Source organism: Halobacillus halophilus (assembly GCF_020171985.1).
In the GTDB taxonomy this organism is placed as follows: domain Bacteria; phylum Bacillota; class Bacilli; order Bacillales; family Halobacillaceae; genus Halobacillus; species Halobacillus halophilus_A.
In genome coordinates this window covers 55904-171246 of sequence record NZ_JAIVAL010000006.1, presented here as the reverse complement: position 1 = coordinate 171246, position 115343 = coordinate 55904, and the positions used below count along the sequence as shown (strand labels likewise).

Sequence of the window (115343 nt, the reverse complement as noted above, 5' to 3'; positions counted from 1 at the left end):
TGGAAAGTAAGTTGCTTTCATTACTCAATCTACAAGTCTAAAAGAAATGGATAAAAAATAAACACGTCAATTGACGTGTTTATTTCAAATTTTTTGTTTATCACTTAAAACACAATATTCAATTATATAAATGTTTAAGAAGTGGGGATATGAATGGGATTTGGAGAACTAGTTAGTGCTGGAGCGATAGGTGCAGTTGTTATAGGTATATTGAATTGGATAAGCAAACCTTTAAATAATTTTCTTAAGATTAGATGGAAGCATACTGCTGAAAAGGGAATAGCAAAAGATAAATCTTATGATGATAAAGCTATCGAAATAATTAAATCCTCATTAGGCAACCTAAACACCGGAGTAAGTATATCTCATGAGAAAAGATTAGATTCAGTAGATAAACTTTGGAGTAGTGTACTTGAAATAAGAGATTACTCTAGTCCGCTAATTCTATTTTATACTATTTTTTTGCCAGATGAATACAATGAAGTAGCCAAAAAACACGATAAAAGCCTGGGACTGGATACTCTAACAGATGAATCTACTAACACTGTATTAAATACAATTGAAATTGAAGCCTGCAGACCATATTTAGGTGAGTATATATGGGGACTATATAAGTCTTATATTACTTTTACAGGAAGATTAATATTCTTGTACTTAAAGCAAGAAAGAGAGTCCTCAATCAAATCTTGGAACAATGATAACCAAATCAAAAAAATCGTAATGAAAATTATGGATATAGATGAAAAAAATATTGAAATAGTTTATATACAGGATTTCATAACAATTTTCGAACAAAAGATCCTGCTTGAATTAGAAAGAGTAATTTCAGGTCAGCACACGATTGGTAACAATATTGAAGAGGGAAAGAAGCTAATTGAAATAGCTGAGAAAATGAGAAGTGATTTTGAGAAAAAATAATTTGCACAACGATAGATATTTGCTAGTCACTAAGAAAAAATAACGGAAGCTAATCTCCAATAAAAAATTTTAATCTAGAAGAAAGAATTCTCAAACACTGATCTGATGTTAGTTCCTTTGGGCTCTGAGCGTGACTGTGTTGATTTCAACAGAAATCACGCAGCAGCACAAGCGCTTTTCGAAGTAGCTGGTGGGCATAAGTCCGATCCATGACTTGAACAGGGATACGGATGAAATTTATTGTGATATTTCACAATAAAATGAAAAATACAAAGAATCTTTAATTCATATATAAACATTAAGCTCACGGAGTAACATAAAGGCACGTCCTATGGGCGTGCTTTTTTAAACAAAAATGGGGGGGGATATAAATGAAAGCCAATGAAATTGTAGATGCCCTTGAAACATTAAAAAAATCTGATTATAAAAAACTATTAATAGACGGTCCTTGGGGAATTGGTAAAACCAAAAATGTAAAAGATTATATCACCAATACTTCAAATACTTGCTATGTCTCTTTATTTGGAAAGAAAGAAATTGAAAGTATTCTCAAAGAGATTTATTATCGGATAATAGAAAATTCACCACAGGGTAATGTAAAAAAACACTTTAGAAAGTTAAAAGGTAGCTTAGGAAATATAGATATTTCTGTAGTTGGTGTTGGCGTGTCAATACCCGTTATTGAAGATTTACACAAGGTAGTTAACAAAGAACTAGATAGTAAAGATTCATACATTATTTTTTTTGATGACTTGGAAAGGAAGCATGATTCACTTGATATTAAGGAAGTATTCGGGCTTCTTGATAGTCTCTCAATGGTAAATAATATTAAGGTAGTACTTATTGCATGTACCGAAAAACTAACAACCCTATCTGCATATCAAGAATATAAAGAAAAAGCCATTGATAGAACCGTATATATAGATGAATTTTCTGATCTAGCTCCAATGGAAATAATGGGTAAAGAAGAATGGCAAGCAATTAGTAAAGTTTCAGAACAGCTTGAATTCCAGAATTTAAGGACCTTTAAAAAAACTCGTATGTTTCTAGAGGAAGTAGAGATCGTCCTTACTGCAGATGTTTACTCTGAAAAGTTTCAAAGAGAAGACTTAATAAAGATATGTTTTGGAATCGTTTATTTCAATGTTGAAGATAATAGGGAATTCAAATTGATAGAAAAGGAAGAGGATAAAAAATATTATATCTCCAGTGGGAAAAGCGGAGGCTTAGGATACATAACTACTCATATACTTAAAAACTCCCTTAGAAACAGTATGAGTAGAAACATACTCGTTGACTTGATGAGATGGTATGAAGTTGGTGTTTATTCAACGGAGGATATATTAGAGAAAGTTTTTATAATTAATAATTTTAAAGAAAAAAGTCATAACTTTTTTTCCTCAGAAGAAGAAATTTCAGAAATGCTCTCTTCCACTGCTAATTCCTTTAAAACATTAAGTGGAAATGAAAATCTTATAGCTGTTTTCACCGAATTAAACACAGCGCTGACTTGGTCTGAAGCATTATCCATAGATTTAGGTATTGATAACGCGGAGATCATTCAATTCCTAGAAAAAGTTATATCAAACGGAATAGATATTAAAAAAAGCATTTATCACCACAAAATTCATGAAATAGATGTTCTCCCGGAAAGTAATAGAGCAAAAGAATTAATAAAAGAAATTAACAAAATAATAACCAAAGAATATCTTACTATATTATTTAATATGATCTTATCAAGTTATTCAAACAACCAATTCCATGAACATGAGTTATTAAAGGATTTTGAGGAGTCGATAAAAACTGAGAATGAAATTTTCGAGTATAAAGAACTAATAGAAGAACACCATTTCCTCTTACCAAAACTAAATGGTAAGATAACAGATGATGTTTGGTATTGGTGTATTAGACTTCTTAGCTTAGTCAGAGATATCAGTAGAAATCTTGGCGAGAAAGACCATTTTTTTGATCGATTTAATAATTATTTAGATAAAGAACTTACAAGCAGTAATGATAAAATGCAGCGCCATAGAATTAAACTACTTAAGGAAAAAATGTAAGTTTTAACGAAATTACTTTTCAGCTAACTTTAATGCCTAATCATCTACTTTTTAGGAAACAAGTCTTATTTTTAAACTTTTTACTTTCATAGTAACGTACTCTTTTGTGTTTAAATAGCAATTATACCATTATTGTCCATTTATGGATAATATTTATATTAAAAAGCCTAGAAATTATATTACAAGATTTGTTTAATTTAAATTCTGCCCAAATGGGGTGAAAGTGACAAAACAGCTAAAAGAGAACCCAAAAAAACGCTGAATCCCTTATCTAGCAAGGAATTCAGCGTTTTTTAGTTAGTGTCCTAGGAGAGATTCGAACTCCCGACCTACGGCTTAGAAGGCTGTTGCTCTATCCTGCTGAGCTACTGGGACTAATGCTTTCCCTAATCAGCCAAACAACTGGCATATCAAGGGATTAACACAGATTAATTTTTATCCTTTTATCTACACTATATAATAGTAGGGATTACTCAAGATGAGGCAAACAAAGTAACCTCTACAATGTCAATAGGGATATAACTGATAAGGCTCTCTATTTAGGGAGCTTTTTTTATTGGCATAAATGCTTGATGGGGGATACATCGGGGGGCTAGGGGGTAAAATATTTTGCATGTTATGCTTAAAATATATACATTCCATTTTTATGAGGGTCAGAGGAATGGTGCAATAACCTCCTACAATAAAATATCTTTAAAGTGTTTTTCACAGCTTTTTTATCACAAATATAAAGGAGTAAAGGTATTACTCTACTCCCCTTTATAAAAGGCTGATCTTAATTTTCAAAGTATTCAAATCTTCTATTAGATTTGTAGTTTTCTATAACTACTGTTGAGAGGTCTAATTCATTTGGATCAACATTCACTATTTCAGCCTGTGGTCCTGTTTGCATAGTTACTTCTGCGTTTGATTCCATGGCATTTTCAACATCATCTTTAAATTTATTAATGATTTCTGAGTAATTTGTAGTATCTTCTATTCTCCCATCAGGGTATTCCCAAGTTGGAGCCTTATCATAGCTATAATACTTTTGACCATTTTTATTTTTACAAGTTATGTAGTACTTAAAGCCATCTGGATTAAACTTTCTATTTTCTGGCATAGCTTAACCTCCCTTATTTTCATATAATTCATTCTATACCAATTATTACTAGCTGAAAAGTGCAACAGATAAAAATAATGAAAGCACCTCTATTTGAAGAATTCAATTTTTATAATAGCGGTACAGCTCATCTAGACTAATGTTAATTCCACTAGCCCTAAGCCTGTCATTTCTGCTAAGGAAAAGCCTTTCTAGTACTTCTTTCTTTTCCTCAAACAGCCCATAATGTAGTTTCTTATGACAGATTAAACACAATGAAACTATATTAGCATGAATGTCTAAGCTACAATCAAAATGATCTTGAAATGCTATTGGTATTAAATGATGAGCCTCTACATAATTCCTTTGATTAAACTTTGAGACAAAGTGTTGATGTCCAGAATTAACCTCACATAAATAATTAGCATCTGCCACAGCCTCACTTGCATATCTAGGGTTTCTATACCACACTTTCCTATTGCTAACTGCTTTATGTGTTGGCTTATCATTAGGCTTGTCTACAATGTTTCTTATATTGTCTTTATCAGGTTTCTTATGTAAATATTGCTCAAAGTCTAATTCTTCTTTTAGTAATTCTGCTTGTAAGTCTTTACTGTTGTATTGCTCTATGTATCTTTTAAAATGCTTTAAAGCTGTACTATACATTCTATTCCCTTTATTATTTTTCTTAATAAATTCTGGATTAGAAAGAATTATATCTATAAATGCAGAATCATAAAGATTATATAAATTCTTACCTTGCAATCCATAATCTTCTAACTCTGATGATATAGTGTCTATTGCTCCTGCATATCTACCAATGGAATAAGGCTTTAATTTAGCCTGAGCCTCCAAGTACATAGCAAAATCATTCTTGTTCAACATTATTAGATCCTCCCCTTTCTTGTCATATCTTATTCTTACAATAAAAGGGTAAAGCCATAAAGCTCCACCCTCAAATCATAAAAAACCTAAAAAGGTAACCCATCATCCTCATTTTCTCTAATTTCACTTTCAAGTTTTTCAACAAATTCTAAAAGTATTATACCCTTAGGTATAGTTTCCTCTGGCATTTCATCATAAAGTTTCTCTCTATAATCATTTGCTTTATTATAGTCCCAAGTACCAATTGTAGATATTAAATCAATTGCTTTATTCATTAACCTTGGAGAAGTAATTTCTAAAGCCCATGCTACTGCATCATTGTATAGTTGACTAGATAATTCCCTATTATCCACCATAAAAGAATGATTTACACCATTTATAAATGTCTCTTTTTCTTCCTCCAATAAATAGTCCATTAATTTCTTTATATTTATATTTTCTTCTTTTAATTTACTCTTATTCACATAATCTAATATACTATTAATTTTTCTAAAAGGTTTATCTAGATTTTCATTTGCTTGACTCCAAGATTTTATCAATTTATTGTTTTCAAGAACCTCATCTGACTTCCTTATAGACTCTAGTTCTTTAGTAAAGTCCTTGACATCTTGTTCTGTCACACTATCCCCAAGATGCTCACTAGCATACTTAATAAAACCATCTATCCTATACATATAAAACTTTTGACCAGTCTTTTCTTTAAACTCATTAATTAAATTAGGTTGTGGTGTCCTGATTCCTTTATCCTTCCTCCACCAATCTTCTTTCTTTTCTTCTGTAAGAAATATAATTTGGGTTGGACTCTCCCCTTCCTTTGCTTTATCAATCACCTGATTCCAAAGAATTAAATCTCCATATTTTTGGTTATACATTATACTACCAAAAGTCCTGACATTATCTTTACTGTTGTCTTTGCCATCTTTCCAGCCTGGAGGCACTATATTCTTGTACCTTCTATCCCCCTCTTTTTGTATGTTATCAATTGTCTTTTGTGTATATGGATCTCCTACAATTCCCTCCATTAAATTAAGAACATCCTGCTTTATTTTCTCAGCATTAGGAAGCTCCTCAATTTCTTTATTTATCATTTTCTCAATTTCCTCATTTGAATTTGCAATTGTATCAACTATAAATTCAAATTTTTCGGTCTTTATGAAAGGATAAGTACTATTTACAGAAGAAAATACCTTATTTGCCTCCACCTTAAGATTTAATAACTCATCCCTTAAAGTGTTATAACCTTCTTTTTGTTTATACATATTATTTTCATAATTATGAAAGTATTCTAATGCTACTTGATGTGGTATCCAAAGTCTATCTTCCTCTTTTAGCTTTTTTAAAATATTAAATAAACTTGTAGATTGCTTAGATGAAAACTTATAAAAATAGATTAATATATTGGTATCTACCACAACTAAAGCATTATCCCATAAGTCCTTAAACTCTGACTCATCATAACCAATAAAGCCTTTAAAATTGTCTAACACTTAATATCCCCCTACAGTTGTGTTTGTCTATTGTATTTCATACACCACATTTGAATCCTCACTTTTTGCTCTTCTTGGATTGTAATTTTCTTCATTTTTAAATGTCCATTTTACAATTTTATTTTCATGACTATAAAGCCAGAAATCATCCAAATACTCATCAGCATTAAGAGATATCTTGGTTCCTTTCTCATCAAATAAATCAATATCTATATATTTAAATTCAAGATCTCTATCTGTTGAGTTTATAAATCTTAGCTGTATCTCTAACTTATCTTGACTAAGTTTTTTCACTTTCTCCACCAGAACTTTTGCAACCATTTCTTTGCCCTCTACAGTTGCTTTATCATGAATCTGCTTAACAAACTTATCCCTATCTTCTTGCCATATTTTGTAGCCAACATCTTCTAATTCAAAAGTTTCAACTATACTGTCTTTAAATTTATCTAACCCTTTAACATCATCCATTTTTAAGCTGATTTTTGTAGAATCAATTGCTCCATCTACCTTGCTAAAGTCAAAGTTTGGAGTAAGAATAAAACCAGATTCCTTAGATGTTATCCAAGCTGCTCCCATTTCATTTAAACATGGAGCACTTGAATAATAGTTATCTGATAAAACAAAAAGAACCATTACATTTTCCCTGTTCAATTCATCTTTCAAAAATTCATAAATATTTTGGTTGTATGGTATGTCATAACCTGCCAAAGAGCTACAGAAGATGTGCTTATCACTCTTTTTAATACCAATGTCATTTAATAAATCCACTAGAGGTCTAACATAATCAAGGTCTTTTGATGAATGGCTTATAAATATTTTACTTATGCTTGTCTCTTTACTTTCAGCTTTTGAAAAATCATAACTTAATAAAGATTGTAAAATACCTATCATGTTATCAAAATGGTCTACTCCATTTCCATTTGCATGTTCTGCAACCTTTAGAAAATCATTATAGACTTCCCTATCCTCAACATTATTTTTTAGAAACATCTTTGCACTTTGTATCCATGCAACATACTCACTACCATAAATATGGTCATAAAGCCCACTTTCTGTGTCAGGGTTAAAACATTTTTCTTTAACTTCAAACCCTTCTTCTATCAATAACTGTAATTTATGCTTGGTATCCAAACCCTCATTCTCCTTATCTAGCATCATTTCACTTTCAACTTTTACTAGGTAATCTACTAAGTAATCTTTTACTCTATTAAGTATTAATTTGTAATTTATGATGTGATTGTATAACGCATTATCCATCTTTTTTCTGTTTTGATTCTCAACATAAGCATCCAATGGAGCCAATCCATCAGGTATACTATTTCCTTCTAGTAAAGATTCATGATGTTTCAAGTCAACTATTAATTCACTAAGAGGCAAAATAACTAGCCTTCCTTTAAGTAACTTACCTTCCTGTTCATCATACCAATCACAACTTCTTAATTCTCTCAATTTATCTATTGCTTTTGAATACAGCTCCTTAAACTCATCTTCTGAAAATCCTTTTCTAACTGCCAACTTTTTTACTTGCTCAAATACAAGCTTATTTTTTTCTTTGCCTACCTTTTCTTTTACAAGTCTCAACATAAGAAGTTCCTCAATATCCAACCTTGATTGAGCAATTCTTAGAGCTTTAGTAATTGAATGGCTAATATTATCATATGTATCTCTTTCTAATTCTTTTAATGTGGCTCTAATGTCCTCTAATTCCAAAATTTCTATCTCCTTCCTAACTAAGGAATATTAACTACAAGTATACAATATTATACAAACAATTTAAAAAGGAGACATTTTTGCCTTCTTTTTTTACTACTCCTCTGCCTGTCTTTTATAGTGGATTTTCATCTCAATCTCTGCCTTGTAATCTCCAACTCTTTTATACTCAATCTTGTCAATTACAGATGTCAGCAATTGATTCATTTCTTTTGTTTCTAAGTCAGATTCACCTTTTAACAAGCTCTTTAACCTGTTTAAGACAGTCTTTAGCTCTTTTACCTTCTCAATCATTAGTCCTACTATCAATCTTTCTAACTGTGCCTCAGTATGCCCTCTCTGTGCTTTAAACTACTTTAAACTGCTTTATCTGTTTCTGGGCATCTTCCTCAGTAAAAATTTAAGCTATTTAACCTTGCTGAACCTTTTTGCTCTTATTCTCTTTAGATTGTAAGTTAATACATTTTTCTCATCTACAAGATTACTTTCATCTTCTTTAATGTTTTCTTGAACATCCTCCAGGTAGAGTAACTAAAAAACCCCCTACCATCAGCTAGTAGGAGGTGAAATCTTATAAAAATTCTCTCAAATTATCAGCAACTTCCTCAACCTCTATATCCAAGTATTGAGTAGTAACTGCTAAGTTTGAATGTCCAAGAGCTTTTGATATTAAAGCAAGGTTTGCTCCTTTGTCCATTAAGCTTTTTGCATAACCCCTTCTAAGAGCGTGAGGGTTAATATTCTGTAGATTATATCTCTTTGCATATTTACTTAATTGCTTTGAGATGGCATTGTTTGTTGACTTTGTTTTTAAGGATGTCCCTTTACAGCTAATGAATAAATTAGAATTTTTCTCACCATAGTGAGACCTGATTTTGTTATTTTGTTTAACCAGAATACCTAATAGGTCTAACAATTCATCATCTAGAGGTAATTTAAGAATCTTATGGTTTTTTAATATCTCCCCATCCATGCTAAGTAACTTATTCTCAAAGTCAATGTGACTTTCTTCTAGTTGTCCTAATGTATTAATTCTTACACCTGTTTTATAGATTGTCAGTACTGCCACAGCATCTCTTAACCCAATAAAGGTATTTAGGTCTAGCAGTGACAATAAAACCTTAACATCATCTTTCTTAGCACCCTTTTTAACCTTCTTATCTACTTTGACATTAATACCATGCCAAAAGTTAGAGGTAAACCATCCATTATTAAAGCACTTACCTAGAATTGCCTTTAAACACTTCAACCTTGTCAGCTTTGTCTGATTAGAGACATCCATAGAATCAAGCCAAAAGTAGATGGTATCTGTATTAATATCTTCTAGGTATTGAACCTTTGTAATCTTCTTAAACAAAGTCATATACCTTATATAATCAGCTATTGTCCTTTCTCTGTATCCACTTACCCTCATTTGCTGAATTATTACATCCATTACACCATCTAAGTCTCTGCCACTATTATTGCTTGTTACAGAATCTTTCTTAGTTGCTGATCCACCTAATAGTTGATCCTGAGTACCAGTACCTTTATCTTGATTGAAAAGGGTAATATCTTCATTTACCTCAAAGATGCCTTTTTTCTTAGTCATGCTATCTCCTCCAGTTAAATTAAATGGAGGTAATAGAACTATACAGGAATATTGTAGGGATAAAAAAAGGGATGCCACACAGAGTTCTAATCTGCGTTAGCATCCCTAATCTGTCCAAACCCCTTGCATATCAAGGGTTAGACTGTTAGTTGTTAGCGTCCCAGGAGAGATTCGAACACCCGATCCACAGCTTAGAAGAAGACTGTTGCTCTAAATATGTTTTAACCAGATAATATGTGTGACTTTTTAGTATGCTCTTCTCTTATATTTTAACCAGCCTCATATATCGAAGAGCGTTGATAATAATACTTAGTGAATAATATTCATTTGCATTCCTACCATCTTACTTCTCTCCACACTACCGCAAAACAAAATCAGCAATCGTACACATCACTTCCTTCAAACTCTCAAGTTCAATATACTCATTCGGTGCATGCATATCCCCGCCACTTGACCCATTACATGTAGCCGAGTTTTGGGGTCTGACCACCATTACATTAATGTATTAAAGTAATGGATAGGACAAAACCCGTTCTTAGGTAATCGACCTGGTAACCATAGAATCAGGGACTGACCAATCTACAACTCAGCACTCTAGAAATATTAGAGTAAAGATTAGAAATAGCTGCTTTTCCTTAACATAAATATAACTCCCTCATTATTATCTGAAGCAAATGAGGGAGCTATATATCTTATTGTATTCTTCTGAATTTAGTTTACATTTCTAATTTAGGATCGAGGTTGCATAAAAGCAACCTTTCTATTTCTATAAAGCCTTTTCCTCAGAAGTACTCATTTTCTTCTGATACGTTCCACGCAACATCTGAATGAAGAAATAAGCACCAAGTAAAGTCCACCCTGCTACCATAATCCACTCATACGGCCAGATCAGGCTTGCTGGCATACCAGGGAAATACAAAACAATGAACCCTAAACTTAATACTAGAGCTAAGTAACCAAAGATAGGTGATTTGGCTGCGCGGAAAGGCCGTTCCATCTCGGGTTTCTTTTTCCTTAATACAATAAAAGACAAGGCCACAAAGAAATAGGCCACGACTATTCCTAAGCCGCCAGCATCTACAATCCATACGAGTGCGGACCGTCCTAATAGCGGTGCTAGCATAGATAGGATACCGATAAATAATATCGAATTCGAAGGTGTCTGGTATTTAGGATGCAGGCGACCGAACCATGCAGGCAGCATTCCGGATTTCGCCATCGCATAGAGGACGCGGCTCCCTCCAATAATGAAAGAGTTCCAGCTTGTAATAATCCCAGCTACACCGCCAAGGATCAGAATTTGCGCAAAGGTATTTGAATTAAATAGCGCACCCATCGCATCCGCAGAAGCAAGCTGTGCATTTCCAAGCTGAGCAGGGTTTAATCCTAATCCCACCCCTAAAGCAATGGCAAGATAGAATACAACAGCACTGGTTACAGATACAATCAATAATGTACCGATTTTCCTGCGAGGCAGATTGGCTTCTTCCGCTACCTGCGGAATGACATCAAATCCGACAAATAAGAAGGGGACCATGACTAAGACGGTCATGATGCCGCTTGCACCTCCAACAAAGAATGGAGACAGATTCCCTGGGTCTCCAAGGAAGGCAGAGCCAAAAATTAATATGAGTCCTACGGCAATAATCATTAAAGTAAATACCGTTTGCAGAACGGCTGCCTGCTTTAAGCCGATATAATTAATGAACGTAATAATTAAGGCACCAACTGAACCAATCAACACCCAATTTAAGTGAACATCCCAGCCGGCAATGGTCCACAGATAACCAGCTTGATAATCAGGCAGTAAGTAGTCAATGACAGTCGGGAGAGCGACCGCTTCAAAAGTAGCTACGGATACATACCCCAAAGTGATTGCCCAGGAGGCTACAAACGAGCACTTGGCTCCTAAAGCTTTATGAACATATTCATGCTCCCCTCCAACTTTGGGCATCGCTGAAGCGAGTTCTGCATAGTTTAACCCCACGCAGATGACAAGAAATCCACCAATAACAAAAGCGATAACCGCTCCCATTGAGCCTGCTTCCGTAATCCATGTACCTGAGAGCACCACCCATCCCCATCCAAGCATTGCTCCGAGGGCCAGGAATAATAAATCAAAGTTTGACAGGACTTTCTTTAACTTTTGTTCTTTCATGGAAAAGGTCCTCCTTGGTTTGGGCTTTCATAAAAAACATAATTTTTTCTGATCGTTACATTCAAATCTCTTATTGTATAACTCATAAATTAAGACGATTAGTGAAAGCTATGTATTGTATTGTTTTGTTTGTTTCAAAATTCAGTAAATTATAGCTAAAAATATAGAGGTTTTATTGCAAATAGATTTATAACATTCTAGTACCTCTAGGGAGTGGACAAGCACTAGTAGAAACGCACTTGCCACATCACCCAATGAGTATTTAAGCGTTCAATTACTTCGATATATTTTCACGACTTAATAAGTTATTCAATGCCGCCAATGGACAGATACTTCGTTTCAATGTAAGGTTCGATCCCCTCAGGACCACCTTCACGTCCAATACCGCTCTCTTTCATACCACCGAACGGTGCATGAGCAGCAGACGGCGCTCCATCGTTCCAGCCGAGGATCCCGAACTTCAGATGCTCCTGGTAGTAGATACCGGTTCGGTAATCATTCGTGAAAAAGTAAGCAGCGAGCCCGAAAGGTGTATTGTTGGCAATCTCCACCGCTTCTTCATTCTCACGGAAAGTTGTCAGTGGAATGACTGGGCCAAACGTTTCCTCCTGCATAATGTCCATGCCTTCCCCGACGTTTTCGAGTACAGTAGGATGAACAAAATAATAGCCTTTTTCATCATCTTTATCATATTGATGACCGTAGAGTACTTTCGCACCCTTATCCACGGCATCTTCAATCTGCTCATGGATCTTTTCATAACCACCCGCGTTAATAACCGGCCCAACATCCGTTTCTTCATGAAGACCATTTCCAACCTTCAGCTCTTTGACGCGTGCCGTAAGTTTCTCTGAAAATTCATCAGAGATGGACTCATGGACGAGCACGCGATTGGCGCAGATACACGTTTGTCCGGCGTTCCGGAACTTCGAAGCAAGCGTCTGTTCGACAGCGAAATCGATATCGGCATCTTTTGCCACGATAAGCGGAGCATGTCCTCCGAGTTCCATGGATACGTGCTTCATCGTTGCAGCACTGTTTTTCATTAACAATTTGCCTACTGGCGTAGAACCGGTAAAGGTGATTTTACGGACGAGTGGACTATCTGTGAAAATCGGACCGACATCTGCCCCGTGTCCATTCACGTATTGGACCACATTTTTGGGAATCCCGACTTCATGGGCTAATTGGACAAGTCTAATCGTTGTAAGCGGCGTTTCTTCAGCAGGTTTCACCACGAATGTGCAGCCTGCAGCTAACGCAGGAGCAGCCTTTCTTGTCATCATCGCAGCCGGGAAGTTCCACGGCGTGATGGCTGCCACAAGCCCGACCGGCTCTTTGGTTACAACAATGCGTTTAGAATCTGAGTGAGAAGGAATCGTTCGGCCGTAGATTCGCTTCGCTTCTTCCGCATACCAATCGATGTAGCTTGCCGCATAGGCGACTTCTCCCCGTGATTCTTTGAGCGGCTTTCCACTTTCAAGCGTCATGACTTCCGCCAGCTGTTCCGTTTCTTCTTTAATTTTGGCCGACCATTTTTTAAGTAAATTAGACCGTTCATGGGCATTCACCTTTGACCACGATTTGAATGCCTCATCTCCCTCTTTTAAGGCTGCTTCAATATCTGCAGCTGAGGTCACATCTACTTCTTTCAAAATATCCCCAGTAGCCGGGTTTTTCACTTGGATTGTATTCCCCATAAAACCTCTTCCTCTCTTCGATTAGTCTGCTGCTTCGTCAAAAGCCTGTTCTAAAATCCTCATTCCTTCATTCAATTCCTCATCCGTGATCACAAGTGGTGTCAGAAAACGAACGACATTTCCTTTTACCCCAGCGGAAAGCAGAAGCAGTCCATTATTGTTCGCATAGGACGTGATTGCTCCTGTCTTGGCTTTGTCCGGGTTCCCTTCTGAATCAATAATTTCCACCGCGACCATCGCGCCAAGTCTGCGGATATCGCCAAGATAATCGTAACGTGCTTTCAACTCTACTAATTTATCTTCCAGTGTAGCACCAATTTGTTCAGCTTTATCGCTTAAATTTTCTTCTTCCATAACCTCAATGACAGCTAGAGCCGCTTCACAGGCGACCGGGTTCCCGGCATACGTTCCGCCTAGCTCCCCTGGAGAAGATGCATCCATAATTTCAGCTTTCCCTACCACCGCACTTAGCGGCATGCCCGCTGCAAGGGATTTCGACAGCGTCATCACATCCGGCTCAATATCGAAATGTTCACTTGCGAATAAACGTCCTGTCCGGCCGAAACCTGTCTGGATTTCATCAGCCACAAAAACAATGCCGTGCTCGCTGCAGAAGTCTCTTACTTCCTGCACAAAGCGCTTCGGAGGAATAATGAAACCGCCTTCACCCTGGACCGGCTCCATCACGACACAAGCTACCGTTTCCGGTGCGACCGCAGTGACGAAATACTCCTTAAAGCGCATGATACTGTAATCAATATACTCTTCATCCGTCATCTGTTCAGGTTTATTGGCCATATATGGATATGGAGCCTGGTAAATCTCCGGCGTATAAGGACCGAAATTGTATTTATACGGCTTCACCTTGCTGGTCATGCCCATCGTTAGATTCGTACGTCCGTGGAATGCGCGTTCAAAGGAAACAACAGCCTGGCGATTGGTATATTTTCTGGCTACTTTAACCGCATTTTCTACAGCTTCAGCTCCGGAATTAAACAGCATCGCCATTTTATCGAACGATCCAGGCGTAATCGTGCATAACTTTTCCGCCAGATTGATATAGCTGTCATACATAATGACGTTAAAGCCCGGATGAAGATAGCGGTCCGCCTGCTTTTTGACGGCTTCCGTTACTTTTGGATGGGTGTGCCCTACATTAAGCGTACCGATCGCTCCGGCAAAATCAATCCATTCACGCCCTTCATTATCGAATACTCTTGCGCCTCTTGCATAGTCGGCTATATTGGTGTTCCCATTCCCTATTCCTTTTGGTATGTATTTCTTTCTTTTTCGCTGCAACTCGTCTTTGTTCACTGTTTTACTGGTCACTGGTGATCCCTCCCTGAATTTTATAGATTATTATGACAATTTTCTGGTACAATTAAAAGTACCAGATTTTAAATAATAATGGGACCAGATACATCGTAGGAGGAGCTAGCTGTGTTTTTCCATATTGAAAAAGGAGCCGAACAACCGACCATTTACAAACAGATTTATACGCACTTAAGAGATTTGATCCTCGACGACCAGCTCAGTAAAAAGAAGCTTCCATCGAAACGGAAACTGGCGCAGGATCTGGAGGTCAGCCTCAATTCCGTAGCCCACGCCTATGAACAATTACTGGCGGAAGGCTATATATACAGTGCAGAGCGAAAAGGGTATTTTGTAGAAGATATTACAAGTTATATTAAGAGAAACGAAGAAGACGTTCCGTTCCCAGAGGAATTGAAAGAGAACGATATTAAAGATGAATTTCAGCCCGAGGTGACGTTTTCTCATATCGCGACGGATGCGGAGCACTTTCCATTTAAGAAATGGAGAAAGTACCAACAGAAAGTCATGGAACACCATCGCACTCAGCTTGCTCTCTTACCACACCCCCAGGGACCTTATGAACTCCGCGAATCGATCGCAACGATGATTGCTCTCACCAGAGGCGTGCGCTGCCGGCCCGAACAAATTGTCATCGGGTCCGGAACCCAGCCGCTCATTCATAAACTCATGTCCTTACAAACAAAAGATACTCAAGTGGCTGTCGAAAACCCGGGATATCAGCGCTTTTATCATCTCCTGAAAAACATGGGGTTCCCGGTAAGCCCAGTGCCGTTGGACCAACAGGGTATTTCGATTCAGGCTCTTCGGGAAAGCGATCCTCAATGGGTGTTTGTAACCCCTTCCCATCAGTTTCCCACCGGCACAATTATGCCGATTAATAGAAGAATAGAGCTCCTCAACTGGGCAGCCGAATCTCCTGTTCGTTACATTGTGGAAGACGACTATGACAGTGAATATAAGTATGGAACCGATCATATCCCTTCCCTGCAAAGCCTCGACCAGAACCAGCAGGTCATTTACACCGGAACCTTTTCGAAAACCCTGCTGCCGAGCCTGCGGATCAGCTATATGGTACTTCCTCCCAATTTGCTGAAACGCTACCGAAATGCTTTTGGTGATTGGATCGACGGCCCTTCAGGACTCAACCTTTGGACCCTGAAGTATTTCATTGATGAAGGGGAATACGGAAGGCACGTGAAGCGGATGAATGCCTACTACAAAGCGAAAAGGGCTGCACTTATACGTGAGCTGCGCCAAACGTTTAAAGACAGGATAACGATTCACAACATTCCTGCCGGCCTTCATTTTTTAGTGGATATTGAAACGTCTCTTTCCTATGGGGAAATTGAAGAGCGTGCCAAAGATAATAAAATTATCTTATATACGATTCGCCGTTTTTTCTTACAGGATTATGAGATGACGGAGAAAGGAAAGAAGAAACTGGTTATTGGGTTTGCGAATATGGAAGATGATAAGGTGCGGGAGTCAGTGAGGCGTCTGGCTTTGATTTTCTCGTAAACCTGACTTAGAATTTTTGGGAAATGATAGAGGACTCCTCTCCTAAAAACCCCTTCATTTGACTAATGAGGGGGTTTTTTAATTTTTTTGTATCCGTTTTTTTATGAAGTTAATAGTTTCAATTTAATCTTAGTTACAAGAACCTCCCAATTATTCATTGAGAGGTTTGTAAATTTCATTTAAATAAATTTCCTTCGCCGAAAATACATTCAATATTAAACCGGCCCCCAATTAATTAAAACACCAACCGAAAGCATAACCACCGCAATCACTACCCAAATCAGTAACAAAGGAAGCATCCACTTCGCCCACTTAATCCACGGAACGCCAGCTACTGCTAAACTCGCCATCAACGGACCCGAAGTTGGAAAAATACTATTTGTAAATCCATCTCCAAACTGATAGGCCTGTACAGCCACTTGCCGTGTGATGCCAACCATATCGGCTAATGGTGATAAGATCGGCATCGAGATCATCGCTTGACCGCTTCCCGAAGGTACGAGGAAATTCAAGACACCATTTGCTACGAACATTCCGAGTGCAGCAAAGACAGGTGAGAGTTCCTCTAGCGGAACAGATAAGGCATTCACCGCTGTATCCAGAATACTCGCATTCTCCATAACTATTAAAATCGCACGAGCGACACCAATGATGAGCGCACCGTAGACAAGTTTCTGACATCCATCAAGAAATGTGAGAGCAACCTTGTTGTAGTTCATCCCGGCAATTACTCCAGATACTATTCCAATAATGATAAAGAAAGCAGCCATATGATTAATTGTCCATTTGAACTGAATCGTCGCAAAGATAAAGAACAGAAGTGAGGCTCCTACAAAACCCAGAATCCATTTGTGACGAGTGGTAAACGGCGCATTTAAATCTTCTTGGGAAGCATCCGCTTCATCCAGAACACCGACTAAGCTTTTTGATGGATCATTCAATAATTTTTTCGCGTAGCGCCATGTGTATAGAATCGTTACCCCTACAATGATTACAAAAGCTATAATTCTCAAAATCATACCAGAAAACAATGGGATATCAGCAATAGACTGAGCAATTCCTACGGTATAAGGATTGAGAAAACCCACATTAAACCCTGCAAACGTTGCTCCAAATGTAATGGAAACCGCAACAATGGCATCAAGCTTCAGGGCTCTTGCGATGATTACACCAATCGCAACGAAAGGAATAACTGAATTGGCAACCGCCCCCACAGCTCCCCCAAGTGCAAATAATGTAGACACAATAGCAATCAGCCAGAACTCTTTTCCTCTCGTTTTGTTAACTGCTTTTAAAATACCGCCTTTAATAGCTCCGGATCTCTCTACAATTTCAAACGCTCCACCTGCAAAAAGCACCAGGAATATCAACCCTGCAGACTGGATCATACCTTCTTGTAAAGCTAGAAAAATATCCATGAACCCGGCCGGGCTCCCATCTACTCCACTATATGTACCAGGAATAACCCGCTCCACGCCATCAACCGTTTCCCTTTCAAACGACCCAGATGGAACTAAATAGGTGGCGATTACTGCTACTAACAATACCGCAAAAAGAATAACGTATGTATCCGGCATTTCCCACCTTCGTTTCTTCTCTACCTCTGTCTCTGTGTTTAAAGCTTCATCTGGTAAACTCATGTAATCCATATACCTCCAATTGAATTTTTATTCATATTTTACAACCTATAACCAGGTGTTTACGCTTGGTTTGGAAAAAGATATTGTATAGTATATAAATAAATTGCAATATTTGCAAAATTTTATCAAAAAATGAAAGTAATGGAGGGATTCCGTGATTAACAACCTTTATGAGAAATTGGATGATATACAGCCAGAATTAGTGAAAATCAGAAGAGACTTACATATGCACCCCGAACTTTCCAACGAGGAAAAACGAACACCAAAATTGATTGCTGATTATCTAACCGGGCTAGGGTTAGAAGTTAAGACTGAAGTTGGTGGAAACGGCGTGGTCGGCTATTTAAAGGGAGGAAAACCGGGAGAAACAGTCGCTTTACGTGCGGATTTTGATGCACTACCTATGCAAGATGAAAAAGAGGTGCCCTACAAATCTCAAAATGAAGGCATTACCCATGCCTGCGGACACGATATTCATACAGCAGCCCTTCTTGGCGTGGCAAAAGTACTAAGCAGTGTAAAACACGATCTTGCTGGCACGGTCGTTTTCATTCACCAATTTGCTGAAGAAGTCGCCCCCGGTGGAGCAAAACGAATGATCGCAGACGGATGTCTTGACGGAGTTGATGCTGTCTATGGAGCCCATGTGTGGTCAGAGAATAATGTAGGAGAAATTTTGTTCAATGAAGGATACACGATGGCAGCAGCAGATACATTTGAAATTGGAATTCACGGAAAAGGAGGTCATGGTGCTCTTCCCCACCTCGCCATTGACCCTGTCGTTGCCGCTAGCCAGCTTGTCGTCAACCTCCAGCAAATCGCGAGCCGAGCCGTCGACCCATTAAAGGCGGCGGTGGTGACCGTCGGATCATTCCATAGTGGCGAAGCACTAAACGTTATCCCTGATACAGCAGTAATAAAAGGAACAGTGAGAACCTATGATGAAGAGATTAGACTGCTTGTTGAAAAGAAAATAAAAGCTGCAGCTCGCGGTGTTGAGGAGCAGACAGGGATCAAAGCAGAAGTAAATTATAAATATGGTCACACCTCTCTTTACAACCACCAGCAGCAGACTACAGAGTTGAAGCAGTTAACAGAACGACATCTAGATCAATATAAACTTTTACGAATGGAACCATTTATGGGCGCAGAAGATTTTGCTTACTACCTCAAGGAAGTGCCTGGCACGTTTTTCTTTGTGGGCGGCAGAAACCCTGAGTTAAATGCGGTTTACCCCCATCACCACCCTAAGTTTGATGTGGATGAAGATACTATTAATACAATAGGTAAAGTGCTGCTCCTCTCACTTCTCAATCACAATGTGATCAATAAAAAACACAAAGCATCCGTTACTCAATAGACACTATAAATTATCTACCTAGCATTTTCTAGTGAGTATCTTTCCAAGTTAAGTTCAGGATTCTAATCCCAGTATCTTTAATGTTTAAAATTCATGTCTTTACTCTTACTTATTCTTTGTTACTCCAGAAGCATAAAAGACTATTACCTTATTTAGAAGGTTAATAGTCTTTTTTAAAAAATAGATTGACTTCAATAGAGTTATCTTCACTAGTATAACGTGAACCAGAAAATATTCCTTAAAAAGTCGTTGCTACACTATGTCAATATACACTAGAGGTACTACTACCGATCTTACTAATCGTATTCCTTTCATTAGCTTCTAAAGCAGTAAGGATAACTTCTAAAGATTTCAGGCCTTCCAACCCTGTTATTAAAGGATTCTGATCGGAAATGATAGACTCGATAAAATGGTCGATTACATGAGTGTTAGTCTGACCTTGAGCTTCATTTGTTTGAATTTTATCTAACTTATGGTGCACACTCTCTCCGTTTTTGTAGTCTACTTTGAGAGAGTAGTCAGGGTCATTTTCTAACTGTAGGACACCCTTTTCGCAATAGATAACAGTAGAATTATCACTTCCAGAAACATAAGACCAGCTAGCAGTTAAAGTACCTATGATCCCTGATGTCATTTTCAATATGCAGACAGCATTATCATCAACACTTGTACCCTCTTTTGCCGATGTCTCTACGAAAGCTCCCACCTCTGCAACTTCCCCTAATAGATAACGGATTAAGTCTGCTTTATGTACCCCGAGATCTCCCATGGCTCCTACAAAAGCTTCTTTTTTATTAAAGAACCAGCTTGTACTCCCGTCTATACTCCAGTTTTCTGGGCCACCATGTCCAAATGTCGTTCGAAAACTATATACCTTTCCTAGACTTCCACAGTCAATCAATTGCTTTGCTTTCTGATGAGAGGATACAAACCTTTGATTATGCGCGATCATTAGTTTTTTCTGATTAGTTTCAGCTGCTTCATTCATTGCTTCCGCTTCTTCTATTGAAGTAGCCATTGGCTTTTCACATAATACATGTTTTTGAGCGTTTAAAGCAGTAATAGTAACAGAAGCATGCAGATAGTTAGGTAAACATACACTAACGGCATCTACTTCCTTTAGTTCTAGCATTTCTTTATAATCAGTGAATGCGATTGCTCCATAATCCTCTGCCATTTGAACAGCTCTGCTTTCTACAATGTCACATACTGCAACAATTTCCACTTGCGCGTTTAAATTGTATTCTGGTAAATGCCGTTTCCTGGCGATGCTCCCACAACCTATAACTGCAACTTTAATTTTCGTCATCATCTGGTCATCCTTTCATTCATTTGGATTTTAACAAAGAATTTTCAGCGAATAATGGTGTTGGATGATACGTACTTTCCAATTTCTTTCTTTCGCCTGAATCCGAGGATTCAAAGAAAGCTTGCATTGTTTCAAGAACGTGATAAGCTAACTCACTATTAGCTCTAAATGGAGTTTGGTGCTGGAGTGAGGACACCATATCCAATACACCTATCCCGCGGCTATTGACCGTGTAAGGAAAGCGTAATTTAATCTCTCTCCACTCATCTTCTCCTTTCTTTTTTATTAACACAGGCCCTCCAAATTGATTAGGATCAGGAACTCGTATGGTCCCTTCACTTCCATAGATTTCTAGTGACGGGGCATTGGGAACTGCTATATCAAAGCTCATGATCATTGTAGCTACAAGACCGCATTTAAACTCGATGTTCCCTGAAAAATGGGAGGGTGTATTAACTTTGAATGTTTTCCCCTTCTTTTCCCCCGTGTGAATTACACGTTCAGTGAAATGGGTAGATGTTGAACCAACTACAGAGTTAATCGGACCAAGCAGTTGAATCAAAGCTGTTAAATAGTATGGTCCCATATCAAATAACGGTCCAGCACCTTTCTCATAAAAGAACTCAGGGTTAGGATGCCATCGCTCAGGTCCTGAATTCATTAAAAAGGCTGTAGCAGCTATTGGCCGCCCTATTTCTCCAGTTTGAATTAGCTCCATGCATGTCTGAATCCCACCACCAAGAAATGTATCAGGAGCGCACCCAACAAGCAGGCCTTTTTCTTTAGCACGATGTATAATTCGGTTTCCCTCTTCTTTTGTAACAGCTAACGGTTTTTCACTATATACATGTTTTCCATTCTCTAAAGCTTCTAACGAAACCTCTGCGTGTACTTTGGGGGGAGTTAAATTTATAACAAGTTGAATCTCCCTGTGTGAAAACAACTCGTTCAAATGTAAAGCCTCAGGAATGTGATGCTCAATTGCTTTTTTCTCTGCCAATTTTTTGTTCAGGTCAGCACACGCAATAATTTCAACTGTATCGAAAGAAGATAAGTTTTTGAAATAAATGTCACTGATGTTTCCACAACCTATGACTCCTGCTTTTACTTTTCTCACAAATAGCTCTCCTTTATATTACGATTATTTATTATTTAACTGCTCCGCCCCCTAAGCCTTTTACTACTTTCTCCTGCGAAAATAGATAGATTACAAGAATAGGTAGACTAGCTAAGGTCAAGGCTGCCATTAATCCAGGGACGTTCACGGAAAATTCACCTTTGAAGTCTTGTAAACCAAGAGGTAACGTCATACTGGAAGGGCTCGAGATCAATACAAGTGCAAAAATAAACTCATTAAATAAATGGATAAAGTTATAAATTAACACTGTCATTAAAGCAGGAGTTAGCATTGGAAGGATCACCCTCCAAAAAATGCCGAAATGGGTGCATCCATCCATTTTAGCAGCTTCTTCCAATGCTTTCGGAATTTCCCTCATAAACTGAGTTAAGATGAAAATTGAAATAGGTAAACTAAAAGCGATATAAGGACCTAACAAAGCCCAAAGTGTGTCGTAAAGCCCTATATTCTCGGTGAGTTTAAATATCGGAATAAGGGTAGCGTGGATTGGAAGCATCATCCCTGAAATGAACAGTAAAAAAACGACTCTGTTTAATTTAAAATTCATTCTGCTTAAAGGATAGCTAGCCAGCGCACCAATAAACATAACCACTCCTACCGCAACCACCGTTATCAATATGCTGTTAAAGAAGTAACGAGTTAAACCCATTTCAAAAACTGAGACAAAGTTTTCTAAATTAAACGATGAAAATAAGGCAAAGGGCTTCTCGAAGAAGCTACTCTGATCTTTAAGAGCTGTTGAAATCATATAAAGAAAAGGATATCCGGTGAAGATAAGCAATAAAATAGCAATGATGTACAAAGAAATTTTCTTCATAATGTTAATCATGAAATAGCCCCTTTCTTCTTCCGGTAATAATCCATCAACTGAATAATGATTGTTACAATTAAAGCAATAAAGAACATTAGGAAGGCAATAGCACTGGCATAACCCATATTAAAGTTCACAAATGCTTGCTTGAACATGTAGGTCCCCATGATTTCCGTACTATGATTAGGGCCTCCTCCAGTCATAATGTAAAAAATGTCAAAAGCCTTTAAAGATCCTACAATAGCAAGGATGGAAGAACTTACGATGGTAGGCATCAACATAGGAAAAGTAATGTGAATGAATTTGGTAAAAGCATTGGCTCCATCGATTTCTGCAGCTTCATATAATTCTTCTGGGACCCCGACAATTGCGGCTTTAAAAAGAATCATATAAAAAGGAGAAAATTGCCATACTACTACCAGTAACACTGCGATCATTGCTGTGTTAGATCCACTCAACCAAGCTATATTCCCAAACCCTAACAGATTGATAAGCTGGTTAATAACTCCGTTTATTGGATCATACATAAGAACCCATAGCAGTCCAATAGCCACAGTAGACATAAGAAAAGGAAAGAAATACACACTATTCATAAGTCTTATCCCTCTTATAGGTGCAAATAACATAAGCGCCATTATTAAACCTAAAGGTATTTGGACAAATATTGAAGTTAAAACGACCCATACATTATTAGTTAAAGATGTCCAAAAGATAGCGTCATTTAATAAATTCACATAGTTTTGAAGCCCAATAAATGTTTTTTCGCTCATACCATCCCACTCGTACAAGCTATAATTGAAAGTTGAGTAGATAGGATATAGAACATACACCGCATAAATAATAAATGCTGGAGCAATGAAGAGAAAAATCGTTAGATTATTTTTGAATGTACTACTTCTTTTGGAAATGGCTTGGCTTTTAGTTCGCGAACGCGCAACCTTTATATGTGTTTCCAAATGAATCCTCCTTATTTGCTGAAGAGAGGGAGTCCTCTCTTCAAGCAAATTATTCTAAAGTTTCCTCTGCCTTTTGTTCCATCTTTTCAGCTGCTTCCTTAGGTGTCATTTCTAAACTAAAAATAGCTTGAGTAGTATCTTTGTGAAGCTCTGCTAACTCTGGTGGAAGAGTCTGGTCGTACGGCATTTGCATATGAGTAGCATTCTGAGTGATTTCATAAAAACGTTTAGTAAATTCATCAGAAGGCTCTACTCCCTTAATTCCGTTAAGTGATCCTGTACGGTCCGAGTAATCTTGGGCTGTTTTTTCACTAGTTAAAGCTTTGACAAGCTCGACAGCTAGCTCAGCATTTTCAGTATTCTTTGATACTGACCAAACTGGTCCTGTAGCTGCGCCTACTTCACTTTGCTTTCCTTCTCCCCCTTCTATAGTGGGAAATAGGAAGAAATCTAATTTTTCTTCAAAGTCCGGTGCTTCTGATCGTACGTTGTTTAAGAATGAAATGGTCATATCCATCATGGCTGCTTCTCCTGAGTATAGTAATTGTCGACCTCTACCTTCATCGTATGGAATACCATTAAATCCTTCATTGAAAGCATCATTTTTAACCATTTCTTGTATGTACTGTCCAGCTTGTACATATGCTTCATCGTCAAAACCTTTGCCTTCACGATTGAAAGCGCTATCAAAAAGTTCCGGACCTGCAATACGACTAGCAAAATTCATTAAGTAGTAGGCTCCAGGCCATTTAGTCTTATTTGCTAAGGCAATAGGTGTAACACCATTTTTATTGAGAGTGTCTATAATGTCTAACCACTCTTCATACGTCTTTGGTTCTTGCAGATTATATTTCTCAAATATCTCTTTGTTATAAAACACAACGTCAATGGAAAGACCGAGAGGTACACCATATACTTTTTCATTAAAAGTCCCATTCTCTAGGGCAAGTTTATTGAAATGAGATTCATCAATATCTTCTGTAATGTCCATGACCTTATCCTGTTCTACAAATTGGTTTAACCAGCCTCCGCCCCAGCTATGGAATACATCTGGCGGATTTCCTCCTGACATAGCCACAGAAAGCTTTTGTTTATAGGAATCATTAGGAATACGACGCATTTTTACTTTCACGTCAGGATGCTCTTCTTCAAACCGTGCCACCGCATCTTTGTACACGGCTTCTTTTTCCCCAGGATCAATATGCCAAAATTCTATCTCTTTTTTATCTCCTCCTCCTGAACTAGTTGATGCACCGCCGCAGGCTGCCAAAAAAATGATAGAGCAGAAGATAATAACACTAAATAATTTCTTCAAATTGATCTTCTCCTTTCTTATTTTGAAGTGGCCACTATATTATGCTTTTTTAAATAATTAAAACTATCTTCAATACTCGCAAACGGGGATTTTTTCGACTGATCTTGCTCTACAATCCACCATTCAACTTTATTACTTTCACCTTTATCTAAAACATCTTTTACACTAACTCCTCCGGTGCCTAATTCCGCAAAAAACTGTTCTTCATCAGTAGTCATATCCTTTAAATGTATAAGAGGAGTTCGGTCTGCATATTGATTTAACCAGACACTTGGAGTCTCTCCAGCTTTAGTTAACCAATATATATCAAATTCAGCCTTTACCCATTCAGGATTCGTTTCTGATAGCAATAATTCAAGCGGCTTTCTCCCATCTTCCATTTCGATTAATTCAAAATCATGATTATGGTAGGATAAAGATATTCCTTCCTCATAACATTTACGCCCAGCGGTATTTAATATATCGACTAGCTTTAGATAATCCTCTCTCTTTCTTCTTTCAGGGGGTAAAAACGGGCAAACTATGTGCTTACTCCCCAATTGGTGCTGGTTTTGAATAATTTCCTCTAATTCATTTTCAATAGAAGAGATAGGAACGTGACTTGATGCTGCTTTTAAATCTAAATAATCAATCGTTTTTCTTAATTCATTTGGTTCCATTCCACCATAACCAGCAAACTCCACACCTTTAAACCCAATCTCTGCTACCCTTTCTAGTGTTCCTTTAAAATCTTTCTTGCTTTCCTCCCGCAAAGTAAACATCTGAACTGCAACTGGTATATAAGACAATGTATTGACTCCTTTCTAGTATAAATGTAATCGATTACAAAAAATGTTCAAGTCTTTCTCTTAAGCCGGATCTCACCTCCTTCATTAGCAAATGTAATCGATTACATTTTTGAAATTGCAAAACTAAATTTAGTTATGCAATAAATCTTGTCTAAGTTCCGCACCACAAGACTGTCTAATAATTAACTCGTCAGGTAGAGTATGCTCCATTTGATCCAATGACTCCCCATTAAATCTTTTTATGAGCATTTCCATTGCTCTTTTCCCCATACCATACTTTGGTTGAGCAATCGTAGTAAGTGGCGGATCAAATATTGCAGAAAATTTAATATTATCAAAACCAACTACGGCTAATTCCTCCGGGACCTTAATTCCACGATGTTTTGCCGCATTTATAACACCCATAGCCATTTCATCACTTGCTGCAAATACAGCTGTAGGAGGGAATTTTTGATCGAGAAGCTTCAACGTTTGTTCATATCCAGATTCAAACGTAAATTCTCCTTCTCGAATAAGGTTGGTATCAAATTCTATACCTTTTTCCTTCATAGCCTCCCGGTACCCTTTAAATCTATATTTTGAAATTAAAGAATATAGCGGACCAGAAATATGAGCAATTCTTTTATGACCTAGATCAAGTAAATGTTTTGTAGCCTTTTTACTACTGCTAACATTATCAATGGATACTACAGGTATTTTTGTTCCATCCAAGTGGGCTGTCGCTAGCACAATAGGATATTTTTCGCTTATATCTAATAATGTATCTTCATCTAATTTAGGTGAAAGCATAATCATGCCATCTACTTGTCTTTGCTTCATATGTTCAACTGAACCATATTCACTATCAATTTCATTATTTGAATTTCGAAGCAACACCCTGTAACCATTTTTAGCAGCTTCTTCTTCAATTCCTCCCACAATTTCAGCAAATACCGTATTTATTATGTTAGGTACCACTACTAAAATAGTATTAGTTTCACTCCTCCGGAAATGGCGCGCAAGCATATTAGGCTGGTATTTTAACTCCTCAATTGCTTCAAGCACTTTTTCCTTAGTATTTTTTGTAACAGTCTCAGGGTTTCTTAACACTCTAGAAACTGTTGCAGTTGATACCCCAGCTAGCTTAGCTACATCACTCATCTTTGTCATTATTATAATCATCCTGTTCTGTCTTTCCATCAATGTAATCGATTACAAATTAGTTTAAACGATTTATTTCTTAATTTCAACACTATTTTGAATATTGTATAAATTTAATTGATTTTAGATTAAATTTGAATTAGCTTTGTATAATGTTCGTTTTTACTTTAGCTCTTCCCACAGATACTACTCAAGAAAAATTGTGGCCCATACTATGGATGTAGTTAGTAACCTTACCAGAATATTTAACAAGAGCTACCAACTAAGTAATATGCTCCTTTTATATCACTTCTTTATTAGCCAATAAGCCTTCACAGTTGTGAGTACACGTTATATACTATCATCCTTGTAGATAACCCTGTTTACCACTCATAACATCCCTGCCGCCCTTCATTTTTTAGTCGATATTGAAACTACTCTTTCCTATAGTGAGATTGAGGAGCGTGCCAAAGAAAATAAGATCGTCTTATATACGATTCGCCGCTTCTTTTTACAGGATTATAAGATGACGGAGAAAGGGAAAAAGAAGCTGGTTATTGGGTTTGCGAATATGGAAGATGATAAGGTGCGGGAGTCTGTCCAGCGTCTTGCTTTGCTTTTCTCGTAAAACCAGATTGGACATGATGATTTGTAAAGTGTCTCTGAGATACTAGTCTTTCCTAATCATTTCATGAACTCTCTCATTTGTTTAAACTTAGGAGGGAGTTTTTTGTGTGGTTGAATATGGTGATCGAACTCAATAAAGTCTTTTATTTAGACTGTAAAATTTTAGGTCTGCATATTTCCTGATATTTTTCAAAGCTTTTATTAAAATCATTTATTGCTAAAATAGATTTCACATTCATTTAATCTGGAGGTCTTCCTGTGAAAAAGCTTCTTAGAGTATCCTTGCAAATCAAAATACTAGGATTGGTAACCGTCCTGCTCCTCCTCGTTTTAAGCTTAGCCACCTTCATGTTCACATCGATGGAATCCAATGAAGATGTGGAGAATGCCGAAGACCTCGCTCTTCAGACTTCCAAGACCTTATCGTACATGCCTGTTATTCAGGAAGCATTCCGAGTTGGTCAATCTACAGAAAACATGAATCACATTGTAGCACAGGTCAAGGATGAGGTCGGAGCTAGTGCCGTTAAAATCGTCAATAGACAAAGAGAATTGTACAGCTATGCAGGAGTGGAATGGAACGGGGAAATTGTAAAGGAGGATTATTATCGTTCTCTCGTGTTTGGCAGTCGATATATCTTACATAAAGACCAGGATGAACCACAGACTTTAAAAGCAATAGCACCAATTCTCGTAGATTATGGGGATTATAAGAAGGTTGAAGGTGCCGTGGCTGTAGAGTTCCAGATGAAGTCAATCTATGATGAGATTAAGAAGGATATTAGAAAGATCGTTTACGCTTCCGCTTCTGTATTCCTCCTCGGTATAGGAGGAAGTTATTTACTCGCGAGAAGCATAAGGAAAGATACACTGGGATTAGAGCCATTTGAAATATCCGCTTTGTTCAGGGAGCGAAATGCTATCGTCCAATCAGTAAAGGAAGGTTTAATAGCTTTCGACCATCTCGGAAAAATTACGATGATTAATCTCTCCGCAAGAAGCTTGTTGAATTTACAAGGGGACTTGAGAGGTCAAACCATCCATCATGTCATCCACTCCCCGGAACTTCTTAATATGCTGGATTCAGATAAAGGGCTGATCAATAAAGAACTGCAGTACAAAGATAAGATTGTCATCGTCAATAGCAACCCTATCATTGAAGAAGGCAGCAGGACCGGAACTGTCGTCAGCTTACGTGATAAGACTGAAGTGAAGGAAATGGTCGATGCCCTTTCTGATGTCAGACAATATTCTGAAGACTTAAGAGCTCAGGCACACGAATTTACGAGTAAATTATATGTCATCATGGGGCTTATCCAGCTCGAAAAATATGAAGACGCTATTCACTTGATTAAAGATGAAGCTCATTCGCAAAATCAAGTGTCAGAAGTATTTTTCAAGGACATTTTGGATGAAAAAGTGCAAGCGATTCTGCTTGGGAAGTTTGCTAAGGCTTCCGAGAAGAAAATAGATTTCCAGATTGAAGAAGGAAGTTCTCTAGGTCAACTTCCCTCCCATATCCCTTTGTCTCCATTGATTATAATTCTTGGAAATCTCATCAATAATGCATTTGAAGCTGTAGCTGAAGAAAATAAGAAGCGGGTCACGTTCTTTGTCACAGACTTAGGCAAAGATATCGTTTTTGAAATTGAAGATACTGGAAAAGGTATGGAACAGGAAGAGATGAAGCGAATATTTGATAAGGGTTACTCCTCAAAAGGAGATAATCGCGGGTATGGCTTGGCCAATGTAAAAGAAGAAATTGAAAAACTGGATGGTTCCATTGAAATCAGCAGTGATGGTGATAAGGGTACCGTGATTACGGTAATCCTTCCTAAAAAATTCGAAAGGGGAATGTAAATGATACACGTGTTAATTGCAGAAGACGATTTCCGAGTAGCACAGATACATGAGGATTTCATTGATAAAATCGAAGAAATGGAGCTTGCCGGAAAAGCGGTGAATGCGGAAGAAACCCTGAGCATTCTAAAACAAAAAGAGGTGGACTTGATTCTTTTAGACGTCTATATGCCTGATGAATTAGGTACCAATCTCCTCCATAGTATCCGTGAAATCCATCCTTCGGTCGATATTATTATGATTACAGCTGCTACACAGAAAGATTTTCTAGAAAAAGCGATTCACTATGGAGTCCACGATTATCTTATCAAACCTGTAACACTTGAACAGTTTATTGAATCCATGAACAGGTATAAGAAGAAAAAACAAATGCTGCAATCTACGAATGAAGTGGACGAGAACCTTCTTCAGCAAGTTTTTCGATCCGACTATAAAAAACAGGAAACAGCCGCCTCTCTTCCCACCGGCATTGATGGAGGCACGCTAAGTAAAATCAAGTCGATTTTAGAGGAAGAAAAAGACGGCATCACCTCCGAAAAAGCCGGAGAGAGAATTGGAGCCTCCAGGACAACCGCGAGAAGATACTTGGAGTACCTCGTAGGAACGAATGACGCACTTGTTGAGCAGGTTTATGGAATCGTTGGACGACCGGAGCGCCGTTATTACTCTAATATTTCTTCATGAACATAATGAACAAAATGATTTTTAAATATTCAAAAAACATTATTTTGAAAACGTTTACATTGATAACGCTGCACGGGTAGGATGTTAATTAACACTTAGTTAACTTAGTGATTAAACGAATTTAAGGAGTGTAAGTTTTCATGCGAAAGATTGGATTTGTTTCTATCCTCATACTTATTATGCTTCTGGCAGCATGCTCTAGTAACGCCTCAGGTAGTAAAGGGTATCCTGACAAAAACTTAGAAATTGTTGCCCCTGCCTCTCCAGGAGGCGGCTGGGACTTGACCGCTCGTTCCCTGGAAAAGGTACTTACAGATGAAAATCTTGTTGAACAAAATATTAACGTTGTGAACAAACCTGGTGGCGGCGGTGAAGTAGGCTGGAAATACTTGAAGTCCAAAGATGCTCATACATTAGCCGTTAACTCAAGCCTGGTGTTGACTAATAATCTCTTAGGCCAAAGTGATCTTACTTATAATGAATTCACTCCGATTGCTACTCTAGCTACAGAATGGCAGGCACTCGCAGTACCAGCTGATTCAAAATACAGTACAGCTACTGAATTCTTAGAAGCCACGAAAGAAAATCCAGATTCAATGAAAATCGGTGTCGGACCTGGTCTCGGAAATGACGACCACCTTTCTTTAGTACAAGCGGCCAGCGAATTCGGTATTAACCCTTCTGAGTTAAATTTCCTCGTTTATGAAGGGGGCGGAGATGTAGTCACGGCCTTACTCGGAGGCCATGTTGACGCTGTTACAACTTCCTTATCAGAAGTAAAAGACCAGCACCTTGCCGGGAAGCTGAAGATCTTAGCTGTATCATCTGACAAGCCTGTGGAAGGAATTGAAGATGTTCCTACTTGGCAGGATGAAGGCGTAGACATGGTCTTCCCTCACTGGAGAGGACTTATGGGACCACCTGATATGACCGAAGAGGAAATAGCTTATTGGGATGAGAAAATAAGCAAAATGGTTGAAACAGAACAATGGAAAAAAGTTCTTGATAACAATGATTGGGAAAGCTTCTATAAAAACAGTGAAGAAACAGAAGCTTTCTTGAAAGAACAAAATGACCTTTACCAGAAACTTGTTAAAGACTCTGGAATGATGAAATAAACTTCATGCCTGTTGCCCCCTGAGGCAGCAGGCATTCCTAAAAATGAGGTGAAGTACGAATGAAAACAATGAAGCTGATTGTACCTTTTTTTCTTATCCTCTTTAGTATTGTCATGCTAATTTCATCATTCAATTTACAAAAAGCTAACCTGGGTAATCCCTACGGTCCTATTTATTTTCCAGCAGGAATTAGCATATTCATGTTGATTTTCAGCATCATTTACTTAATGCAGGAACTGAAAAACATCCATAAAGAAAACCCGTCTATTAAACTAATGCTTTCAGGAAGAACACCCAGATTAATTTGCGTCACCATTTTGTTTGGGATTATTTATTCTTTCCTATTTGAACGCGTCGGCTTTTTAATTTCCACCTTTCTATTCTTAGGTGCTTTACTATTCTTTATCAACGGAAAGAGAAAATGGATCGTGAATACAGTGGTCGCCCTCAGCTTTTCTTTCATAAGCTGGTATGCATTCAGTGAGTTACTTGGAGTCAGTCTACCTTAGGAGGTGATCAAATGGATGGAGGAAGTTTTATTAATGGCTTAATGATCGCGATTGAGCCTATTAATATTTTATGGATCATAGTCGGAGGATTTCTAGGGACAATTGTCGGCATGTTACCTGGTTTAGGGCCGGCAACAGCAGTGGCAGTACTTATTCCGATCACATTCAGCATGAATCCGGTTAGTGCCATCATCCTCATGGCCGCCATTTATTACGGTGCGATGTATGGGGGTTCAAGAAGTTCGATTCTTCTTAATACACCAGGAGATGGATCAGCAATTGCAGCGACTTTTGATGGATATCCTATGGCGAAAAAAGGTCAGGCAGGAGAAGCATTAGCCATATCTGCGGTCGCCTCCTTTATCGGCGGATTAATCGCAGTCGTCGGCTTCATTTTTCTCGCAGAACCTTTAGCGAATTTCGCCTTGGAATTTGGTCCAGCTGAGTACTTTTTATTAATGCTTCTGACATTATCCGCTATCGTAGCCTTATCCATAGGTAAAATGGTCAAAGGATTCTTAGCGATGATGATCGGGCTTACGCTCAGCACGGTTGGAATTGATACGCAAACGGGCGTGTACCGTTTCACGATGGGACTTCCTCACTTGAGTGAAGGTATTGATTTTCTCATCGTCATCATCGGAGTGTATGCGATTGGAGAAGTTCTCTATAACTTCTTAAATATCGATCAGCAAAAGAAAGATAAGAAAAAGGTTGGAAAAGTATGGTTTACCAAAGACCAATGGAAGCGATCCAAATGGCCGATATTACGAAGTGGACCACTAGGATTTCTCATTGGTGTGTTACCAGGCGCTGGAGGTTCCATCGCTTCGATGATCAGTTATACATCAGAAAAGCAAATCTCCAAACGATCAGAAGAGTTTGGTGATGGAGCTGCAGAAGGATTGGCTGCTCCCGAATCCGCGAACAATGCTGCATCAGTTGGAGCCATGATTCCTTTGCTCACGATGGGGATTCCTGGGTCAGGAACCACAGCGGTCATGCTTGGTGCTCTGATCATGCTCGGCCTAAGACCCGGCCCGCTTCTATTCGAACAACAGCCCGAAACGGCCTGGGCTCTTGTGAACAGCATGTTTCTCGGTAATATCGCCCTAGTCATCATTAACATTCTATTAGTGGGATTGCTGGTAAAAATTCTGGACACCCCAGCGAAAGTACTTTATCCAATTATCGTATTACTAGCTTTCATAGGAACCTACACACTGAGCTATTCTACTATGGATTTCTTTTTGCTGCTCATTTTTGGCTTATTCGGATTGATGATGAAGATTATGGATATACCAATTGCCCCGTTAGTCCTTGCGCTGATTGTCGGGACGGATATGGAACAGAACTTCCGTATGGCTGTCCTTTCATCTAACGGAAGCCTGGGAATCTTTTTCTCTTCCGGTGTAAGTATTGCCCTTGTCATTCTGACGCTGCTATCTCTTTTCTATCCATTGATCATTAAGCTGGTCAAAAAGAAAAGCCAAAAGAATACCGATCAACCTGAACAAGTCTATAAATCGTCTTAAGGAGGAGTAAGCCTATGTTCTATGACCTGATTGTTGTTGGAGCAGGAAATGCTGCTCTATGTGCAGCCATCTCCGCACGAGAAGAAGGTGCTGATGTCCTTGTGTTAGAAAAAGCTCCCCATCACAAACGTGGCGGCAATTCTTACTTTACGGATGGTGCCATACGCTTTGCTTACAATGACCTGAACGATATACGAAGGCTGATGCCCCAGCTAGAAGATGAGGAAGCAGCCAGAATTATCATGCCAGGGTATAGTACAGCTGACTATTATGATGATCTACAACGGGTGACAGGTGGAAAAAGCGATAAGTCCTTAGCCAGCCACCTTGTCAATCAATCGTATGAAACGATTTCGTGGATGAGAGATCAAGGCTTGGAATTCGAATTGAACTACAGCAACCAATCTTTTGAAAAGAACGGTAATTATCAATTCTGGGGTGGATTACCAGTTAAAACCAAAAACATCGGTATGGGCCTCATGAAAACATTATTCGACCGTGCTGAATCACTCGGAATCGACATTTGGTATAACGCAAGTGCAAAAGAGTTACAAACAGAAAATAATCAAATCAGTGCAGTTGTTGTTGAACGTGACCATGAAACAATCTCCGTGCAGACAACTAGTGTCGTTCTTGCATGCGGTAGTTTTGAAGCATCTAAACAAATGAGGACCGAACACCTGGGTGAACAATGGGAAGCCGCCATTGTTCGAGGCACAGAATATAACACGGGAGACGGTTTAGATATGGCTCTTGCTATCGGTGCGCAGAAGTACGGACAATGGTCCGGCTGCCACTCAATCGGTACCGATGCTGAAGCACCGAAGGTCGGGGACTTTACAAAACCTGGCGATATTTTCAAAAAACACTCCTACCCTCTTAGTGTCATGCTGAATAAAGATGGCGAGCGATTCGTTGATGAGGGAGCCGACTTTAGGAACTACACATACGCCAAGTATGGAAAAGAAATATTGAAGCAGCCTGGACATATCGCTTATCAAATCTATGATTCACAAGTTCGTGATATGCTCAGGAAAGAATACAATCTTGAGGAAGCGACCTACCATTCTGCAGACACATTAGAAGAGTTAGTCGGAAAGCTCCCTGTAGACGAAAGTGCCTTTCTGACAACAATTAAGGAATACAACAAAGCCGTTAACAAAGGTCATTATGACCCTACGATTAAAGACCAAAAAGGAACGAAAGGATTGACACCGCCAAAATCAAATTGGGCGTTAAAAATTGAAAAAGGTCCATTCTATGCCTTCCCCGTTACCTGTGGCATTACATTCTCGTTCGGTGGCTTACACGTAAATGCGAATGCAGAAGTACTCAATGAGGAGGGCAAGCCAATTTCAGGATTATATTCAGCTGGTGAGATGGTGGGAGGGATCTTTTACGATAACTATCCAGGAGGATCCGGATTAATGTCTGGGGCTGTTTTTGGAAAAACTGCCGGCACATCTGCTGCTAGATTCAGCTATACCCAAACCACGAATTAACAGAAAAGCCACCTATAGAGAAGGTGGCTTTTCTAATCTATGTGAGGAGCATAACCATGAAGAAACAAATGATTTTATTTATATCCCCCCTCATTATCTACATTCTTTTTTTCCAGCCTTTATTCGATTGGGATATTAAAATCCAAGCTCTCGCATCTTTAGTAATTATCCAAATATTGTGGATTGGACGAGTATTCTCTTTGGCCTTCAGTTCATTACTTTTTATTCTGCTTTTATCTTTTCATTTTTTCAACTATGAAGAAACACTTGCCTATATCAGTTCAGAAATCGTGTGGCTTCTTTTTGCTACCTTTATTATCTCACACGCCTTCATCGAGACCGGTCTCGCAAGCCGGCTTTCCTTGAAGTTGCTGACAGTGTCAAGAGGTTCTGGTAGTGGACTCATTTTGATTTCCTATATCCTTATGCTTATTCTTTCAATCCTGATTCCTTCCAATATAGGAAAAGCGAATCTGGTTACCTCTGTCCTTGACCGCTTGCTGAAGAATCTGAATGAAATTAACAGCATTGAGAATCTAGGAAAATCATTATTCATCGGTATCAGCTACTTAACTGCTATCGCAGGGGCTTTCGTCGCTACAGGAGCAAGCTCTACCATCTATACCTTTGGGCTATTCACAGATATTTCGAACTCGATCAACTACATAAGCTGGCTTTCTTATTTTGCCTTGCCTATCATATTATTCACGTTAATTTTGTGGGGCATTATGATCCATATTTTCCCACCAAGAAACATCAATAGAAAACACTTATTACGACTGATTGATAAAAGATTAGAAGAGCTTGGACCAGTAAAGAGATCGGAAAAGAAAGTAATTATGATCATGAGTATTACTCTATTACTATGGACAACCTCGAGTTTACACGGTTTTTCTATTCCTCTAATAGGTCTTCTAGGAGCAGTACTCACCCTTCTTCCTTACACAGGGGTTTGGGATTGGGAGAAGGCAAAGAAATCAATCAATTGGGACATGATGCTTTTTTTCGCCAGTACCCTAATGGTCTCCGGTATGCTTATCAAAACAGGGACAATTGAATGGATGGCTGACTATATTGTCAGCTCCGTATCTGCACAATCGGGGCTTCTAGTCGTTTTAATACTGATCATAGGTGCGATGCTAATTCGTATAGTTTTTGTAAACGTACTAGGTTTTCTAACTATTATCATTCCCTTATCTATTCAAATTGGTCAAAATTTAAAGGGATTTTCACCTTTGGTTGTCGCTATGGCTGTATTTTTAGCTGGAGTTCCAGGGTTCTTTTTGATTACTCAATCTCCTGTTCATTTAATAAGCTATTCCTATGGATATTTCACAGATCGTGATTTAATAAAAGCAGGTATCCCTGCTTCTTTATGCTGGGTGACTGTGATCATTCTATCTTTGTTACTTTTTTGGAATTATATTTAATAATAACAGAAGGAGCTTCTATATATGAGAAGCTCCTTAGATGTACCTTTTCTAAGCTTTTTATATAAAGTCCCCCTCTTCCTGTACCTATGAAAAATTATATAGGTCTGGCTCGCCCAAGCATTTAATTTAATTCTTTTACACTCACTTTTTAATGCAAGGATCCTGCGGCATCTCTAGCCTTTTATTCTTATAATGATTAATAAGACGGAGACCTGTACATCGATCCCGTAGATGAAAAGCTTCATTAAGACTCTCAGTCACAAGTTCCTCCGCAAGCCCTAAATCTTCAATCGTAGCCGGCCCCCCAACCTTTAATAATTGGATTTGCAGAAGTTCTACATCTGGCAAAGCAAGGACCTTGTTTTTGATAATATGCCAGGATTGCTTCAATTTCTTTTCATATTTATCATTTTCCGTAAGCTCTTCAGGAGAGAAAGATCGCACCCACTCTTTATATAAGCAAGATATAATTGTGCAGGCGACCCCTACTTTTGCTCCGTGGAGAAGCTGAGGTTCGTTTAATTCAAGAAACCTCATTTCCCAGAAATGAGACAGGTGATGTTCTCCACCAGATGCCGGTCTGGATGAATTAATCAGATTCATAGCGAGGCCAGAATAAATTAAAGCTTCCATTAATGCTTTAATACCCTTGTATTCACTTCTACCTATCTCATCTGTATGTTTAACCGTTAAATCAAGGCAGGTTTTCGTTAACTCATAGGCTTCCTGATAAAATGGTTCTCCTCCGATCATCTCGGAGATATCCCAGTCCATTAAAGAAGTATGTTTCCCTAACATGTCCCCGAATCCCGCTGCCGTTAAAGTTTGAGGAGCTCTCATCAATACATTCGTGTCCGCGAACACAGCGATCGGGGATTGACTTTGGACAGTTTGTTTTTTTCCACGATTAATGATGGGAGCTCCTTTGGAAGTAAATCCATCCACGGATGCAGCTGTAGGTACAGCTAAAAAAGGTACTTTAGCTTTCTCACTGCAAAACCTGCATATGTCATGAATGGTTCCGCTTCCGACAGCTACCAATACATCATTTTCTTCCTCTACGTTAAGAAAAAGCTGCATAATACTTTGGCCATCCGCAATCACTTGTCCATTCTGATTTTCATCTAATATGACTACCTTCGGATATAAATCTTCCTGGTTAAGTAGATACTCTAAGGTTAACCCAGCAGCTTTCTTTGTATTTGAATCGGTTACAAGGATGGGTTTTGATAAACCTTTCTCTTTTAAATAAGAAGGAATTGATGCGAGACACCCTTCCTCAATATATATGTCCGGTAACTGCTCGGGGTCTATCTCCATCTTCTGACACAAAGCAGATAATTTATTTTCTAAACTCAATGGTCTTCCTCCATTCTTTATCACTCAAAAATGCCTTGAACTGCACAACTCCGCTTACCTTTTGATGCAATTTTCAACTCACCTGTTCCTCTTTAGAGAATTCCAGATTGTCAAAGGTTCTTAAGGACAGCCACATCCACCCCAGGGATGAAACGCTGATGTAGAAAAATACAAGTAAAACCGGAACCCCCATGAAATGATAAGTAACGGCAAAAAGGTACACAAAAATGGACAGTGTAGCCGGCCACTTGGTCATTCCTAGTATTAAAGAATTTTTTAAGTAGTTTTTTAAGTTCGACTCATAATGAGTAAGCAAGGGGAAACTCCAGATGACAATCACTACGTAAAGGATTACCAGAAGATAGAAAAAGAATGGAGCTAGAAAAAACACTTCCCCTCCTCCTTCTTTTAATAAATGGTAATTGATCAGCATAACTACTCCAGCTAGCGATAGAATCCAGCCTAGGAGATTCGCGGACACGAAACTCTTTTTATATTTTTCTTTAAAAACATGATGAAGCTTAATGTCTCTTTGACCTCTAATCCATTTCCTAGTTACATCAAGGGAGGCTATGGTAGCAGGAAAAATACCTGCTACTACCAGCCCGGCAAAGGTGTACAAAAGCCAAAGGAAATTAACGGCCGCCAGTCTGGAAATCCAAGTAAGTATTAGATTGAATCGATTGATCATACTATTTAATTTCAAGCTTACTCACCACCAGCTCATTTATTTCCATTCATCAAAACATCAAAAGGAACCAATTCTAGAATTTAATATGATTCTTAGCCCTTCACACTCCCCATCGTTACTCCAGAAACAAAGTATCTTTGGAAGAATAAGAATAGAATCACGATAGGAATGATGGTCATTACCGAACCTGCTATCAGGATGTCATAGTTGTTACCATAAGGAGTAAGAAGTGCCGCGAGCCCAATTGGTAACGTAAACATATCGTTCGAGCGAAGGACTAAGAGCGGCCAAAGAAAGTTATTCCAACTCATTAATCCCAGTAAGATTGCCATTGCCGCAAGAGATGGCCCCATCAATGGCAGCATAATCCGAAAGAAAATTCCATATTCTGTGGCACCGTCAATTCTCGCAGCATCCATTAACTCTTTTGGAAGACCAAGAGCATACTGTCGAAAGAAGAAAACGGCGATCGGGGCTACAATTAAAGGCAGGATCACAGCCAGATATGTATTCACAAGCTGTGTGTTGATCATTAATTGAAAGAGCGGAAGCATTAAAATTTCAAAAGGAATCATTAGGATCAGTAAGACCAATAAGAAGAAAAAATTCCTTCCTTTAAAATCGTATAAAGCTAAGGCGTAGCCAACCATGGAGGAGAAGAAAAGAGAAAGTACGATCGTAAGAGCAGAAATCAGCATGCTATTTCCATACCATGTCCAATATTCCGCCGCCTGGGTAAAGATAAATTCATAGTTTCCAAGACTAATTTGATCCATACTTACGCTAAATGTAATGCCATTCCTCATCAGAAGTGATGAAGGGATAAAGGACGAGAATATCAAACTGATGATCGGGAAGAGTGCAATTAAAGCCACGAGTATAATACTTATATTCGCTAGAATGATTAACCCTTTTTTACGTGTATTCTTAGCCATTAAGCATCCTCCTTTTTAAAGGATCCAGTTAAAATAAGATAGATGATACTGATAATGAAAATAATCATCATAAGGATGACCCCAAGCGCAGCACCAAATCCTAAGTCATTCTGCTGAATTCCTTCTTGATAAATATACCGCACCATGGTTAATCCGATATGGTTCGGGGAACCATCTTCCCAGAAAACGAAACTTTCCTCAAACATCCGAAAACCATTGATAATTGTAATCGTACTAACAAAAATGATGATCGGTTTTAGCTGGGGCACTGTAATGTGGATAAACTTCTGGTATTTGGAAGCTCCATCAATATCTGCAGCTTCATAGAGCTCTTCTGGCACGGTCTGGAGTGCTGCAAGGAAATATAAAATGTTGACCCCGATCCACCTCCAAGCAGCAAGTATGGTCATTAAGAACATGGCAGACCAGGCGTTAAATCTCCAGTTAACTGGGTCTAATCCTAATATCCCGATGAACTGATTGGCCATAGAGGTTTCTTGACCACTAAACATAAGCCGGAAGATCATTCCGCCCACTATGGTTGAGGTCAACGCAGGAATAAATAAAGAAGCGCGAAAGAATGCTTTAAAATATATAATTTTGGAATTTAACGCTACCGCTAGCAACATAGGGATGATGGTTAGAACAATCACAGTTATCACGACGTAAATCGTTGTATTCCAGAACGCATCATAGAAGGCAGGATTAAACACTCTGCTATAGTTTTCAAGACCTATAAAGTTCACCTGACCGGGTAAGATGCTTTGGAAACTCATAATGATACCCTGGATTGCTGGATAAAGAGTCAATACAAGAAATGAAATTAAAAATGGAGCTACGAAAATATAAGGGACTACTTTTCTTGAATTCAAAATCCCCATGATTTTACTTTTCCCCGTTACTTCTTTTGGCTTTGCCTCCGTATTAGGATACGTATTCATATGGATCCTCCTTAAAGCAGTTTAAAATAACTCGTTTATGATTTCTTTAACCGAATAACATTCCATGAAGTTTTAGGTAAATCTATACGTAAGCTCCCATCTCTTAGTTCGACCTTATTTAGTTTACGTGGTTTCACTGCTTCATGCCCCGCAGTGTTAGTAGCTTTTAAATCATCGTGGTCCAGAACAATATGTTCTATAAAACTGTATCCTTCAAAACTCCTGAGATCAGCTTCTAGTAAAATGCTTTCTGTTAAATGCTTATTGACCGCAAAAATCGTCAGGGTATTCTCCTCGTCGTTCTTTACGATGGCTGAATCTACATAAGGAACGTCACTATAATCTTTGCTGTCGTATTTAGGTGCATGGAGTACAGGTTTGAGCGATGTACCCCTACCAAAAATGGATGCGTGCATATATGGATAATAAATCGTTTGCTTCCAGGCTGCCCCATTATTTTCTGTCATAATTGGTCCTATAACGTTAACTAATTGGGCGAGGCAGGCAATTTTCACTCGATCTGCATTACGCAGCAAAGTAATCAGCATACTGCCAACGAGAAGAGCATCTTCAAAGTTATATACATCTTCTAACTGAGGAGGACCAATCTGCCACGGTTCAATCTGTTTATCTTTGTCGGAAGAATGATACCAGACATTCCATTCATCAAAGCTTAAATTAATCGTTTTATTACTGCGATGTTTAGCTTTAATATAATCACAAGTAGAAGTGACGGAATGGATAAATTGATCCATGTCCATATTTTTAGCCAAGTAGTTGGCCGTGTCATTTGAGTAATTTCCATAATATTGGTGGAGGGATATATAGTCGACCTGGTCATAAGCGATGTCAAGGGTAGTAGCATCATACTCAGGAAAAGTGGGCATTCCTGCGTGAGAGCTGCCGCAGGCTACCAGTTCAATATCGGGATCTACAAGTTTCATTGCTTTTCCTGTTTCTTTGGCTAGCCTTCCATATTCTACGGCTGTCTTTTGTCCAATCTGCCAGGGTCCATCCATCTCATTTCCTAAGCACCAGGTTTTAATGTTATGAGGCTGCTCAAACCCATGCTGCCTTCTCAGGTCACTCCAATAAGTACCTCTTGGATGGTTGGTATATTCAATTAGATTTCTAGCAGCGTCAATTCCTCTAGTACCGAGGTTTACAGCCATCATAACTTCCGAATTTACCTTTTTAGCCCACTCGGCAAATTCATTCGTACCAAACAAGTTAGGTTCTATAGTCCTCCAAGCCAGTTCAAGCCTCTTCGGACGATCTTCCTTTGGTCCTACTCCATCTTCCCAATTATATCCAGAAACCATATTTCCACCTGGATATCGGACAATGGGTACCTGAAGGTCCTTGACTAGCTGCATGACGTCTCTCCTAAACCCATTCTCATCTGCCATTTCATGTTCAGGTTCATAAATGCCTCCGTATACGGCCCTGCCTAATTGCTCAATAAAAGAACCAAACATTCTTTGATCAATCTCACTTATTTCATAGCTTTTATCTATGACCATGGTAGCTTTCATTTCCTGGTTCATTTAAAATTCTCCCTCCATTGAATACGCTTTCAATAAATTGTTTAAAATCATTAGTTGATCCAGTGCACATTTTCTTATACGAACGTATTTGAGTTAAAATCCAACAACAATTATATATGTACGTATAAGTTAATAAGTAAATTATAGCGAATCGACTGTTTTATTTCAACCTTTTTTCACAATATTTAAACAATAATCGATTGTTTACTATACAATTAACCATGATGTCTATCCCGCTTTAGACATCATCTCGCAGCAACCTTAAAACCCGCTCTTTTCTTAATAAAAAAAGAAGCGGAAAAATCCGCTTCTTTTTATTATTGATTTCTTAATTTTTCAGCTGCACGGTTTAATGCTTCTTCTGGTGTGGCACTTTCCTGCCTAAGAACACTTTCACCTATAGAAGTATTATATTCGTTCATGACATCAGGAGTCTGTTCCGTAAGATGGATCGTGTTAATTTCATCACGGACTTCTAACAACGTGTCAAATATACCGTTTCCAAAGTAGTCGTAGAATTTATTGTCTTCTCTTACAGCATCGCTTTCCCACACATCCCAGCGAGGAGGGTCAAACCCAAGAACTTGCCAGAGGTTAATATTTCCCTGCTCCGTCAATTTAGTGAAAGCTAAAAATTCTTTGGCTAGTTCAGGGTTTTCAGACTGGTTGGTAACTACAGTGCCTGTACCACCCATACCAGCAGAGCGGTCGCCACCTTCTTCCCAGGCCGGTAAAGGTCTTATCTCCATCTTTCCACTTAAATCAGGCATGCTGTCAATGAAAGTATTCATGTACCAGATTGGCGCCAATAGTGCAGCCGCTCCGCCGTCGTTCATATAACCGAAGAACTCCTCTGAATGTTTTTCTCCACCGGGCGTAATCTCAGCAATTTCATTGGTATGAATGGCGTCATAAAGAAATTGTAGAGTATTAACATTGGTTTCGTTATCAAGAATAACTTCACCAGAACTATTAAAATAATCAGAACCTTGTTGAGAAATCATTGGCCAGAAACTCATTAATGAATCTCCCGTATCTACGTTCCACATTACAGAGTCTGTATTTGCAGTAACCTTCTCACCTGCTTCTACAAAATCATCCCATGTTTTTATGGAATCTATATCCACGCCAGCTTCGTCCATAATATCTTTATTGTAGTACATAACGGTAGCCCCTACATGGTATGGAATCCCATAATAGGTTCCATCTTTTGCATATATTTCAAATCGGGATTTTACAGATTGATCAAGGACTGGTTCAACATATTCATTCATTGATTCCAGCTGAGGCTCACCTTGCATAAAATTAGCGTATTTAGCGATTTCAATATCGACAATATCAGGAGCTCCTTTTCCTGATTGAAGACTCAGCAAAAGGTTGTTGTGCATTTGGGCAAATGGATAGGTCTCAGCTACCAATTTGATTGGACGGTCCGGATTCTCTTCGTTCCATCTTTCTGCTGACTCTTTAAATAGGTCGTTATGCGCCCCTGCGAAAGTCCAAAAGTTTAATTCAGTGGCGTTTTCTGCATCATCTCCTACCACTTCCGTGCTTTCCGCTTCTCCTGAAGCTTCTTCTCCATCTCCTCCAGAACAAGCAGCTAATAGCATAATCAATAAAATAAAGAGTATTCCTAATAAATTTTTCTTCATACCTGTTTTCTACCCCCAAATTTTTTATTGGTATTAAACGTACTGACAAGTTACCTATTAAATCGCTCTCCTTCCTTCTTTGTTTAAAATAACCTCAGACTAATGACAGCGGTTTCAACAGAATGTAAGTTGGTACATCATTTGATTAAATCATATCACTGTCTTAATTTTCAGTCAATAAGTTCGAGTTCTAAATCTGTTAAATTCGTACGTACATTTAAAAAAGATATAAAATAGAAGAGGGAGTCTCCCTCTTCTATTAATACTTACAGTTTTAAAATTTATTTTATGGAAGGTATTATGATGATTTAGCTGGATCTGCAATGGATCTAGTAGAATTACGGATAATCAGTTCTGTAGGAAAGACAATGCTTTCTATCTCTTTCTGCATATCCCGCTGTTGATAAGGCTTTTCTATTAATTCAGTTATTAATAGCGCGGCTTGCCGGCCCAATTCAGCTTTCGGGTGTTCTATGGAAGTCAGCTTCACTTCAGAGAGTTCAGTTAAAAATGAGTTATCAAAGCCTACAATAGACATATCACGTGGAACTTTTAAATTATGGGATCTTAAGACATTAATAAGGTTTATAGCTAACTCGTCATTATAACTTACAATTGCCGTAGGAGCTGTTTCCGTATTTTTCAAAATTCTGTCTAGCTCTTCTAAAGGTTTCTTGTCTTTCTCCTCGGTTTGATAAGTAATAATATTATTAGGGTTAATCGGCACTTTATATTCCCGATGTGCCTTTAAATAACCTTTCATACGCAGCGTTCCCTGCATATCATCCGTTTTAAAGAAACCAAGTATATTTCTATGCCCATGTTGTATATGATGCTCTGTTTGCAAGTAGGCACCACGCTCATCATCCACTGTCACTCTAAGTGGTTCGAGAGCTTCATAGTAGGCGTTTATCATAAGATAGGGAATACCTAAGCGTTCTAAATTCAAATAGTAATTGATATTTGGGTTCGAATAAGCACTTTTAGTAGGTTCAATAATGACGCCTTCAAATCCATTGGATATTATTTTCTCTAGATATTCTCTTTCCTTCTCATGGTCGTTATTCGTGTTAAATAGAGTGACTTGATAACCTTTTTCACTTAAATAAGCTTCTGCCCCTCTAATGATTGAAGGAAAGATGTAATCAGAGATATAAGTTGTTACAATCGCAATATTCTTGTTGGAAGCACTAGAATTAGAGGAATGCCTGCTTCTGTCCGCGCAAAATGTTCCGGCCCCTTGTTCTCTATAAAGCCACCCTTCACTCACTAACTCCCCAATAGCAAGACGAACGGTGTGACGACTTACATTAAATTGTTTCATTAATTCACTTTCTGAATGAATTTTATGATGAGGCTCGTACGTACCATCCAAAACTTTAGATTTTATATATTGTTTTACCTTAGCATACTTGGTTTGCATCTTATTCCACTCCACCTCTAATACATATTCGTATAAGTTATCATATCATATATTTGAACATTCATGCATACGCTTACCTCATTTTGAAAACTTTGAGAGCCTGTCATTCATGTATGCTGAGTGGTGTTCGATATTTTTAAAGCAGAGGAGAGAATCCATGTTTAAAAAAATACGCAGCGATAAAAAACTCGTTGCGTATTAATTGGAGTAAATGATATTTTTTTAAATTATTATCATATGGTAAGTTACGTTTCTTCATTTCCAAAGAAGAGCATTCCATTTCAATTCCTTTTTGAACTCTCTTAATGTAGTTTCGTTATCAATGACGGCGCATTCTATGTTCATTAATTCCGCAAAGTCTTCCATTTGTTCGGCCGTTAGGGCATATGATAATGATGTATGGTGGGCACCTCCTGCATAAATCCATGCCTCAGCTGCTTCACTTAATGAAGGCTGCGGCTTCCACAGGACTTTTGCTACTGGAAGTTCCGGAGTAGAAATACCAGGCTGAACGGCATCGACTTTGTTAATAACCATTCTGAACCTTCCACCTAGTTCTACGATGGAAACATTAATAGCCTCACCTGCCTGGCTGTCAAAAACCATTCTCGCTGGAGCACTCTTTCCTCCCATAGACAATGGACTGACTTTAACTTCAGGTGTAGTGGCGGTGATGGTCGGACATATTTCAAGCATATGTGATCCGAGTACCATTTCATTTCCTTGTTCTAAATGGTAAGTATAATCTTCCATAAATGAAGTTACTTGATTACCTGCCATTACTTTCATTAGTCGCACAAGAGCTGCGGTTCTCCAGTCACCTTCCCCGGCAAACCCGTATCCTTGAGCCATTAGCCGTTGTACTGCCAGCCCGGGTAATTGGTGCATTCCATGGAGATCCTCAAAGTTAGTAGTAAATGCCTGGTAACCCCCTTTGTCCAGGAAAGATTTAAGACCTATCTCAATCCTCGCTTGTTCTCTTACGGCATCCAGTTCTTCGGGGGATGCAGGCAAGTGATAAAGGCTATTGTACTCATCCATCAAATTTTCTATTTTCTCCGGAGCCACCTCATCCATTTCAGCAACTAAATCTCCAATACCATAATAATCAACAGTCCAACCAAACTTAATTTGTGCTTCTATTTTATCTCCATCTGTAACAGCCACGTTCCTCATATTATCCCCAAATCGGGCAACACGAATGTTCTTACTTTCATTATAACCTGCAGCTACTATCATCCAATCCTTTATTTTTTCTTGAACGTCTTCATTTCCCCAATAACCTGCTACTACTTTTCTTGACATACCAAGTCTCGTCCCTACAAACCCATATTCTCGATCTCCGTGGGCGGATTGATGAAGATTCATATAATCCATATCAATGGTTTCCCAGGGTACTTCCCTGTAATATTGAGTGTGTAAATGAAGCAGTGGTTTTTCCAGGGCGTGCAATCCTGAAATCCACATTTTACCTGGAGAAAAGGTATGCATCCAGGTAATAATTCCATTGCAGCTTTTATCTACATTGGCCTGCCGCATAAGGTCTTCTATATCACCTGAATTCGTCAGCACACTTTTAAATTCAATTGGAAATGGAAATTTCTCTTCGCTATTTAATTGACTCACTAGTTCGATCGAATTGTTTTCAACGATCTCTAAACTTTCTTCCCCATATAAATGCTGACTCCCTGTTACGAACCAAAATACTGGCTTTTTCCCCTCTTGCATACCGGTTCCTCCTTTAGGTTATTGAATGAATACTTCCTGACCGCTTCGCTTTTGAATTTCTTTCAATCGTTTCATGACATCATTTTCACCACGGCCAAAATAATCATGCAAACGCTCATATTCTTTATATAACTGATTGTATATTTCTACGTTTTCTTGATTTGGATTGTACTTTTTTTCTTTTACACGGCCCATTACACTGGCTGCTTCAAGAACGGTATCAAATCCTCCGGCACGTCTACCGGCTGCAACAGCACCAAACAGGGCCGCACCAAGAGCGGGCGTTTGAGTGGAATCCGCTATGGTGATCGTTCGGTTTGTCACGTCCGCATAAATTTGCATGAGGAGTTCATTTTTTTGTGGGAGGCCGCCGCATGCGTAGAGTTCGTCTACATTTACACCATTCTCGTGGAAAGCATCCACAATTTTTCTGGTGCCAAAGGCAGTGGCTTCCAATAATGCTCGATACACTTCTTCCGGCTTTGTTTGAAGTGTCATACCCACGAGCATTCCGCTGAGTTCGGTATCAACGAGTACGGAACGGTTCCCGTTCCACCAATCTAATGCCAGTAATCCACTCTCACCCGGCTGATATTCCGCCGCGTTCCTCTCAAGCCAGCTGTGGACGTTCTCTCCGTTTTTCCGTGCCTCTTCACGTACTGAAGCAGGCACCTGCTCATTAACAAACCAGCCGAAAATATCTCCTACGGCTGATTGTCCAGCTTCATAACCAAAATAATCAGGGATAATTCCGTCTTCCACCACTCCGCACATACCTTCAACATAGCGTTCTTCCTCGCCCAGGACCATATGACAAATTGACGTCCCCATAACCATAACCATTTTCCCTGGAGATACGACGCCCATAGCGGGTACGGACGAGTGAGCATCTACATTCCCCACAGCTACTGCTGTATTTGGACTCAAGCCCGTCAATTTTTGGAATTTATCCGTTAAGTTTCCAGCTTTCGTCCCTAGAGGATATATTTGCCCTCGCAATTTTTCATCAATATTTTCAAAGAGCGGATGCAGGCTTAAGAAAAAGTCTTTACCGGGATATCCTTCACTCTTATTCCATATCGCTTTGTATCCGGCTGTACAACTGTTCTTTTTAAGCTCCCCGGTTAATTGAGCCACTACCCAGTCTGTAGCTTCAATAAATCGATCCGCCTCCTTGTATATATGAGGGGCTTTATTCGCGATTTCCATAATTTTCGGGATCATCCATTCCGATGAAATCTTCCCTCCGTAGCGAGATAAGAATTCCTCACCTTTTTCCATCGCAAGCTTATTTAATTGATTGGCCTCTTCCTGGGCAGCATGATGTTTCCATAATTTCACCCAGCTATGAGGATCATCCCGGAACTCAGGAAGCTGACATAGCGGCGTATTTGATGCATCTACTGGCAAGATTGTAGAAGCTGTGAAGTCAATTCCTATCCCAATAATAGTTTCTGGATTAACATCAGCGTCAGTTATAACTTTGGGTACGGACTTTTCTATCACTTCAATATAATCATCAGGATTCTGCAATGCCCATTCGTAACCTAATTTGATATCTTTATGAGGCAGTTGATCCGTGAGGACTCCATGTGAATAAGGAGTTACATGCTCTGTCATTTCTTTTCCGTCTGAGAGACGAACTAGAACTGCTCTTCCGGATTCGCTTCCAAAATCTATTCCCACAGAATATTTATATTCGCTCAAAATTACCCCTCCTGATTGGTTTGACCGTAATAAGCTTCTTTTCCATGCTTTCGCAAATAATGTTTATCAAGCAAGGTTGAGGACATGGATTGGACATTCTGATCTATACCTTTAGACAGCCAAGCTATTTTTGCTACTTCCTCCATTACGACTGCATTGTGAATAGCTTCTTCCGGATCCTTTCCCCAACTGAAAGGGGCATGCTTATGTACCATTACTCCAGGCACCCTGTTTGGATCGATATTATTCTCCACAAATTCCTCTACAATTACGTGTCCAGTTTCTTCTTCGTAGTTTGTTTGAATTTCATTTCGTTTCATGGGACGAGTACATGGAATCTCACCATAGAAATAGTCTGCATGAGTCGTACCCAAAGCAGGTATTCCTTCACCAGCTTGTGCAAACGAAGTGGCCCACGTGGAATGAGTATGAACAACTCCGCCAATTTCAGGAAAATTTTTATAGAGTACGAGATGAGTAGGTGTATCGGATGATGGCTTTAATTTACCTTCCACAATATTCCCCTCCATATCTACCACACTCATATCCTCTGTAGTAAGCTCTTCATAAGAAACACCACTAGGTTTAATTACCACAAGCCCTTCCTCTCTACTGATACCGCTTACATTCCCCCAAGTAAAAGTTACAAGACCATACTTCGATAAACTTTGGTTCGCACTCAATACTTTCTCTTTCAAACCTTCAAGCATTTCTACACCCCTTGTCTTGTACGTATATTTTTATATTTTAGTTAATTCTACTACAATATGTACGTACATTCAATCCGTTTATTGAAAATCAAGATGTATTAGTGCCATTATTGAGAATAATCCTAATATTCCCTTAATCATGTTTCTCAATTTAAGTGAACTTATTAAATATGAAAAGCGTAAATAGGGTGATTGGTTCTAGATTATACATACAAGTAGTCAGGATAATTAGTCCATTAAATTGTTTGTGTTTGGAATGAAAAAAGGGGATAGAAAATACTCGGCACTAGAATATAGCCCCGGTAAGGATCCCTATTATTTCGAGGAAAATAATAACATTTAATTAGGTAAGAGGATATGAGGATACGTGATTTGATGGAAGGGATAGTTTCAAAGCTATCTTAGAGGAGTTGTGAAGCTTAATTTAGAGTAAAAAAAGCATCCCTAACTGGATGCTTGAACGACTAATCGATGATCTTCTTTTCTTTCGCTTCTGCAATAAGCTGATTTAATTCAGAGTGAGTTACATCTAGGGGTCTTGGGATTAAACGTAATTTTCCTTTCTCGTCCAACTTATAATAAGCGAATCTAATCTCTTCACGATTCAACTCTTTTACAGTAATAAGTTCGATGGCTGCAACCCTGTCATCTTCCAGTTTTACAGTAGCACGTTTCCAAATCGTACAATATTCGGTTTCGTGCTCCGGGGAATTACTAGTGAATTTTTCTTCGGGAGTTCTCATTTCTTCACTCCTTTTTAATGGATAGTAACTATTACCATGGGAATTTATATATTAAATCTTCTAATATCTAGACATTATCCAAATAAAAAGTATGCCCCTTAAACTCTATCGTCTCTGTCCCTTGTTTAAACGTTAACTGCTCTTGTTTGGGAGTGAAGTCATCACTAGTCTCATATTCCACTTGAAAATCCTGTCCATCGTCTAGCCCACTAACATCAAAAACCTGATAGTGGATTTCATGCCCTTCTGAGCTTTTGGTTATGCCTTTAATTTTCATGGCATCAAAATGAATGTCAGCCATTATTTCACCTCCCTCTCCTTGAACAATTTCTTCACGTCCTGCGCTATTTCCTACAGGATCATTACATGAGTAAGGTAAGAAGCTTATTTGTTTAAGAATGATTTATCTCTACCAAAAAATAAAACGGTTCTTTCCACTTCTTCATAGGAAAGAAACCGCTTTTTATCACTCACTTAGGCATATTGAAGGCTGACACCATATTTATTCAAAGTCTCACGAATTTCATTCTGCAGTTCTTCAGATGGAAGATCCATCGGCAGTCTTAGAACAGGTTCAATTTTGCCCATCATCCCAAGGGCTGCTTTCACAGGCGCTGGATTCGTATCTTTAAACAGGACATCATTCAGCTCCATCAATTCATAGTGGAGTTTTTGAGCGGTGACGACATCCCCGTCGAACCAGGCATCGTGCATCTGAGCTACTTTTCCTGGCAGGACGTTAGCTGTAGCACTTACAGATCCTACTCCGCCAATCGCAAGCATTGGATAGCAAAGCAGTTCGATCCCCGAGAACAACAGAAAATCACGGCCACACTTCAGGAGTACACGATTGACGTGTTCGAAGTCTTTATTCGATTCTTTAACCCCGATGATATTCGGGCAGTCTTGGCTCAACTGAGCTAAGGTATCCACATGCAGGTTCTGGGCGGTACGTCCCGGAATATTGTACACGATAATCGGGATCTCGACAGAGTCTGCCACCGTTTTGAAGTGCTTGTATAACGCCTGCTGATTCGGCTTGTTATAGTAAGGCACGATGACCATCGCCGCATCCGCTCCGATCTCTTCTGCCTTTTTCGTCAGGCGCATCGTTTCATCGTGATTGGTGGAACCTGTTCCCGGCACAAATGGAACGCGGCCATTAATGGTTTGATGGGCCGTACGCATAACCTGCATGCGTTCCTCCTCTGTTAACGAGCTCGGTTCCCCGGATGTTCCAGTCACCGAAATCGCATGCGTTCCATTCTCCAATTGAAATTCAATAAGACTTGAAAAGGTATTAAAATCAATGTCATGATTGGCTTTAAAAGGTGTGATGACCGGGGTCATCGATCCTCTGAGCTTTGATTTTATTTCTTGATAATCTCTCATCCTATCTCCTCCTTCTCGTAATTTACATACTCATCTCTAATTCTCGTAAATCCCCCTGGGCATGCAGAATGTCCATTTCAAAGTCAGCAATAAAATTGTTCCACTGCAGCGTGGCACTTTCAAAATCCTGGGATAGAGTGTCCTCAAACAAGGTGATGGTTAGCTCTCCCGGACTGTAAATCGGTTTGACCTCACATATCCCTTTCGCTTGAAATAGATCACTCTTTACGGTCACTTCGTAATGCCCGGGAACCGGCATATAGTAAGAAGGGTCAAAAGAAAATGTACAAGTTTCTCCTTTACCTTCCGCTTTGCCCGTCATTTCATAGCTTTTTCCTAGATAATGGGGGATCTCTTCAACCCTGCCTGTAGAAATAAGTGTCCTCAAAAGAGTAGAGCTTACTTTTTGCTCATGCTTCTCAAACTTTGAAACCATGGTGACTCCAAATCGGCCTTTACTATCTACAGGCAGTTGATTCATATCTCCCTTGCCTTTGAATCCATATTTATAGTCAAAGCCGGCAACGACGTGCTTACTGTTGAGTCCGCATAGATATTGATCGACAAACTGCTGATGAGGAACTTGGGCTAGTTCCCTGGTAAAATCAACAACATAAAGGATATCAACACCAAGCTGCTCAAAGATTTTCGCTTTTGCAGCAATCGGGGTTATAAATCTCGTAATAGTCGGGCCTTTCGGAATAACCGAAGAGGGATGTTGGGCAAAGGTCATAGCGGCAAGTTTTAGACCCTTTTCTTTTGCTATTTTCTTCGCTGTACGAATAATCTTCTGATGTCCTAAGTGCACACCGTCAAAAAATCCTAAAGCCAGGACACAGGACGGACTGTTCTCTTGAATGGATGGTGCAATCGGGTGTTTGATAGCGATGGTTTTCATCTTTGCCCTCCTCCTTCGTTATGTCATTTGCATGTATTTACCTTCGTAAAACGCAAGGGGGTCCCCGTCCTTAATATTTAAATTAATCACTTCTCCCACATAAAGCGTATGATCCCCTGCTTCATGAGCCTGATAGACATTACACACAAGACTGACAAGGGAGTCTTTAATAACCGGAAGACCTTCGACCGTTTCAAATTCCACCTGTTTATCTTCTTTAATTTGACCGGCAAAAATCATCGACATTTCCTTTTGGTCTCCAGATAGAATATTAACGGTGAATTGGTTAGACTTTTGAATCACTTCATTCATTTTAGCTTTCTTATCGATGGATATAAGCACAAGCTTGGGATCAAGGGATACTGACATAAACGCATTGGCGGTCATGCCGTGCACCTGCCCCTCAACTTCTGACACAATCACCGTTACCCCTGTCGCAAACTTCCCCATAGCCGTTCGGAACATACGATTATCCATCATGATCACCTCTTGTTAATTTTTCTTGCTCAAGTAACAAACGTCGGTTTGCGCTTTTTCAATTTCGGCTCTGTGAGCGTTACTTTTCTATTGGAATGAACATCGAGGACTTCTGAGGCTTCATCAAACCAGCTGTCTGGTGCTGCGTGTCCCCAAAACGTCTGGCGCATAGGGTCATCCAGATCCCAGCGGACCGGCTTAAAATCCGGGTCACTGGTTAAATAATCGCCGTTGTAGAGTTCAATACGATGGCCATCCGGGTCCCGTAAGTAAAGAAAGAGGGCATTGGATAAGCCGTGCCGTCCAGGGCCGCGTTCAATCGATGGACCGTACCCCATCGAGGCAAGTACATCACAGCCATCGATCAAGTTCATCGGGTCTTTTAACCAGAAACCGATATGGTGGAGACGCGGCCCAGGTCCATTCATATAAGCGACATCGTGGACACTTGGTTTACGGTGCAGCCAGGCTGCCCAGATTTTCTTTTCTTCCCCTTCGGTATATTCCGAACAGGCAAAGCCTAACTGATTGATATAATGATCGTAGGCTTTTTCTACATCGGAAACCATGCAGTTAAAATGGTCAATCCGCTGCACCTTTGCCCCTTTGTGGTGGTGATACTTCTGAATCATTCGTTCAGCCTGATCCATTTCCGCATAGTACTCTACCGGTAAACCAGAGGGATCCTGAATCCTCAGCGCTCTCCCAACGGCTTCCTGGGACCCTGCTTCCATCCACTTCATTTCGGTGCCCTGCTTTTCATAGAAAGCAGCCAATTGATCGATGTCTTTCTCAGATTTCACTTTATAGCTGATCACTTCTACGGCAGGAGTCTCTTTCTTCTTCAGAACAAGACTATGGTGATTATGCTCTTCTAGCCCCCGGAAAAATATCTGATCTTCATCTGACGCTGTTTCAATGAAACCAAGAGCTTCATAAAAAGCTCTTGATTTCTCTAAGTCTGTCACATGTAATACGGCACGGCCCGCACGGATGATATCAAACTCCATGGTTTTCACTCCTTATACGTTGGTATAGTTTGGTTTGGACGTTTTTACTTTCTCAAGGAAATCCTGCACGTAATCCTTATAGGGTTCTTTGTTGAACTGTTCAAAGTATGTCATCCCCATTTTCACCGGGTCGCCGAAGAAGTAATATTCATAGTGTGTCTGCCTGCTGCCAAAGGCGCTCATCGTCAAATCCCAGGCAAGACGGAAAAGTTTCACACGTTCATAACCTTCCATATTCTTAGACTGCAGTGCGCGATTGACAATCGGGCCGATTTCTTCATGATGGAAATCCTCTTCGGTTGGAATGCCCATTAGTCCGGAGGCACCTAGTATTCGAAGGATTTCTACAAGACGCGGATAAATTCTCGGATACCAGTTTCTAGCCGCGTTCAAAGCGTCAAAGTCAGGGGTCATCGTGCCCCATTTATCAAGTTTGGCATTATGCTCGGCCCTGAAAAGGTGGGACTTCATCGTTTCAAGCGCCAGCATAATTTCGGTACCTTTGTCCTGGACGTGCTGGAACTTGTCGATACCAATGGATTCCATCAGATTCAAAACAACCCCAAGCACGAATTCCGTTTTGACCACGTTTTTAGCTACGACCTGGTGAGACATATGCACAACAGCATTGGTCTCTATGAACGTGCGGTTACAAATGGAGGAATTGCCGCAAACAAAAACCTTTTCCCACGGGACGAACACATTGTCAAAGTACACAATGGCATCACCCTCTTCAAAACGGCTGCTTAATGGGTGATCCCAGGTGTTCTTACCGTTATCAAAAGATTCACGGCTGATGAACTTAAGCCCAGGCGTATTGTTTGGTACCACAAAGGCAAGAGAATACGGATCATCGAGCTCCCCAGCCTTTTTGACGGTTGAAGGGAAAACGAGGATTTCATCGGTAATGCCGCCCTGCGTGGCAAGTAAGCGTGCACCTTCGACAACGATTCCGTCCGAACGTTTCTCAACGAGGTGAAGCGCTACGTTGGCATCCTTTTGTTCATGCTGTGCTTTTTGACGGTTCACTTGCGGGTGAATCAGAGTATGCGTCAAGCTGATATCATTTTCACGCGCATAGTCATAATAATTTTTGGCATTCTCGGCAAACATCGGGTCATCTTCCCCGAACAGATCATTCGCTACTCCCATTGCCATTACTTCGGCATTCAAATAGTCAGGGGATCGTCCCATTAACCCTCCGGAAAGGCGTGCCCATTCCTGAATCGCTTCCCGACGCTTGATCAAATCATCGATGGTCTCCGGCCTATAAAAAGACATCCCTACTTTGTCGCCCGTTTGAGGAGAGGTGTAGAGCATTTTTTCAGGTTTCTCATATTGAAGATCATATAAATCGGCCATCGACTGGACGACATTTTTAAAAGCAGGGTGAGTGGTCGGGTCCTCGACACGCTCTCCGTGAATATAGATGTTATTTTTAGCATTTTTTAACTTCTCTTTATATTGAGCACCTGTTTTCGCTGGCATAAATAAATTCCTCCTTGATTATTTTTTTCCGAATTGCGGGATGCGGTGTTCTCCGAGCGCTACATGAATGATTTGCACTTCTGTATAAAATTCGAAGGCGTAATGTCCGCCTTCGCGACCAATTCCACTGTGCTTGGAACCACCGAAAGGGGTCCTCAAATCCCGTACATTCTGAGAGTTGATCCACAACATTCCTGCGTCCACTGCTTGAGCCACCCGGTGACCGCGCTGAAGATCTTTAGTCCAGACATAGCCCGCCAGTCCGTAGCGGACATTATTCGCAAGTTCCACCACTTCCGCTTCATCGTTAAACGTCATAACCGCAATAACGGGACCGAAAATCTCTTCCTGTACCACTCTCATCGATGTGTCTGCATTAAGAAGCAGCGTTGGCGCTACAAAATTGCCTCGGCTGTGTTCTTCCGGCACCGATCCGCTGATCACCTGACATCCTTCTTCTTTTGCCAGTTCCAGATAGCTTTTCACGCTTTCATAGTGTTTCGTATGAATTAACGGGCCGACCTGCGTGTCATCTTTCATAGGGTCACCGACCACAATGTTCTCCACGCGGTCTTTCAGAGCGGCGATAAAATCAGAAGCGATGTCTTCATGGACATATAATCTCGAGTTTGCCGTGCAGCGTTCGCCGTTAAAGGAGAATATGCCCCACGTACAGGCGTCAATGGCCCGCTCAAAATCGGCATCATCAAACACGATGATGGGTGACTTACCTCCTAACTCCATCGAAAAACGCTTAAGCGTATCCGCGCCATTTTTCATAATTTCAGATCCTGTCGCCGTTTCTCCTGTAAACGAGATCAGCTCCACATCTTCATGAGCGACTAACGATGCCCCGGCCGTCTCTCCATAGCCATGAACCACGTTGAAGACACCGTCAGGGAGACCAGCCTTATCAATAATTTCCGCTAAGCGATTCGCCGTTAGCGGGGACCATTCGGCCGGTTTTAACACAACTGTATTTCCGGTAGCGAGTGCTGGTGCGATCTTCCACGTCTCAAGCATGAATGGGGCGTTCCAGGGAGTGATTAACCCGGCGACTCCAACAGGCTTATGAATCGTGTAGTTGAGAAAGTCATCATCCACCTGGTAGGCATCTCCGACCAGACGGCTTTTTACCATCTCTGCGTAGAACCTGAAATTTTGGGCCGCACGCGCGACCATTTTCTTCGTCTGGCTGATTGGGAGGCCTGTGTCATAGGATTCTAGCGGGGCAATCTCTTCAATATGCTCATCTATTAAGTCGGCAATCTTGTAAATGTAGCTTAGGCGCTCATTTTGAGAAAGGCTTCCCCATTCTCCCTTGAAAGCTTTTCTGGCTGCTTTTACCGCTTTGTCTATATCCGATTCCGCTCCAGAAGCTACCTGGTTGATTTTTTCATTGGTAAACGGGTTGTAATTATCAAATTTCTCCTGATTTTCTGCTTCTACAAAAGCTCCATCAATGTAAAGCTGAATATCTTTCACTTCGTTAATCACACGTTTTCCTGCCTGGTTAATATCCGATAAAGTAAGTTCGTTCATGCTTATCCTCCTCAGTTGATAGCGCTTTCAAAAATACTTCTTAGCTGCAGGCTAAATTTGCAAATATTTGCTAAAGTTTGTATATTCAAATTATCACACAGGCTTTTCTATATTAAAAATATCTATAATATCTATATTCCATATGATTTTCATATACATAGTGAACGGGGGAGAACAATGGATATTAAGCAATTGCGATACTTTCGTACAGTAGCTGAGGAAGGACAAGTAACCAAAGCAGCAAAAAAGCTGCACATGGCCCAGCCTCCTCTCAGCCAGCAAATTAAATTGATAGAGGAAGAACTTGACCTGAAGCTGTTTGACCGCCATGGCCGTAAGCTCGAATTAACAAGCGCAGGAGAAGTACTTTATCAAAAAGCAGGTCAGATTCTTAACGAGTTAGAGGAAACGATTGTAGAAGTTAAAGAAACGAACGAAGGAATTACAGGTACCCTTCAAATAGGCTCCAATAAATCATGCTTTTCGTTCTTAACGGGTCCGTTAAATCAATTAAGACAGCAATATCCTCAGCTGACCTATCAACTTAGAGAAGGAGACACCTACTTTCTGGCCGAATGTATTCGAAGACGGGAAATTGAAATGGCTGTTGTCCGCCTTCCAATTGAACGGGATGAATTTGAAATGATCCCCCTCTCTCCTGAACCTTATGTATTGGTAACCCCTGCCTCCTGGGACCTATTCCCGGCAGATACAGCAGAAGTGGAAGTCGAGGACTTAAAAGATATTCCGTTAATGCTGTTACACCGCATCAGCGGTATGGGACAATTCGAATTGATTGTAGATGAGTGCAGGAAGCATGGCTTTGACCCTTATGTAATCTGCGAATGTCCTGATCCAACCATGCTATTATCGCTCGTAGCTAACGGAATGGGAGCATCCATTGTTCCGCGTTCAACTTTGGAAGCGTTCTCTTTTTCGAATATCAGGAGCTATGAGTTTAGAAATGCTGATATCCAAGCGGAAGCTGCGATTATCTGGCATAAAGACCGGTATTTAACGAAGGCTTCCCGAAGACTGCTGCGATTGTTCGAAGTAAATAAGACTGCCTTGGAAAATCCAGTTCACGATCAACTATTCACTATATAAGGAATGAGGCAGGAGAATAGTTGCCATGCCGGTGGGTGAGACGTTTATGGTTTGGGAGGTTACTCTTGTTCTATTAAGGAGATATGTATTTGAAAACTGAATCTACTACAATCGGGAAATAAGTCCAATACAAAAAGAACTTCCATATAACTAGAAGTTCTTTTTTAAAGAAGAAGACCTTATTCAGGTCCTTTACCATTTCTATCTAAACCGGCTGTGGATATTGTTATGTTTATAGGTTTTGTGCTGAAATTCTACTAGTTCCAGAGATAAAGCTAAGTATTTTTCTTCAAGAATCAGAGCAAAGTGTTCCTTCATCACATCAAATAGTTTTTCACAGGTGGCCTGCTTCGCTTCTTCACTTCTGCCTTTGCCTATTTTTAACGTTGTATGAACGAACGCATCATCCTCTTTCCCATCAGCTATGCGATACTCTGTCACTTTATGGGCTCTTACGCGGATTCCACCGACGGGATACGTGTCCTCGAGTTCTTCTAACACCTGCCCAAGCTTATGGAGCAGACTTTGAATATCCGTCTGAGGACTCAGGTTATCCGTATATTCTACAATCACATGCGGCATGATTCTTCCTCCTTCGTGTCAACTTGGCTCCCCGGTAATCGTATTGACCAGACGTCCGAGACCTTCAATCTCTGTAATAACCTCATCTCCTACTTTTGTATCCACTGTTCCTTTTGGAGTGCCTGTCAAAATAAGATCACCTGGACTTAGTGTCATAAAGCTGCTTAAGTATTCGATAAGCTCAGGAATATCAAAAATCATATCCTTCGTTGAACCTTCCTGCACCAGTTCGCCATTCACATACGTGCGCAAAGCCAGATTCATAGGATCTTGAATTTCAGCGGCATCGACCAGCCACGGGCCGATCGGGGTGCAGTGATCCCGATTCTTTACTCGCAAATTCGGCCGGTAGTAATTTTCCAGGTAATCACGGATCGCATAATCATTGGCAATCGTATAACCTGTAATATAGCTGTACGCCTCTTCTTTTTTCACGTTCTTTGCCTCTCGACCAATGACGACAGCCAGTTCACATTCATAATGCATATGAGTCACGTCAGATGGACGATAGGTTTTGCCCCGGTGACCGACAAAAGTGTTGGGTCCTTTCAGAAATACAAGCGGCTCTTCTGGAGCTTTGAAAGAAAGCTCGCTCGCATGATCACTATAATTCAATCCAAGCGCAAAGCTGGTCTGCGGCTCAATCGGCGGCAGCCAGACCACCTCTTCCTCTGCCACCTGCCTGCCATTATCCAGTTGAATCCCTTCAGAAAGTTCTGTTGCCTTATAAATTCCGCCTTCAAAGGCTACCCGTGCCGATTTCATGATTTAACCCCTCCAACGGCTGCTTCTTTTTTTACCTTATTTTCAAGTGCGCCTATCTGCTCTATCTCAATACGGATCTGGTCCCCGTCTTTTACCCGTGGAGGATTTTCCGGAATACCAACCAGCAGCGTATCTCCTTTTTCAAGGGTCATAAATTCGGTCACATCTGAAAGCAGCTGTGCAACCGAGCGAACGAGATTCCCCGTATGATTTTCCTGTTTACACTCCCCATTCACATAGACACGAATAGTCAGGTTGTCAGGGGCCGGTACCTCATCACGCTCCATAATCCACGGACCTGCAGGACAGAACCCATCGCGTGCTTTGTGCTTAACTGCCGGTCTAAACACGCTGTCATGCGGAACACTGATATCATTTACAATCGTATAACCCGCAATATAGCTCATGGCCTCATCTTCACTGACACGTGAAGCTTTTTCCCCGATCACGAGGCCTAGACAGGCTCCCACTTCAAGTTCTGATACCTCCTCAGGCATGGGGATAACGGTTTGATTCCCAGTAATGGTGTTTTTAGGTTTGATATAGAGAATCGGAGCTTTTGGAGGGGATTTGTAGGGATCCTGATGTAAGGCCTCTTCCATTTGATCCAGTGCGCCTTGATAGTTTAGTAATGTACCATAAATCGTACACGATACTGGGGAATCCCAGGTATGTTCGGTTGAATCGACCCTTCCATTCCATTGCACCGTGCCTTCCTTCAGGTAAACGTCAATTTCCTGCATCTGCAACCTGCCGCTGAATTTAGCTTTCGCTTTGGGCATTTCATTCACTCCTTTTAGAAAGAATCGTGTCATTTTGTAAAATATTCACAATTATCATGTAATTACAAACTAACACTCCATCTTTCATATATAAAATATTGATTACGTTCGTTTTGCATATGAAAAAGATATAGCTGTGCTCTGTGATAGACACTACTGCATGTTCCAGACTCATATCTGCTGGAATCCAGAAAAAAAGAGCCGAAAATCGGCTCCCTGGTTAGCGTTGAAATGTAATCAAATGCTGAAAAAGGATTTTCGTCGCGTCCAGCTGGCCGGCTACTTTTCCGGTTAAGGAGGATGCTTGCGACAACGGTCCTCCCGGCCACGTGTGTCCTCCACCCTCAATGGAGTAAAACACCACCTTCTCTTCTTCTTCTTGCCGGTAAGCGTTTTTCACAATAGAGTATTCTTCATGATCCATGATTCGCTCCTGATGATGGGATCGATGCTCCCCCCAGGAGGAGGCAAAGTACTCCACCGTTTCTTCTGCGGAGAGAAGCTGATCTATCATGTAGGTGGAATCATAATGGCCATCATAAGGAACGAGCTTATCCTCCGTTCCCATGATGAATAGCATGGGCATCGGTTTACTCCATTGAAACTTCTCGGCTAGATCTTTGACCAGGGGACCAGAAACGCCTCCTATTCCGGCAAAAACATCCTGACATTCAAGTCCAAGTCTCAAGCTGAAGGCCGATCCGTTAGAGAACCCGGTGGCGTAAATTCGGCTTTCATCCACGGGATACTGTTGTTTCAGCCACTCTATCAATTCCAATACAAACCCGACATCATTGACCTCCTGCTGAAACGCGGTATTTTTCTCTCTGCCTTCATTCCATTGTTTCGTCATACGGTCTGAAGGATCGAAATGAACCGCATCAGGAAAAACGGTGATGACCTGATGCTCTTCTGAGAGTTTGTGGAATTCTGTAATTTTCATATGATGCCTGCCACTGCTGCCCGCGCCGTGAAAGCAGAATACAACGGGGACCGCCTGCTCTGTATGTTCAGGCAGGCTGTAATAAAAGGTTCGCTCTCGTTCTTCAAATGTTATAGTTATGGGTCCTAAAACTTCCACGTTGATCTTCCTTTTCTCTTTATATTAAGGACGTCCTGTTCCTGATGAAACTCGCTGCTTTTCAAAATCCACCACATCTTCCGTTGCCAGCGGAGTTAGTGTAAAGCCCGTGTAGCCGTAGATGATGGCAATAATCGGCGAAATGAAACAGATAAACGAAAACGGAATATAGCCGATGCCTACGTTCAATGTGGTCATAATGAACGCTCCTGTCACTCCCCATGGAATTAAAGGGTGGATAAGCGTTCCGGCATCTTCAAGCGTCCGGGACATATTTTTAGGATGAAGATTCGTCTGCTCATAACTCTCCTCAAGCATTTGCCCTGGAAGAATGATCGACAGATACTGCTCACCTACTACGACATTTATTCCTAAACAAGCCAACACGGTAGATGTAATGACATTGCCCCTGCTTCGTAAAAACCGCTTCAAGCCTTCAATAATGGCTTGAGCTATACCGATTTCCCGGATAATACCGCCGAATGAAAGCGCTATCAAAATTAACGATACACCAAACAGCATACTATCCAATCCGCCGAGTGACAATAAGTTATCAATTGCTTCTACCCCTGTATCCGCGGTGTATCCGAAATGCGCGGTGTTCATAATGGTACCCAGAGACACGCCTGGAACGGTATAAAAAGTAGTGATGACCGCTGCTGCCAGCCCGATAATCAAAGATGGAATCGGACTCACTTTTCTAAATGCCAGAATAATAATAAGCAGAGGGGAAATCAGCGTCACGGGTGTAAGCATAAATTCATTATTCAACGTGGTCATCATCGACTCTACTTTTCCTATATCGGCTGCCTCTCGACTGGAAAATATGCCAATCGCCGCAAAGATGCCGAGCGTAAGAATTAAGCTTGGAATGGTTGTCCAGAGCATATGGCGAATGTGCTGGAATATATCGACCTTAGCGGTAGCTGCAGTCAGGTTGGTCGTATCCGATAGAGGCGACAATTTGTCTCCAAACAAGGCCCCGCTTACAATCGCCCCGGCCGTTACGGCTGGTGAGATAGACATCCCATAAGCCACGCCCATCAAGGCAATTCCAATTGTGCTGATGGCACTCCAGGAGCTTCCCGTCATCGTAGCTACTACGGCTGTAATAATAACCGCACTCACTAGAAATATGGATGGAGATAATACTTGCAGACCGTAGTATGTAATGGTTTGAACCGTACCATTCAATACCCAGACGCCGACGGTTATTCCAATCAGGCTTAAAATGATGATGGCAGGAACACCATAGGAGACGCCTTTGGTCATGGCTTTTTCTAACTCTTTCCACTTGTACCCTAACTTTAGTCCATATAAGGTCACGATCACCGCAGCGATGACAATGGGAATATGAGGCGCAGTGCCATATACTAAGATGCTGACTCCAAGGATGGCAATAATCAAAAGAATAACAAGACTTGAAACGAGAAATGACGGCTTTCTTTTTTCCATGTAATTCCCCTCTCCAGGATTATTGAAAAAATTCTACCATATAAATCATTTTGACCAAGCTCATTTCGGCAATCATTGGAGCGGACTTGCCCGTTCACAGCTATCCGTTCTTTCTAGATTAATTCGACTAGCATCTCATATGGATTTTCAATATAGTCAATGAACCGGTTCGTAAAGGCAACGGATTGCGAACCATCGGCCACTCGGTGATCAAAAGTCAACGTCACATTCATCATCTGTCTGATGACAATTTCATCCTCAATGACTACAGGCATCTTCTTCGTTTTATGAAACGCCATCAGCCCTGTTTCCGGATAATTTAAAATCGGTGTCGCTCCGGTACTTCCCATCGGTCCGACGTTACTAATCGTAAAGGTCCCTCCCCGTAAATCCTGTCCGGATAGCTTATTATCCACCGCTTTCTTCGTTAAGTCTTTCATCTGTTTATGGATCTCCACTAATGATAGATTTTCAACGTTTTTTAAGACAGGTACGATTAACCCTTCTTCTGTTCCGGTAGCAAGTCCAATATTATAGGACGATTCTAAAAGGATTTCTCCTTTCTCTTCATCTAACTTAGAGTTGAATATCGGAAACTCTTTAAGGGAAAGCTGGAGAGCTTTGATAAAAAAGGCGGCAACCGATACTTGAACACCTGGACGACGGTCTGTCCCTTTTTTCAGCTGATCCTTCACCTTTAATACTTCCGTCATATCCACTTCATCAAAATGAGTGACATGAGGAGCCGTATATAGCGATTGGGTCATTTTTTTGGCGATTTGTTTGCGCCGGCCTCTGAATGGAATGGTTTGCTGATTTCCTGCGGATTCAACTCGCGGCTGGTTCTTCACCTCAACTTCTTTGACAGGAGAAGGCTCCGACTTCGCTTCTATAAAAGCATAGACATCTTCATCAAGGATCCGTCCTCCTTTTCCTGTACCCTGTACGTCTTCAATTTTGATGCCCTGTTCTCTGGCGATTCTCCGTGTATGAGGCGAAGCCTTCACCCGGGTAGAGGGGATCTCCCAATTAAAATTTCTTGGCCCGGAGCTTTGTGAGGTCTCTGGACCAGCTGCCTGTCCAGCAAGTACGGGCTGCTTAGAGGACTGCTTTTGCTCAGACCTCATCGTCAAAATGGTTGTACCTACTTCAATTACATCGCCTACGTCATACTTAATCTCATCAATAAACCCTTCTGCTGGTGCGGTCAGCTCAGCGGTCATTTTGTCTGTCTGAACTTCAACAAGAGGAGCATCATTTTTTACAAAGTCCCCTTTTTTCACAAAATAATAAAGAATTTCGGCTTCATGCATTCCTTCCCCAATATCATGCAATTTCACATCCATGATCCGGACCCCCTAGTATGATAATGCCTGATTGATGGCATGAATTATTTTTTCCCTGCTCGGCAGGTATTCTTTTTCGAGAGAATACACAGGCACGGGCGTGTCAAAACCGGTAACCTTTTGAACAGGAGCTTTTAAGTAGAAAAAGGCAGCATCATTAATGACCGATATGATTTCCGCATTCATTCCCCCCGTCGCTGGCGCTTCATGCACAATAACGACGCGGCCTGTCTTCTCTACCGACTCCTGAATGGTTTCTTTATCTAATGGGTAAAGCGTTCTTAGATCAATAACCTCACACGAAGCGCTTTGCTGCTTTTCGAAATCTTCGACAGCTTTCATCGTATCCGGAACCATCGCACCCCATGTCAGCACCGTAACGTCATTTCCTTTCTTCTGATAGGAAGCTTTACCGAGCTCGACGGTGTACTTTTCTTCAGGAACCTCTGTACGGAATGAACGATAACTTCTCATCGGCTCAAGAAAAAGCACCGGGTCCGGATCTTCAATACTTGCGATCAGCAAACCTTTTGCATCATAAGCGTTGGATGGGATTACGACTTTTAGGCCAGGAATCTGGGTAAACAAAGCTTCGACACTATCGGAATGAATTTCCGGCGCTTTTACGCCGGCCCCGTAAGGAGCTCTAATCACCATTGGCACCGTATAACGTCCCATCGTACGCTGCCGCATGCGAGTAGCATGAGTCATCAGTTGATTAAAGGCTGGATAGATAAAACCTAAAAACTGCATCTCAGCAATAGGTCGAAAACCGTTTATCGCAAGACCAATGGACGTCCCAACGATTCCTGATTCAGCAAGCGGCGTATCGATGACGCGCTCCTCTCCGAACTGATCAAATAATCCTTCCGTCGCCCGGAAAACGCCTCCGTTTTTCCCAACATCTTCTCCAAGCACAATCACGGATTCATCCTCTTGAAGCATGGTCTTCAATGCATCTGTCACTGCCTGAACCATCGTTAATTTTCTCACTTGAATAGCCGTCGTCATGACATTTGCCCCCTCTTTATGCTTCTATGTTGTTTTAGCTGTTCATCCAGCGTCCAGGTTGGTTTTTCAAATACGTTTTCAAATACATCATCAATGCTTGGGTCAGGATAATTTTGCATTTCTTCTAAAGCCGTGTTGATTTCATTGGTGATCTTATTCTCCATAGTGGTTACCCACTCCTCATCCCACAGCCCTTCATTCTTCATATATTTTTCGAGTCTGAGTAAAGGGTCGCCCGTTGTTCTTCTCTGGTCACTTTCGGCTTGATCCCGGTATTTGGATGGATCATCTGCAGTCGTGTGTGCGCCGTATCTCCAGGTGACCGCTTCAATCAGGGTTGGTCCTTCACCGTTACGAGCCCGTTCGACCGCTTTTTTGGTTTCTAAATAAACCGCCACTATATCATTTCCATCAATACGGATACTCGGGATTTCATAGGCTAATCCTTTTTGAGCGATCGTTTTAGAATTCATCTGCTTCTCCATTGGAACGCTGATGGCATACCCATTATTCTGATTAAAGAATACAACCGGCACTTTGAAAACGCTTGCAAAATTAAGCCCTTCATGAAAATCCCCTTCTGATGTGGCCCCATCTCCAAAGTACACCAGGGAAACCCGGTCTGTTTTTTTCTTTTTCTCTGCCCAGGCGACACCGGTAGCGTGAAGCAGCTGGGAGGCAATCGGAACCGCTGGTGGAAATATATTCTTTCCTTCAGGAGGAATACCGCCTTCTATACGTCCTACCCAATACAATAATAAATTGCGGAGCGAGTGGCCGAATGTCATCGTTGCCGCATGATCCCGGTAAGTTGGGAACATCCAGTCCCCTTTCTCAACCGCTAAAGCACTGCCCACCTGGGCCGCTTCCTGCCCTTCATAAGGCACATACGTTCCGATCCTGCCCTGGCGTTGAAGGTTCACACATTTCTTGTCCATCATGCGCGCTCTCAACATCTTTTCATAAAAAAGCTTGACCAAATCAGCCGTGATGTCCGTTGCTTCGGAATGAACCGTTTTTCCTTCTTCACTGATGTATTGCGTTATTGGAAATTTCTCAAGCATGTTCATCGTTTCAACACCCCTTTTTCATCTTTTTGCTGTTCTATAAAATAGGCTTCCAGACCGTCCATAAAATATTGATTGTCTTTCTGCTCCCCAATCGTCACACGAATCATTGTTGGATATCCCATTAAGTGACCTGGCCTGATAATCACACCAAGATTTAATAGATACTCATAAACCGCTTCAGCGGGATAGCCGGTATCCACCATAATGAAGTTGGTTTGAGTTGGAAAGTAAGATAGATTCATAGCTTCGAATTGCTTTGTTAATAACTCGCGCCCCTCTTTGTTCAATCGAATGCTTTCATAGAGAAACTCGTCATCATCCAAAGAAGCAGAGGCGGCCGCGTGAGCCAGCCGGTTGATATTAAATGGTTCTTTCACTTTATGAAGATCGTTGACCATTTCTGCTGCCATCAGACCATAGCCAATCCGTAACGCGGCTAGACCGTAGACTTTAGAAAAAGTCCGTAAAATCACCATATTCTTGTACTGATCGAGTAAAGGGATGGATTCTAAATAGTGAGGGGAATCCGCGTATTCATAATAAGCTTCATCCATGACAAGCAGGACGTGGGAAGGAACTTTATCCATAAAAGCCTTCAATTGTTCTTTATGTACAATCGTACCCGTCGGGTTATTCGGATTGCAGACAAACACCATTTTTGTTTTTTCGTTTATAGCTTCGGCCATTTTCTCCAGATCGTGCACGCCGCCCTCCTCCATCTCAATCTCAATGGGAACGCCGCCTTCGATGATGACATTGGTTTTGTAACGTGGAAATGTTACCCCGGCCATCACGACTTCATCGCCTTCGTTTATGTATGTTCTCGTTAGTAATCGGATAATTTCATCTGATCCATTTCCAAATACGATTTGATCCGGTGAGACAGCGAGTTTATTCGCTAACTTCTCTGCCAGCAGCGGTGAAGTAACCTCCGGATATAACGGAATCTCCTTCATTTCAGTACGTATAGCTTCTGCTGCGAGCGGAGAATAACCAAAAGGATTCTCATTGGAAGCCATCTTTATAATTTTCGTAAGTCCTTTTTCACGCTTCAGTTCTTCGACCGGTTTTCCTGGTGAATACATCGCAATCTGGTCGATTTGCGGACGTGGTTTTACCATAAACGTTTCTCCTTTCCGACATCCATTTTAAGGAAATTGATATACCACTATTTATTTTAGAATTATCCAAATTTTCCATCAAGAATGCCGTTTAAAGTTCAACCACGTTATCGCATTAAAATGTTACCTGTCTATCCCTCGTGATTCTTTTATTGACAGGCTTTTGTCATTTCGTGCGATATGAAAGATTTGTCTAATCTTATCGAAAACTTATTTATTTTTTGTAGTAAGTACAAAAAACACCCCTCAGGTTTTCCAGCTCGGAATAACCTAAGGGGTAATGAAAAGGACTGGGTAATCTGGGTGTATTTGGAAACCTGCACAAGATCCAGCTAAGCAAATTTAATCCTTCGAAATATGACCTGAGAACCTTGCTATGATCAGGTGAACGAACAGTGTTGGTAAAAACCCTCCTTCACTTCTTACCGACTAATCAATTATCTTTCATACTTTTTAATTTTTGTGAATTAATTCACAATATAGTCATCAATGCTCCTCCTATCCACCTCTCCCCCGTGATATAACATAAGTAAGAAGGTATTTAGGAGGTGGGTAAAATGAAGTTCAAAAAAGAAATAACCTGGCTGGTCTACCTCACTAGTATCGTTTCCCTCTTTGTAGCATTCGTTGGAGTTTCCTCGAGCCGCCATTCTTCCTTCACTTCGTTTCAATCGATTCAGGGAGAGAATATTCCGATATACGGGAAAGGGTTATACCAATTAGACTCGGTAAGTGCGGCCGCGCAAGTGATTGCCCAGGACTGGGTAACCCTCTTATTAGGACTGCCGTTATTATGGTTCTCCTTACACTGGGCTAGAAGAGGTAGTATAAAAGGACGCATCCTGCTTGCGGGCACAATTGGATACTTTTTGTACACCTATGCCTCGTACGCTTTGTTACTTATGTATAATGATTTCTTCTTACTGTATGTTATCCTGCTTTCCGCTTCGTTCTTTGCTTTCACGCTGACTATGATGTCATTCGATTATGAAAAGCTTCATCAATCCTTTGATGCAGCTGTACCTGTAAAAACAATCGCTGGATTTTTATTCTTCCTTGCTATTCTACTGCTCGCATTGTGGTTAGGTCGGATCCTGCCAGCTATCATTCAGGATACCCCGCCTGTTGGTCTCGAACATTATACGACGCTCATTATTCAGGTACTCGATCTCGGTTTTATTGTACCTGCAGCTATTCTGTCCGGCGTCCTTGTTCTTCGAAGAAAAGCATTTGGTTATTTGCTTGGAACCATTTTGATTGTAAAAGGAATCACCATGCTGACAGCGATCACAGCCATGATGGTGAACTTGATGAGGGCTGGAGAGACTGTTTCCATTGTAGAACTTTCCCTGTTTCCATTAATGAATATCTTTGTTGTGTACTGTCTTATTCTTATGTTGAAACACGTTAACGAACACAAATCTATAACAGGAGGTCCTTCTCATGAAAACCCTCATCGTTTACGGCACCAGACACGGTAGCGCTAAAAAGGTGGCCTACAGGTTACGTACCAAATTGCCGGGAGAGGTTCAGGTAAGATCCGTTACGAAGGAGAGGATCCCACCTTTACGAGATTACGACACCATTGTACTCGGCGGTTCTATTTATATGGGAAAAATTCAAAAAGAGTTGAGACAGTTTGCGGAAGAAAAGGAAACGGAACTGCTCCAGAAAAAGGTAGCGCTTTATATCTGCGCCGGAGAACCAGACCCCGCTCTGCTGGCCCGAGAACTGAAGGATAACTTTCCTGAAAACCTGTACGCTCATGCCGTGGTAAAAGAAGTGGCAGGTCACGAGATTCATATGGACCAGTTAAATCTGTTAGAGAAGGCCATTTTACGTATGAAAGGCGTTAAAAGCAGTACCTTTCAATTGTCCGCAGATATGATCGATCGTACTGCTGAAAAACTAAAAGAACCTCACTCCTAAGAAGAGAGGTTCTTCTCCATAATACTCATACAATGAATTAGAAAAGGAGCTCCTCACTAAATGAGAAACTCCTTTTATCACCTCTTTACAACCCGATTAACGATCAAATATCCCCCGGCCATCGCGACGAAGATAACAAGCAATCCCGCAAAACCATCGGTAAACCCCGTACGCTCAATCGCAAATCCGAATAACGGAAAACTGACCATAATCATAAAGCTCTCCATTAACCCGATTAACGAAAAAAACGTAGACCTGACGTTACTTTTCAAGAAGTTTTGCACGAATGAGCTGAAAATCGGTTCGAACAGACTCAGCAGCTGGGCAAGGAAAAGAAAGGATAGTAGAATAGCCCAGTCCGTAGCAAAAATAAACAGTGCGAAAAACAAAAGGAAAAGCCCTAAACCATAATACAGGATGTTAAAGAACTTAAACCGTTCTTCGACCTTATAAGCCATCTTCGCCATTACAACCCCGAGGAGTCCTTCCACCGTAAATACGGCTCCTACCACCACAGAAGAGTAGCCTACCTGAATAAAGTACTCCTGACCGTAAAAAACGAGAATCACCATCACTGCACTCGCCAGGATAAACAGGACCACCGGCTGGTGAATGGCCGGATTATTCCTCCATACATTCACACCCAATTTAAATTGGTGAACCCATTGGTTATACCATCGGCCCGCCACCTCTTCTGTCTTTTCTCGTTCAGGTTCTTTTAAAAAGAAAAGTGGAATCAACGCAAGAACGTGCGTAAAGATGGTGGATCCATACACCCACTCCCAGCTGATGTCTGCCATAAAACCGCCGAGAAATTTGGCAAAGCTGAGCGATAACAAGGCCAGAGCCGTCATCGTTCCCATCACCTTCGTATATTCCTTTTCACGGTTTTCATTTTTCAGTGTATCGTAAGCAAACGCCTGCTCGGCACCTGAATGGAACGTAATCATCAGACCCATCGATAAGAAGGCCAACGTAAACATAGAAAATGTTCCACTGATCAACATGAACAGTCCGTAAAGGATACTGAACAAATTCCCGATCAGTAGACTCGCTTTTCTTCCGTACAAATCGGCAATCATTCCTGTAGGCACCTCGAATAGAACAATTGCCAAGTGAAGAAACGCTTCTAATATACCAATTTGACCGAACGTCATCCCTCTATCCCCAAGGTAAATCACCCATAAAGCACGGTCAAAAAATAACTGCGCAAAAAATATATAGCCATACAGCATGTAAATACTACGTTTTGTTTTAAACATTCATTTTCGTCCTCTCTCATACATAAAAAAGCCACACGGAAATACTCCCGCGCGGCTCTCTTCGCTATTTTTAGGAGTTCATACGTACGTTCATTTCTATGAAATTTCAGCTAAAAAAGGACACACCTGTCCCGAGGACGGCTGAAATTCCAATAATAGACATCATATAAAGAAGATATTTACTCTCACTTTTGATGTCTAAGTTGAACGTATGCATGATTTACCCTCCTTTATGTATAAGATATGTTTTTATTATATACCTTACCTGATTTATGGACAAGACAAGCCCGGGTTATTCCTAAACCACTAGATTATGATAATACTAGACTACCGAGGCGCTTTATACAGGTAAAAAACAACATGCATTAGTAAACGTTATATATTATAATGCTATCCGAACGCTTACTTATTTTGGATAAATATTCAATCCAATATTGATTGTCATATTCAAAAAACTCTTCACCATCTACTTCTGAATATTCCTTTAATGTATCTTTAAATATTGAATTGAATGCTTTGATATTCGTTAAGAATTTAACTTGATCTTGAGAAAGCTTCAGCGTATTCGTTCCATTTTCCTCTACCTCTTGTTTAAGCAAGGTTAGAGTAGTGGATATCTCAGATAACTTATCAAGAATCCGATTACTATTTAAGTCAGCACCTTTTAATACCTCGGCAATATGAGATAACTCCAGGAATTGATCATGTCCATACGTATATGTACTATTTAATTGGGTAACGGTTTTTAAATCAATGGTTTCCTCGCTTATGGTCTCATCGATAAGCTCACTGTAAGAATCAAAATTAATATCAAACCACTTGATAGAAGTACCAAATACTCGATTTTCAAGATAATCATGATAAGCGTTATATTTATTTATTGTTATAAAAGCCGTCACACTTAAAGCAGTTAATAAAAGAATAATAATAGCGGCTTTGTAAGATCCTTTTCTCTTCATTCCTGACCCTCCACCTGTATAATTGCTTCCACTAAACGCTAACATATTTGGTAATGTATGTTTAATAGACTATGGTATTCGGGTCAAAAGTTTTAATTAGATACTTTATAATTTAAATAGTTCAAGTTTCACAATTGGAAATTCATAATAAAACCCAGCGCAGATATGATTAATTGAAGGTAAACGTAAATTAGATTCTTACATTAACAAGAGGGCTGGCCTAACGTCCTAAAATGATCCATATAGGACAGCACCATTGTGACTAACTAGAATTGATACGTTCCGCCAGTCCCCAGCTTTCCTTTCGATGAAAAACCCACACCAAACAAGTTCCTGATTCAACTGCTTCAAGTTTTTCCCCTCACTCCTAATCCAATGCTTACTATTTCTCCAATCCAGCTACCCCAAAGCCCCCGGCTCCAGAATGAGTCGAAATCATCCCGCCCGCCTGGATCCATCTTATATTTTGGAAGTCGTTTGCTTTAGCAACCTCCTCCATCCGATGTTTGATCCTTTCATCCAGTCCGATAGAATAAATAAAATAAATCTGCTTCCTATCGATATTGAATTCAGTTAAGTAATCCTTCAATAGGTTTTCAGTAGCTCTGCCCATTTTCCCGCGGTACTTCTTTGTAGACATAAGCTTTCCATCCTTCAACTCAATGCATGGTTTTATTCTCAACAAAGTTCCGATGAGAGATGCCATATTGCTCACTCGCCCTCCCGCTTTCAGAAACTCAAGACTGCCTGGTATGAAAGCCAGCCTTGATTTAGGAACGATCTTCTCTATTCTTTCAACGAAGCGTTCCGGTTCAATGCCAGGTTCTTTTTCTAAAACTCTAGCGGCATCTAATACAATAGCAGCTAATCCTCCCGTAACGTTCAGAGCATCAATAAGAAAAATATTTTCAAATTCTTCCGCAGCCATGACCGCATGTTGAAAAGAAGAAGACGCTTTTGATGTATAGCCAATGTGGATAATGGTGCAATTCGGAAATTTCTTTCTTATGTTTGTAAAAAATTCTTGGTATTCATGCACATTTGTCGAGGTGGTAGAGGGGATCTTCTTCGTACGTTCGTAATAGTCATATATATCCTGAACTGGCAATGAACCGTCTAAATAATCCTTTCCACCCATAATAATGTGCATCGGAACAACTTGAATATTGTACTTTTCAACTAAATCATCCGGTATGTCAGCACCGCTTTCAGTCGATATGATGATTCTTCGCATTCTATCTCCCCTTTCGTGTATTAATATTCGCGTTCATTCTTCCTGTATTATGTTCTAACTATACATGAGAAAAAGCGATTGTGATAACCATTATGCCGTACTTTTCACGTTTAGGAGTTGATTATTACTAAAGGGGTACATCTGTGAGATTCGGCTATTCTCGCATTTCTATTTTGAAGTAAGGTCTTATCTTAAAGAACATGATTTTTTATGTTTGAAATTTATTTTTTCAATTGTGGAATTTTGCAGAAAATTATGGAATAATAGGTAGTTCATACTATTTAGAAAAGGAGTGATTGTTTGGTACATCTATTAACCTTTCATCATCAAAAAAGCGGCAATTGGAGGACTGGCTTTTGGTAAAATACACTATTTTCAGGGGGAGTAGTAGTGAAAAAAGTATGCAGCATGTGGACGGATGAACAAGAAGCATTAGGTATTATAGAGTGGGAAGACGAAGTATTTGGAACATGTTTTCGACCAATCAAGCTTTCTGAGCATGATTATGGAGGCTTCACCCTAATTGGTAAGCGCTGGTACACAACCTATAATGGAGCACGTGAGTTCTTTCGACATAAGACAAACAATCTACGAATTAATGGACGCATGAAGAAAAAAGATTTAGGGTCTATGAATTATGTAGTGAAAAAAAGTCATAAAGATACTTATAACGTAACAGCCAAAAGGCAAAGCACAGGCTCTAAGTAGTCAACGCTTTGCTTACTCACTTTTAAAAGACAGCAGAGGTTTTAAAAAATTAGACTGTTATCTGATCATATCGTACACATTGGGAAAAATCCTCACCTATGGCGGAAGGCGGGGCGTTTCCTTAAATCGCTAAGTCTCCTATACAGGTCAAATTCAAGGATAACTTTACGACGTTTTTCCAAAGTCCCCTGTCATTATATCTGCGGCTTAAAAAAACTGGCCTTACCTCAAAGCCACCCAACATTATACAAATATAGAATAATTTGAAACTTTATAAGAGGATTTCTCGTAAACAAAGTTGAATTAAATTTCTATAATGGAGAGGATTTTGTTTAAAGTATGAGAGGAATTAAAAAATATTTTAAGTTTGTCGTGTGGTTTTCCATACTGTTTTTAGCTATCGGGTGCTCTAACTCCAGTTCTGGTTCAAGTTCTTCAGGAGCAGAAAACAACTCAACTTCCGAAGCCACAGCCGAAGAAACCAAAGAGAAAGACGATGAAACCAAAGAAAAAGACGATGAAAGTGAGAGTAAGCAAAACATACAAGCTGCTTTAGAGAGCATGTTTAATGGACCGAATGAAAAGCTGGAAAAAGCATTAGACGGTATGAAAAACAAGGACTTTGGAAGCGAAGACTACCAGAAGCACCTTAGTGATTCTGCTGAATACTTTGAGCAGCATTATAAACCCTATGTAAGTGACAGTTTCTATGAAGCTTCTTTTATAGATTCTCCAGATGCTTCCTATTACCTGAAAGCAGCATATCCAGAGATTCAGTTAAAAACGGAAGGTATAACGATAGAAGATAAGGAAGACTATTATAAATTTTCGATAGATGTGTCCTATACCACTAACAAAAGCGGTGAAGGTAAAACGGTGGAAATCAGGGGCCATGCCCAAACGAATGAAGAAGGAAAAGTCAGTAGTTTTAATTTTATTAACCCAAATGAGCTTTATCTGGAATTAAGTTAATTAAATCAGCCCCGGGTTATTAAAACCACCCGGGGCTTCTTATGTAACGGATTTAAAAGAAAAAGCCCCACCCTTTAATTGAAGGTGAGGCCACACCTTTGAATAATCTTTCGTAGGGGGCATGCCCATTCCAATCATGAAAGGTTCAAAGATATATCAAGTCTAACACTCTTATTTTCACCTTCCAAATCATAAATACTATATTCAAAAAGTTTTTTAAAGATGCTTTACTTTATTTGCCAAAACGCGCTCAAAATCTTAAGGAAATTTTTCAGCACATTAAAAGAAGCTTTCAATGCCCTCAGATACGGAGCATATCTCTTAGCACTTTATACAGATGATAACAAATGGAGTCGGACAACACTCGGCATCACTATTGAGCCACTACTACACCCATACCATATGAATCTAAATCACTTGAATGAACCGACCTGATCCGAAAGGTGATTCTGCGGCCGTATCCTACGTAAGTTCCCTGGTGAACATTGGAAGAATCTCCGGCAGAACCCCAGTGTTCCCCTCCATATACTGCTTTCCATGTTTCGACACCATCAACTTGAAACACCTCTGCAACAACAGCATTGTCCGCATCAAAATCATTAAGTGAATCAATCATGGTTACCGATGCCCAGGCAAGAAAGCTTCTGTTCCGTCCGAGATCAATCGTTACAGTGTTGCTGCCGCCATGATTTTTCAGTCCCCACATGCTAATTTCATATGCGTCCATATTCCACCTCCTGACTATTATTCATTCTTTTCAATAGGCGCATCTTTATCGATGAATGTCTTAATAAGTGCATTTTTCGTTAGATCTACACTCATTTTCACTTGCCTTCCTGAAGGAGGTTGATCAAGTTCAGTTGAAATATAGCCAACAGATTTTCGATCAATATGAGGAGGTATCATCCGATGAATTTCTTCTTCTGTACACGTGTAACTTCTTCCATGAATATCTACATTACGATGCATGTGTACGATTTCTCCACTGCTTTTATCATAGATCATATAAACTAACATCGGCATTTTCCTTTCTTAGTTTGTCTATATTTCATCATCAAGTACCATAACTGCCCCCACACCGTAAGCTTCCATATCATTAGGGTGTATGGAACGAATTCGAAAAGTAATGGTTTGCCCAAAACCAACATACGCTCCCTGGTGTACATTAGAGGAATTACCAGCAGCACCCCAGTGATCACCACCAAATACAGCTTTCCATGTTTCGACTCCATCAACTTGAAACACCTCTGCAACAACAGCGTTATCTCTATCTAAATCGGATAGAGAATCCATCATGGTGATGGTTCCCCATGCGGCAAAGCGCCGAGGACGCCCTAAATCAATCGAAATGGTTCCGTACCCTCCCATATTCTTTAATGCCCACATACTTGCTTCTGCGAACCTTGAACCGGCGGGCCTGACTGGAGAACCATAAAGCGCCTGTATCCCTTCGATGTCATCAGAATGTAAAGTTCTCCTCTCCCCTTCATAAGTAGGCCACATAATCGCGTTATCTATAGTAGAATGGGCTAGACCAAGAGCGTGGCCGACTTCATGAATCGCCACAGTCAGAAGATCACGTCGCCTCCACCACCAAAATCCACCGTCCTCTGTATCCCATTTTTCATCGTTATCAAAATGAACATCGCCAGCAGTAGGACGTGAGTTTACAGGAGGTGGATAAAAAGCGTGAGCAAGTACATTTCCAAAGCCATCAAATGGATCATCATCTCCATGACTTCCTGTTGCCCATAAAAATCGAATATCAGCGTCCGCTTCCGTCGTCACTTGTGTAAATATTAAAGGCGTAACATCCGCCCAACGATCCATTGCCTGACGCATAATATCCCATTCATTGGTCCCAGAAATATCGCTCGTTCCATTTTGAAAAAAATACCTGATGTTCGTATTTTCCCACTTACCACCACTTAGACTATAATCGTTTACTTTCTCACGAACTTCTTCTCCAGGTAACAAATCAGGCAATCCACACCTCGGCTTTTGCATCTGAGTAATAGTAGATTCGTCTAATTTTCCGGTAATAGACAATCCAAAATACAACTGATAATCCTTCACTGATTTATCGAGATGTTTACAGAATGCTTCTTCAAGACAAGGACAAGATTGATAGTAACCAAACTTCTTCAGGTATTTCTTCAGATAAATAACTTTACGATTCTGATCTCCCATGCTTAAAAATTGCGAATTTATTTTATCCATGGAACGTCACCACGCCTCCCTCTGAACCTGAGCTAAAGCAATGGACATTAAGAAAAGGTTTAGCTTGGTAAAGATAAAAAAAAGAACAGTCTCATGGTAAACGGTTGCTTAACTTCCATTCTTTTACACGTTAAGAATGAGATTAACCTTCCCTTACTCGACTGTTCTGTCATACATAATTTTATTAACCACTAAGCTCCATGGCCCACTAATCGTTGACATTATGACCGCTTACTGCCCTCCTTATCTCAATAGAATTAATGACTTAATAGCAAAATAATTCGATAAATCTTTCCATATTCCTTCAATAACTACTTTTTTTCTTATTTTCCACTCTTCCTTACTAACCTTACAATATAATTATAGGTAGATTGTTCGAATATAAATTTATAATTGGTCCAGAAATACAACAAAAAAAGACGCTACAACCCGCTCTGGATACGGATCATAACGCCTTCGCACTTTGTATGGATGATTCCGATTGGGCTCGAACCAACGACCTCCACCCTGTCAAGGTACGAGCGAAGGTCATCGGGAAGTCAACGTAAAGTCATTCTCGTTAAGTCAGCGTATGAGCACGCTTATTCCGTATTGATTTCCCCTAGTATAGGGTATATTGCCGATACCTTGCAACCGTGGGTTTAAGACCTCCACTCTGTTGAAGTGAGTCGGACTATCCCCCGTCGAACCGAAAGTTACTTCGCTGTATGGCTTCTCATTAAGAGTCGACATTAACTACATGTTGCTACTTAACATTTTCAGGTATTGGACTTTTTCTTGATTCTACCCATTCATGATCAAAAATATCATACTCCACTACTCTAGTTAGACAAGCTTTAAGAGCTTTGATTGCGTGCTTTGAGGTATCGTCTACCTCCCATGTTTCTACTAACTTATAAGCAGACAATGGTTTCCCTAAATTAGAATTATATTTGTAACTATGGGCTGATTCAAAATTCCTTTCCATTACATATCTGCTTGCCTTATATCTATCGCCACAATTTACAATCTCCTCGTAGATTCTTTCGTTTAGAGTCCACGCAGGATTTTTATTTCCATTTTTATCGAAGGTTTCATCCAAATCATGAACTACGAAGTACTTAATATCGAAGTGTCTTAAAACCTTTTGAAATGAAGGAATGTTCATTTTTGAACCGCAATTTACCACTAAAGGCGCATCGATGATAGATAATTCGGAAGCTTTAATCATTTTTTCAATTAGCTCTCTAAATATTACTGCCTCTGTATCACCCTCGACAAGGATCACGTTATCATGGAAAAACGCTTCACATACATACGGGTTAAATGAATTGAGCATTTTCATCCTCTCTTTTTCATCATCATCAAAAATATTGTTATTTACTTGATGAAGCTTTACTTCTGCATTTTCTTCCATTTTTGTCCTAATTAAAGTTGTATGATCTCTACTTAAATCCACTAAAATAGGTGAATGGGTAGCAGCCATTATTTGAAACTCAAATCCTTCTGCTAAATCATATAGTACATCCGTAAACACTCTTATTGACTGAGGGTGTAGAAACAGCTCGGGTTCCTCGATTAAAAGCATTCTCTTCCTAAAATGCTTAGATTCTTGGTCTAAATTATCAATAACGTTATCATCACGTTGTTTTTTAGATTTTTCGAGTTCAGAAAAAACATGTCCTAACCCTCTCAACGCGTTGAATAAGAATTGTCTCCTTATACCATGTCCATGATTACTCATGTTTATTGGGTGACCTTGATTTGAGAATTTTATGTCGGTATTTATGAAGGTTGAAAGCTTTTTACCTAGATCCTCTTTTTCTTCACCAAAAAGAGAAACTTCTAGATCCGGAAAGGTTTCTTGCATAAGGTCGTTTAAACGCCCTTCTACCTTCTGAGAGAAGTCTGCTTGTATAATTTCTTTTCTTAATTCCTCTAAATCCTTTTTGATATTGTTAAACCTTTCTAATTCCGAAGCATTATCCAATACTTTCTCTTTAACCATCTTTTGAACCTTTTCTAATACGATATCAACGGAATCTAACCCCTTTAGCCAAACAGGTTCAGGACAAGCGTTCTGTAGTATGGAATCAAATCCTCCGCCTCCTCCAGATTTCCATTCATTGTTTTGATAATCGAAGGTATGTTTAACTCCCGATTCACCAATATCCGTCCACGTTTTCCTAAACTTTGCGATTTTTGTTTGGGGATTCATAGAACTTTTCATAGCCCTATGTTCAAAATCATCTTCATTTTCCCCTTGAATCCAAGCCTCAATAGTGATCGGTTTCTTACTGTGCTTGTGAAAATCGTTTTCACCTGCTGGCATATTTGACTTTACAAAGTATTCATACGCACTCAAAGTCGATGATTTCCCCGTGTTATTTTGACCGATTAGGTAAATCAAGTTAATGTCCTCAAAATCAATTTGCACACCTGGTTTTCCTTCTTCTCCACCAATTCCTCTAAAGTTTGATATAAATAGTTTAATCAACTTCAATTCAGACCACCCCTTTTAATTAATGCAGCCTCCCCGTCTTATTCCTCGTCTACTTCATCGTAAATTCCCGCTTGGATAATCTTCATTTGTTCGAGGAGAAATCTTTTGAGGTCGTTGTCGGGAAGGGTATGTACGCTGGACTGTAAGTAGGTAGTCGGAGGTTCGGAGGACTGGCGGTCGCTGACGTCGATTAAATGGTCCCCGTCGGGCAGTTTTAGCGTTGAGACGATTTCGTAACGCCCTGCACCGGAAAAACCAAGGAAAATTTGTTTACGTTTCTGATAGTCGTTCATCGTATTACACTCCTTTTTACTTATGCTTTGTTGTAATATTCGCCAAGTTTCCGTTAATTCCCTCTAGAATTTCGGTAATTATGGTAAAATATTGAAAAAAAGGGGGGGAGTACAATGAACTGGGAAACGATAATCACATTACTAATAGGCGCTACGATTCCTCTCGTTGTCTCATGGCTTAACTCCATGGCGAAGTTTCATTACGAAACTAAAACGGAAGAAATTAATCGGGTAAAAAAAGACATAAGATCCTACCAACTTATTAAAACAAACTTAAAATTTTTACTAGTAGGTATAAGAAGCGTACGTGAGAATAATTATTCTGAAGAGATGCTTGAAATTACTAGAGGGGTTTTAGATAAGAGTAAATTGGAAGAAAAAGTTGTAATCGAAGATATTCCTTTAGCCGTATTTGAAGAGTATCTTGCTGTTATTGGAACAGTAGAGGCACTAAAAAGAGAGGATAACCTCATGATACTAAACAAGCAATCAAATGAAAGATTCATTGAAACTATGGATGGTATGGAAAATAGCGTCGATCGGCTAATAAAAAAATACGAGAAATACAAAAATTCGAGTAAGAAATTAAAAAAGAGACTACCCGAAGGTAGCCTCGTGAAATAACCTGTGAACCGTTCTTTCCGTTGGTTCCTACGTTCTTGCATGCGGGTTATGTCTTCAAAACTTGCCCGTGCAATCTCACTTCCGTTGAGGTAAACGGGTGCTATCACGCCATGTTAGTCGTTATTTAAGGTTGATGGTTTTAGTGTTAGTGCCGAATACACCCTCGGATACTTGAAGTTTCAGCCCGTCTTTTTCCGCCGTTTCAACGTTAATGTCGAAAGCTACTTTTCCTTCGATAGTTGAGTCGGGGTTTACCTCGGCTAAGAAGAACTCTACGGCGTCCTCGTTAGCTGACATCGTAGCTGCTGAATCCGCCTCGTACGTTTTGTCCTCGAATTTCAGCTTAAACATCGAACTATCCACCGTGTTAGCCTCGTTTCCGTTGTTCGTTACGGTGACGTCGACTATGACGTATTTACCGTTAGCTTCTTCTTGAAGCATTTCTGGACCGACTGTGCTAGCCGTAGTTTTCTCGTTTACAGTAAACGCCATCTTTCCGACATCTACTTTATCGCCAATGCCGTATGTTTGTTCTTTCTCTTCGGAGTTCCCACCGTCAGCCGATGTTTCTGTACTCTCTCCATCGGAATTAGTAGACGCTGTATCGGACTCTCCCCCGCCTCCAAGTGAAGCAACAATCACTCCGAGAACCACAAGTGCAATAACACTAAGACAACCCAATTTAAAGAACTTTTTCATGTATTTCTCCCCCTAATATGAATATGTAAAATACTTGTAATAATTACACGTTTAACATAATAAGGGATTTAATGGATACTTACAATAGATTTTTGATAAAAAGTTTCAGTATCGAGAGATTTTTTAGACTAAAAAGCACCGATTCTACATATCATAAGTCCCCGCTAGGATTAACGTCATCCTCTAGAGTAAGAATAGGTCTCGCTATCACAAATAAACCTACGAATCCTTCGAACAACTTCTCTTCCTAAACTGTTGGTCGTTATCTCTTTTTGTAACTACCATGTTGAATGGTAAATTGTTTCCCCTAGTACTTCCTCCCAAAATGGAGAATAAAAGAGACTTAAACGAACATCATTATACTCCTGGTCAAACCTATCAACAAAATTTTCGTTTGAGAAGTTTTCTTTTATTAAAGAATCCAATTCTTTTAAAGAATTGCGAGCCCTAATCATCACATTATGGTCATAATCTGGCACCCAACCCTCATCCCATACTATCAAACCTTTACTTTCTAGCTCTTTTAGTTCTCCTTGCTCTTCCCTTCTCATATATCCAGTATCAGTTGAAGAGCCCTTACTATAGTCATGATACAAAACACTAGTGGCAAGAATGGATAATTTTCGAAGTTCCTCTTTAACATTCTTAACTTTCTCAATAAAAGCGTCCCACTCGGACATTTGAGAGTAGTCATACGCCTGAACCTCACTGGAATCTTTCATTTCACGCAACGCAGAATTTTCTTTTCTAAGCTCTCTTAGTTCACTTTCGATTTCAAAATAAGCACCGTCATATTCTTGAATTTTAGCCTTCAACTCCAAAACAGCCTCTTTTGAGATAACCTCTCTACCTTCCATAAGTCTTACAAACGGCTTTAATGTTTCATCAATAAAAGACTTTACTCTAGACTGATATCTTACAGAATTAAAGTCTTTAGAAATTTTCTTTTTCATTTGTTCTGCCACCTGCATAAAGTTGCGCTCGTCTTGGAGGACTATACTTTGAGACCATGAACGGTAAGGTGTTCCGTCAAGAGCTCGGTGATCTAATGGAGGAACTATGATAGGGAATAAAGCTTTCTGGCTTACCCATGATGCGCCTAACTCACACAAACAAAATTGGCTATCTAGAAAATTAGGAGTTAAGATTGGAAGGATAATTACTGACTCTTCCACTGCATTCCTTATTACGTTTATCCAATTTTCTCCTGCCTCGAACTCTTCATCAGACGTCATAAAAAAATCATCTCTAGTTAAACCAAACTGGGTCTGTAACAAATCCATAAATCTTGTAGCGAAATCTACATCCTCCGATGAATGGCTAATAAAGATACTTGCCATCTTAATACCTCCTCTATGCCTCTTAATTACTACATTATACCAGCACAAGGAAAAAGAGTGAAATATTTGAAAATTAAGGTCAACCTATTAATTAATACTTCATAAACATTATTCTCAAGCTGATTCCTTGCCCGGTCCTAACCGAGGTTGTATCGACGATTCTACCGCTTTACTACTCTACGGCTTTGTATAATTTGATTTGGCGGAAGCAGACGTTCCAATTCCGAACTCCCGCCGTTGAGCCTTCTCTTCCTCTCCCACGCTCCGAAACGTGGTCAAACGGGGCGCTAGTTAATTAATGCCTTTGTCTCTTTGAAACGATTGGTGAGTCTGCTTAAGTCTCGTTAATGGGGTAGAAGCATGCGGTGACTTCGCTGTGAACTCCTCTAGTTCTTGCTGCTCTGGCGTTTTAACCTTAGACAATTTATTATTTGACTAGCCTTCCTTTTTTTATATTTTTCCAATTAGGCGATAGGTGTATATCGTTGAGTTACGGCAAGTCCGTATGCTCGGCGGTTGCGCCTTTTTTTGTGTCTTTTTGTCGCTCTTTACAACTTTCGTTTACGAGGTCGGCTCATTTTCGAAGTAACACGATTAACTGCTGAATACTTCGAGTGTTGAGACTGTAGCGCTCTGTTCGATAAATGCGTGTACCTGACGACCATTCGAAGGTCCGAATGTCCGAGCATCATTTGTAAGTGACGTAGTTCACCGCCTGCTTCGAGAAATGAAGGCGCAGCTGAATGCCTTAATATGTGCGGGTGAACGTTCTTTTTTATCTTGGCGGTCTGTGCGTGTTCGTTCAGTCGCTTCCTATAATCATCCCTATCTATTGGCTCGCCGTAATTCGTCAGGAACACGTAGTCCGTAAAGAAGTCCTCGTTAGCCTCTATCAATCGCTTCACCACACGAGCCGTCACAGGTTTTATCGGTATCGTTCGAGTTTTACGACTTTTAGCGAATGCTGCTCGAATTGTTACCTCGTTCTTACCGAAGTCAAACTCACTCACTCGAAGACTAGTTGCTTCATTAATGCGCATCATAGCATCAATGAGCAAATGCGTGAGTGCGTAGTCTCGGTAACCTGCTTATGAGTCCTTGTCAGGCGCTTTGAGTAGTCGTTTTAACTCGTCATCCGTAAGAATTTCGATTTTCCCTGCGGATTGGGCAGATTCTTAACGCCATCTATCGAGTTGACGTCCGTAATTTCTTCTTCATAAAGACACAGGAACATCACTCGTAAGGTTTTAAGTCGGGTGTTAATCGAATTTGGCGATAAACCTCTACGCCTCTGACTCTTCGACTTGTATTTATGTGTGTCGAAAGTCACGATTGCCTCCCGCATGTAGCGAATGTAGTCTCGGAAGACATTTCGATTTAAGTCTTCGAAGGTCGGATCGATTTTCTTTTCATTTAAATAACGCATAAAGAACGAGAAATTTTCGTTGTACTGTTTCATCGTTGATTCTGCTCGACCTTCTGCCGATTTGATCGACAAGAACGTTTCAAATAATTCATCTAAACGCAAAAAAGCACGCCTCCTCCGTTTTTTACGGAAAAAGCGTGCTCGGGACTAATTTTATAGGCGCAACCCTGCGAGAAGTCCACGGTAAGTCTGCGCAAAGTCTTCGAAAAATTAAAAGCGCCACAAACCGCTCTGGACAACGGCTCGTGACGCGGCACTTTGTATGGATGATTCCGATTGGGCTCGAACCAACGACCTCCACCCTGTCAAAGTGGTATATTTAGAAAGTATGATACAGTTTAAATATGCTAACTACTGTTATATCGGTACATTGAGTATGTTCTTTCATGCTCCATTCGCTCGATTTGGGGACAGGATGTTAAAGTTTGTCCCCACTTTGTCCCCACCAGGTTATAGAGCCACTACATCAAAACAACTCCCTCTTATCCTTACTCTTTAGCTTTTTAGACTAAGGGAGTAGAATTATAGAAATATCGGTATATCGAAATTAAGCCTGCCCTATCAACGTTTAGAGCATTTCGATAATATTTCGATAAAATAAATAGCGTTACAATAAGATCGAAATAATGTTCTATTCCTCTGTCTGGTGTAATGGCCATTCCCTAGAGCAAGTTAACATTAACTTTCCATTGTATAGCCCCAGGAATATACGGCTTTCTGTACCTTGTGGCTTGTCTTAGAATGATCCTTGGAATGGCCTATGGTATAGGCAGGCAAAGAATGTTCTTATGTATATGCCGCTCCCTTCATATCAGCGGATGTAAGTTTGTCCTACCTTATTTTTAATGACGAAAAGCCTACTAATAAAGTAGGCGATCCTTCTCAAATAATTCTGATTTCCACATCTTGCACAGTGTAAGTTCTATCAGTAACCTCAATAGGACGTACAAAACAATATAATTCTCCAGGATTAAATCGAATTGGAATATTATTGACTCCTACTCCAAACATTATTAGATCTAATTCCTCTTCACCATTAATAATAAATAAATATCCTTCAAAGCTTGCTCTAATACTCAATAACTGCGTCTCTTCTCCAGACCCTTCCATTGTATGTAGAGCAAAATAATCCATACTTAGTTCATTTTCATCAGATAACGGAAAACCCGAATTAGGAAACCTTTCTTGTATATTCACATTTATCACCTCCTAAATGTTGTTATTTCTCCATATTAATGCCAAAGTCCTTCTTATTTAACAAAAAAGAGAATGACCGATTGTCACTCCCTAAAAGTTCACATATACATATCTGAATCCTGCATCATCTAAATATTGCTTATATGCGCTGTCTGGTTCGATTTCCATCTGTTCCCGGGGCTTTTCCCTACCTGGTACAGTAATCAAGATAAGAAGGTTGTCACTTTGCTTTAATCGTGTTTCCAGACTTTTCACACGCTTAGTTAAGTTCTTCATTAATCATAATCCTCCCCATAATCATCAATGAATATTACTGTTTTTTCGTCTATCTGACTGCGGTACTGTTCAATTTCTTCCTTACTCTCCACAAAGAGTACAGGTAAGGCGTTATAGGTAGTTAGTCGCTTCTCTATACGTTTGACCCTATTAAGCATATTCACCCTCTCACACCTCCTATATGGCTACATGGTGAACGTGTGGCACGTATTCCTTAACCTTCTGATACTTCCGCTCCCTGTCCTCATTTGAACACTCTGGAGCGGTTAAAGACTTGAGATAAGCACATACCATCTGTTCTTGAGTTTCCTTGTTTGCTTCTTCCATCTGCTTTTCTAGCTTCATTACACGCTTATTAAGATTCATCTTCCCATAGTCCCTCCATTTCTTTAGGATCATAAGCTATCATTGAATGAATAAGCCCGGATGTATCTAAAATGCCCCTATCATATTTGGCCTTCATCCTTTGATATATCCTGTTATTGACCATACTGGGAGCATTAAACCATATGGATCTAAATTCCTTTTTCGTAACAGTAAACTCGTCTCCATCTGTAAATTGAATCGTAACTGAATTGCCTTTGTACTGCGTTTCCAGCTTCTTCAATCGCTTTTCTAAGTTCATGCGCTATCACTCTCTGACATTTCTTCCAGGCGTTCTATACGCTCTTGTAAATCTTCCATTTGGTGTGCCTTCATACCATATTCCAATAATGTCCTCGCAGCACTTCCCCTGGCTACAGCAGGAGTCTTAGGATTAGATGCCATTTCCGTTAATGTATCTACAGCTATAGTCATGCTTTGCCTTAATCGTGCGGTAGCTTGTGACACCGTTTCTTTCTTCATTTGGTGAAGCTGCTCCTGGAAGCTATCTAACTGTTGCCACCTATACAGGGTACTTGTGGTTATCCCTGCCTTGTCCGCTGCCTTCTGCATGGTAGGCTCTGTAATAATGGCCATAACCGCAAGCTCCTGCTTCTTGTTTAATTTCTCGCCATTTTGACCCATGCTATATCATTCCTTCCTTATCCTGTAACTTTAAAAGGTATCTTCAATTCCTTTGCTAATTTTTTCAGCTTTTTCGATTGTTCATAATGAGTTTTTTTTGTCATCTTACGCCTTGTCTTATTTCGTTCATTCTTTCTCATTTGATCCACTCCCTTACACCCCCTTAGATAAAAGTATTGCACCTTGCTAAAACCTTACCATTATTTTTTAGAGCCCCCGCACCCCCTATTGTCCCTTGCAAAGGAAGAAGCAGGAGCCCCTAAGCTGATTAAAATACTTTCTGTGATTCTCCCTGAATCTCACGTCTTAACCATTCTGTCTTTCCGTTTAATTCCCCGGAGAACTCTTGTATGTTCTTTTCAATAGGCAGATATTTAGTAAATAGCTTTCCTTTCTCATGTTCCGCTTCTTTAAGTCTATCCTCATATTTGAGCTGCTCTTTGCTTTTAACATTCTGTACAGCGGCTTTGTAGGCTTGTCTAACCTCGGATTCAATTACTTTATAACTATCCATATCCTTGACCATATTGGACAGCTCATGAAAGCTATCAATGAGTACATACCTCATGTTTTCGTTCTCATGGTGGGCAAGTTCGCTCACAACCTCCAGGAAGTCCTCTGGAGTTTCTACCTCTATGGCCACACGTGATAGTACCGTTTTAGTAAGGTAGTCCATTACAGCTACATTCTTGCTATGCAGCTTACGATCTCCTACAACCACCATTTCGGGAAATTCTTCTTTTTCCTTACTGCTGATAGTGGTTTCTGTAGTCGGCTTGAAAAATTCTGCCTTACTATCAAACTCCTTCGCTTTCCCTTGTTTTTCATTTTCAAGAGCTTGTAATTCATCCCTTACTTGCCCCTGCATACTTTCAAACTGTCTTAATCTTGCTTCTGGCTGCAAGTCCTTTTCTGCTTTTCTCACTTGATTTCTCATTTCGTTTAAGTTCATTTTTCATTCCTCCGATTTTTATAATTTAAGAATATCTTTAGGAAGCGGTTCGCCTGACCTTCTCAAGCACCCACCCCCTTTAAGTAGTTAAAATAACTACTCGCCCGGGCTTGTACTTCATAGAAAGATCCCTGCACTAATATCTTGTGCCTTGTGGCCACTGTGCGCCCCTGCTCGTAATTCTCACGCCACAATACCCATTTATCCTGCCTATGCTCCATATAAATTATGGATCTGTGGCTCATAGACTGCATGTAAATCTCTCCAGCTACTCCTACCATGAATCCTATTTCCTTCATGCTCTTATCACGCTCTAAGACTTCTAATACAGACGTTTTATTATCTTTGATCCATTGTACAAGGGAAGGATCTAACCGCTTCCCCTGCTTAATGTTTAAACGCCCATTAGACACCTGGAGCATACAGCCTGCGCTTTCTACCGTTTGGATGATTTCAGATACAGTCATATAGTTATGTCCTCCCCATCCTCGGATATAGGAGCTTCTTCCTCCATACGTTCCAACTTAATTAAGCGCCCCTCGCTCGTTTGTCCTAAGTCGGTAAAGTATATCCCTTCTGACCTTAAACCTGGAGCAATCCTGGTTAATCTACCTTTTATACTGCGTGGTGTAGGCCATGCTTTTGAATAGATAGTACGCTGATCCCTCACATACTCGGTTATAAGCTCATGGGCTTCTGTAGGAGTGCCTTTGTACTGCTTACGATTTTTCATAAAATCTATTACAGCTACAGCAAGCGGATCTGTTTCTAATGACTGATTGATTCCCTCTTGCTGGTTACGTGAATAAAGTTCTATAAACTCGCCTGGTTTCCAATTTAAAGCCTTCTCTGCTGCTGTTATCCAAAGGGCAAAGTCTGCCATTCGTGGTTTATTCGTTACTACTGTATAGGGCAATCCCTTAATAGCTGCGCTCACTACGTCAAGAAAAGCTCCTATGATCTTAGGCCTGACAGCTTCAAACTCTCTCCAGAACGTGCCTTCATCTGTTCTTTTGTCCTTTGGAATAGATGGAAGGTTTAGCATAATGGAGCGGTCTAATAAGTCCGGGCGCTTCCCTACGTCTGAAATACCATTTAATATACTTGGCTTCATTAAAGTAATAACCGCTTCTTCATCATCACTATATAGCTCACGCTTTGCGACTGATCCCCCTAAGGCGATCTTACAAAAGGTATCTGATAGCGCATTTGATAAAGATGAAATGTTATCATAAGCCCCTATATGAGCTTTGCTTGCAGCTATAGCTAATTCTTCCTCACTCTTAGGTAAATTCCTTAGAGGAAGTGTTTCTGATGGATCAATCAAACTTCTTAATACTTTGGTAGTCGTACTCTTGGAGCTTCCCTGCTCCCCTTGTACTAACAAAACAGGGTAAGGAGAACCAGGGCGCTTTGTTGCAAGTAACCAGGCTACAGCCATTTTAAAATCATCCTCATTCCTACAATTCAAGAATGGCTTAAGCTGTTCTATGCGCCCTCCTGGCTCTGGAGCAGGTAACTCTCCTAATGAGTTTGTACGCTTGAAATATACAGGCGTTTGACTAACAACTTTCCATCCATCCTCTGACACCTCAATAGCTTCATAATGTTCATTAGCAAGATCAATATAGAAGCGGCCTTTATATTCGGCTATTCGTGTGTGAACCTGGTGCATTTCCCCTTTAAACAATGCCCCACCTTCTAAGGTGGATAGTGCATCCTCTACAGCCTGACTACCTGCAACCTTCCCAAAAGTGTCGTAATACTGCATCCGTAACCACCGTTTAAACTTCTTTTTCCGTAATGGCATTACTTCCTCATGCTCATTTATTGTTAAGACAGCATAGGCGGTTTCATCTGGAGTGTGGAATAATTCTATATCAGAAGCCATTTCTACAAGGATCTGACTTTGTGTTTTCTTACTTTCATCATCATCCTTAAGCTGCTGTAATTCGTTTGCTTTGCTCTCGTCATACCCCATAGACTTAGCGCCCCCTTTGCTTCAATCTTCGTATCTCTTTATTTAGAATCGAATTATACGTCTTATCTAATTCCTCTACAGGTAAAGCAGGATCATTCCGCTCATTCCAGCATCTCAAAAGCTCATATGCTATGGCAGGATGGATGTTTTTTCTTAAGAGCATCCCTGTTAATGAAGCGGCTGCTTCGTTCCTTCCACCTTCTCCAATCCCTTGTAAAAGGCTCGTCCAATGAGTATAAGTTTTTCCTTCTGGCTGTTTTTCCTCTTTAATAAGGTGTAAGAGCCACTTAGGAGCTTCTGCAATTTCTATTTCTAATGGCCTGCTCGATAATTCCCACTCATAAGCCCCACCGCTTGGATGAAGGCTAGGAGCTACTACGATATATCCACCTTCGCCCCTAACGTCTATACCTGGCCTAATGTTAGCCCTGTTACTTATTCCACCAGGATCTTTAAAGAGTAAATGACTTCCACCACTTCCTGTTATGGCTTCTACTGTTTCTGGAAGCTCTCCATAATGATCTTTTAATTCTTGTAGTGATTCATCCCCACTATGTCTAATGTCAATATCTAAAGCTATAAAGCCGCTTACTGCTGTTGGAATACCAATGTTCGCCTCTGGATGATCTGTCCACCATTCCTTAATCTGGTTTATGTCCTTTGTAGCCTTATGGAAACCACCTTTATAAATAGGCGTTTTATCCTTTGGCTTTAATGGAAAGACCGGCCACTCTAATTTTTCCGCATAGGCTACAGCACTTTTATAGAATATCGTGTTTGCCGCTTTGGTTTGTGTTATACTGTAGTCAGACATTTATACAAGCGCCCTTTCAGATGCACTCTTGCCCGGAGTGCATTTTTTCTTTGTTCATTTCTTGTGCATCCAACCATCTTTCCACGCTATCCTTCTTAAAAAGGATTCTTCGCCCGATTCTTACATAGCTGATCTCATTTTCTCTGACTAATCTATATACAAGATCCACCGATAACCCTAAGTAGCTCGCTAATTCCTTCACGGTTAAGGTTGTCCTCTCCACTTAATCCCCTCCTATACACTTCTGGATTGTGCAATTCCTTTTTTGCTACCCTCTGTAATCCGCTTTTTGGTATTCATGATTTACAAGTACATCAAAAAAAATCTCACATGGTTTCTTATCTAACACTTTACAGATAGAAGTAACAGTCTTAAGAGTAGGATTGGTACTTCCTTTTTCTATAGCATATATTGTCATTCTGCTTAATTCAGTTCTTCTTGATAACTCTGAAATTGACATTCCTCTATGCTTTCTAATCTCTTTGAGTTTATTGGTATTCATGGTTTCCACCTCCCTAAATTAATTATATATTATCTTGCGTTTTTGTCAACCATGAATTACAATGGACTCATACTTATAAAAGGGTGAAAACAATGGGCGATTTTGGAAATTATTTAAGAGAACTAAGGGGCAAAAAATCTCTTAGGGAAGTAAGTAAGGGGACAGGCATAAGCCACACCTATTTAAGCACATTGGAAAAAGGTTATGATCCAAGAACTAAGAAAAAGAGAAATCCTGCTCCTAATACACTCAAATTATTAGCAGATTACTATGAAGTTTCCTACAATGACTTATTAGTTAAAGCAGGATATTTAGAAAAAGATTTTATCTCTAGGTTGAAAGGTATGTTAGCAGATGCAAGAGCAGAGCAACCTGATAAAGTTGATTTAGAAAGAGTGTTTGAATACTTCTTGTTAGATACACCCTTTTATTGGGGGGAAACTCGATTAGAGGAAAATCAAAAATTTTTTATTAATAAAGCTATCCTAACTTTAACTACCTCAATGATTGACACTGACCAGCAGATGACAAACCAAGATATAGAGGACTTAATGGAAATACTTAAGCATTTCTTTATTGAAAGGGGACTAGATAAACATGTCTGGAAGTGGGAGCATTGAAAATAGAGGTAATGAGTCCTGGAGGTTAACAGTTCGATTAGGTAAAGACAAAAACGGAAAATACATTCGGAAGCGGAAAACCATTAAGGCAAAGAATATTACAGAAGCTCGCAAGCGTTTAGCTGAATTTGTAACAGAAATTGAAGCAGGCGCTTATATTGATCCATCTAAAATGAAGTTTGAAGCCTTTGTATCTGAATGGTGTGAAAAGTACGCTAAAAAACACCTTGCTCCTAAGACATTAGAAAACCACATGTACCCTATTAAGAATTACTTAATTCCACAATTCGGCCACATGCGATTAGACGAAATAAAAACGATCCATATAATTAATTATCTAAATAGCTTAGAAAATGATGGTATGAGAATGGATGATAAAGAAGGCGGCTTATCTGATTCAAGTATCTTGTATCACTATAGAGTATTGAGGAATATATTTAGCAGGGCTAAAGAGTGGGGCATCATTAAAAATAACCCTGTGGAGAATGTGAAGCGGCCTAAAGTATCTAAGGAAAAAACAGAAGTGTACACACAAGAGGAAGTACAGGAATTATTTCATTTGCTCCAGGATCAACCTATACACCAAAGGTTAATAATAAAACTAGCCATTACTACAGGTTTAAGGCGCGGAGAATTGCTTGGCCTTCAATGGGAGGACATTGATTTAGATACACGTACTATAGAAGTGAAGCACTCGCTTCAATATTTGAATGGTGAAGGCTTTAACCTTAAGACAACTAAAACAAAGTCCTCTATTCGATCTGTGGTAGTGCCTACATTTATAATTGAGGAATTGAAAAAGTATAAGCATCAAAAGAAGAAGGATAAATTAAGAGCTGCTGAATTATGGGAAGGCGGTAAATATGATTATGTATTCTCGTCTGAATTTGGGAAGCCTTTGTATCCTACAGTACCGGGTACATGGTGGAGAAGGTTTATAAAGCGTACAGGCTTTAAGTTTATCCGCTTCCACGACCTAAGGCATACAGCCGCTACAATATTAATTAATCAAGGCGTACACGCTAAAGTTATCTCTGAACGATTAGGCCACGCAGATATTAAAACTACAATGAACATATACGGTCAATATGTAAGGCAAGCGGATGAAGAAGCGGCTGACAAGCTAAATACTCTTTTCCAGCCACAAGTAAATAAATCAAACTAAGGTTCGCATTAAATTGCGGATCTTTTTTTATTTCGCTAATTTCGACCTGTTTTCGATATGTATTTTTTATCGAAATGCCTTAATACTTGATTTAATAGGATTCTTAACGATATTTCGATATTTCGATATTTGCGGTAACTTCTCTATCTAAATATGAGTACATAATTCCATAAAACAGGTGTAAACTTACACTATTATAAGTGGTTTTTAAAATTTGTCCCCACTTTGTCCCCATTTACCCTGTATCACTCATAAATAGCCCCATGTTCTAATACAACGAAGAAGCGCCAGAACCCGTGTAATGACGGACTCTGGCGCGGCACTTTGTATGGATGATTCCGATTGGGCTCGAACCAACGACCTCCACCCTGTCAAGGTGGCGCTCTCCCAGCTGAGCTACGGAATCGTATGTAATAAGATGTCGTCTGACAACTAATAATATACAACGTAACCGAATACGTGTCAACAGAATTTTAATTTTTTGTGAACGACGTGTAAATATCCTCAAAATATCCTATTTATCAAGCGCTTTCTTCGTCTTCTCTACTTTTTACATAATTGTATGATAAAATAGTTATGGTACGTTTATGTACAGAAGGCAGCGGGAATCTTGATAGGAGCTTATTTGCATGTTAGGAGGTAATCGGATTGGGCAGAAAAGGATCCATGACTGAATATACAATTAATAGCAGCTATTTAGATGAAGAAATGACACTCAAAGTGTACACCCCAGAAAATTTCTCCCCCTTGTATAAGTACCATTTCTGTATTATGCAAGATGGTAACGATTATTTCCAGCTGGGACGTGCGGCTACGCTTAGTGATGAGCTGCACGGTGAAGGAAAGATTGAGAATACCATTTTTATTGGTATTCATTATAGGGACAAGTACGATCGACAGGATAAATATCATCCGGACGGGAAGAAACAGGCGGAATATGTGAATTTCCTCATTCGCGAAGTGGTCCCGTTTCTTGATGAAGAGCTGCCGGGTTATCATATGGGCAGTGGTCGAACACTTGTCGGGGATTCGCTTGCTGGAACGGTTTCGTTCATGACAGCGGTGAAGTTTCCGAATGTTTTTGGCAATGTGATTATGCAGAGCCCTTATGTTGATGAACACGTGTTTGAAGTGATTAAGTCATCGAAAGATATGTCTTCTTTAACGATTTACCATACGATTGGTGATCAGGAGTATGATGTGGAGACGACAGAGGGTGCCAGGAAGAACTTCCTGCAGCCGAACCGTGACTTGAACAACTACTTGACCGGACGTCCGTGCAGCTATACGTTCCACGAGCTTGAAGGCGACCATACGTGGGGCACGTGGCAGAAGGATTTCAAACGCGCTTTATTAACCATTTTTGGAGAATAAAAGAATTGAAATAAGAATCAGGAGGGGTATTTCCATGAGATACGGTATTGCAGTATTTCCATCAAAAAAAGTACAAGATGTCGCGAATTCCTATCGTAAACGCTATGACCCGCACTATGCTTTGATTCCGCCACACATTACAGTCAAGGAACCATTCGAAGCAGAAGAAAGTGAGATCGAGGAAAAAATCATTCCTGAATTGAAAAAAATTGCGAAGAATACCGAGCCTTTTTCTTACGGCATCTACAAAGTGAGTTCCTTTTCTCCGGTAACCAATACGATTTACTTGAAAGTGGAGCCTTCTGAGGAGATTTTTGATTTAAATGAAAAGCTTCATACAGGCAGTCTGCCGGATAAAAAAGATTTTAAATTCGTTCCTCACATTACGATTGCCCAGAAGCTATCGGATGATGAGTTTTTCGATGTATACGGCAGCTTAAGCATGAACAAATTCGACATTCAGGATAACGTTGGCCGCTTCCAGCTTCTTTATCAGCTGGAGAACGGCGCCTGGAGTGTGTATGAAACCTTCCGTCTTGGGGAGGGGTAAGTACATGGAGATCAGACAGGTTGTACACTCACAAGAGAAAGACGACGCGTTTCACGTAAGACGCGTCGTCTTTGTTGATGAACAGAACGTTCCCGAGGATTTAGAAATCGATGAACATGATGACACAGCCGTTCACCTGGTAGGCTATGAAGGAGACGAGCCCATTGCGGCGGCTCGTCTGCGCTTTGTCGGCGATTATGGAAAGCTTGAACGTATCTGCGTGAAGCGTCCGTATCGTGGCAAGCGATATGGCAAAGAGATGATTCTGTTTATGGAATCCCTCATTGAAGAGCAGGCTTATCAAGCCTCCAAGCTGAATGCGCAGACGCATGCAGAAGCTTTCTATCGGTCATTGGGCTATGAGACCGTCTCCGATGAGTTTATGGATGCAGGTATCCCGCACGTGACGATGACCAAAGCCTTATAAACGAAAAAACTGTCGTTCCCTTTTGGATCGGCAGTTTTTTTCGTTTAGATCCTTTCCTTTTTGACCACAATGAAGAATAAAGAATTTTACGAGGACTGTGATCATAAATGGAATATCTTCAAATAACGGTTGAAACTTTATTTGGCTTTTTAGCCTTATTTATTCTCACAAAAGTATTAGGAAAAACACAAATTACCCAAATTACCGCGTTTGACTTTATTGCTGCCCTCGTACTGGGAGAGCTTGTGGGGAATGCTCTGTATGATAAAGAAATCGGTGTTATGAAAGTTGGTTTTGCGGTACTACTATGGGGCGTCCTCATCTATGTTACTGAAATTATCACGGAAAAATTCAAATCGACTCGTGGGCTTTTAGAAGGCCGGCCATCCCTCATTATTTATAAAGGGGACATTGATCGAGAACAGTTGAAGAAAAGCAAGCTGGATATCAATCAGTTGCAGCACCTGCTGCGCGCGAAAGACGTATTTTCTGTTCAAGAGGTGCAGTATGCGGTACTGGAAACGGACGGAACCGTATCCGTTTTAAAAGCATCGCAATATCAAAATGTAACCCGCGGAGACATGAATCTGTCGCCGCAAGCCGTACCACTCCCACGTACGTTGATCAGTGATGGTGAAGTGATCTGGGACAGTCTGGAGGAAATCGGGCAGAATGAAGCCTGGCTGAAACGGCAGCTGCAGTCCCAGAATTTCAACTCACCGGAGGACGTCCTTTACGCTGAATATAAAGAAGGCGAGCCGCAGCTATTTCTGATCGGCTTCTAGTGCCGTAAAAACAAAACGATGGTCTTGAATCTGATGAACCGCCCTTCCCTGTTTCACTAAAGCAATCGCATACGCCGTAATGGCCGTCCGGTATAATAACCACTGGGACAGCTGAGGAGCTTTTACCCCATAGTGTTCGCACATGGAGGAAACAAGTTCTTCATGGCTGATCCCTTTTTCGTGTGCCTGAATGCAGTCTTCCATCGTATCCAGAATTTCTTCGTGATAATCGATATTGGTTTGAATGGTAGCCGATGCGTCCTCTTCATACTCTCCATGGCCAGGTATAAAGCCATCGCACGAAATGGTCAGTAATTGGTTCAAGCTTTTGAGTGTTCGATCGGCGTCAGAATTGTAAGGAATTTTATGCTTATGTAAAGTATCAACTCCAAAATAACTGTCCGCTGCGTAAAGAATACCGTGAGCGCGCAGAGCAAGCTGGTGATAGCTGTGGCCTGGCAGAAGATAAGTCTTTCCTTCAATGGCTCCGGCTTGAAACGTTCCCTCTTCTACCACTTCATCAATGGTAATGGCGGGCCCCTGCAGGAACTTATTCTGCAGCTCTTCTAACGGATCATTGCCGCCGAACAAATACAGTGGTTCAAGACCTGGATACTTCAGCACCGCTTCTTCAAAGGCAGGGGCGATCGTATAGACATCGTAGTTCTGCTGGATATAAGCCGCTCCGCCGTAATGATCGGCATGGGCATGCGTAATAAAAAGGTGCGTCAATGGAAGCCCGCGTTCGTTCAGCTCCTTGAGCACCTTCTTTATAGAGGAACGGTCCAGGCCGGCATCAATCAGCAGGCCATCTGTTCCTTTATGGATGTATCCGATATTTACGGAACCGCTATAGTAATAGCAGTGTTCATTGATGGAATGAAAAGACACAAAATCAACTCCTTTAGCTTTTCTAAATACTTTCGCTAAAGTGTTTCCCTTTTCCTGTTACATCAGAATATACTTTTTCTTGAATTGGCTCAGCTGGCTGCCTTGGATTCTTCGCAGCATGCATATCTTTAGAGGTAAAAAGCTTTCGGCTCATTTCCTGGTATTCGAGCCGGTCCTCTTCCCGCGACTGCTCATGCTGCTTTAATCGATTATCAAGCGTCGTTTTAAAAATTTGTTCCAGCATAAAGGGAGAGCGTTCGGTCTGGATCGTACGATCATGATAATCCTTATATTGATAATGATTAACCGGCAATATATACCCCATCTATAACTCCTCCTCGTTTATAGACCCATACCCTTTTTCCGGCCCTGATATACCTCCCTCACGCACCCTTTATTCAAAAAAACGTTCGACTTTACCCATCTGCTTATTCAAGAATCGTTCCATATCCGTCATCCGTTTGGAAAACCGGCGATCCCAGGCTTGGAGGTCCTGTTCCCAGCCCTGGAACTTCTTCTCAGGCTGTTTAATGATTCCATAGTTTTTCGACGTTTCCTCATTGATTTCCTGTAAAACTTCAAAGATTGTTTTATCTTTTTTCTCACTCATGAGAGCTTTTCACTCCATTTATAGAAAATAGATTGTAAACCGGCAATGGCCAGGATCAGAACCAGAAAATAACCAAACGGAATATAATAATATAGAAGAAAATTAATAAGAGCCGACCAGACACCGACGCACCAGTGACAGCTCAACCCCTCGCCGATCCAGCCGTTAGGTATTTCCCATTCTTCTTTCTTCCCATCTGCCTGTTCAACTACTTTCGTATGAAAAAAGGGCTTTCTCAGCCATTCCATAATCAGATCATCTACAATCAGCCTTGTCAGCCGGAAGCTCGCAAGCCCGAGCAATAATAGTTCCAACCAAGTTATACTCCCCAATTCCTTAACCTCCCCTTTCAAATGGATGGCACTGGTAAATCTCACTATTCCTTAACTTATTCAACGGACACCCTTATCTGTACAATCCGGTTCAAATATCTTTGGATCCATCAACGATGATTGACAATCGAACCATAAAGAAAAAGCCACTACGCTTGTCGGTAGTGGCTGAAGATCTTTTTAATTAAATCCAGGAAAATCCGCCCCGGCTGCTGGAGGACTCATCGTGACGATCGCTTGATTCCCCAGCTACCTCACCTTTTCTACGGCGTCCTCCGAAAAATGGATCTACACGGTCGCGCCTGTCATGGTGTTCTTTGCGCTGAGGTTCAATAAATACGTTTTCAGCTTCAATAACAAGGTCTTTCACACGGATGACCTTTCTGTTCTCAGACATGCTATTCATCTCCTTATTCGAATTCACTGTTAATCTATGCGTTTGTCTCGATGAAGTATGGTCTCCTGCCCATTATTCAATAAAAAACCTACAGAATTGAGGAAAGATGACAAATGCCCACACCGTCAAAGGGTCAAAACATATTCTAGTAAAGACAATACGTCAATTCGTATGGAAAGGGGAAAATAAATATGAGTTGTGGTAAAAAATTCGATAGTGGCTCTTGTGTCATTGATATCCTTAAAGATATCGTAGATGCTCAGAATGACGTCATCCACGAATGCATGACGAGCTGTGAACAATCCATCGCTGATCTTTTAGGGGACACAGGCGGAGGTTCTGGATTCGATACGGTTCCAGTTATCCTTTACTGTAAAGAAGGGTGCAAACCTTTTAAAGGATACGGTTCGAAAAGAAGCGGAGACGAATGCGAAATTAAAGGGAGCTTCTTCTTCCGAGTTAAATCTGTAGATGACGACGGATGTGCAGTAGTAGAACTATTGTTCGCTGACCATCATCATCACGGAAATGTAGGGGGAACAGACGAATCTTCTGATGGATATCATCACCATCATGGATTTGATCCGAAATCTCCAGCTGACCAAAGCTGCAGAAACCTGCGCGCTTCCGGTATCTGCATTACCGTTGATCTGAACTGCTTCTGTCACGTTACTTGCCTGCCTGCAACAGCAGCATTGTAATTATCAAACGAAAACCGCGCTGAAAAGCGCGGTTTTTTTCTTAGAATCCGATTAATCGAATGTCGGTAATGTCTTTAAACGGAACTTCTTGCTGGAAAGGCCTCTGAAAAATCTTCAATTGGACGATTCCATCTTTATAGTCCGTAATGTAGCCTCTGTATTTATTATCCTGGGTCGTGACCTCACACTTCATTTTTGGCACGTGCGGAGATAGCGTGAAGAAGTAGTTCACTTTCTCCTCAAGCGATAATTCATGGAAACGAAGTCGGCGATCTCGTGAAGATTCAGGCTGCTCCTTCTTCTCCGGCTCTTCTTCGGCAGGTGCCTCTTCTTTCGCTTTTGGCGGACTGGCTGCGGGTGCTGCTTTATTCTGGTTTCTTAGTCTCAGTTCTTTTTCATGAAGAGAAGTCGAGGGTGCCTCTGATTTAGCGGGCTGCTCGGCAGGTGCTGGAGCAGACTGGCTCCGCTGAGTACGAAAGCTGGTCTGCATGGAAACTTCAGCAGGTTTGAATTTAGGTTGGGCGATATAAAGCATCGGTTGCTTTGCCATTCGTTTGTTTTCCGTGTTTTCAGCCATTCTGGATCTCTCCTTTTTAATAGGGTCATCGTTCTATGTATATGCCTGATTGGGACAGCATGTTCACAATCGCCCAAGTTCGACGTTATTTCTTCCTTTTTTACAAAGTTTTAACACAGTAACGAACGATCCTTTTCTCTGCTGGTCAGGATAAATATAATTAAACAAATGCTTTACTAACCATAGTATTCAAAACCCGATTGGATTATTTCAAGTAACAAGTGAAATGGTTTTTTTGATTCCTCTCGTATCCTAATAAAAAATTTTGTGATGAAGGTTTGGCATAAAAAACCCCGGCACTCTTTGAAAAGAGTCCGGGGATTTTTTTATTAATAACCGATAATGTTAAAGCCGGAGTCCACGTGAATAACTTCTCCTGTTACACCGCGGGAAAGATCACTCATTAAATAATAAGCGGTATCGCCGACTTCTTCCTGTGTAACGGGACGACGCAGTGGCGCACGTTCTTCAATTTCCTGCAGAATCTGGTTGAAATCGCCTACGCCTTTAGCGGACAGCGTACGGATTGGACCAGCGGAAATCGCGTTCACGCGAATGTTGTGCTTACCTAAGTCATTCGCTAAATACTTCATGCTTGCATCAAGGCTTGCTTTAGCGACACCCATAACATTGTAGTTCTGGACGACTTGCTCGCCGCCGAGATACGTCATGGTTATAATGCTTCCGCCTTCTGACATAAGCGGCTTAGCGGCACGTGCCACAGCGGTAAGGGAATAAGAACTGATGTTGTGAGCAGTTAAGAATCCGTCACGGCTTGTGTTCAGGAACTCATCCTTTAACTCATCGCGGTTGGCGAATGCAATGCAGTGAGCCAGTCCATGAATGACACCTACGTCATCCTGGATATTTTCAAACGTTTGAATGATGGCTTCATCATTGGTTACGTCACACTCATAGAATAAGGAATTGTTTTCCCCTTCAAGCGTGTCTGCCAAATCACGTACGGCTTTCCCGAAACGTTCGGATGCATAAGTAAAAATAAGTCTCGCGCCTGCTTCATGTAAAGAACGTGCAATGCCCCACGCAATACTACGTTTGTTGGCTACGCCCATTACGACATAGGTGCGTCCTTCTAATGATAAATTCATTCCATGCCCTCCTTGAGGTGATTTCTACAATTGGGATTTGTTATTAGTACCTGCTCCTATTTTATTATATCAACTAACAAAATACAATTATCCACCAAAGCAGCCCACTTTCTGCTTTCGTAAGTGAAAACTGTAAGGGTCTGCACCAGTGATGACATAGGAGTATTGATGTTCTTTTCCCGTTACGGAGTTTGTTATAACCGCTTCGACTAAGTCTTCAAGTATCCGGAGTTTTGTGTAAGAAACTATACGATTTAAAAGTGCTGGTTTATGCAGCTCCAGTCAGCGAAGCTTTACACTATAATACCTCATGGCTTTAGGCACACCTTTGATTTCGAAGACTCCTTTTAAAATTAGAGTTCGAATCCGATATTCAAAAAAGGAGTCACCGATACTCTGCTCAAGCGATCCCATCACTTCGCCAATGATTCTTGCCGTTTTGATATAATCTCTCTCCGTCTGTGTTTCGTGTATTTCCCTGGTGATTTGAACAAGGTAGTTGTCATAGTAATCTTCCTCTATGGATTGAAGCTTTCCATCTTTCCGAATACGCAGCCGTTCTTCCGTAGTTGATAAAGTCTCCCATTCCCGAACCAGCCCCTGACGATCCGGTTTGGAAAGGGGTGATGCAGACGCACACTGATCTAACATCCCTTTCCATTGGCGAGGGGAAATCTCACCTGTATGTAAAAGGGAATAATCCACCTGTTCAACTGGAAATAACCTGGGATGGATTACACTCGGGTTCATGAAATGAATCGAGTTCGATATGCTTCTTAATAAATAGAGCACGTATCGCAGTCCCGTGTATTCCAAAGCGTTTTCTCCACTCCATATGTAAATGGGAATATGGCTAGGAACGGCCTCAATGGTTTGAATGGTTTCTTTTCTGTTGCTCAACCCCTTTTCCTCGTGGAGTTTCCAAATCGGACCGTAGGAGAATGAATCGTGTAATGAAAGCACATAATCCTGCGACTCCAACTCTTTTAAAGCCACGGACAAACTACCGGCAGAGGACTCTCCAAATACGATATGGACACGCTCAGCGTTACGAAGAGAAGAATATCTTGCTTGTTCCTTATAGGATCGAAAACGATTAAAGTTTTCCATGAGGTCCTCAAGTATGAATTCCTCCGAAACTCCTGCTTCCTTTTTAGAATGCAAAATGACTGCCATTTGAAATAACAGGGATCGTACTTCCTCATCCGTAGATTTCTCTACTAGCTTTCTTATCTCATTCACCATATCCTTGCTCATATCCCCAGCCCCTTTTCGTCCATTTATTTTAAACAATCCTTCCTCATGTGCGGCCGCTCCGCCGTATAATCGTTCGTAAAAAAGTTCGGGCTCCTCTCATATTCACACATCTGCACAATCCTGTTTTCTTTTTTTAATTCGATATAGCGATATGTATGATCAGGGTCATCTGTAAAAACAACCTCCGCAATAACCGGTTTGGTCCGGTTGGTATTACGTTTTCCCTCATAAAAGGTTTCAATGGAGGTAATGTCTCTTGTCGAGTATTCTTCCTGGCGCAGGTGTTTCTCCACTTTTTTCTCCATTAGCGCAGCATTTACCGGCCTTGATAGGACAAAAATCAAAGCAGGAATAAGCACCGCCCCTAGAAGAACGCTTAAAACAGTCTTTTGCACGTTGCGGCTGGGGTGATATGTCCGGAGGAGAAAATGAGCGATAAGACTACCGGCAAAAGCAAGGGATGTATAAATGAGGACCCACATAAAAAAAGAAGAATTTAAGTACAGGAGTTGAGCCAGCAGTGAAAGACCAAATACGACGGCCGGAGCAAGAAACAGCTTTTTAAAAAGAGCGCAACCTAGAACTCCTATTACGAAAGCAAGCATTGGAAATAGAAATAGGACAAGCGGGATTAAGTACATACACATTCCTCCCATTTAATTTTAGTGTAATATTACACTATGGGAGGCGTTTTTTCAATTTAAAAGACCGAAGTTCTGTTGAATCAAAACTTCGGTCCTATTTATAGAAATAAGTCAGCTGGAGAGCTCCTCTTCATCATCTTCTTCGGTTTTCCTTTTTCTTAGTAAGTAAATATAGATCACCGGCACCAGGGAACAGACTAAAATAATGCCGCCTATTAAAAAGCCGCTCCCTATCCCATTTGAACCCACTAATGTCACCATTACACCACTAGCAATAGATAGGACACTTATAACGGCAAGGGATATGTAAAGGCCCTTCTTTGGTGATGTTTGCTTTTCATGATCCACACTAATGTTCATCATTAAGTACGCATTTACCACAGCTGAAATCATAAAAACGGCCCACAAAGGATTTCCAGTCATTCCATCCATGCCTTTGGTTACAAGATCGTAGGCAAGAATAGCTAGAATCCCAAAAGTCTGTATGATATAGACGATCCGAATGTTTTTTAAATTCCTCAGCTGCAGCCGTTCATCTTTAATTCTTTCCATTGGACCCACTCTCCTTCTCTATCCAGAATACTTCGTCCAGCGTCTTATTCACCGCATAACAAATCTCAAGGCATAGCTTTAACGTTGGATTATATTTTCCTTTTTCAATTAAACTGATGGTCTGCCGGGTCACCCCCACCCTCTCAGCTAACTGCTGCTGAGTGAGATGAACACCTACTCGCGATACCTTTACCTGATTTTCCATTATGATCGATCCTTTCTCCCATCATTGTAACATATATATTACAATATGCAATTTATACATTACATTGGTAGTACAACTACAATAAGTTAAGATGGCGTGAAAAGGATTCGCCTACAAGTTATTTCGTTTTTTATAAAAAAAATTACGCTCTCCCCTGTTCTTCGCAAACAAATGATAAAAACTGATTTCAAATGCGAAAAAGGCGATCACTAAGCTTCCCAAATAAGGAGCAGGCGCTCCAAGGGCTGCAAGGACAAACATGCTGATCAAAAACACAGCTACTCCAACGATTAAAGAGTTTCTAAGGTAATGTTTTTCCACTTTACCACCTCCAAATAAATCTCACTTGTTATCAACTGTTCAGCTTCTTTTATAACGATTGAATCTTGGTTTGCTGAAGAAAGCACCTGCAAACAGAAAGAACAGGGAAATTAAGATTCCGGCAGCTGCCTGATCCAACAGCAATGAAACCGGCATGGCAAGCGCGGCGAGGATAAACATAAGCCTCATCATATTCGATCACTCCCTTTCCATACGTACGGTTCGACCGCTTCCATCGTTTCATTTTTTCTTTCATCCATTAACAGGAATGGCAGATTTTCCATGAAAAGGAGGGATAATTATTGGTGAGAAGGGAATACAATACATAGGATCGTATAGATCCGAGAAAGGCGGGATTAGATGTTGTGGTTATGGTTGTTACTACCAGCTGGATTGATTATCCTGTCCGTTCACTTTGAGCAAAAGCGCAGAGAACAGACGCGCCTCGTTCCGGTCGTTGATGAGCAGAAGGCAATGGAAGAGATCTACAGATCTGAAGGTGCCGCAGTAAAATCAGCCGATCCAAAGAATATGAAAAATTTCTAAATGAATAGTTAGGGACGGAAGCGCCTCACGCGGCTTTCCGTCCCTTTTTGTGCGCTGGCGCAGCGCGTCACTGCTTTTTCTTTTCGTAAACCTTCCTGAATCGTTCTAACCGGGTGCGGTTATAGCGCTGTACAACGATGAACGGCAGATTAAATACAATCGCATAGAGAACCATAATCCACCCGGCCCACACAGGCAGGAAAAAGAAAAACAAAGGCGCAGGAAGAATTTGAACCCAGTGAGACAGCTCGGACCGGCTGGTCTGCAGAGCTAAAGCTTGAAAATCTCTTTCGTTTCGAAGATGAGCTGCCGTCTTTCCTTTCCCCTGATTCACCCATTTTCTGGCTTCTGGAAGAAGATGCTTCCATTTCTTTACCTTCAGTTGTTCATACAATCTGCCGTTTTTTTCCCAATCCTTCAACTCATATAGTCTCGATAAAGATAAAACTATGGAAGCGGGCAGCTGAGATACCAGTACGCTGATGCTTATGTGGATCATTACCCAGGCAATAATAATCTTAGTAACCATCAGGACGACCCTCTTTTATTCTTTCCGGCTATATTCCGTCCCTTCCAGGTTGATTCCTTCCAAAAGAAAGTTTTCAAAATGGAATAACCAAACAGAACAACAAAGAAAAAGAAATGCAGCGGAAAAAGGAGCGCATCGTACCACTTGAAGTTCCCCATTTCCCGGAGTGTACGAGCGAGCCAGAATGCAAGAATTCCATAACCGACCAGGCTCCACCACCCCATGTCAGGAATGTTTAGGAGGTAAGAGATCATAGCTGTGATCCAGAGAATTGCAGCAAACGTCATCCAGGGCGATGCCGTTTTTGCTCCTGAAGCAAAACTTTTAGACCAACCTTCCACCACCGCTTTCAGACTGGCTTCATACATACGCATGTTCACGACGTGTTTTCCGCTGAAGGCATAGGTTTCTACATCTCTGGATTCGGCACGTCTCGCGAACGCAAGGTGTTCCACAATTTCACTGCGGATCGACTGATGACCATCAAGCTCCCAGTACGTCTCTGCCGGTATAATCAAGCAGGGACCAAACCCTCCATGCTTGCTTATCTGATCCTTCACGATCGTCGTAATTCCTGAAGATGCAAACACCACCAGATGGAAAATAGAAGAAAACTTTTCCCAGAATGAATGCATGTAGTGATAGGGGTGCACCGTAACCAGCGTGTTTCGTCCTTTTTTCTCAGCAAACTGAATGATTCTTTCCGGGCCGCGTTTGGAAAACCATGTATCGGCATCAAGAAAAAACAACGTTTTTCCTTTTGCTATTTTTGCCCCGTTGTAACAGGCCCAGGATTTACCCATCCACTCATCCGGTAAAGGCGGATTGCTGATAACCTTGACTCCAAAGGATTCTGCCGCTGCCCGGGTCCGGTCTTCTGAATGGTCATCCACGACGATCACTTCCCTTTGGTTACTCTTTGTTGCGAGAATGGAAGGAAGTAAGCGTTTTAAATTTTCTTCTTCATTACGTGCTGGTATAATGATCGAGTATGTACTCGTTTTTCCAGGTTCTTGAATAGGAAATGAAACCTTCTGCCAAAATAGCAGCAGAGTTGAAATTATGGCAAGAATCATAAACCACATGGCGATCACCTCATCTTTCTTAAGCATAGCGTATGTTTATTTTGTATGTAAACGATTGTTGCGATCGTGAATCAGCACGATCGGCTGTATACCTTGTGAAGACGATTATCTTTCTTTTCACCCGGGTATAAGCATTTTAAAAACAGGGGGTTCATGATGTATAAAACTATTATAGCCAATACACTCCGTTTCTTTTCAGATCAATCTCTGAATACACCTATGGTTCCTATACAGCCCGTTCAGGAAAAAAAGGATATTCTCGTTGAAACGGATGTGAAAGATACATATATATCCTGCTATTATCCAAAAGGAGCAACCGAAAATAATCTGCCTGTCTACATTAATCTGCATGGCGGGGCCTTCATTATGAATTCAAAAGAGATGGATGATCCATACTGCCGTCAGATCGCGAACCATACGGGCTGCGTCGTAATAAATGTGGACTATGCCAAAGCACCGGAATATCCTTTCCCGGGACCTTTAGAGCAGTCCTATCAGCTGCTGCACTGGATTAAAGATCATGCTGAAGACCTTAGAATTGATCCAGAAAAAATCATGGTCGGCGGCCAAAGTTCAGGTGGAAATATTATGGCAGCGCTCTGTCTCTTGCTGAAGGAGCGGAACGAACCTCAGCCCCTCCTCCAGGTGCTGATCTGTCCCATGCTTGACTTCGTTACGCCCCATGCTGAAAAACCAGAAGGCGATCCCGGTCGCGCGCGTTTCCCTCAGGCTGCCCATTTTCTTAACTTGTGCTATGTACCGGAGAGAAATCAGGCGGAACATCACCTTGCTTCACCGGTCTTAGCTCCTCATACAGATAAGCTGGCCCCGGCCCTTATAATTGCAGCGGAATATGACGCTTTCTCCCTGGAAGCTGACACATACGCTGCCAAATTAAGAAACGCCGGCGTGCCCGTAAGACATGAAGTATTTGAAGACTGCTATCACGCCTTCACTCATTTAGGTCCCGAGTTAAAAGCCCGGGAAGCGTGGGCTATAATCGAAGATGAAATCCGAAAAACCATTCAGAAATAAGGTTGAGTCTGCTTGCATTACTTTTAAAAGAGCAACAACTACGTCAATATTCAAATAATCAATACAAAAGCTGCCAGGGACACTCCCAAACGTGCACCCGGCAGCTTTATCTGTTCATTAAGACTCTTTCTCATATTCTACCCCACGTCCTCTTCTATCGAAATAAGAAAAACTTCGTATTTCGTCAAGCCTAACATATACCTCCCGTTTCAAAGGTCAGACGCGCTCACTCAGTGTGCATCCTCTATCGAAGGACACGGTCTATTTTCTTCTGGCAATATGCCTGATACGAGACATTTCTTAATTTCTTTTTCGATAACCTTCCGATCACGCGGCGTACTTTGGCATCATAGATGATTTGCTGGCGCTTCGATTCATCCGAGAGGTAGTCCTGAAACCACGAATGTCTTTTCAGTTCCCTTAGATTTCCTTCAATATCTTCTTTCGTAACTTTCAAAAAGGAAAGCTCCAACAGTAACATGATCAGGTCAACAAGTACGCTCATCTTTCTCCTCCTCCGTTCTAAACTCCCTAGTACATCTACGGTATAGTAGGAGAGGCGTTTCACAAAAATGAATTTCCAATTTCAGCTGGAAGGCTTCTATTCCACACGTTCCGTTGCAGCGTCAATCCGGCTCTCATGGTCCAATCACGCTTCCTCACGGCTCAATATCAGACAAAATCACACACTAAAAAAGACCCCCTTTCTCAACGAAAGGAGATCTTCATGATTTAATATTCAAGGTCCATTTTCAATTCATCTACATACTCACTTGAACCCGTCACAATGAGACGGTCGCCCAGTTTAAGCTCCGTGTCCCCATGCGGTACAATGGAATCTTTGCCACGGAAAATACGGACCATAATCACGTCTCCCGTAAACGGAAATTCACGGAGATACACTCCGTTATACGTGGAGTTGTTCATATTGATCTGGTAGAGTGCACTTTCCTGTTTTGTAATGATATCAACCACGTTCGGTGCTTCAATCATTGCTTTCAGAAGCGCTTTGGAAGATAAGAATACCGAGAATACGCTGACCTTAAGCTCTTTAAGCTCGGCCGTCAATTGGGGAGATTCCACACGGGCAATAACCCGTTCCACTCCTTCTTCTTTCGCAAAGCGCGCGATTTCCGCGTTCTTCTCTTCATCTCCTGTAGAAGCAACAAGCAGATCAACCTCAAATACGCCATATGCTTTCATGGCTTCTACGTTATAGCCATCAAGCTCCTTAATATCGAAGCAGGAACGGCTGATTTTATCATCAATCTTATCTACTTTTGTATGATACAAGTGGGTCTCGTATGAATTGATGTCAAGTTCGCGAACGACTGGCATCGTCATGCGGTTGGACCCGATAAAGGACACTATCGTTTTATGGTGTTCATCCTCAAACTTACCATAAATCTTCTTAAATACAATCGGAGCAACCAGGCAGGTAAGCACTGCAACTAATATCAGTGCTCCTTCCATCTGGGCATCAATCATGCCTTCTCTCTCCCCGATTGTTGCAGCTGCAATCACGAGCGATAGCGTAGAAGTCAGAATAAATCCTGTACTCAGTACTGTCCGCGTATCATACCACTTTTTCAAAATCAGAGCCGGCACGATCTTCGATACGAGCAGCGCTACGAATAATAATGGAATGAGAATGACCACGCGGTTATCGGTAAACAGACTCCAGACATCAAGATCTACACCGACCATCACGAAGAAGATCGGTATCAGAAATCCGTAGCCAAAGCTGTCTAATTTCTTCACCATCTCCTGGTTCGGAGATAAGAGAGAAACGAGAGTACCCGCCAGGAACGCACCTAGAATATTCTCGGCGCCTACCGTTTCGGATAACGCTACGAGCAGGATAATCAACGTGAATACGGCACGCGTATCGATTTGGATAGTACCTTTAGCCATTGTTTCCACAAAGGATTGATGGCGGAACTGCTTGCCGACGAAGTAAAGCAGTACCCCGACCGCAAATAAGATGAGCAGCAGCCATGTATTACCGTGGCTCTCTCCATATAGGGATACAAAAACGGCCAGCAGGATCATGGTTGCCAAATCAGCAATAACCGCCACCAGAAGGATCGTCTGGCCAATCGTGGTTTTCATCATCTGCGCATCCTTAAGTGTCGGTACCACAACTCCAAGCGATACGGTTGATATGATCAGCGTCATTAAGAAAGCATTGTCGATAAATCCAGCCAGTACAAATAGATAGGACAAACCAAGGGAGATGGCGAATATCCCGGCGAACACGATTAAAGCCACGATGACCGGGTTTGGAGCTCCTGTCCCTTTATTTTCGGGCTTAGCCCTTTTCTTCCTTCTGGCAAAAATGGAGAAGTCAATTTCGAGACCACTAAGAAACATAAGAAAGATAAACCCGAGCGTTGATAAAATCTCGAGCCAGCTTCCCTGTTCCACAATATCGAAACCACTTTTTCCTATAATTAATCCGACGATAATCTCAGCGACTACGACGGGAATCATGTTCAGTTTAAAACGATGCAATAAGATGGGAGTGATAAATGCAGCTAGTATGACAATAACTAAGGAAGTTACTGAAGCTCCATGTTCCATACTCGCCCTCCTTCCACTAGATGAGTAAATTCATAAATGCTGTCGCCATACCGAAATAAATCAGTATGGAAATGATGTCATTGATGGTCGTGATGAATGGTCCTGATGCAACAGCAGGATCGATATTAAATCGATGCATGATGAGAGGTACGAGTGAACCAGCCAGGGTGGCTACAATCAACGTCGATAAAATGGAAAGTCCGACGAGTAAGCCTAAAAAGAAGTTCCCCTGCCAGAAATAAACGACAAGTGTAATGAGAACTCCGCAGGAAATTCCGGTGATCACTCCGGTTCCAGCTTCCCGCAGCATCATCTTCGTCTTACCCTGTTTATCAATTTCGCCTGTTGCGATACCGCGAACAGCAACCGCGAGAGCCTGTGTCCCTGTATTCCCGGCCATTCCGGCAATAAGCGGAATGAAGATCGCAAGAATCGCAACTTTATCAAGCGTTTCTTCAAAGCGGCCGATCAGGCTTGCCGTTATACTGCCCAAAAACAGCAGAATAACCAGCCAGGGCAGCCTTTTTTTAGCTGAATCAAAAGCATTTTCATCAGGACTGTCTACATCGGAAATACCGGCAAGCTTGGAATAGTCATCGCTTGCTTCTTCTTCCATAACGTCCATAATATCATCGACCGTAATAATGCCGAGCAGGTGATTCTGAAAATCAACAACGGGAAGGGCAAGAAAATCATAATCTCTTACCATTCGCGCGACCTCTTCCTGGTCTTCCGCTACAGAAACAGACACCACACGCTCATTCATGACGTCTGATATAAGCCAGTCGTCTTCTGAGATAATTAAATCACGAAGCGATATAACCCCAACCAGACGCTTGTCTTCGTCAATGACATAGGTGTAATAAATCGTTTCAGCATCAGGGGCTTCTTTTCTTAAATGAAGCATCGCTTCCCTGATCGACATGCCGGCCTCCACGATGACGAACTCCGTGGTCATAATAGAGCCCGCGGTTTTCTCTTCGTAGTGCAGCAAATCTTTTATTTCCTGGGCCGCTTCCTTATCCATAATGGTCAGGAAGCTTGCCACTTTGTCTTTATCCAGTTCATTAAAAATATCTACCGCATCATCTGTAGACATTTCTGCGAATACTTGTGCCGCAAATCTGGGATCCATTTCAGAGAAAAACGGCTCGATTTCCTCATAATCAATATGCTCCATGAAATCGGCTACTTCTTCGGGAGATAGATACGTATAGATCTGCATACGAACATCAACATCTAATCCCTCGAAAATCATGGCCTGATCATAAGGGTGGAGTTCTAGAAACTCGGCGCGGAATTGGTCAATGTAATCATTAAAAAGCGCATCCTTTATCGTATCCCAAACCTCTTGGCGCTCCTGGTCATCTAAGTGTTCCATAGCTCCCCTCCTTGACGTTCTGTTCGTTTTTGACCGTTTAATCTTAATTGCCTACTGGGCGTTTGTCAACGAAAGTATTTTCTTTTCATTAAATCCTAAAGTTGACTTAAAATTATTGGAAGAATCATGTACACTTACAATTATAACCGTAGTTTAACAGATTGCTTGATAGAAAGGGAACATTCATGAATGATAATCAGCAAACTTCACCGATTGATTTTACCATTATATTCATTGTCCTGGCCTTTGGAATCATCAGCTGCTATACCCTTTACACCGTAGATCCTTACTTAGGCGCTGGAGATCAGGGTTCTTATATGAAACAAATTGTCTGGTACATACTTGGAAGCATAGTCGCAGGCGTGGCTATGATTCTGGATTATGACCGCCTTCATCAACTCGTATGGGGGCTGTACGGATTTGGTCTTACGGCCTTGCTTATGCTTTTCTTTAAATTTCCACCGGGACTCGTTCACTATTCAGGCGGAGCGTGGAGCTGGTTTAAATTACCTGGCATCGGTACCATCCAGCCCTCTGAATTTATGAAGGTTTTCCTTGTCATAACGCTTGCTCATGTGATTGTTAAACATAATGAAAAAACCCGGATGAAAACTGTAAAGACGGATCTTATGCTGCTAGGAAAGCTGATGCTTCTTTCTGTAGTTCCGATGGGACTTATTGCCGTGCAGCCGGACTTGGGTACATTCCTTGTGTTAGTATCCATTACCACATTTATGATTTTAGTATCCGGTATTCAATGGAGAATTCTGCTTTCGATCGTCTCATCTGTACTAGTCGTTATTGCTGCTGTTGCGACCACGTTCCTATTTAATATCACAAAGGTTACCACGTTCTTTGAGGAATCCGTATTTGCCCACGTGGACTCCCGCTTCTATGGGTGGCTTCAGCCTGAAAAGTACGAGCTGGGCGCCGGCCTCCAGCTAATTAAAGCCATCACAGCGATCGGCTCCGGACAGCTGACCGGAAAAGGTCCGGGCAACTTTGAAGTGATGGTGCCCGAACGCCATACCGATATGATCTTCACAGCAATATCCGAACAGTTTGGGTTCGTAGGTTCAAGTATTGTCGTCACGCTGTTTTTCCTTCTGGTCTACCGGATGATTCAAATCGCTCTAGAAAGTAACGATGCGTTTGGAAGTTATTTGATTGTCGGTGTCGTAGGAATGATCGCGTTTCAAGTCTTTCAAAATATCGGCATGTCCATTCAGCTGCTTCCGATCACAGGACTTCCCCTTCCCTTTCTAAGTTACGGTGGAAGCTCGACGCTTGCTTATATGCTCGCAATCGGCCTCGTGCTGAACGTCAAATCCCGTACAAGATCTTATATGTTTGAATAACACTCACTAAAGGTGGAGAAGCTTTGTAAAAGACTTCCCGCCTTTTTTTAATTATTCTAAGCCGATGTACACAAACTCTGTAATTCTCAGTAAGGATTTATTTCAGAAAAGCTCCCATTACTTGTAGATTCAGTTTCGAGACAATTTTTGAGTGGGAGGCCCTCTCTATATGAGCAACGGGCCTAAATTATCTCGAAGACGAGCCTTACAAAATCCGGTCCTTTAGCTTACTATGGCATTTTGAGCGAATTTATCTTCATTTTAAGAGCCATCTTAATTTTATTAACTTATTGGAAGGAGAATGATGATGAAAATTGATGTAATTGGTGACGTTCATGGCTGCCTTGATGAATTAAAGCAGCTATTTACGGAACTTGGCTACGAATGGAAAAACGGAATTCCTTATCACCCTGATGGACGCACTCCGGTCTTTGTTGGTGACATTACGGACCGCGGTCCTGCTTCAGTGGAGTGCATTCGGTTTGTCTGCCAGTTAGTATTAGAAGAAAAAACAGCGCTCTATGTGCCCGGCAACCACTGCAATAAACTGTACCGGTTTTTCCTCGGCAACCCTGTAGAAGAAACACACGGTTTAGAAACCACAGCAGAAGAATACCGAAGCTTATCCACACGTGAACAAAAGAAGGTTCGAAAGCAGTTTATGACACTGGTAGAAGAATCACCTCTTTATCACGTGCTGGAAGAAGCGGACGCTGTCATCGCCCATGCTGGTATTCGCAGAGAAGATATCGGAAAAAATAATAAAAAGGTCAAAACCTTCGTATTGTATGGCGATATTACAGGAGAAAAGCTACCGGACGGACGTCCTGTACGAAGAGACTGGGCGCAGCATTATGATGGCGACTTGTGGGTCGTTTACGGACACACGCCAGTGCGCGAACCCCGCTTCGTTAATAAAACCGTCAACATTGATACGGGCTGCGTATTTGGAGGCCAACTAACGGCGTTTCGCCTGCCGGAAGAAGAACTCGTTAGTGTTCCTTCCTCCATGCCGCTCGTGGAAGAGAAATTCAGATACTAAAAAATCAGACTCCGGGCGAGTCTGATTTTTTAGTATTCAGCTGTCCTGACATAACGATTCCACTCTTCAGGAATGCCCGAGGTAAAAGACATATGCTCGCCTGTCCAGGGATGGGCGAAGGCAAGCTCATGGCAATGAAGAGCCTGGCCGCTCCAGGGTAGATCTTCTGTCTCCCCGTATAAAGTGTCCCCTACGAGGGGATGACCAATGGAAGCCATATGGACTCGGATCTGATGAGTCCGCCCGGTCTCAAGCTTCAGTCTGACGAGCGTATGCTGTGCATAGCTTTCCAGAACCTTGTATAACGTCCTGGATGGTTTTCCATCTTCACAAGTGGTCCGTTCCACAATAGAGCCTGGTTTCCGGGCAATCGGCGTTTCAATAACGCCTTCCTTCTCTTTGAGCTTTCCTTTTACCAGGGCCGTATAAAAGCGATCGAGCCTGCTTTTCTCAAGCGTAAGCAACCGGTGACTGTAAGCGTGCTTCGCGGCAAGCATAAGTCCTGACGTCTCCCGGTCCAGCCTTGTGACAATATGAACAGTATTGGAAAGTCCTTGCTTCTCGTAATGATGAAGAAGCCGGGTTGCAATGGAAGAACCTTCATGGTGGGAAGATGGAACGACCGGTACTGAAGATGGTTTATCAATAACGATCACATCTTCGTCCTCATAGCGGATTATGAGGGCTCCTTCTTCAGGAGTCATCCTCTCACCGCGTACTTCCTCCGGAAAATAAACGGTAACCACTGCCTCCGACTCCACTTTCAGTTTGAGAGAAGCAGGCTGGTGATTGACAGAAATGGATCCCGCCGCTTTCACTCGTTTGATGAGCTGACGGGAGAAACCGGCCCGCTTTTGCAGGAAATCCCTCACTGTCTGACTTGATGCCTCAGGCGGCACGCGCCAGCTTTTGGTAACCGTACTCAATCTTTCGAATTTGAATACTCATCGGATACGAAGGAGTCGTGGACACGTCTCCAGAAAGGAAACGGACGGAAGCGGGCAAAACGGACTTTTTCAGTCGCCACACGGCACTGAATTGATTTCACGTCTTTATATGTGCGGGTAATATGATCCATCGTAATCAGGAAACTTCGGTCGTTCAACGGCTTTAATAAGCAGGTATGATGGCTTGGCAAAATTAGTGGAGAACCGATGGTACGGAACACACGGTTGTTAATGGAAGCCATCTCGGCGATCTGAATCGCTTCCAGAGAAGGATGGAGAATCGCACCGCCGAGCGCTTTGTTATAAGCTGTACTGCCGGATGGTGTAGAAATGCAAAGTCCGTCTCCGCGGAAGGTTTCAAAATGATCGCCTTTAATTTCGATATCAAAAACGACCGAACCTTCTGAAGTTTTAATGGTACATTCATTTAATGCCAGATATCGATCTTCCTCTTCCCCGTCTTTCGGGCGGATGGTCACTTCAAGAAGCGGGTACTCCACCACCTGAAAAGGCGTCCGCGCGATTTCAATGATCAGCTTTTCCAGTTCTTCCGGCATCCAGTCGGCATAGAAGCCTAAGTGGCCGGTATGAATCCCGATAAAGGCTGTTTGATCAAGGCGGTGAACATAGGTGTGAAAGGCCTCTAATAAGGTGCCGTCTCCTCCTACAGAGATAGCAAGATCAGGTTCGTCCTCATTGTATTCCAACTGAAATTCAGTTAAATAATTTTTGATTTTGGATCGGATTTCATTCGATTTCTGGTCGCCTTTAGAAAGGATCGAGAATTTCATCTGCTGCCCACTCCTCTACTTCTTTTTAGTATGGTTTTTCTGATCTTCTTTACGCAAAAATACTTTCTGTGCTTCCTGGATTTCACTTTTAATCTTGGACATTTCTTCATCCAGACGGAAGGCTGCTTCTCCGGCTCTTTTTAACCGGCTTTTAATTTCAGTTGGTATTTTACCAGCATATTTATAATTTAAGGAGTGTTCGTTGGTCGCCCAGAAATTCATAGCCAGTGTACGGATTTGAATTTCTGCTAACACAATCTTTTCTCCATGGATGGTTTCGACTGGATACTCAATGATTACGTGGTAGGACCTGTAACCGCTCTCTTTTTTGCGGGAGATGTAATCCTTCTCTTCAACGATCTTAAAGTCGTGACGGTTTTTCAGCATGTTTACGACAGCATAAATGTCATCTACAAATTGACAGACGACACGCACACCCGCAATATCCTGTAACTCTTTTTCAATGTTTTCAGGATTAATGGCTTTTCTCCTGGCTTTTTCAATGATACTTGATCTTGGTTTTACGCGCCCTGTGACAAATTCAATCGGGGACTGCTCCATCTCATATTCAAACTGCTGGCGCATTCCCTTTAATTTAACTTTTAGTTCGTCAACTACTTGTCCATAAGGTGCTATAAATATATCCCAATTCATCTTGCGCCCACCTTTATGTATCCAATCTGTATAGTAAATATGTGCGTTTTCTCATGCATTCATTGTATCATAAAGTTAAGTCACATCAGAAATGATAAAGGAGGCATTCTAAATTGTCCCAGGAAATCGAAATTGAATATAAGAACTTGCTCACAAAGGATGAGTACGATCGAGTCCACCAATTATACCCATTCGAATCAGTTGAATTCATGGAGCAAACCAATTATTATTTTGAATCAGATGATTTAAAGCTTCGCAGTCTAGGGGCTGCTCTCCGCATCAGGAAGAAAAATGATCAATGGACGCTGACCCTGAAACAGCCTCATCCAGAAGGACTGCTTGAAACCCATGACTCACTGTCTGAACACGAGGCAGATTTATGGATTCAAAACCGCATGGTGGAGAAACCAAATGTTGGAAAACAGCTGGATGAGCTTGGCGTTTCTTTAGACGACTTGAAATTCCTTGGTTCCCTGACCACAAGAAGAAAGGAAATCGAGTACAAGGATACCCTTCTTGTCCTCGATCACAGTCTCTATTATGATCAGGAGGATTTTGAGCTGGAACTGGAAGCTAAGTCGAAAGAACAAGGAAAAAACGTTTTTTCCCAAATTTTAAATCAATGCAATATTCCTGAAAGGGAAACAGATAATAAGATCAAACGCTTTTATAAAGCCCGGCAAGAATCAGAATAGTTGCCGTAGAACACGCCCATTGCTAAAATGGATTAACAGACAGGAAGGGATTTTATGGTACAGCGACCTGGAACGATTTATGAGGCGCTTGGTGAAGAAAAAATATCAGAGCTCGTCGAAGCATTTTACAGCCGAGTAAGCCGTCACCCGGATTTAATTCCGATCTTTCCGGAGGATCTAACAGAAACGGCGCGGAAGCAGAAACAGTTTTTGACTCAGTTCTTCGGCGGCCCTCCTCTTTACATCGAAGAGCACGGTCACCCGATGCTGAGAGCCAGACATCTGCCTTTTGAGATTACACCCACCCGTAGAGACGCCTGGCTGTCTTGTATGTCAGGCGCTTTAAACGAGGTTTCTATTGAAGAACCTTACCGGTCCGCTATTTTCGAACGGCTAACGATGACCGCGAACCACATGATGAACACACCAGAAGAGGAGAAAGGAGAATCGAAGTGAGTTGGAAAAGCTTGAGCAGCAATAACGATACACAAGGAACAGCCAGCGGTTTTTTCAATTTATTAAAGCGGCCCATAGAAATCTATGTGTTTATCGATCCGCTCTGTCCTGAATGCTGGTCACTTGAACCATTCTT

120 protein-coding genes, 2 tRNA genes and 1 pseudogene (1 of these 123 cut by a window edge) are annotated in these 115343 nt (G+C 40.8%); 31 read left to right on the top strand and 92 right to left on the bottom strand.

Annotated features, from left to right (window positions below; all coding sequences use genetic code 11):
• Positions 1-153 precede the first annotated feature (153 nt).
• Together LCM11_RS12070 and LCM11_RS12065 are read left to right on the top strand one after the other, a co-directional pair.
• Positions 154-918 (top strand): hypothetical protein, encoded by a 765-nt coding sequence (locus LCM11_RS12070; RefSeq protein WP_224894537.1) that lies wholly within the window; start codon positions 154-156, stop codon positions 916-918.
• 371 nt (positions 919-1289) lie between these two features.
• Positions 1290-2978 (top strand): KAP family NTPase, encoded by a 1689-nt coding sequence (locus tag LCM11_RS12065; RefSeq protein ID WP_224894536.1) that lies wholly within the window; start codon positions 1290-1292, stop codon positions 2976-2978.
• Between the two features lie 301 nt (positions 2979-3279).
• Here the strand turns inward: LCM11_RS12065 and LCM11_RS12060 are convergent.
• The 10 genes from LCM11_RS12060 to gabT all read right to left on the bottom strand — a co-directional run bounded on the left by LCM11_RS12060 (position 3280) and on the right by gabT (position 14919).
• Positions 3280-3353, bottom strand: a tRNA-Arg gene (locus tag LCM11_RS12060).
• 400 nt (positions 3354-3753) lie between these two features.
• Positions 3754-4080, bottom strand: a complete 327-nt coding sequence (locus LCM11_RS12055; RefSeq protein WP_224894535.1) for a hypothetical protein — start codon at positions 4078-4080, stop codon at positions 3754-3756.
• Between the two features lie 102 nt (positions 4081-4182).
• Positions 4183-4944 (bottom strand): hypothetical protein, encoded by a 762-nt coding sequence (locus LCM11_RS12050; RefSeq protein ID WP_224894534.1) that lies wholly within the window; start codon positions 4942-4944, stop codon positions 4183-4185.
• A gap of 86 nt (positions 4945-5030) precedes the next feature.
• On the bottom strand, positions 5031-6431 hold the full coding sequence (locus LCM11_RS12045) for a PIN-like domain-containing protein (protein WP_224894533.1): 1401 nt from the start codon (positions 6429-6431) through the stop codon (positions 5031-5033).
• A gap of 27 nt (positions 6432-6458) precedes the next feature.
• A complete protein-coding gene (locus LCM11_RS12040) occupies positions 6459-8141 on the bottom strand; it encodes a toll/interleukin-1 receptor domain-containing protein (RefSeq protein WP_224894532.1) in 1683 nt (560 codons plus the stop codon).
• A 96-nt stretch (positions 8142-8237) separates the two neighbouring features.
• Positions 8238-8435 (bottom strand): hypothetical protein, encoded by a 198-nt coding sequence (locus LCM11_RS12035; protein ID WP_224894531.1) that lies wholly within the window; start codon positions 8433-8435, stop codon positions 8238-8240.
• Between the two features lie 277 nt (positions 8436-8712).
• Positions 8713-9732 (bottom strand): tyrosine-type recombinase/integrase, encoded by a 1020-nt coding sequence (locus tag LCM11_RS12030; protein ID WP_224894530.1) that lies wholly within the window; start codon positions 9730-9732, stop codon positions 8713-8715.
• A 766-nt stretch (positions 9733-10498) separates the two neighbouring features.
• Positions 10499-11890: an APC family permease gene (locus tag LCM11_RS12025; RefSeq protein ID WP_224894529.1), complete on the bottom strand. Its 1392-nt coding sequence runs from the start codon at positions 11888-11890 to the stop codon at positions 10499-10501.
• A gap of 305 nt (positions 11891-12195) precedes the next feature.
• Positions 12196-13590 carry an NAD-dependent succinate-semialdehyde dehydrogenase gene (locus tag LCM11_RS12020; RefSeq protein ID WP_224894528.1) on the bottom strand — a complete coding sequence of 465 codons (1395 nt, stop codon included), beginning with the start codon at positions 13588-13590 and terminating at the stop codon, positions 12196-12198.
• A 21-nt stretch (positions 13591-13611) separates the two neighbouring features.
• Positions 13612-14919 carry a 4-aminobutyrate--2-oxoglutarate transaminase gene (gene gabT, locus LCM11_RS12015; protein ID WP_224894527.1) on the bottom strand — a complete coding sequence of 436 codons (1308 nt, stop codon included), beginning with the start codon at positions 14917-14919 and terminating at the stop codon, positions 13612-13614.
• 111 nt (positions 14920-15030) lie between these two features.
• On the opposite strand from gabT, the gene LCM11_RS12010 reads away from it, so the two are divergent.
• Positions 15031-16443, top strand: a complete 1413-nt coding sequence (locus LCM11_RS12010; RefSeq protein ID WP_224894526.1) for a PLP-dependent aminotransferase family protein — start codon at positions 15031-15033, stop codon at positions 16441-16443.
• Between the two features lie 215 nt (positions 16444-16658).
• Here LCM11_RS12010 and LCM11_RS12005 read toward each other — a convergent pair whose 3' ends face one another.
• Positions 16659-18083 carry a YfcC family protein gene (locus LCM11_RS12005; protein WP_224894525.1) on the bottom strand — a complete coding sequence of 475 codons (1425 nt, stop codon included), beginning with the start codon at positions 18081-18083 and terminating at the stop codon, positions 16659-16661.
• Positions 18084-18237: 154 nt separating this feature from the next.
• Here LCM11_RS12005 and LCM11_RS12000 point away from each other — a divergent pair, with 154 nt between their 5' ends.
• The gene (locus LCM11_RS12000; protein WP_224894524.1) at positions 18238-19443 is read left to right on the top strand and encodes a M20 metallopeptidase family protein; all 1206 of its coding nucleotides are present in this window, start codon (positions 18238-18240) and stop codon (positions 19441-19443) included.
• 262 nt (positions 19444-19705) lie between these two features.
• Here the strand turns inward: LCM11_RS12000 and LCM11_RS11995 are convergent, their stop codons facing one another.
• From LCM11_RS11995 to LCM11_RS11965, 7 genes are all read right to left on the bottom strand, one after another.
• A complete protein-coding gene (locus LCM11_RS11995) occupies positions 19706-20752 on the bottom strand; it encodes a Gfo/Idh/MocA family protein (protein WP_224894523.1) in 1047 nt (348 codons plus the stop codon).
• 19 nt (positions 20753-20771) lie between these two features.
• The gene (locus tag LCM11_RS11990; protein WP_224894522.1) at positions 20772-21869 is read right to left on the bottom strand and encodes a Gfo/Idh/MocA family protein; all 1098 of its coding nucleotides are present in this window, start codon (positions 21867-21869) and stop codon (positions 20772-20774) included.
• Between the two features lie 31 nt (positions 21870-21900).
• A complete protein-coding gene (locus tag LCM11_RS11985) occupies positions 21901-22719 on the bottom strand; it encodes a carbohydrate ABC transporter permease (protein WP_224894521.1) in 819 nt (272 codons plus the stop codon).
• Positions 22716-23657: a carbohydrate ABC transporter permease gene (locus LCM11_RS11980; RefSeq protein WP_224894520.1), complete on the bottom strand. Its 942-nt coding sequence runs from the start codon at positions 23655-23657 to the stop codon at positions 22716-22718. The genes LCM11_RS11985 and LCM11_RS11980 overlap by 4 nt, the downstream gene beginning before the upstream one ends.
• 49 nt (positions 23658-23706) lie before the next feature.
• The gene (locus tag LCM11_RS11975) at positions 23707-24972 is read right to left on the bottom strand and encodes an ABC transporter substrate-binding protein (protein WP_224894519.1); all 1266 of its coding nucleotides are present in this window, start codon (positions 24970-24972) and stop codon (positions 23707-23709) included.
• A gap of 17 nt (positions 24973-24989) precedes the next feature.
• Positions 24990-25760 (bottom strand): sugar phosphate isomerase/epimerase family protein, encoded by a 771-nt coding sequence (locus tag LCM11_RS11970; RefSeq protein ID WP_224894518.1) that lies wholly within the window; start codon positions 25758-25760, stop codon positions 24990-24992.
• A 129-nt stretch (positions 25761-25889) separates the two neighbouring features.
• Entirely contained in the window at positions 25890-26909 is a 1020-nt protein-coding gene (locus LCM11_RS11965) for a LacI family DNA-binding transcriptional regulator (protein WP_224894517.1), read from the bottom strand.
• Positions 26910-27764: 855 nt separating this feature from the next.
• Here LCM11_RS11965 and LCM11_RS11960 point away from each other — a divergent pair.
• The 7 genes from LCM11_RS11960 (at position 27765) to LCM11_RS11930 (ending at position 36144) form a co-directional block, all read left to right on the top strand.
• Positions 27765-29366 carry a sensor histidine kinase gene (locus LCM11_RS11960; protein WP_224894516.1) on the top strand — a complete coding sequence of 534 codons (1602 nt, stop codon included), beginning with the start codon at positions 27765-27767 and terminating at the stop codon, positions 29364-29366.
• The gene (locus tag LCM11_RS11955; protein WP_224894515.1) at positions 29367-30050 is read left to right on the top strand and encodes a response regulator; all 684 of its coding nucleotides are present in this window, start codon (positions 29367-29369) and stop codon (positions 30048-30050) included.
• A 140-nt stretch (positions 30051-30190) separates the two neighbouring features.
• Entirely contained in the window at positions 30191-31168 is a 978-nt protein-coding gene (locus LCM11_RS11950; protein ID WP_224894514.1) for a tripartite tricarboxylate transporter substrate binding protein, read from the top strand.
• A 59-nt stretch (positions 31169-31227) separates the two neighbouring features.
• Positions 31228-31677 (top strand): tripartite tricarboxylate transporter TctB family protein, encoded by a 450-nt coding sequence (locus tag LCM11_RS11945; protein WP_224894513.1) that lies wholly within the window; start codon positions 31228-31230, stop codon positions 31675-31677.
• A gap of 11 nt (positions 31678-31688) precedes the next feature.
• Positions 31689-33212: a tripartite tricarboxylate transporter permease gene (locus tag LCM11_RS11940; protein ID WP_224894512.1), complete on the top strand. Its 1524-nt coding sequence runs from the start codon at positions 31689-31691 to the stop codon at positions 33210-33212.
• 14 nt (positions 33213-33226) lie between these two features.
• A complete protein-coding gene (gene tcuA, locus LCM11_RS11935; RefSeq protein ID WP_224894511.1) occupies positions 33227-34714 on the top strand; it encodes an FAD-dependent tricarballylate dehydrogenase TcuA in 1488 nt (495 codons plus the stop codon).
• Between the two features lie 56 nt (positions 34715-34770).
• A complete protein-coding gene (locus tag LCM11_RS11930) occupies positions 34771-36144 on the top strand; it encodes an SLC13 family permease (protein WP_224894510.1) in 1374 nt (457 codons plus the stop codon).
• A 144-nt stretch (positions 36145-36288) separates the two neighbouring features.
• On the opposite strand, the gene LCM11_RS11925 is transcribed toward LCM11_RS11930, so the two are convergent.
• The 18 genes from LCM11_RS11925 to hpaE all read right to left on the bottom strand — a co-directional run bounded on the left by LCM11_RS11925 (position 36289) and on the right by hpaE (position 56390).
• The gene (locus LCM11_RS11925; protein WP_224894509.1) at positions 36289-37506 is read right to left on the bottom strand and encodes a sn-glycerol-1-phosphate dehydrogenase; all 1218 of its coding nucleotides are present in this window, start codon (positions 37504-37506) and stop codon (positions 36289-36291) included.
• 73 nt (positions 37507-37579) lie between these two features.
• The gene (locus tag LCM11_RS11920; RefSeq protein WP_224894508.1) at positions 37580-38212 is read right to left on the bottom strand and encodes a YesL family protein; all 633 of its coding nucleotides are present in this window, start codon (positions 38210-38212) and stop codon (positions 37580-37582) included.
• 77 nt (positions 38213-38289) lie between these two features.
• Complete coding sequence (locus tag LCM11_RS11915; protein ID WP_224894507.1) at positions 38290-39132, bottom strand: carbohydrate ABC transporter permease; 843 nt, start codon at positions 39130-39132, stop codon at positions 38290-38292.
• A complete protein-coding gene (locus LCM11_RS11910; RefSeq protein ID WP_224894506.1) occupies positions 39132-40073 on the bottom strand; it encodes a carbohydrate ABC transporter permease in 942 nt (313 codons plus the stop codon). Before LCM11_RS11910 ends, LCM11_RS11915 begins: the two co-directional genes overlap by 1 nt.
• 35 nt (positions 40074-40108) lie before the next feature.
• Positions 40109-41620 carry an alpha-N-arabinofuranosidase gene (locus LCM11_RS11905; RefSeq protein WP_224894505.1) on the bottom strand — a complete coding sequence of 504 codons (1512 nt, stop codon included), beginning with the start codon at positions 41618-41620 and terminating at the stop codon, positions 40109-40111.
• 317 nt (positions 41621-41937) lie between these two features.
• The gene (locus tag LCM11_RS11900) at positions 41938-43272 is read right to left on the bottom strand and encodes an ABC transporter substrate-binding protein (protein WP_224894504.1); all 1335 of its coding nucleotides are present in this window, start codon (positions 43270-43272) and stop codon (positions 41938-41940) included.
• Between the two features lie 298 nt (positions 43273-43570).
• Entirely contained in the window at positions 43571-44695 is a 1125-nt protein-coding gene (locus LCM11_RS11895; protein WP_224894503.1) for a GntR family transcriptional regulator, read from the bottom strand.
• A gap of 255 nt (positions 44696-44950) precedes the next feature.
• Positions 44951-46423, bottom strand: a complete 1473-nt coding sequence (gene araA / locus LCM11_RS11890) for an L-arabinose isomerase (protein WP_224894502.1) — start codon at positions 46421-46423, stop codon at positions 44951-44953.
• Between the two features lie 18 nt (positions 46424-46441).
• A complete protein-coding gene (locus tag LCM11_RS11885; protein WP_224894501.1) occupies positions 46442-48130 on the bottom strand; it encodes a ribulokinase in 1689 nt (562 codons plus the stop codon).
• Between the two features lie 2 nt (positions 48131-48132).
• The gene (locus LCM11_RS11880; RefSeq protein ID WP_224894500.1) at positions 48133-48840 is read right to left on the bottom strand and encodes an L-ribulose-5-phosphate 4-epimerase; all 708 of its coding nucleotides are present in this window, start codon (positions 48838-48840) and stop codon (positions 48133-48135) included.
• A gap of 464 nt (positions 48841-49304) precedes the next feature.
• Positions 49305-49583: a hypothetical protein gene (locus LCM11_RS11875; RefSeq protein WP_224894499.1), complete on the bottom strand. Its 279-nt coding sequence runs from the start codon at positions 49581-49583 to the stop codon at positions 49305-49307.
• Positions 49584-49650: 67 nt separating this feature from the next.
• The gene (locus LCM11_RS11870) at positions 49651-49884 is read right to left on the bottom strand and encodes a hypothetical protein (RefSeq protein ID WP_224894498.1); all 234 of its coding nucleotides are present in this window, start codon (positions 49882-49884) and stop codon (positions 49651-49653) included.
• Positions 49885-50057: 173 nt separating this feature from the next.
• The gene (gene hpaI / locus LCM11_RS11865; protein WP_224894497.1) at positions 50058-50975 is read right to left on the bottom strand and encodes a 2,4-dihydroxyhept-2-ene-1,7-dioic acid aldolase; all 918 of its coding nucleotides are present in this window, start codon (positions 50973-50975) and stop codon (positions 50058-50060) included.
• 22 nt (positions 50976-50997) lie between these two features.
• Positions 50998-51873: an FAD synthetase family protein gene (locus tag LCM11_RS11860; RefSeq protein ID WP_224894496.1), complete on the bottom strand. Its 876-nt coding sequence runs from the start codon at positions 51871-51873 to the stop codon at positions 50998-51000.
• An 18-nt stretch (positions 51874-51891) separates the two neighbouring features.
• Complete coding sequence (locus tag LCM11_RS11855) at positions 51892-52350, bottom strand: flavin reductase family protein (protein WP_224894495.1); 459 nt, start codon at positions 52348-52350, stop codon at positions 51892-51894.
• Between the two features lie 29 nt (positions 52351-52379).
• The gene (hpaD, locus tag LCM11_RS11850; RefSeq protein WP_224894494.1) at positions 52380-53360 is read right to left on the bottom strand and encodes a 3,4-dihydroxyphenylacetate 2,3-dioxygenase; all 981 of its coding nucleotides are present in this window, start codon (positions 53358-53360) and stop codon (positions 52380-52382) included.
• A 12-nt stretch (positions 53361-53372) separates the two neighbouring features.
• Entirely contained in the window at positions 53373-54848 is a 1476-nt protein-coding gene (hpaB, locus tag LCM11_RS11845; RefSeq protein ID WP_224894493.1) for a 4-hydroxyphenylacetate 3-monooxygenase, oxygenase component, read from the bottom strand.
• Between the two features lie 18 nt (positions 54849-54866).
• Positions 54867-56390, bottom strand: coding sequence for a 5-carboxymethyl-2-hydroxymuconate semialdehyde dehydrogenase (gene hpaE, locus LCM11_RS11840; RefSeq protein WP_224894492.1), 1524 nt, complete (start codon positions 56388-56390; stop codon positions 54867-54869).
• A 177-nt stretch (positions 56391-56567) separates the two neighbouring features.
• On the opposite strand from hpaE, the gene LCM11_RS11835 reads away from it, so the two are divergent.
• Positions 56568-57497 (top strand): LysR family transcriptional regulator, encoded by a 930-nt coding sequence (locus LCM11_RS11835; RefSeq protein WP_224894491.1) that lies wholly within the window; start codon positions 56568-56570, stop codon positions 57495-57497.
• Positions 57498-57698: 201 nt separating this feature from the next.
• Here LCM11_RS11835 and LCM11_RS11830 read toward each other — a convergent pair whose 3' ends face one another.
• From LCM11_RS11830 to hisC, 9 genes are all read right to left on the bottom strand, one after another.
• Positions 57699-58079, bottom strand: a complete 381-nt coding sequence (locus LCM11_RS11830) for a 5-carboxymethyl-2-hydroxymuconate Delta-isomerase (RefSeq protein ID WP_224894490.1) — start codon at positions 58077-58079, stop codon at positions 57699-57701.
• A gap of 18 nt (positions 58080-58097) precedes the next feature.
• Entirely contained in the window at positions 58098-58844 is a 747-nt protein-coding gene (locus LCM11_RS11825; RefSeq protein WP_224894489.1) for a fumarylacetoacetate hydrolase family protein, read from the bottom strand.
• Positions 58841-59626 (bottom strand): fumarylacetoacetate hydrolase family protein, encoded by a 786-nt coding sequence (locus tag LCM11_RS11820; protein WP_224894488.1) that lies wholly within the window; start codon positions 59624-59626, stop codon positions 58841-58843. The genes LCM11_RS11825 and LCM11_RS11820 overlap by 4 nt, the downstream gene beginning before the upstream one ends.
• 220 nt (positions 59627-59846) lie before the next feature.
• Entirely contained in the window at positions 59847-60707 is an 861-nt protein-coding gene (locus tag LCM11_RS11815) for an alpha/beta hydrolase family esterase (protein ID WP_224894487.1), read from the bottom strand.
• A 24-nt stretch (positions 60708-60731) separates the two neighbouring features.
• The gene (nhaC, locus tag LCM11_RS11810; protein WP_224894486.1) at positions 60732-62162 is read right to left on the bottom strand and encodes a Na+/H+ antiporter NhaC; all 1431 of its coding nucleotides are present in this window, start codon (positions 62160-62162) and stop codon (positions 60732-60734) included.
• 113 nt (positions 62163-62275) lie between these two features.
• The gene (locus LCM11_RS11805) at positions 62276-63508 is read right to left on the bottom strand and encodes a dihydrolipoamide acetyltransferase family protein (protein ID WP_224894485.1); all 1233 of its coding nucleotides are present in this window, start codon (positions 63506-63508) and stop codon (positions 62276-62278) included.
• A gap of 12 nt (positions 63509-63520) precedes the next feature.
• Positions 63521-64519, bottom strand: coding sequence for an alpha-ketoacid dehydrogenase subunit beta (locus tag LCM11_RS11800; protein WP_224894484.1), 999 nt, complete (start codon positions 64517-64519; stop codon positions 63521-63523).
• The gene (pdhA, locus tag LCM11_RS11795; RefSeq protein ID WP_224894582.1) at positions 64516-65583 is read right to left on the bottom strand and encodes a pyruvate dehydrogenase (acetyl-transferring) E1 component subunit alpha; all 1068 of its coding nucleotides are present in this window, start codon (positions 65581-65583) and stop codon (positions 64516-64518) included. Before pdhA ends, LCM11_RS11800 begins: the two co-directional genes overlap by 4 nt.
• Positions 65584-65585: 2 nt before the next feature.
• The gene (gene hisC, locus LCM11_RS11790; RefSeq protein ID WP_224894483.1) at positions 65586-66710 is read right to left on the bottom strand and encodes a histidinol-phosphate transaminase; all 1125 of its coding nucleotides are present in this window, start codon (positions 66708-66710) and stop codon (positions 65586-65588) included.
• A gap of 557 nt (positions 66711-67267) precedes the next feature.
• Between hisC and LCM11_RS11785 the strand changes: the two genes are divergently transcribed.
• Positions 67268-68191: a hypothetical protein gene (locus LCM11_RS11785; RefSeq protein ID WP_224894482.1), complete on the top strand. Its 924-nt coding sequence runs from the start codon at positions 67268-67270 to the stop codon at positions 68189-68191.
• Entirely contained in the window at positions 68154-68639 is a 486-nt protein-coding gene (locus LCM11_RS11780) for a flavodoxin domain-containing protein (protein ID WP_224894481.1), read from the top strand. Before LCM11_RS11785 ends, LCM11_RS11780 begins: the two co-directional genes overlap by 38 nt.
• Positions 68640-68716: 77 nt before the next feature.
• On the opposite strand, the gene LCM11_RS11775 is transcribed toward LCM11_RS11780, so the two are convergent.
• The 3 genes from LCM11_RS11775 to LCM11_RS11765 form a co-directional block, all read right to left on the bottom strand.
• Positions 68717-69901, bottom strand: a complete 1185-nt coding sequence (locus tag LCM11_RS11775) for an MFS transporter (protein WP_224894480.1) — start codon at positions 69899-69901, stop codon at positions 68717-68719.
• Between the two features lie 365 nt (positions 69902-70266).
• The gene (locus LCM11_RS11770) at positions 70267-70860 is read right to left on the bottom strand and encodes a hypothetical protein (RefSeq protein WP_224894479.1); all 594 of its coding nucleotides are present in this window, start codon (positions 70858-70860) and stop codon (positions 70267-70269) included.
• A gap of 382 nt (positions 70861-71242) precedes the next feature.
• Positions 71243-72094, bottom strand: coding sequence for a DegV family protein (locus LCM11_RS11765; RefSeq protein ID WP_224894478.1), 852 nt, complete (start codon positions 72092-72094; stop codon positions 71243-71245).
• 390 nt (positions 72095-72484) lie between these two features.
• Here LCM11_RS11765 and LCM11_RS11760 point away from each other — a divergent pair, with 390 nt between their 5' ends.
• Together LCM11_RS11760 and LCM11_RS11755 are read left to right on the top strand one after the other, a co-directional pair.
• Positions 72485-72802 (top strand): hypothetical protein, encoded by a 318-nt coding sequence (locus LCM11_RS11760; RefSeq protein ID WP_224894477.1) that lies wholly within the window; start codon positions 72485-72487, stop codon positions 72800-72802.
• 339 nt (positions 72803-73141) lie between these two features.
• The gene (locus tag LCM11_RS11755) at positions 73142-73774 is read left to right on the top strand and encodes a hypothetical protein (RefSeq protein ID WP_224894476.1); all 633 of its coding nucleotides are present in this window, start codon (positions 73142-73144) and stop codon (positions 73772-73774) included.
• Positions 73775-74147: 373 nt separating this feature from the next.
• Here the strand turns inward: LCM11_RS11755 and LCM11_RS11750 are convergent, their stop codons facing one another.
• The 5 genes from LCM11_RS11750 to LCM11_RS11730 all read right to left on the bottom strand — a co-directional run bounded on the left by LCM11_RS11750 (position 74148) and on the right by LCM11_RS11730 (position 78769).
• Positions 74148-74501 carry a hypothetical protein gene (locus tag LCM11_RS11750; RefSeq protein ID WP_224894475.1) on the bottom strand — a complete coding sequence of 118 codons (354 nt, stop codon included), beginning with the start codon at positions 74499-74501 and terminating at the stop codon, positions 74148-74150.
• A gap of 17 nt (positions 74502-74518) precedes the next feature.
• Positions 74519-74791 carry a hypothetical protein gene (locus LCM11_RS11745; protein WP_224894474.1) on the bottom strand — a complete coding sequence of 91 codons (273 nt, stop codon included), beginning with the start codon at positions 74789-74791 and terminating at the stop codon, positions 74519-74521.
• Between the two features lie 24 nt (positions 74792-74815).
• Positions 74816-75994: a matrixin family metalloprotease gene (locus LCM11_RS11740; RefSeq protein ID WP_224894473.1), complete on the bottom strand. Its 1179-nt coding sequence runs from the start codon at positions 75992-75994 to the stop codon at positions 74816-74818.
• Positions 75995-76739: 745 nt separating this feature from the next.
• On the bottom strand, positions 76740-78476 hold the full coding sequence (locus tag LCM11_RS11735; RefSeq protein WP_224894472.1) for an ATP-dependent nuclease: 1737 nt from the start codon (positions 78474-78476) through the stop codon (positions 76740-76742).
• A gap of 38 nt (positions 78477-78514) precedes the next feature.
• A complete protein-coding gene (locus LCM11_RS11730; protein WP_224894471.1) occupies positions 78515-78769 on the bottom strand; it encodes a hypothetical protein in 255 nt (84 codons plus the stop codon).
• 114 nt (positions 78770-78883) lie between these two features.
• Between LCM11_RS11730 and LCM11_RS11725 the strand changes: the two genes are divergently transcribed.
• Positions 78884-79393: a hypothetical protein gene (locus LCM11_RS11725; protein WP_224894470.1), complete on the top strand. Its 510-nt coding sequence runs from the start codon at positions 78884-78886 to the stop codon at positions 79391-79393.
• Positions 79394-79513: 120 nt separating this feature from the next.
• On the opposite strand, the gene LCM11_RS11720 is transcribed toward LCM11_RS11725, so the two are convergent.
• From LCM11_RS11720 to LCM11_RS11645, 17 genes and pseudogenes are all read right to left on the bottom strand, one after another.
• Positions 79514-80074, bottom strand: a complete 561-nt coding sequence (locus LCM11_RS11720) for a DUF4352 domain-containing protein (RefSeq protein ID WP_224894469.1) — start codon at positions 80072-80074, stop codon at positions 79514-79516.
• Positions 80075-80370: 296 nt separating this feature from the next.
• Positions 80371-81432, bottom strand: a complete 1062-nt coding sequence (locus tag LCM11_RS11715; protein WP_224894468.1) for a toll/interleukin-1 receptor domain-containing protein — start codon at positions 81430-81432, stop codon at positions 80371-80373.
• Positions 81433-81980: 548 nt separating this feature from the next.
• Positions 81981-82502 (bottom strand): annotated as a pseudogene (locus LCM11_RS11710) (tyrosine-type recombinase/integrase); the annotation flags it as partial.
• Positions 82503-82555: 53 nt separating this feature from the next.
• Positions 82556-82960: a phage integrase SAM-like domain-containing protein gene (locus LCM11_RS11705; protein ID WP_224894466.1), complete on the bottom strand. Its 405-nt coding sequence runs from the start codon at positions 82958-82960 to the stop codon at positions 82556-82558.
• Positions 82961-83740: 780 nt separating this feature from the next.
• The gene (locus LCM11_RS11700; protein ID WP_224894465.1) at positions 83741-84055 is read right to left on the bottom strand and encodes a hypothetical protein; all 315 of its coding nucleotides are present in this window, start codon (positions 84053-84055) and stop codon (positions 83741-83743) included.
• Between the two features lie 90 nt (positions 84056-84145).
• The gene (locus LCM11_RS11695; protein WP_224894464.1) at positions 84146-84331 is read right to left on the bottom strand and encodes a hypothetical protein; all 186 of its coding nucleotides are present in this window, start codon (positions 84329-84331) and stop codon (positions 84146-84148) included.
• Positions 84331-84495, bottom strand: a complete 165-nt coding sequence (locus tag LCM11_RS11690; protein WP_224894463.1) for a hypothetical protein — start codon at positions 84493-84495, stop codon at positions 84331-84333. Before LCM11_RS11690 ends, LCM11_RS11695 begins: the two co-directional genes overlap by 1 nt.
• Positions 84496-84508: 13 nt before the next feature.
• On the bottom strand, positions 84509-84697 hold the full coding sequence (locus LCM11_RS11685) for a hypothetical protein (RefSeq protein ID WP_224894462.1): 189 nt from the start codon (positions 84695-84697) through the stop codon (positions 84509-84511).
• A complete protein-coding gene (locus LCM11_RS11680) occupies positions 84687-84956 on the bottom strand; it encodes a hypothetical protein (protein WP_224894461.1) in 270 nt (89 codons plus the stop codon). Before LCM11_RS11680 ends, LCM11_RS11685 begins: the two co-directional genes overlap by 11 nt.
• A complete protein-coding gene (locus LCM11_RS11675) occupies positions 84953-85339 on the bottom strand; it encodes a hypothetical protein (RefSeq protein WP_224894460.1) in 387 nt (128 codons plus the stop codon). The genes LCM11_RS11680 and LCM11_RS11675 overlap by 4 nt, the downstream gene beginning before the upstream one ends.
• 17 nt (positions 85340-85356) lie before the next feature.
• Positions 85357-85488, bottom strand: coding sequence for a hypothetical protein (locus LCM11_RS20410; protein WP_263622512.1), 132 nt, complete (start codon positions 85486-85488; stop codon positions 85357-85359).
• Between the two features lie 119 nt (positions 85489-85607).
• A complete protein-coding gene (locus LCM11_RS11670; protein ID WP_224894459.1) occupies positions 85608-86291 on the bottom strand; it encodes a hypothetical protein in 684 nt (227 codons plus the stop codon).
• Positions 86292-86353: 62 nt separating this feature from the next.
• On the bottom strand, positions 86354-86758 hold the full coding sequence (locus LCM11_RS11665; protein WP_224894458.1) for a hypothetical protein: 405 nt from the start codon (positions 86756-86758) through the stop codon (positions 86354-86356).
• A complete protein-coding gene (locus tag LCM11_RS11660; RefSeq protein ID WP_224894457.1) occupies positions 86755-88272 on the bottom strand; it encodes a hypothetical protein in 1518 nt (505 codons plus the stop codon). The genes LCM11_RS11665 and LCM11_RS11660 overlap by 4 nt, the downstream gene beginning before the upstream one ends.
• A 4-nt stretch (positions 88273-88276) precedes the next feature.
• Positions 88277-89086 (bottom strand): bifunctional DNA primase/polymerase, encoded by an 810-nt coding sequence (locus LCM11_RS11655; protein ID WP_224894451.1) that lies wholly within the window; start codon positions 89084-89086, stop codon positions 88277-88279.
• A 16-nt stretch (positions 89087-89102) separates the two neighbouring features.
• Complete coding sequence (locus LCM11_RS11650; RefSeq protein WP_224894449.1) at positions 89103-89309, bottom strand: helix-turn-helix domain-containing protein; 207 nt, start codon at positions 89307-89309, stop codon at positions 89103-89105.
• 45 nt (positions 89310-89354) lie between these two features.
• Positions 89355-89588 (bottom strand): helix-turn-helix transcriptional regulator, encoded by a 234-nt coding sequence (locus LCM11_RS11645; protein WP_224894448.1) that lies wholly within the window; start codon positions 89586-89588, stop codon positions 89355-89357.
• A 92-nt stretch (positions 89589-89680) separates the two neighbouring features.
• Between LCM11_RS11645 and LCM11_RS11640 the strand changes: the two genes are divergently transcribed.
• Positions 89681-90208 (top strand): helix-turn-helix domain-containing protein, encoded by a 528-nt coding sequence (locus LCM11_RS11640; protein WP_224894446.1) that lies wholly within the window; start codon positions 89681-89683, stop codon positions 90206-90208.
• Positions 90186-91373 carry a tyrosine-type recombinase/integrase gene (locus LCM11_RS11635; RefSeq protein ID WP_224894444.1) on the top strand — a complete coding sequence of 396 codons (1188 nt, stop codon included), beginning with the start codon at positions 90186-90188 and terminating at the stop codon, positions 91371-91373. Before LCM11_RS11640 ends, LCM11_RS11635 begins: the two co-directional genes overlap by 23 nt.
• A gap of 333 nt (positions 91374-91706) precedes the next feature.
• On the opposite strand, the gene LCM11_RS11630 is transcribed toward LCM11_RS11635, so the two are convergent.
• Positions 91707-91779, bottom strand: a tRNA-Val gene (locus LCM11_RS11630).
• A 242-nt stretch (positions 91780-92021) separates the two neighbouring features.
• On the opposite strand from LCM11_RS11630, the gene LCM11_RS11625 reads away from it, so the two are divergent.
• From LCM11_RS11625 to LCM11_RS11610, 4 genes are all read left to right on the top strand, one after another.
• Positions 92022-92747, top strand: a complete 726-nt coding sequence (locus LCM11_RS11625) for an alpha/beta hydrolase (RefSeq protein WP_014642606.1) — start codon at positions 92022-92024, stop codon at positions 92745-92747.
• Between the two features lie 34 nt (positions 92748-92781).
• A complete protein-coding gene (locus LCM11_RS11620; RefSeq protein ID WP_224894442.1) occupies positions 92782-93297 on the top strand; it encodes a 2'-5' RNA ligase family protein in 516 nt (171 codons plus the stop codon).
• A 4-nt stretch (positions 93298-93301) separates the two neighbouring features.
• The gene (locus LCM11_RS11615) at positions 93302-93724 is read left to right on the top strand and encodes a GNAT family N-acetyltransferase (protein WP_224894440.1); all 423 of its coding nucleotides are present in this window, start codon (positions 93302-93304) and stop codon (positions 93722-93724) included.
• 107 nt (positions 93725-93831) lie between these two features.
• Entirely contained in the window at positions 93832-94509 is a 678-nt protein-coding gene (locus tag LCM11_RS11610; RefSeq protein ID WP_224894439.1) for a DUF421 domain-containing protein, read from the top strand.
• On the opposite strand, the gene LCM11_RS11605 is transcribed toward LCM11_RS11610, so the two are convergent.
• The 5 genes from LCM11_RS11605 to LCM11_RS11585 all read right to left on the bottom strand — a co-directional run bounded on the left by LCM11_RS11605 (position 94489) and on the right by LCM11_RS11585 (position 96739).
• A complete protein-coding gene (locus LCM11_RS11605; RefSeq protein ID WP_224894437.1) occupies positions 94489-95400 on the bottom strand; it encodes an MBL fold metallo-hydrolase in 912 nt (303 codons plus the stop codon). The two genes, LCM11_RS11610 and LCM11_RS11605, sit on opposite strands and share 21 nt — an antisense overlap.
• Before the next feature lie 22 nt (positions 95401-95422).
• A complete protein-coding gene (locus LCM11_RS11600; protein ID WP_224894429.1) occupies positions 95423-95725 on the bottom strand; it encodes a hypothetical protein in 303 nt (100 codons plus the stop codon).
• Between the two features lie 69 nt (positions 95726-95794).
• Positions 95795-96010: a hypothetical protein gene (locus tag LCM11_RS11595; RefSeq protein WP_224894428.1), complete on the bottom strand. Its 216-nt coding sequence runs from the start codon at positions 96008-96010 to the stop codon at positions 95795-95797.
• A complete protein-coding gene (locus LCM11_RS11590) occupies positions 96007-96342 on the bottom strand; it encodes a DUF1360 domain-containing protein (protein WP_224894427.1) in 336 nt (111 codons plus the stop codon). Before LCM11_RS11590 ends, LCM11_RS11595 begins: the two co-directional genes overlap by 4 nt.
• A gap of 184 nt (positions 96343-96526) precedes the next feature.
• Complete coding sequence (locus tag LCM11_RS11585) at positions 96527-96739, bottom strand: hypothetical protein (protein ID WP_224894426.1); 213 nt, start codon at positions 96737-96739, stop codon at positions 96527-96529.
• A gap of 191 nt (positions 96740-96930) precedes the next feature.
• On the opposite strand from LCM11_RS11585, the gene LCM11_RS11580 reads away from it, so the two are divergent.
• Positions 96931-97440: a CotY/CotZ family spore coat protein gene (locus LCM11_RS11580; protein ID WP_224894424.1), complete on the top strand. Its 510-nt coding sequence runs from the start codon at positions 96931-96933 to the stop codon at positions 97438-97440.
• A 40-nt stretch (positions 97441-97480) separates the two neighbouring features.
• Here LCM11_RS11580 and LCM11_RS11575 read toward each other — a convergent pair whose 3' ends face one another.
• The 8 genes from LCM11_RS11575 to LCM11_RS11540 all read right to left on the bottom strand — a co-directional run bounded on the left by LCM11_RS11575 (position 97481) and on the right by LCM11_RS11540 (position 102297).
• Positions 97481-98017, bottom strand: coding sequence for a CotO family spore coat protein (locus tag LCM11_RS11575; RefSeq protein WP_224894422.1), 537 nt, complete (start codon positions 98015-98017; stop codon positions 97481-97483).
• Between the two features lie 329 nt (positions 98018-98346).
• Positions 98347-99126, bottom strand: coding sequence for an enoyl-ACP reductase FabI (gene fabI / locus LCM11_RS11570; RefSeq protein WP_224894421.1), 780 nt, complete (start codon positions 99124-99126; stop codon positions 98347-98349).
• 282 nt (positions 99127-99408) lie between these two features.
• Positions 99409-100383: a DUF1835 domain-containing protein gene (locus tag LCM11_RS11565; protein ID WP_224894420.1), complete on the bottom strand. Its 975-nt coding sequence runs from the start codon at positions 100381-100383 to the stop codon at positions 99409-99411.
• A 23-nt stretch (positions 100384-100406) separates the two neighbouring features.
• On the bottom strand, positions 100407-101024 hold the full coding sequence (locus LCM11_RS11560) for a DUF2651 family protein (RefSeq protein ID WP_224894418.1): 618 nt from the start codon (positions 101022-101024) through the stop codon (positions 100407-100409).
• A gap of 114 nt (positions 101025-101138) precedes the next feature.
• Positions 101139-101579, bottom strand: a complete 441-nt coding sequence (locus LCM11_RS11555) for a hypothetical protein (RefSeq protein WP_224894417.1) — start codon at positions 101577-101579, stop codon at positions 101139-101141.
• Entirely contained in the window at positions 101566-101784 is a 219-nt protein-coding gene (locus tag LCM11_RS11550) for a helix-turn-helix transcriptional regulator (protein ID WP_224894415.1), read from the bottom strand. Before LCM11_RS11550 ends, LCM11_RS11555 begins: the two co-directional genes overlap by 14 nt.
• A gap of 111 nt (positions 101785-101895) precedes the next feature.
• Positions 101896-102105, bottom strand: a complete 210-nt coding sequence (locus tag LCM11_RS11545; protein WP_224894413.1) for a hypothetical protein — start codon at positions 102103-102105, stop codon at positions 101896-101898.
• A 39-nt stretch (positions 102106-102144) separates the two neighbouring features.
• Positions 102145-102297 carry a hypothetical protein gene (locus LCM11_RS11540; protein ID WP_224894410.1) on the bottom strand — a complete coding sequence of 51 codons (153 nt, stop codon included), beginning with the start codon at positions 102295-102297 and terminating at the stop codon, positions 102145-102147.
• Positions 102298-102465: 168 nt separating this feature from the next.
• On the opposite strand from LCM11_RS11540, the gene LCM11_RS11535 reads away from it, so the two are divergent.
• Entirely contained in the window at positions 102466-102651 is a 186-nt protein-coding gene (locus LCM11_RS11535) for a hypothetical protein (protein WP_224894409.1), read from the top strand.
• A 67-nt stretch (positions 102652-102718) separates the two neighbouring features.
• Here the strand turns inward: LCM11_RS11535 and LCM11_RS11530 are convergent, their stop codons facing one another.
• The gene (locus LCM11_RS11530) at positions 102719-103180 is read right to left on the bottom strand and encodes a glycosyl-4,4'-diaponeurosporenoate acyltransferase (RefSeq protein ID WP_224894407.1); all 462 of its coding nucleotides are present in this window, start codon (positions 103178-103180) and stop codon (positions 102719-102721) included.
• On the bottom strand, positions 103180-104265 hold the full coding sequence (locus LCM11_RS11525) for a glycosyltransferase family 2 protein (protein ID WP_224894405.1): 1086 nt from the start codon (positions 104263-104265) through the stop codon (positions 103180-103182). The genes LCM11_RS11530 and LCM11_RS11525 overlap by 1 nt, the downstream gene beginning before the upstream one ends.
• 156 nt (positions 104266-104421) lie before the next feature.
• On the opposite strand from LCM11_RS11525, the gene LCM11_RS11520 reads away from it, so the two are divergent.
• Positions 104422-105300 (top strand): alpha/beta hydrolase, encoded by an 879-nt coding sequence (locus LCM11_RS11520; protein WP_224894403.1) that lies wholly within the window; start codon positions 104422-104424, stop codon positions 105298-105300.
• Positions 105301-105544: 244 nt separating this feature from the next.
• On the opposite strand, the gene LCM11_RS11515 is transcribed toward LCM11_RS11520, so the two are convergent.
• The 3 genes from LCM11_RS11515 to mgtE all read right to left on the bottom strand — a co-directional run bounded on the left by LCM11_RS11515 (position 105545) and on the right by mgtE (position 109264).
• Positions 105545-105805 carry a hypothetical protein gene (locus LCM11_RS11515; protein ID WP_224894401.1) on the bottom strand — a complete coding sequence of 87 codons (261 nt, stop codon included), beginning with the start codon at positions 105803-105805 and terminating at the stop codon, positions 105545-105547.
• Positions 105806-106032: 227 nt separating this feature from the next.
• Positions 106033-107883 (bottom strand): monovalent cation:proton antiporter family protein, encoded by a 1851-nt coding sequence (locus LCM11_RS11510; protein WP_224894400.1) that lies wholly within the window; start codon positions 107881-107883, stop codon positions 106033-106035.
• A gap of 16 nt (positions 107884-107899) precedes the next feature.
• Entirely contained in the window at positions 107900-109264 is a 1365-nt protein-coding gene (mgtE, locus tag LCM11_RS11505) for a magnesium transporter (protein ID WP_224894399.1), read from the bottom strand.
• 185 nt (positions 109265-109449) lie between these two features.
• Between mgtE and LCM11_RS11500 the strand changes: the two genes are divergently transcribed.
• Both LCM11_RS11500 and prpE read left to right on the top strand, forming a co-directional pair.
• On the top strand, positions 109450-110622 hold the full coding sequence (locus LCM11_RS11500) for an FtsW/RodA/SpoVE family cell cycle protein (protein WP_224894398.1): 1173 nt from the start codon (positions 109450-109452) through the stop codon (positions 110620-110622).
• 307 nt (positions 110623-110929) lie between these two features.
• Entirely contained in the window at positions 110930-111664 is a 735-nt protein-coding gene (prpE, locus tag LCM11_RS11495; RefSeq protein WP_224894397.1) for a bis(5'-nucleosyl)-tetraphosphatase PrpE, read from the top strand.
• Positions 111665-111693: 29 nt separating this feature from the next.
• Here the strand turns inward: prpE and LCM11_RS11490 are convergent, their stop codons facing one another.
• From LCM11_RS11490 to LCM11_RS11480, 3 genes are read right to left on the bottom strand one after another with little or no spacing between them, the layout of a single operon-like run.
• Positions 111694-112590: an RluA family pseudouridine synthase gene (locus tag LCM11_RS11490; protein ID WP_224894396.1), complete on the bottom strand. Its 897-nt coding sequence runs from the start codon at positions 112588-112590 to the stop codon at positions 111694-111696.
• A complete protein-coding gene (locus LCM11_RS11485) occupies positions 112587-113402 on the bottom strand; it encodes an NAD kinase (protein ID WP_224894394.1) in 816 nt (271 codons plus the stop codon). The genes LCM11_RS11490 and LCM11_RS11485 overlap by 4 nt, the downstream gene beginning before the upstream one ends.
• Before the next feature lie 15 nt (positions 113403-113417).
• Positions 113418-114056, bottom strand: coding sequence for a GTP pyrophosphokinase family protein (locus LCM11_RS11480; RefSeq protein ID WP_224894393.1), 639 nt, complete (start codon positions 114054-114056; stop codon positions 113418-113420).
• A 113-nt stretch (positions 114057-114169) separates the two neighbouring features.
• Between LCM11_RS11480 and LCM11_RS11475 the strand changes: the two genes are divergently transcribed.
• The 3 genes in view from LCM11_RS11475 to LCM11_RS11465 are tightly spaced (at most 54 nt apart) and all read left to right on the top strand, a layout consistent with a single transcriptional unit that may run on beyond the window.
• Entirely contained in the window at positions 114170-114751 is a 582-nt protein-coding gene (locus LCM11_RS11475) for a CYTH domain-containing protein (RefSeq protein ID WP_224894392.1), read from the top strand.
• A 54-nt stretch (positions 114752-114805) separates the two neighbouring features.
• Positions 114806-115207 carry a globin gene (locus LCM11_RS11470; RefSeq protein ID WP_224894390.1) on the top strand — a complete coding sequence of 134 codons (402 nt, stop codon included), beginning with the start codon at positions 114806-114808 and terminating at the stop codon, positions 115205-115207.
• Positions 115204-115343 carry the start of a ClpXP adapter SpxH family protein gene (locus tag LCM11_RS11465; RefSeq protein ID WP_318246151.1) on the top strand. It continues 748 nt past the right edge of the window, so the window shows 140 of its 888 coding nt (coding positions 1-140); its start codon is at positions 115204-115206; its stop codon lies beyond the right edge, outside the window. Before LCM11_RS11470 ends, LCM11_RS11465 begins: the two co-directional genes overlap by 4 nt.

Coding starts and splice junctions, on each gene's coding strand:
- LCM11_RS12070 (WP_224894537.1), top strand. CDS start 154: ATGGGATTTGGAGAACTAGTTAGTGCTGGAGCGATAGGTGCAGTTGTT.
- LCM11_RS12065 (WP_224894536.1), top strand. CDS start 1,290: ATGAAAGCCAATGAAATTGTAGATGCCCTTGAAACATTAAAAAAATCT.
- LCM11_RS12055 (WP_224894535.1), bottom strand. CDS start 4,080: ATGCCAGAAAATAGAAAGTTTAATCCAGATGGCTTTAAGTACTACATA.
- LCM11_RS12050 (WP_224894534.1), bottom strand. CDS start 4,944: ATGTTGAACAAGAATGATTTTGCTATGTACTTGGAGGCTCAGGCTAAA.
- LCM11_RS12035 (WP_224894531.1), bottom strand. CDS start 8,435: ATGATTGAGAAGGTAAAAGAGCTAAAGACTGTCTTAAACAGGTTAAAG.
- LCM11_RS12030 (WP_224894530.1), bottom strand. CDS start 9,732: ATGACTAAGAAAAAAGGCATCTTTGAGGTAAATGAAGATATTACCCTT.
- LCM11_RS12025 (WP_224894529.1), bottom strand. CDS start 11,890: ATGAAAGAACAAAAGTTAAAGAAAGTCCTGTCAAACTTTGATTTATTA.
- LCM11_RS12020 (WP_224894528.1), bottom strand. CDS start 13,590: ATGGGGAATACAATCCAAGTGAAAAACCCGGCTACTGGGGATATTTTG.
- LCM11_RS12005 (WP_224894525.1), bottom strand. CDS start 18,083: ATGAGTTTACCAGATGAAGCTTTAAACACAGAGACAGAGGTAGAGAAG.
- LCM11_RS11995 (WP_224894523.1), bottom strand. CDS start 20,752: ATGACGAAAATTAAAGTTGCAGTTATAGGTTGTGGGAGCATCGCCAGG.
- LCM11_RS11985 (WP_224894521.1), bottom strand. CDS start 22,719: ATGATTAACATTATGAAGAAAATTTCTTTGTACATCATTGCTATTTTA.
- LCM11_RS11965 (WP_224894517.1), bottom strand. CDS start 26,909: ATGACAAAGATGAGTGATGTAGCTAAGCTAGCTGGGGTATCAACTGCA.
- LCM11_RS11955 (WP_224894515.1), top strand. CDS start 29,367: ATGATACACGTGTTAATTGCAGAAGACGATTTCCGAGTAGCACAGATA.
- LCM11_RS11950 (WP_224894514.1), top strand. CDS start 30,191: ATGCGAAAGATTGGATTTGTTTCTATCCTCATACTTATTATGCTTCTG.
- LCM11_RS11945 (WP_224894513.1), top strand. CDS start 31,228: ATGAAAACAATGAAGCTGATTGTACCTTTTTTTCTTATCCTCTTTAGT.
- LCM11_RS11940 (WP_224894512.1), top strand. CDS start 31,689: ATGGATGGAGGAAGTTTTATTAATGGCTTAATGATCGCGATTGAGCCT.
- tcuA (WP_224894511.1), top strand. CDS start 33,227: ATGTTCTATGACCTGATTGTTGTTGGAGCAGGAAATGCTGCTCTATGT.
- LCM11_RS11930 (WP_224894510.1), top strand. CDS start 34,771: ATGAAGAAACAAATGATTTTATTTATATCCCCCCTCATTATCTACATT.
- LCM11_RS11915 (WP_224894507.1), bottom strand. CDS start 39,132: ATGGCTAAGAATACACGTAAAAAAGGGTTAATCATTCTAGCGAATATA.
- LCM11_RS11910 (WP_224894506.1), bottom strand. CDS start 40,073: ATGAATACGTATCCTAATACGGAGGCAAAGCCAAAAGAAGTAACGGGG.
- LCM11_RS11905 (WP_224894505.1), bottom strand. CDS start 41,620: ATGAACCAGGAAATGAAAGCTACCATGGTCATAGATAAAAGCTATGAA.
- LCM11_RS11900 (WP_224894504.1), bottom strand. CDS start 43,272: ATGAAGAAAAATTTATTAGGAATACTCTTTATTTTATTGATTATGCTA.
- LCM11_RS11895 (WP_224894503.1), bottom strand. CDS start 44,695: ATGCAAACCAAGTATGCTAAGGTAAAACAATATATAAAATCTAAAGTT.
- araA (WP_224894502.1), bottom strand. CDS start 46,423: ATGCAAGAGGGGAAAAAGCCAGTATTTTGGTTCGTAACAGGGAGTCAG.
- LCM11_RS11880 (WP_224894500.1), bottom strand. CDS start 48,840: ATGCTTGAAGGTTTGAAAGAGAAAGTATTGAGTGCGAACCAAAGTTTA.
- LCM11_RS11875 (WP_224894499.1), bottom strand. CDS start 49,583: ATGAGAACTCCCGAAGAAAAATTCACTAGTAATTCCCCGGAGCACGAA.
- LCM11_RS11870 (WP_224894498.1), bottom strand. CDS start 49,884: ATGGCTGACATTCATTTTGATGCCATGAAAATTAAAGGCATAACCAAA.
- hpaI (WP_224894497.1), bottom strand. CDS start 50,975: ATGAGAGATTATCAAGAAATAAAATCAAAGCTCAGAGGATCGATGACC.
- LCM11_RS11860 (WP_224894496.1), bottom strand. CDS start 51,873: ATGAAAACCATCGCTATCAAACACCCGATTGCACCATCCATTCAAGAG.
- LCM11_RS11855 (WP_224894495.1), bottom strand. CDS start 52,350: ATGGATAATCGTATGTTCCGAACGGCTATGGGGAAGTTTGCGACAGGG.
- hpaD (WP_224894494.1), bottom strand. CDS start 53,360: ATGGAGTTTGATATCATCCGTGCGGGCCGTGCCGTATTACATGTGACA.
- hpaB (WP_224894493.1), bottom strand. CDS start 54,848: ATGCCAGCGAAAACAGGTGCTCAATATAAAGAGAAGTTAAAAAATGCT.
- hpaE (WP_224894492.1), bottom strand. CDS start 56,390: ATGAACGAACTTACTTTATCGGATATTAACCAGGCAGGAAAACGTGTG.
- LCM11_RS11835 (WP_224894491.1), top strand. CDS start 56,568: ATGGATATTAAGCAATTGCGATACTTTCGTACAGTAGCTGAGGAAGGA.
- LCM11_RS11830 (WP_224894490.1), bottom strand. CDS start 58,079: ATGCCGCATGTGATTGTAGAATATACGGATAACCTGAGTCCTCAGACG.
- LCM11_RS11825 (WP_224894489.1), bottom strand. CDS start 58,844: ATGAAATCGGCACGGGTAGCCTTTGAAGGCGGAATTTATAAGGCAACA.
- LCM11_RS11820 (WP_224894488.1), bottom strand. CDS start 59,626: ATGCCCAAAGCGAAAGCTAAATTCAGCGGCAGGTTGCAGATGCAGGAA.
- nhaC (WP_224894486.1), bottom strand. CDS start 62,162: ATGGAAAAAAGAAAGCCGTCATTTCTCGTTTCAAGTCTTGTTATTCTT.
- LCM11_RS11805 (WP_224894485.1), bottom strand. CDS start 63,508: ATGGATGTGAAATTGCATGATATTGGGGAAGGAATGCATGAAGCCGAA.
- LCM11_RS11800 (WP_224894484.1), bottom strand. CDS start 64,519: ATGACGACGGCTATTCAAGTGAGAAAATTAACGATGGTTCAGGCAGTG.
- pdhA (WP_224894582.1), bottom strand. CDS start 65,583: ATGCTTGAGAAATTTCCAATAACGCAATACATCAGTGAAGAAGGAAAA.
- hisC (WP_224894483.1), bottom strand. CDS start 66,710: ATGGTAAAACCACGTCCGCAAATCGACCAGATTGCGATGTATTCACCA.
- LCM11_RS11785 (WP_224894482.1), top strand. CDS start 67,268: ATGAAGTTCAAAAAAGAAATAACCTGGCTGGTCTACCTCACTAGTATC.
- LCM11_RS11780 (WP_224894481.1), top strand. CDS start 68,154: ATGAAAACCCTCATCGTTTACGGCACCAGACACGGTAGCGCTAAAAAG.
- LCM11_RS11775 (WP_224894480.1), bottom strand. CDS start 69,901: ATGTTTAAAACAAAACGTAGTATTTACATGCTGTATGGCTATATATTT.
- LCM11_RS11770 (WP_224894479.1), bottom strand. CDS start 70,860: ATGAAGAGAAAAGGATCTTACAAAGCCGCTATTATTATTCTTTTATTA.
- LCM11_RS11765 (WP_224894478.1), bottom strand. CDS start 72,094: ATGCGAAGAATCATCATATCGACTGAAAGCGGTGCTGACATACCGGAT.
- LCM11_RS11755 (WP_224894476.1), top strand. CDS start 73,142: ATGAGAGGAATTAAAAAATATTTTAAGTTTGTCGTGTGGTTTTCCATA.
- LCM11_RS11750 (WP_224894475.1), bottom strand. CDS start 74,501: ATGGACGCATATGAAATTAGCATGTGGGGACTGAAAAATCATGGCGGC.
- LCM11_RS11745 (WP_224894474.1), bottom strand. CDS start 74,791: ATGTTAGTTTATATGATCTATGATAAAAGCAGTGGAGAAATCGTACAC.
- LCM11_RS11740 (WP_224894473.1), bottom strand. CDS start 75,994: ATGGATAAAATAAATTCGCAATTTTTAAGCATGGGAGATCAGAATCGT.
- LCM11_RS11730 (WP_224894471.1), bottom strand. CDS start 78,769: ATGAACGACTATCAGAAACGTAAACAAATTTTCCTTGGTTTTTCCGGT.
- LCM11_RS11725 (WP_224894470.1), top strand. CDS start 78,884: ATGAACTGGGAAACGATAATCACATTACTAATAGGCGCTACGATTCCT.
- LCM11_RS11715 (WP_224894468.1), bottom strand. CDS start 81,432: ATGGCAAGTATCTTTATTAGCCATTCATCGGAGGATGTAGATTTCGCT.
- LCM11_RS11695 (WP_224894464.1), bottom strand. CDS start 84,331: ATGAAGAACTTAACTAAGCGTGTGAAAAGTCTGGAAACACGATTAAAG.
- LCM11_RS11685 (WP_224894462.1), bottom strand. CDS start 84,697: ATGAATCTTAATAAGCGTGTAATGAAGCTAGAAAAGCAGATGGAAGAA.
- LCM11_RS11680 (WP_224894461.1), bottom strand. CDS start 84,956: ATGAACTTAGAAAAGCGATTGAAGAAGCTGGAAACGCAGTACAAAGGC.
- LCM11_RS11675 (WP_224894460.1), bottom strand. CDS start 85,339: ATGGGTCAAAATGGCGAGAAATTAAACAAGAAGCAGGAGCTTGCGGTT.
- LCM11_RS11670 (WP_224894459.1), bottom strand. CDS start 86,291: ATGAACTTAAACGAAATGAGAAATCAAGTGAGAAAAGCAGAAAAGGAC.
- LCM11_RS11665 (WP_224894458.1), bottom strand. CDS start 86,758: ATGACTGTATCTGAAATCATCCAAACGGTAGAAAGCGCAGGCTGTATG.
- LCM11_RS11660 (WP_224894457.1), bottom strand. CDS start 88,272: ATGGGGTATGACGAGAGCAAAGCAAACGAATTACAGCAGCTTAAGGAT.
- LCM11_RS11655 (WP_224894451.1), bottom strand. CDS start 89,086: ATGTCTGACTACAGTATAACACAAACCAAAGCGGCAAACACGATATTC.
- LCM11_RS11645 (WP_224894448.1), bottom strand. CDS start 89,588: ATGAATACCAATAAACTCAAAGAGATTAGAAAGCATAGAGGAATGTCA.
- LCM11_RS11640 (WP_224894446.1), top strand. CDS start 89,681: ATGGGCGATTTTGGAAATTATTTAAGAGAACTAAGGGGCAAAAAATCT.
- LCM11_RS11635 (WP_224894444.1), top strand. CDS start 90,186: ATGTCTGGAAGTGGGAGCATTGAAAATAGAGGTAATGAGTCCTGGAGG.
- LCM11_RS11620 (WP_224894442.1), top strand. CDS start 92,782: ATGAGATACGGTATTGCAGTATTTCCATCAAAAAAAGTACAAGATGTC.
- LCM11_RS11615 (WP_224894440.1), top strand. CDS start 93,302: ATGGAGATCAGACAGGTTGTACACTCACAAGAGAAAGACGACGCGTTT.
- LCM11_RS11610 (WP_224894439.1), top strand. CDS start 93,832: ATGGAATATCTTCAAATAACGGTTGAAACTTTATTTGGCTTTTTAGCC.
- LCM11_RS11600 (WP_224894429.1), bottom strand. CDS start 95,725: ATGGGGTATATATTGCCGGTTAATCATTATCAATATAAGGATTATCAT.
- LCM11_RS11595 (WP_224894428.1), bottom strand. CDS start 96,010: ATGAGTGAGAAAAAAGATAAAACAATCTTTGAAGTTTTACAGGAAATC.
- LCM11_RS11585 (WP_224894426.1), bottom strand. CDS start 96,739: ATGTCTGAGAACAGAAAGGTCATCCGTGTGAAAGACCTTGTTATTGAA.
- LCM11_RS11580 (WP_224894424.1), top strand. CDS start 96,931: ATGAGTTGTGGTAAAAAATTCGATAGTGGCTCTTGTGTCATTGATATC.
- LCM11_RS11575 (WP_224894422.1), bottom strand. CDS start 98,017: ATGGCTGAAAACACGGAAAACAAACGAATGGCAAAGCAACCGATGCTT.
- fabI (WP_224894421.1), bottom strand. CDS start 99,126: ATGAATTTATCATTAGAAGGACGCACCTATGTCGTAATGGGCGTAGCC.
- LCM11_RS11565 (WP_224894420.1), bottom strand. CDS start 100,383: ATGAGCAAGGATATGGTGAATGAGATAAGAAAGCTAGTAGAGAAATCT.
- LCM11_RS11560 (WP_224894418.1), bottom strand. CDS start 101,024: ATGTACTTAATCCCGCTTGTCCTATTTCTATTTCCAATGCTTGCTTTC.
- LCM11_RS11555 (WP_224894417.1), bottom strand. CDS start 101,579: ATGGAAAGAATTAAAGATGAACGGCTGCAGCTGAGGAATTTAAAAAAC.
- LCM11_RS11550 (WP_224894415.1), bottom strand. CDS start 101,784: ATGGAAAATCAGGTAAAGGTATCGCGAGTAGGTGTTCATCTCACTCAG.
- LCM11_RS11540 (WP_224894410.1), bottom strand. CDS start 102,297: ATGATGAGGCTTATGTTTATCCTCGCCGCGCTTGCCATGCCGGTTTCA.
- LCM11_RS11535 (WP_224894409.1), top strand. CDS start 102,466: ATGTTGTGGTTATGGTTGTTACTACCAGCTGGATTGATTATCCTGTCC.
- LCM11_RS11530 (WP_224894407.1), bottom strand. CDS start 103,180: ATGGTTACTAAGATTATTATTGCCTGGGTAATGATCCACATAAGCATC.
- LCM11_RS11525 (WP_224894405.1), bottom strand. CDS start 104,265: ATGTGGTTTATGATTCTTGCCATAATTTCAACTCTGCTGCTATTTTGG.
- LCM11_RS11520 (WP_224894403.1), top strand. CDS start 104,422: ATGTATAAAACTATTATAGCCAATACACTCCGTTTCTTTTCAGATCAA.
- LCM11_RS11515 (WP_224894401.1), bottom strand. CDS start 105,805: ATGAGCGTACTTGTTGACCTGATCATGTTACTGTTGGAGCTTTCCTTT.
- LCM11_RS11510 (WP_224894400.1), bottom strand. CDS start 107,883: ATGGAACATGGAGCTTCAGTAACTTCCTTAGTTATTGTCATACTAGCT.
- mgtE (WP_224894399.1), bottom strand. CDS start 109,264: ATGGAACACTTAGATGACCAGGAGCGCCAAGAGGTTTGGGATACGATA.
- LCM11_RS11500 (WP_224894398.1), top strand. CDS start 109,450: ATGAATGATAATCAGCAAACTTCACCGATTGATTTTACCATTATATTC.
- prpE (WP_224894397.1), top strand. CDS start 110,930: ATGAAAATTGATGTAATTGGTGACGTTCATGGCTGCCTTGATGAATTA.
- LCM11_RS11485 (WP_224894394.1), bottom strand. CDS start 113,402: ATGAAATTCTCGATCCTTTCTAAAGGCGACCAGAAATCGAATGAAATC.
- LCM11_RS11480 (WP_224894393.1), bottom strand. CDS start 114,056: ATGAATTGGGATATATTTATAGCACCTTATGGACAAGTAGTTGACGAA.
- LCM11_RS11470 (WP_224894390.1), top strand. CDS start 114,806: ATGGTACAGCGACCTGGAACGATTTATGAGGCGCTTGGTGAAGAAAAA.